Below are 111879 nucleotides of genomic sequence, written 5' to 3' on the forward strand. Positions count from 1 at the left end.
GCGCGCATGGGCCGTGACGCCGGATCGGTCGTCGACGAGGAGCTGCGCGTACGCGGGGTCGACGGGCTGCGGATCGCGGATGCCTCGGTGATGCCCACGATCATCCGGGGGCACACCCACGCGCCGGCGGTCGTCATCGGCGAGCGGGCGGCCGACCTGATCGCGCGGGCCGCGCGCGCCTGACGGCAGGACCATCCCGGCTCTCGCGGTATCCTCATCGTGCCGAAGCAACACCCGATCCGGGTGGGGAAAGTGAGGCGGTGCGAGCCGTCGGTTCGCACCCCACGACGAAACCCACGGGTGGTTCGGCCGGACCACCCGAGATTGGACAGGTCCGCATGCCGATCCACACGCCGACCCACCATGACGTGCCCACCATCGAGGCGCAGTTTCTGCACCTGGATGATCGATTCACCGGGCTCGACGGCGATTTCGTCGTCGAACGCATCCATACCGGAGCACGCAAGAGCGAAGGCCCGGTATGGTTCCCCGCGGGGCGCTACCTCGTCTGGAGCGACATCCCGAACTCACGGCTGCTGCGCTGGGATGAGACGACCGGCGCGGTCGGCGTGTTCCGCGAAGACTCCGGCTACGCCAACGGCAACACAATCGACCGCCAGGGCCGTCTCATCACGTGCGAGCAGGGCAACCGCCGCGTCACCCGCACCGAGCACGACGGATCCATCACCGTGCTCGCCGACAGCTTCGACGGCCGGCGGCTCAACAGTCCCAACGACGTCGTCGTGCGTCACGACGGGACGATCTGGTTCACCGATCCTCCCTACGGGATCGCGGGCGATTACGAGGGCAACGCCGCCGAACAGGAGCAGGACGGCCAGTACGTCTTCCGGCTCGACCCCTCGACGGGTGAGCTGACCGTCGTCGCCGACGACTTCGTCCGCCCGAACGGACTGGCCTTCTCGCCCGACGAGCAGCGGCTGTACATCGCCGACACGCGCCAGGAGCCGAGCCACATCCGGGCATTCGACGTGTTGGCGGATGGGACGCTCGAAGGTGGCGCGATCCACGCCACCTGCGACCACGGCCGGTTCGACGGGCTGCGGGTCGATACCGAGGGCCGGATCTGGGCTGCGGCGTGGGACGGAGTGCACTGCTTCGCGCCCGACGGCGACCTCATCGGCAAGCTGCTCCTGCCGGAGCCCGTGGCGAACCTCGCGTTCGGCGGGCCGAAGCGCAATCTGCTTTTCATCACCGCCGGCCGGTCCGTCTATTGCCTGCGGGTCACCTTCAACGGCGCCCTGTACCCTCCCGCCGCAGTGCTGCTGTGATCGAAGGGCGGGCGACGGATGCCGCTCATGGCCGCTGCCGCCGGCCCGCCGCCCGCGCCGCCTCGGCGGCCCGTTCCACCCACTTCGGCGTCTCGCCGTAACGCTGGAACGGCACGACCCGCCCCGCCGCGCTGTCGTCGATGAGCTGCGCGAGCCGACGCTCGCGGGTCGCCTCCTGCTTCGCGGAGACCACCCAGTGGCTGACCTGGCGGCGGTAGGTGGGGGTCGCAGCCTCCAAGAACGCGGATGCCGCGGCATCCGCTGCCAGCCGCGCCAGCGGCTCGGGCGGCAACTCGCTGTCGGGGTTCTCGTGCGAGTACACGCTCGAGCGGTCGTCGCGTCGGCGCTCGAACGCGGCGATGCCGGCCGGATGCATGCGCCCTTCGGCGGTGAGCCGTTCGACGAGGGCGATGTTCACGCTCGACCAGATGCTCGAGGGCTTGCGCGGACTCCAGCGCTGGCGGCGGGCATCGTCGTCGATGCGCTGCGACACCGAGTCGATCCACCCGAAGCAGAGCGCCTCTGGCACGGCCTGTTCCCAGGTCAGCGCTCGGTCGGGCACGTGCTTCTTGTACAGGCCCATCCACAGCTCGGTCTCGGTGGCGTGGTTGGCCTCGAGCCACGCTCGGAACTCGGCGGGGCCCGAGAAGAAGATGGCCGGGCGCTCGGGTGTGCCGCCGGGTTGGCCGATCGTCGTCATGATCCGAGTCTGCCAGTGGCCACCGACGCAGGGGCGCGGGCTCGCATCGCCCCCCGAGGGCCGGGCCGCTCCTGGGGTCGAACGGTCGCGGATGCAGGGTGCGACCCTGCATCCGCGACTTCTCGGGTGTTGTGGGGTACTGACGTCCGCGCGTGGGCAGGCCGCCGCTCGGTCGAACGGTCGCGGACGCAGGGTGCGACCCTGCATCCGCGACTTCTCGGGTGTTCTGGGGGACTGACGTCGAGCGTGGCGGGGCTGCCCCTGGGGTTGAACCGTCGCGAATGCAGGGTGCGACCCTGCATCCGCGACTTCTCGGGTGGGAAGGTGCACGAGCGTGCTGCCACGGGCGCGGCGCCCCACCCCCGACTTGCCGGGCGCGCGGCATCCGCCTACTATCAAGTGCGCGATATGTGAATTCCGAGTTCGATAATAGAACAGCACAGCGCCCCAATACACAGTGAAGTGAGGAGTCCCCGTGCAGTTCCACCACCACGGCTACGTTTCCGAGGAGCCGCGGCTCAAGCCCGCGGCCGGCGTCGGGCTCAACCGTCCCGAAGAGCTTCCCGACGAGGTCGACGTGCTGATCGTCGGCACGGGCCCCGCCGGCATGATCGCCGCGGCGCAGCTGTCGCAGTTCCCGAACATCACGACCCGCATCGTCGAGCGTCGCCCGGGCCGGCTGGTCATCGGCCAGGCCGACGGGATCCAGGCGCGCAGCGTCGAGACGTTCCAGGCCTTCGGGTTCGCCGAGCGCATCATCGCCGAGGCGTACCGCATCACCGAGATGGCGTTCTGGAAGCCCGACCCCGCCGACCCGTCGAAGATCGTGCGCGCCGCCGTGACGCAGGACGACCCGACCGGCGTGAGCGAGTTCCCGCACCTGATCGTGAACCAGGCGCGCGTGCTCGACTACTTCGCCGAGGTCGCGGCCGAGTCGCCCACCCGCATGACGCCCGACTACGGCTACGAGTTCGTCGGCCTCGAGATCGCCGACGAGGGCGAGTACCCCGTCACGGTCAAGCTGGTGGGCACCGCGGGCGTGCACGAGGGCCAGGAGCGCACCGTTCGCGCGAAGTACGTGATGGGTGCCGACGGCGCGCGCAGCAAGGTGCGCGACTCGATCGGATGCCACATGGCGGGCGACAAGGCGAACCACGCGTGGGGCGTCATGGACGTGCTCGCGGTCACCGACTTCCCCGACATCCGCACCAAGTGCTCGATCCAGTCGGAGGCGGGTAACATCCTGCTGATCCCGCGCGAGGGCGGCTACCTCTTCCGCATGTACGTCGACCTCGGCGTCGTTCCCGAAGACGACAACGGCCGGATCCGCGAGACCCCGATCGAGGAGATCATCCGCCGGGCGAACGCGATCATCCATCCGTACACGCTCGAGGTGAAGAACGTCGCCTGGCACAGCGTCTACGAGGTCGGGCACCGCCTCACCGACCGGTTCGACGACCTCACCGGCGACCAGGTCGGCAGCCGCACGCCGCGGGTCTTCATCGCGGGGGACGCCTGCCACACGCACAGCGCGAAGGCCGGACAGGGCATGAACGTGTCGATGCAGGACGGCTGGAACCTCGGCTGGAAGCTCGGCCACGTGCTCGAGGGCCGCAGCCCCGAGTCGCTGCTCGCCACCTATTCCGCCGAGCGCCAGGTCGTCGCGAAGAACCTCATCGACTTCGACAAGGAGTGGTCGACGCTCATGGCCAAGAAGCCCGAGGAGTTCGCGAACCCCTCGGAGCTCGAGGACTTCTACGTGAACACCGCGGAGTTCCCGGCCGGCTTCATGACCCAATACGCGCCGTCGCTGATCGTGGGCGAGGCCGACCACCAGGAGCTCGCGAGCGGATTCCCGATCGGCAAGCGCTTCAAGTCCGCCGAGGTCGTGCGCGTCGGCGATGCGAACCCGATCCACCTCGGCCACCATGCCACGGCCGATGGGCGCTGGCGGATCTACGTGTTCGCCGACCCGGCTCGCCCGGGTGAGGCATCCGCCACCACCGACCTGGCCGAGTGGCTCGCGACCGCGTCCGCCTCGCCGGTGACCGCCACCCCCGAGGGCCTCGATCGCGACGCGTGGTTCGACGTGAAGGTGATCTACCAGCAGAACCACTCCGAGGTCGACCTCGGCCGGGTGCCCGAGATCTTCAAGCCGCTCGTCGGTCCGTTCCAGCTCACCGACTACGAGAAGGTCTTCGGGGCCGACCCGGCACGGGGAACGGACATCTTCGACGAGCGCGGCATCGACCGCGCCGGCGTGATCGTCGTGGTGCGTCCCGACGGCTACGTCGCGAACGTCCTGCCGCTGACCGCGACCGAGGAGCTCGGAGCCTTCTTCCGGCCGATCCTCAGCACCAGCACGGCCGCCACCGAGGCCGCCGCGGTCTGAGCGACGCACACCGCGACGGCGACGGATGCCACGGGGCATCCGCCGCCGTCGTCATTCGGGCCCGTCGCCGGGTACCGTCGAGATATGCCTCCCAACGTGAGCGAGCGCGCGTGAGCGAGCGCGATGACGAGGTCGACCTGCTCATCGACGCGTGGTCTCGTCGACTGCCCGACGTCGACCTGACGCCCCTCGACGTGATGTCGCGGCTCCGGCGCGTGTCGAACCGCCTCGGCCGCCTGCGCGCGAGCGCCTTCGGCGGCGCCGGGCTCGCGGCCTGGGAGTTCGACGTGCTCGCCGCGCTCCGCCGCGAGGAGGAACCCCACGAGCTCAGCCCGGCCCAGTTGATCGAGGCCACCATGATCGGCAGCGGGGCGATGACGAACCGTCTCGACAACCTCTCTCGCCGAGGGCTCGTCGAGCGGCGCCCGAACCCGCGCGACGGCCGCAGCGTGCTCGTGCGCCTCACCGCCGACGGGGCGACTCACGTCGACGACGCCATGCGGCGGCTCGCCGAGCGCGAGGCCGAGGCGCTGCGCGGGCTCACGCACGAGGAGCAGGCGACGCTCGCCCGGCTGCTGCGACGGCTCGCGGCGGACTCCGACTAGGGGGCCCCGCCTCTTCGTCAACCGACTGCCGCGATCGGATGCTCGACATACGATGGCTGTGTCTCACCCGATCGTCCGACGGGAGTCAGCATGGTTCAGGTCCGCGTTCTCGGTGTTGCGCTGGATGCCTCGGGGCAGCACATCATCCTGCTGAAGCCGCTCGGCGAGGCGCCGAGTGAGGGACGCGTGCTGCCGATCTGGATCGGCAGCCAGGAGGCGACCTCGATCCTCATCGCCATCCAGGGCGACCATGCGCCGCGGCCGTTGACCCATGACCTCATGAAGACGCTGCTCGACAGCGTGGGTGCGACGGTCGAGCAGATCGAGGTGACGCGCATCGAGGAGGGCACCTTCTACGGGGAGATCGCGCTCGTCACACCGGCGGGTCCCCTGGTGCTCGACGCACGGCCCTCCGACTCGGTCGCGCTCGCCGTGCGCACCGAGGCGCCGTTGTTCGTCGCCGACGACGTGCTCGACGAGGCCGGCATCCCCGCCGAGATGGTCGAGCCGCACGCCGAAGAGGAGGAGGCGCTCGACGAGTTCAAGAAGTTCCTGGAGAACGTCGACCCCGAGGACTTCCAGGGCTGACCCCCGAACCAGACGCGTGGGGTGCATGCCGTGAGTTGGATCTCGACGATCGTGGGCGTCGCACTCATCGCGCTCGGGCTCAACGAGGTCTTCCACACCGTGCTGCACCCGACGGGTCGCGGGCGCCTCACGCACTCCGTCGCCGGTGCGACGTGGCAGCTCTCGTCGAGCCTCGGCCGGCGCGGGCGAACCCTCGCCGGCCCGATCGCCGCGGTCGCGGTGGTCACGACGTGGGCGGCCCTGCAGGTCACCGGATGGATGCTGGTGTACCTCCCGCACGTGCCCGACGGATTCGCGTTCAACACCGGGATCCTCCCCGAGGAGTATCCCGCCGTCCTGGAGGCCTTCTACTTCTCGGCGGTGAGCATGTCGACCCTCGGGCTCGGCGACACGTATCCCACCGACCCGTGGCTTCGGCTCTTCGCCCCGCTGCAGGGGCTGATCGGGTTCGCCCTGCTGACGGCGGCCGTGGCCTGGTTCCTCGAGCTCTATCCCGGTCTCGGCCGGCGCCGCGCGCTCGCGCTCCGCATCGCGTTGATCCGGCGGGCGGACACCGCCGGGCACCTGCTCAACATGGAGGCCGCCACCTCCAGCGGACTGCTCGACTCGATCACCGCCGACCTCGCGCAGGTGCGGGTCGACCTCTGGCAGAACGCCGAGTCGCACTACTTCACCGAGGACGTCCCGGAGGCCTCGCTCGCGGCCCAGCTGCCGTACGGCCTGCACCTCGCGAGGCTCGCCCGCAGGTCGGGCGATCGTACGGTGCGCAACAGCGGCCAGATGCTCGAGGAGGCGATCGACGACTTCGCGGACGTGCTGCGCGGACGGTTCATCCCGCGCGGCGGCGACGGCACCGACGCCATGCTGCGCGAGTACGCCCGGCAGCATCGGCAGCAACTCGCACCCATCGGCGAACCCGAGGAGTACGAGGCCTGAGCCCTGCGGCAGAATGGCGCTCATGGATGCCGCGATGCCAGCCCTGACCGAGATGCCGTCACCCGTCTACGTGATGTCGGCCGAGGGCCGCCGCATCGCCACGTACGTCTGGGGCGAGGAGGATGCCCCGACGGTGCTGTGCGTGCACGGGTTCGCGTCGAGCTGCCGCGACAACTGGGTGAACACGGGTTGGGTGCGCGACCTCACGCGCGCGGGGTTCCGGGTGCTCGGCGTCGATCAGCTCGGACACGGTGCGAGCGACAAGCCGTACGAGGCATCCGAGTACGGCATGGACGCCCTCGTCGGCGATCTCTGCACCGTGCTCGACACCTACCTCATCGACACCGTGCACTACGCCGGCTACTCGCTCGGCGCGCGCGTCGGTTGGCAGGTCGCGGTGCAGGCGTCCGACCGCGTCGACCGGGCGGTGCTCGGCGGCATCCCCGACGGGCGGCCGCTCGCGCGGCTGCAGATCGAACAGGCCCGGGCGTTCGCCGAGCACGGCACCCCGGTCGACGACCAGGTGACCCAGAACTACGTGACGCTCGCGAGCCGCGTGCCCGGCAACGACCTGCTCGCGCTCGTCGCGCTCGCCGAGGGCATGCGTCTCGGCGATGCGGACCCCGATCCGACGCATCCGCCTGTGCAGCCCATCCTCTTCGCCACCGGCAGCGACGACGCGATCCTGCCGCAGTCGCGGGCATTGGCGGATGCCACGCCGAACGGCTCGTTCGTCGAGCTGCCCGATCGCCACCACTTCAATGCACCGGGGTCGAAGGTGTTCCGGCAGGCGGCGGTGGAGTTCTTCACGCAGGGCTGACCGGTGCTGCGGTGGCGGCGCGCGGGGCGAGCGGGGCGCGCAGTGGCGGTGGGGGTGTCGCTCGATTCCTCGTGTCGAATCCGCCTCGAATGAGGCCGATTCGAATCAGCGGATATCGCGACCTCCACCGTTCCTGATCTCCGAGAGCCGCCGAGATCTTGGCCCTGCGGCCGCGCTGATGCGCTGATGCCGTGATGCGCTGATGCGAGAGAATCGTCTCATGCGCACCACCCTCGAACTCGACGACCGGTTGCTGCGCGCGGCGCGCGCGATGGCGGAGCAACGTCGTATCTCGCTCGGAGCGGCCGTCTCCGAACTCGCGCTCCGAGGACTGACGGGTGGCGCGGGCGGGAACGAGTCAGGTGGCGCGGCGCCAGACGGGTTCCCGCTGCTGCCGCTCGGACCCGCCGACCATGTCATCACCGATGATCTCGTCGCCGAGTATCGCGACGACGCATGAGCGCGCGGTCGAACGTCCAGCTTCTCGATGTGAATGTCCTCGTTGCCCTTGTCAGCCCCCAGCACGAGCATCATGCAGTCGCACATCGGTGGTTCGCCGGGGTGTCCGAGTGGGCGACGGTTCCGATCACCGAAACAGCATTCGTGCGGCTCATCTCGAATCCGGTCGTCGTCGGCTCGGACTTCACGCCACACGAGGCGATCGCGCTCTTGCGGCGTCTGTGCGAATGGCCCGGACATCGCTTCATCCGCGATGAGGCACGCCTTCTCGACCCTTCGATCGACCTGGCTGCACTGATCGGGCCCCGGCAGGTGACCGATTTCCACCTCGTCCAACTTGCGAAGGTCGCCGGCGCGACGCTCGCCACGTTCGATCCGAAGCTCATTTCGGCGCTCGCCGACACCGATCGACGGCACGTGCACCTCATCGAGGTCTGACATCAGCGGCGGTCCAGCTCGTCGATCGGCGACACCGGCAGGTCGAGACCGCGAGCGGCTCGCTCGAGCTCGGGGTCGAGCGTCACGAACGTGTCCGCCTGGAGCTTCGCGACGGCGAGGTACTCCGCCGCGGCCGGGTCGTCCCACCCGAGCTGCGTCGCCAGCTTCCACGCGACGGCGCGTGAGACGCGATCGCCGAGCAGGCGGATCCGCATCGTCGTGAGGCCGTCGAGGATCCGGAGCGCCTCCGCCTCCTCGAGCTCGCCGTGCCGGACCTCCCCGTACAGCAGGGACATCGCGTGCGAACGCAGGATGCTCGGCCCCACGAGCGAGTGGTCGTCGGAGATGGCCACGTGGTCGCGGGCCAGTCGCACCGCGGCGGGCGCGTCGATCGCGAATCTCGTCATGCGGGCATTCTGCCGCGGTCGTTCCGGTCGGCGCGACCGGTGGGGCGGCGAGCGGTGCATCGATCTGGGGGAGTGGGATGCACCGCCCGCCGCAGCTCGTCGGCTTGACTTTGCCGCACCGGTCCAGTTGACTCAGGTTAAGCACTACTGTACATCGATGTCCAGTATCACTTGGCTCGACGTCCTCCACCGGCCCCCGCCGCGTGGCGGTGGTGGTGCGTCGACCGGGGCATCGGCCGGCTGCCCCGCGCCGAACGGAACATCATGAACGGGCTGAAGGAGTCACAGTGAGCGAACGGACGATCGTCGTCGTCGGAGGAACCTCGGGCATCGGGTTGGAACTGGCGAAGGACTGCATCGCGCGCGGCGACCGGGTGGTGATCACCGGACGCGACCAGGCGCGCGCCGACGAGATCGCGGCATCGCTCGGCCCGGGGGCATCCGGCGTCGCCCTCGATATCTCGGAGCCCAAGAGCATCGCCGGCCAGCTCGCCTCCATCGGGCAGGTGCACGGACTCGTGCTCTGCGCGATCGAGCGCGACCAGAACACCGTGCGCGAGTACGACGTCGACCGGGCCATCCGGCTCGTCACACTCAAGCTCGTCGGGTACACCGAGGTGGTGCACGCGCTCCTCGACCGCCTCGATCCGTCGGTCGACACGGGCATCGTGCTGTTCGGCGGACGCGCGAAGGACCTGCCGTACCCCGGCTCGACGACGGTTTCGACGATCAACGGCGGCGTGGCCGGCCTGCTCAACACGCTCGCGCTCGAGCTGGCGCCCATCCGCGTCAACGCGCTGCACCCCGGCATCGTGGGCGACAGCCCGTTCTGGGCCAACAAGCCCGAGGGCGTGCTCGAGCAGTACGAGCGCCGCACGCCGGGCGGCAAGCTCGCGACCATGGCCGACGTCGTCGACGCCACGCAGTTCCTCCTCCGCAACCGCGGCGTCTCGGCGGTGAACCTCTACGTGGACCGGGGGTGGGCGATCACCTGAGCGGATGCCACGTCGCCGACACTCGACCGCGTGACGTCGCGTCGAGGTGACGGGCCCGGCCGCCTGTTCGCCCCTACAATTGCGGCAGCAACGGCCGGGCCGGCGACGTCGGTGAGGCGCGAGGGGACTCACGAGGGAGCGACATGCCGGAAAGCCTTGGCGAACGACTGCGGCAGGCCAGGACCAATCGGGGCCTGAGCCTGCGGAGTGTCGCGCAGGCGCTCGGCGTCTCGGCCAGCCTCATCTCGCAGGTCGAGATCGGCAAGACGCAGCCGTCGGTGTCGACGCTGTACGCGCTGGCGAGCCATCTCGGCGTCTCGCTCGACGAACTGCTCGGCATCTCGACGCCGGCAGCCGCGCCCGCTGCGCCGCCGCCGCCGCAGCCCATGTTCGGCCACAGCGGCGCGCCACTTCCGGACGTGCAGCGCGCCGCCGACAACCCGGTGATCGAGATGGAGAACGGCGTGCGGTGGGAGCGCCTCGCCGTGGGCGCCGGCGGACCGGCCGACGGGGTGCTCGTGACGTACGAGCCGGGCGCCTCGAGCTCGATCGAGGGCAAGCTCATGCGGCATGCGGGCTTCGAGTACGCGTACCTCCTCGAGGGGGAGTTGACGCTGCAGCTCGAGTTCGAGGAGCACGTGCTGCACCCAGGCGACTCGCTGCAGTTCGACTCCACGCGGCCGCACCTGTACACGAATCGCGGCGCCGTGCCGGCGAAGGGCGTGTGGTTCGTCGTCGGGCGGCGCCAGCCGTACCAGGGCACGCCGGATGCCTCCGCCGCGACGCCTGCGTCGAGCGCCGCGCCGCCGCTCACCTCGGCGTTCGACGCACTGAGGGCGATGGACGACTTCCGCGCGTGATGCGGCCGCGCGCTGCGGCGCGCCTCCGCCTCGCTACCTGGCGTGCGCTGCCGGTCGCGGCTCGTCGATCCACGGGTCGACGAGCGTCTTGATCTGCGGCGCCGTGCCGTCGATGAGCGGCTGCAACGCCGCGTCGGCGACCCGGTCGAGCGGGATCACCTCACGGGCGAGGTCCGACCAATCGGGCCGGGTGCCGAGCAGGCGCACGGCCTCGGGGAAGTCGTCCTTGAACACGTGGGCGACGGTGCCGATGATCGTGTACTCGTTGAGCGTCCACCGGCCGAGCGGCAGCCCCGGTTCGCCGCGCTGGATGCCCACGGGCACGATCGTCGAGCCCTGTTCCGCGGCCTCGAGCACCGAGGCGAGTCCGGGTGCCGAGCCGCTGACCTCGAAGAAGACGTCGGCGTCCATGCCGAGTTCGGCGAGCTTCTCGCGCAGCGGGGTCGATCCGGCGAGCAGGGTGGATGCCGCGCCGAGTCGCTGCCCGAGTTCGAGGCGCTCCTCCTCGCGATCGACCACGAGCACGCGCGCCCCGGTGGCCGCCGCCGCGAACGTGATGAAGGCCCCGATGCCGCCGACGCCGACGATGACCGCGTCCTGGCCGGCGCGCAGGCCGCTGCGCCGCACGGCGTGCACCGCGATGGCCATCGGCTGGGTGAGCCCGAGGGTGTCCATGGGCAGACCTGCGTCCGACACGTCGAGCACGATGTTCGCCGGCGCGGTCACGTATCCGGCCAAGCCGCCGTCGTGGTGGAACCCGATCGTCGAGTAGCTGCGGCACAGGTTCGTGCGGCCCTGTCGGCACGGCTTGCACTCGCCGCACGAGACGCCGGCCCCGCACACGACGGTCGCGCCGACGAGCGGCGAGCTCACGCCGGGGCCGACGGCTTCGACGACGCCCGCGAACTCGTGTCCGAGCGTGACCGGCGGCTGCGCGAGCACCAGCCCTCGGCCGAACTCGGTGGCGTCGCTGCCGCAGACGCCGCAGACGCCGATCCGGATGAGCACCTCGCCAGGCCCGGGTTCGGGCACCGGCTTCTCGTCGGTGCGGAGATCGCCCACCGCGTGCAGCACGGCAGCTCGCATGGTGCTCACGCGATCGATCCCTCCGAGAGGGGCAGCTGCACGGCCGAGCGCTCGGCGATCATGCGTCCGAGCGCCTGGTCGTAGACCGCCTTGTGGGCCGGGTGGTCGAGGTAGGCGTCGAGCGCGGCCGCGTCGTCGAGGACGGCCGCGACCCCATAGTCGGCGCCGCCCGGGCGCAGGTGCAGGTTCGGCCCGACGACGTAGGAGCGGAGCTCGGGGATCTCCGTCCGCATGCGCAGGAGCGACGCCGTGAGCTCCGTGACGTCCGTCTCCGTGACGTCGTCCTTCCAGCGGAATGTGGCGATGTGGAGGATCATGGCTCCTGCTTCCTTCATGGGCGACTGTCCAGTGATGATTTACAGCAAACGGTGCTTCGCCCAAAATATCAGGCTTCGGGCCGCCATGTGTACATCCTTGCTGTACTCTCGTGCTCACCGAGGGAGGAGAGGGGATGCGCATGGCCGACCAGAGGATCGCAGTGCTCGGAGCCGGGGCGAACGGGGCATCCGTTGGGGCCGATCTCACCGCCGCGGGGCTCGACGTGGTGCTCATCGAGCAGTGGCCCGCGCACGTCGAGAAGATGCGTGCAGACGGCGTCCGCATCCTCTCGCCCGACGGTGAACTGCGCGTGCGCCCCCGCACGCTCCACCTGTGCGAGGTCGCCGAGCTCAAGCACGAGTTCGACGTCGTGCTCATGCTCATGAAGGCCTACGACTCCCGGTGGGCCGCCCAGCTCATCGAGCCCTACCTCGCGGCCGACGGCCTCATGGCGGGCGTGCAGAACGGCATGACCGCCCGCGTCGTGGAGGAGGTCGTCGGCGCGCACCGCACGATGGGCTCCGTGATCGAGTGCTCGGCCACGATGGAGGAACCCGGCGTCGTGCACCGGCACACGGGCGTCTCCCGGTCGTGGTACGCGGTCGGCGCGCTGCCGGGCGGGCCGATGGGCCGCGAGGACGAGGTCGCGTCGCTCCTCCGGCACTCGGGCACCGTCGCAGTCGTCGACGACATCGAGGCGGCGAAGTGGATGAAGCTCGTGAGCAACTGCACGCTGCTCGTCACGAGCGCCATCCTCGGCCTGCCCATGCTCGACGCGCTGCACACACCGGGCTACCGCGACGTGATGATCGCCGCGGGCAAGGAGGCGCTCGCCGTCGGCGTCGCGCTGGGACATCCGGTGCTCCCCATCTTCGGGCTCACGCCCGAGGAGATCTCCGATCCCGACGAGGTCGTCGACATCATGACCGACAAGCTCTTCTCGGGTTTCGTCGTGCCCGGCGCGACGACGACCGTGCTGCAGGACTGGGGCAAGGGGCGTCACAGCGAGGTCGACGACCTCAACGGGCACGTCGTCGCGCGCGGAGCGGAGGTCGGCGTCGCGACCCCGGTGAACCGGGTCGTGACCGAGCTCGCCCATCGCATCGAGCGCGGCGAGCTCAGCCCCGACCGGATGCATCTCGAGACGATGCTCGCCGCGCTCTGAGGCAGCTGCCTCGGCTGAGGATCAGCCGCGGCCCTGCACCGCGTAGGGGTTGATCAGCGCCTCCTCGGTGCCGGGCACGATGCCCTCCTCGGTCGCCGTCGGCTTGTCGGGGTCGGGCGGGAACGACTCGGTCATCGACATCGGCATCGCGCCGTTGCGGTAGAGGTTGTTGGAGCCCTGCGACGGCTTCCAGTCGTACGGCTCCCAGTCGGGCACGTAGTTGCGGTAGCCGCCGGTGTTCACCTCGACGCGCATGCCGCTCGGCTCGCGGAAGTACAGGAAGCTCTGCTCGCCGATGCCGTGGATCGACGGGCCGTACTCGATGTGGGTCCCGTTCTCCATGAGCACGTCGGCGGCCTGCAGCAGCTCCTCGCGGGAGTCGAGCCAGAACGCGTAGTGGTTGACGCGGCCCGGGCGGCTCGAGCTGTCGAGCACGACGCCGAGGTCGTGCGACTTCTCGTTCGTGGTGAGCACCGAGAACACGGTGAGGGGCGCCTCGTCGAGCACCGTATACGCCATGATGCGGAAGCCGAGCACGTCGCGGTACCACTTCGCGAAGCCGCGCACATCGGATGCCGCGACCGTGACGTGGTCGAGCTGCCGCGGGCCGACGGCGTGCTTGGTGCGCTTCTCGGGACGGTCGGGGAACACCGACGCAAGCTCACCTTCGGCGCGGTACTTCTCGACCTCCCAGAACAGCTCCATGGTGTGACCGTACGGGCCGGTGAACCGGTACGCGCGGCCATGGCCGTGGCCCTCGGCGATCCACTCGCCGGTGACGCCCGCACCTTCGATGCGCCTCGCCGCCTCGTCGAGCGCCTCGGCGCTCGTGGTGCGCCAGGCCATGACGTTGAGGGCGGGCTCGGGGCCTTCGGCGATGACGAGCGAGTAGTTGTAGTAGTCGCCCCACGAGCGCAGGTAGACCTTGCCGTTGGCGCGCGACTGCACTCGAAGTCCGACCTGCTCCTCGTAGAAGCGGACGGATGCCTCGACGTCGGGCGTCGCGAGCTCGAGGTACGAGAGGTGGGAGAGGAGTGTGATCATCGTCGATCCTTCAGTCGGGGTGCGGTGATGACGACCGCGGGGTTCCAGATGCCGCGTGGCGGCACGATTCCACTGTCCGCGCTGCCCGGGTATCAGGGAACCCGAATCTGTTGATGCCCGGCATCAGGGTGACTGATGGAGTCGGCATCGCGATTGCTGATACCGCGCATCACGGGGTGACGGCTCGGTGACGATGAGAGCAGCGTGTACGCGATGAGGAGGCGTCGATGGGTTCGCTCGAGCAAGCTACGTACGTGGTCACCGGCGCCGCGTCGGGGATCGGTGCCGCGACGGTCGCGGCGCTCGCCGCGGCCGGCGCCCAGCTCGTCGCCGCCGATCGCGCGTGGGGCGATGCGTCGCCGGCGGGGGACGCCGTCGAGCAGGTCGAGTTCGACGTCGCGGATCCGCAGGGGTGGGCCGCGCTGGCCGAGCGGATCGGCGCAGCCGGATCCCGCAAGCTGGATGGGCTCGTGAATGCCGCCGGCATCACGAGGCGCGCGCGGCTCCACGATGCCACGGCGGACGACTTCGAGCAGGCCTTCGCGGTGAACGCGATCGGGCCCGCGCTCAGCATCCAGGCGCTCGCGCCGCTCATGGGCCCGGGTAGCTCCATCGTGAACATCGGGTCGGCCGCGGGCGCCATGGCGCACTACGGCATCGCGTACGGCGCGAGCAAGTGGGCGCTGCGCGGCATCACGAAGACCGCCGCGATGGAACTCGGACCCCGCGGCATCCGGGTCAACCTCGTGAGTCCTGGCTTCATCGAGACGCCGATGACGGCGAGCGCCCCCGAGTCGTTTCGCGCGGTGAATCTCGAGGTCACCCCGCTCGGTCGCGCCGGTCGCCCCGAAGAGGTCGCGGCCGTGATCACGCAACTGCTGTCGCCCGATGCGTCGTTCGTGACGGGTGCCGAGGTCGCCGTCGACGGCGGGCTCACCGGACACGGCGGCGGGTTGCCGATCGCCCGCGCGATGGGATCGGCATATCCACGAGACTGATGCCGTCCATCATCAATCCGGCCTTCACTGATATCCGGGGTCGCTGTTGACTGGTGCCACGCCGCGCACCGTAGCGCGCGTGATTGGAGATCGACCCCGTGACCTCGTCCGACGGCCTGACCGCCCCCTTCGCCATCGTGCGCTTCCGCACGACGGGCGGCGCGACCGACGTCGAACCGCTCCTCGGCCTCGTCGCCGGTGACCGGGTGCGCGAGATCGGGCCCGCCGAGCTCGGCGCGCCCGACCTCAACACGTTCCTCGCTGCGACGCCGGCCTCATGGGATCGGCTGCGCGCCGTGGCCGAACAGTCGGATGCCTCGTGGCATCCGCTCGCCGACGTCACCCTGACCGCGCCGGTCACGCCGCGGCAGGTGCTGCAGACCGGCGCGAACTACCGCACGCACGTCATCGACCTCGTCGTCGCGAGTCGCGCGAAGAACGACCCGCGGCCCATCGAGGAGCTGCGCGAGTGGGCCGCCGACATGATGGACCGGCGAGCGCGCGAGGGCACCCCGTACTTCTTCATCGGGCTCCCGACCGCGGTGGTCGGCGACGACCTCGACCTGGTGCTGCCGGGCTACAGCGAGCAGCACGACTGGGAGCTCGAACTCGCGGTCGTCATCGGCCGCGAGGCGTTCCGCGTCGACCGCGAGCACGCGATGGAGCATGTCGCCGGCTACACGATCGTGAACGACATCACGACCCGCGATCTCGTCTTCCGCGAGGACATGAAGGAGATCGGCACCGACTGGTATCGCGGCAAGAACGCTCCCGGCTTCCTGCCGACGGGTCCGTTCCTCGTGCCGTCGCCGTTCGTGGAGCACCCCGGTGACCTGCACCTCGAGCTCACCCTCAACGGCGAGACGATGCAGGATGCCACGACTTCCGACCTGCTCTTCGACCTGCCTGCCCTCATCAGCGGTGCCTCGCAGAACATGCCGCTGCTGGCCGGAGACCTGCTGCTCACGGGCAGCCCCGCCGGCAACGGCATCGTGCACGGCCGGATGCTCCGCGATGGCGACGTGATGGTCGGCGCCATCGAGGGGCTCGGCGCGCAGACGGTGCGCGCCGTCGCCGAACGTCCGCTCGCCGAGCCGGTCGAAGCGAGCTCGAGCGGGATGCCTGCCACAGGCTCAGGGAGCGCCAGCTCGAGGAGCCAGGGGAGTGCAGCATGACCTCGACCCGCCCCACCCCGACCGAGGACCCCGCCACCCTCGACCGCACCGACCCAGAGCGGCATATCGCCGAGGCCGCCGAGGCGTTCCGCAACTGGGGCCGCTGGGGCGACGACGATCGCCTCGGCACGCTGAATTACATCGGCGAGGCTGAGCGCGCCCGGGCGGCGACCCTCGTGCGTCGCGGAATGAGCTTCTCGCTCTCGCAGCGGTTCGACATGGACGGTCCGCAGCTCGGTTGGCGCCGTCGCACCAACCCCATTCACACCATGCTCGGCACGGGCACGGACACCGCGGCGGGCGTGCAGGACTTTCCGCACGGCATCAGCGGCGCCGACGACATGATCACGATGCCGCTGCAGTGCTCCACCCAATGGGACGGCCTCGGCCACATCTTCGACCGGGGCATCGCCTGGAACGGCAGGCCCGCGGGGAAGGTGGTCACGAGCGAGGGCGACCTCATCACCGGCATCGAGCACGCGGCATCCGTCATCGTCGGGCGCGGCGTGCTGCTCGATCTCGGCCGATTCCTCAATCCGGAGGGCGCCCTTCGACAGGCTCAGGGAGTGGATGACGCCGCAGCGGGCGAGCTGCCCGACGGCTACGCCATCTCGACCGCCGAGCTCGAGGCCTGCATCGAGGCCCAGGGTGCGACGAGCGCCGTCGGGCGCGGCGACCTCGTGCTGGTGCGCACCGGCCGCTACGCCCGTGCGCTGCGCGAGGGCTGGAACGGCTACGCCGGCGGCCCGAGCGCGGGCCTCTCGTTCACCACCGCCGGATGGCTGCACCGCACCGAGATCGCTGCCGTCGCGACCGACACCTGGGGCTTCGAGGTTCGGCCCAACGAGTTCGACGACGCGTTCCAGCCGTTGCACCAGATCGTGATTCCCAACATGGGACTCACCATCGGCGAGATGTGGAACCTCGAGGCGCTCGCCGACGACTGCGCGAACGACGGCGTCTACGAGTTCCTCCTCGTCGCGCCGCCGCTGCCGATCACCGGCGCGGTCGGCTCGCCGGTGAACCCGATCGCCCTGAAGTAGACCCCAGACCCGACACCCGAACCCAGACCCGAGACCCCAGACCCGAACCGCATCCCGAAGGAGGGATCCCCATGACCGCAGTCTCCCGAGTGGCCGTCGTCGGCTCCGGGGTGGCCGGCACCGCCGCCGCCATCCTGCTCGCCGAGGGCGGCGTCGACGTCGACGTCTTCGAGATCAAGCCCGACCTCAGCGCGCTCGGCTCGGGCATCACGCTCCAGGGCAACGCGCTGCGCGTGTTCGACCGGCTCGGCGTGTGGGAGCAGGTCAGGGAGGCCGGGTACCCGTTCGACTCCGTCGGCCTGCGTGCGCCCGGTCCTGAGGCCCACGTCATCGCCGAGGTCCCCGATGCCCCGACCGGGGGCCCCGGGTACCCGGCGACGACCGGCATGTACCGTCCCGAGCTCGCGCAGATCCTCGCCGATCGCGCGACGGAGCTCGGCGCCCGCATCCACTACGGCGTCACGGTCGAGCGCTTCGCACAGGACGCCGACGGCGTCGACGTCACGCTCAGCGACGGGTCGACCGGCCGCTACGACCTGCTCGTCGGCGCCGATGGCCTGCACTCCGCCATCCGCGCCCAGCTCGGCATCGAGACCGAGCCCGAGCGCACCGGCATGGGCATCTGGCGCGCCTTCGTGCCGCGACCGAAGGACGTCACGAAGACCGACCTCTACTACGGCGGACCGGTCTACATCGCCGGGTACTGCCCGACGAGCGACGACATGATGTACGCCTACCTCGTCGAGCCCGCCCAGGATCGGCACCTGCTCTCGCCCGAGGAGGGCGTGCAGGTCATGAAGGAACTGTCGCGGGCGTACGGCGGACCCTGGAATGAGATCCGCGAGTCCCTCGACGACGCATCGCGCGTCAACTACACGTGGTTCACGAAGCACGTCGTGCCCGACGCGTGGAACCGGGGCCGGGTCGTGATCATCGGCGAGGCGGCGCACAGCTGCCCGCCCACGATCGCGCAGGGCGCCGCCCAGGCCGCCGAGGACGCGCTCGTGCTCGCCGAGCTGCTGCTCGCACGAGACGAGGTCGACCAGTCGCTGTGGGACGAGTTCCACGCGCGCCGCCTGCCGCGGGCGACCGAGGTCGTCGAGGCTTCCGTGCAGCTCGGCCAGTGGCAGATCGACCACGTGCAGGATGCCGACGTGCCCGGAATGATGCGGCGCATCGCCACGCTCGTGAGTCAGCCGGCATGAGCGGACACCAGCCCCAGCGCGCTCGGTCGACGGATGTCGCGGCCGCCCCGGTCGTTGACGTGCACGCCCACCTGCTGCTCACGGAGCTGCAGGACGCGGTCGCCGCGCGCGACCCCGACGGCTTCGCCGCGGCGCAGGCCCTCGACGTCCGGCGCAACGGCGCCGAGAGCATGGCCGCATCCGGTCGCATGATCGGCGAGCGGATGCCCCTGCTCACCTCGCTCGACGCGCGGCTCGCCGAGATGGACCGACAGGGCGTCGACGTGCAGCTCGTCTCGCCGTCGCCGTCGCACTACTACCCGTGGGCGGGCGAGGAGCTCGCCGCCTGGGCCGCGCGCGCAGCGAACCGGGCGATCGCCGCGCACGTCGCGGGCGCGCCCGACCGGCTGCTCGGCCTCGGGCTCGTGCCGCTGCAGCATCCGCACCTCGCCGTCGACGCACTCGACGACGCGGTCGTCGAGAACGGCCTCGCGGGCGTCGAGCTCTCGTCGTTCGCCGGCGACGTCGAGCTCTCCGACGAGCGGCTCGAGCCGTTCTGGACGCGCGCCGAGGAGCTCGACGCGGTCGTGCTCCTGCACCCGTTCGGCTGCAGCCTCGACGAGCGGCTCGACCGCTTCTACCTCTCGAACACCGTCGGCCAGCCCGTCGAGAACGCCGTCGCGCTGTCGCACCTCATCTTCTCGGGCGTGCTCGACCGGCATCCGCGCCTGACTCTCGTCGCCGCGCACGGCGGCGGCTACCTGCCCACGTTCCTCGGTCGCGCCGACCACGCCTGGCAGGTGCGGCCAGAGGCCCACGGATGCCGCGAGCTGCCGTCGTCGTACCTGCGTCGCCTGCGCTTCGACTCGCTGGTGCACACGTCGGGCGCGCTGCGCGCGCTCGTGGACGCCGCGGGCGCCGACCGGGTGCTGCTCGGCTCGGACTATCCGTTCGACATGGGGGTCGACGACCCCGTCGAGCGGGTGCTCGAGGCGGCGCTTCCCGAGGCGGACGCGCGCGCCATCCTCTCGGGGAACGCGGCCGAGCTGCTCGGGTCGCGGCTGGCGCTCGCCCAGGAGCGGACTGCCGGCGCGGCGCATCTGCGCATCCCCGAAGGGGGTGCGGCGTGAGGATCGCCAGGTGGACGCGTCACGGCGCGGTCGGCGAGGGGTTCGTCATCGGCGACGGCGTCGTGCCGTTCCCGCGCGGGCTCACCGTCGCCGACGTGCTCGCCGCGGGACTCGTCGAGGTGCCAGCGCTCGCCGCGGAGCTCGAGGGCGACGCCGAGGCATCCGCTCGGCCCGTGCCGCTCGCCGAGGTCGAACTGCTCGCCCCGCTCGTGCCGGCCAGCGTGCGTGACTTCGCGGCGTTCGAGGAGCACGTCGAGGGCGTCACCGCCTCGGTCGACGGCGTCAGCCACGTCGCCCGCGAGTGGTACGAACTGCCCACGTTCTACTTCACCAACCCGCACTCGATCATCGCGACGGGCGCCGTGGTGCGGCCGCCCGCGACCGAGCGGCTCGACTTCGAGCTCGAGGTCGGCGTCGTCATCGGCGGCGTCGCGGGTTCCGACGGGCGGGACCTCGCGCCCGCCGAGGCTGACGCACACGTCTTCGGCTACACGATCTTCAACGACTGGTCGGCCCGCGACATCCAGGCCCGCGAGATGCAGGTGCGCCTCGGTCCGGCGAAGGGCAAGGACTTCGCCACCACGCTCGGGCCATGGATCGTCACCGCCGACGAGTTCGGAGGCCTGGTCGACGGCGATGGATTCCTGCCCATCGTGATCGAGGCCTTCGTCAACGGCGAACGCGTCGGGCACGACCTGCTCTCGAACATGGGCTGGCCGTTCCGCGACCTCGTGGCCTACGCGTCCCGCGACTCCCGTGTCGTGGCCGGCGACGTGCTCGGTTCGGGCACGGCCGGGAACGGCGGATGCCTCGCCGAGCTCTGGGGACGGGCAGGCTCGCTCACGCCGCCACCGCTCGTCGAGGGCGACGAGGTCGTCCTGCGCGTCGAGGGCATCGGCGAGATCCGCAACACCGTCGGACGTGCGGTTCACGTCCCCCCGATCCCTCCGGCACGGCGGCGCTCGCGCGCCCGCACCAGAGGGTGATCCCACCCCATCCGCACACCCAACCCGAGGAGTCTCAATGGCGAACACCTCAGTCCAGACCGCACCCGGCACCCGCCGGGCCGGCGTCCTCCAGGCCATACTGCTGCTCGCGGGCAGCTGCATGCCCGTGCTGGGGTCGGTGCTCCTGACGCCGATCCTGCCGCAGCTCTCGGCCGAGTTCGGCGGCGTTCCGGGGGGTGAGATCCTCGTGCCCCTGGTCGTCGCGATCCCGGCGCTGATGATCGCGCTCTTCGCCCCGTTCGCCGGGCAGATCGTCGACCGCCTCGGGCGCAAGAAGCTGCTCATCGTCGCGATGTTCGCGTACACGCTCGTGGGCATCGCACCGGCGTTCCTCGACTCGCTGCCGGCGATCCTCGCCACGCGCGTCGGCGTGGGCATCACCGAGGCGGCCATCATGACGGTCTGCACGACGCTCATCGTCGACTACTGGCATGAGCCCGAGCGGCGGGCGAAGTACCTCGGGCTGCAGACCATCGTGACGACCCTTGCCGCGACCGCGTTCATCGCGATCGGCGGCGCGGCGGGCGCGGCCGGCTGGCGCACGCCGTTCTGGATCTACGTGGCCGCGGCGATCATCGCCGTGCCGATGATCTTCCTGCTGTGGGAGCCGAGCAAGGCCGACCCCACCGACCAGCACGTGCGCGCCGCGAAAGTGCCGATCCCGTGGCGGCGCATCGCGATGCCGCTGATCGTCGGCCTGTTCGGCGGGTTCACGTTCTACGTGCTCATCATCGAGGCGAGCTACCTCCTCGTCGGCGCCGGCGTGGCGCCGACCGACACGCCCACGATCGGCGGCATCGCGGCGCTCGCCTCCCTGGCTACGGCGGCCGGCGGCTTCACCTTCACGCGGATCGCCAAGGTCGGCGTGAAGCGGATCCTGCCCGTGGCGTTCGCCCTGCAGGCGGTGGGCATGCTCATCATCTGGTTCGTGGGCGGCGTCCCGGGTGTCACGGTCGGGGCCATCATCGGCGGTGCCGGCTCGGGTCTCCTGCTGCCGTCGATGCTCACCTGGGCGGTTGCGTCGACCCGGTTCGAGGAGCGCGGGCGCGTCACCGGCCTCTGGACGGCCGCGTTCTTCTTCGGCCAGTTCCTCACGCCGATCCTGATCGGCGCGATCACGGCCGCCGTCGGTTCCCTGCCGGTCGCCGTGGGCGTCGTCGGCATCGCGTGCGCGGTGGCGGCGATCCTGCTCGGCTTCGGGCTCCGGCGCTCAGCCGACGCTCCCGTCGACGAGGTCACCCCGACGACGGCATGACCCCCGGACGGCGGGGCGGGGCGTCGATGCGCCCCGCCCCGTCGCCGAGACCGGCGGCCGCCTCCTCGAAGAGGGTGCGCATCCACTCGTGCTCGGGGTCGCGGCGGTGCATCGGATGCCACCACAGCGCGTTCGAGATCGGCGTCGCGTCGAACGGCGGCTCGTAGACCCGCACGTCGGCCATGGCCTTCGCGTACTCGGCGAGTCCGGCCTGCAGCAGTCCGAGTCGCTGGGTTCCCGCGACGTACAGCGGCAGCGCGACGAAGCTCTCGACGACGGTGCCGACCCTCGGTTCGATGCCGAGCTGCTGGATCTGCCGGCTCGCCGAGGTGAAGGCGTTCTGGGACTGGTACGTGAACACCCAGGCCGACTCCGCGACATCCGCCATCGTGACCTCCCCCTGGATGCGTTCGTTGTCGGCCGAGGCGATGACGACCCACCGGTCCCTCCAGAGGTCGGTGTAGGGCAGGTCGATGAGGAAGCCGTGCGGGATCATCAGGGCATCGGCCGAGCGGAGCCGGTTCAGGGCGTCCTCGATGATCTGCGGGGAGTGGTGCATGAACCGGAATCGGATCCCGGGCGCGCGCTCCGCGGCCAGCGTCGCCACACGGCGGCCGAGTGTCGCGAACGCGTAGTCGGAGCCGTACACGGCGAACTCCCGCGACGATTCGGCTGCGTTCCACTCGGCCTGGCTCTCGAACACGCGACGGACGGCGTCGAGGGCGGCCGGTACCTGCTCGGAGAGCCGGGACGCGAGCGGGGTCAGCTCGTAGGTATTGCCCCGCCGAGCCAGGATCGGGTCGTTGAAGTGGGTGCGGAGCCGGGCAAGCGAGGCGCTCAGTGCCGGCTGGCTGAGGCGCAGGCGCTCGGCGGCCCGGGTGACGCTGCGTTCCGTGAGCAGCGCATCGAGCGAGACGAGGAGGTTGAGGTCGAGGCGCGAGAGCGAGGGCTGATCGGACACGTCGTCGTGGTCCTTCGAACGGGGCTGGGTTGCATCCAGCCTATCCGGCTGGTCGATCAGCAGCGCCGTCGCATCGCGGTGGCTGATATCGGGCTGGCCGAGGCCTGGCGGAGCGCAGCGCCAGGGTCGCTCACCGCAGGTCGAGCCGCATGAGCACCCGCGGGAAGCCGTTGAGCACCGAGTCGGTGTCGGCCGCCTTCGTGAACCCCGCCCGCTCGAACAGGCCGCGCGTGCCGACGTACGCCATGGTGAGGTCGATCTTGGCGCCCGCGTTGTCGAGCGGGTAGCCCTCGATCGCCGGTGCGCCGTGCTCGCGCGCGAACTCGACGGCGCCCGCCAGCAGGTGATGCGAGATGCCCGTGCCGCGGTGGCCGGGGCGCACCCGGATGCACCACACCGACCACACGTCGAGGTCGTCGACGTGCGGGATCCTGCGGTTCTTCGCGAAGCTCGTGTCGGCACGGGGATGCACGCCCGCCCAGCCCACGACCTCGTCGCCGTCGTACGCCAGGACGCCTGGCGGCGGGTCCTGCCGCACGAGCTCCCGCACGCGCTCGCCGCGGGCGGGACCGACGAGCGACGTGTTCTCCTTCGAGGTGAGGAGGCGGTAGCTGAGGCACCAGCAGACGTTCGCATCGGGGCGCTTCGGCCCCACCATGGTCGCGACGTCGTCGAAGACGGATGCCGCGCGCACGTCGATCGTCATACCGCCAGCCTGCCACCGGCCGCCGACACCGGTTTCCGTTCGCGCGTCGCGTTTCCCGCGGAGCGGGAACGCCGCACGCGAACGGAAACATCACTGCGGTCGGTGACGCGCACGAGTGCCCGCGAACCACGCGCTCGCCAGCCCGAGCACGGCGAAGCCCATCATCGCGGCCATCGCCGGCAGCGCGGTCTGCGTGCCTGCGATGCCACCGAGCGGCGAGGCGAGGGCACCGAAGACGAACTGGGTGAAGCCGACGAGCGCCGAGCCGGCTCCGGCCGCCGCCCGGGCCTGTCCTACGGCGAGGGCGGAGGCACTCGACATCACGGAGCCGCTGCCCATCGCGAACGCGCTCACGAGCACCAGGTACGACGTCAGCGTGAGGCTCCCCGAGAGCGCCAGCGCCACCCCCGCTGCGGCGGCGAGCGCCTGCAGCGACTGGGCGATCCGGAGCGTCGCCGGCGCACCGATGCGGTGCGCGACGACGCCGTTGAGCCAGGCGCCGGCCATGACCGAGACCGAGCTCAGCGAGAACGTGAGCCCGTAGCCGAGCGGCGTGATGCCGAGCACCTCCTGCACGATGAACGACGACGAGCTGATGTAGACCATGAGCGCGGCGTACCCGGCGCCGAACGCGATCGCAAAGCCCATGAACACCGGATGCCGCAGCAGCCCGCCGATGTTCCGTGCGAGGGTGCCGAGGGTGAACGGATGCCGCCGCTCGGGCGGCAGGCTCTCGGGAACGAAGAGCGCCGCGACGATGAGCATCCCGGTGGCGAGCACTGCGAGACCGAGCAGGGCGGCCCGCCAGCCGCCCACCTGCGTCAGCAGCGCGCCGAGCGGGCTGGCCACGGCGGGGCCGAGGGCGATCATGACGAAGATCGTGCTGAAGGCGCGCACCGCCTGCACGTGGTCGACGAGGTCCGCGATGACGGCGCGCGCGAGCACCGTGCCCGAGGCGCCGGCGAACCCCTGCACCGCGCGCACGAGGATCAGCACCTCGATCGTCGGGCTGATGGTGGCCAGGTAGCAGCAGAGCACGAACACCGTCAACGCGACCAGGAGGGTGCGGCGCCGGCCGAGGGCGTCCGACACCGAGCCGATCAGGAGCTGGCCCAGCGCGGATCCGGCGAGCAGGGCGGTGAGCGTGAGCTGCACCGTGGACGCGCCCACCCCGAGGTCGGCGGCGATGTCGGGGAACGCGGGGAGGTAGAGGTCGGTCGACAGCGAGCCCGCCATGGAGATGTAGCCCAGCACGAGCATCAGGCCCGGGCTGATCCGCCGTGTCGGACCTGTCTCGAGGCGGTCGCGCTCTCCAGGAAGGTCGGCCACGGGATCCTCCTGCACGATGGTCGGCGAACCTGAACAATGATGACAGGTTCTGACGCGCGGTCGTTCCGCTTGCCGTGGGATGCCCCGCTCGCCGTAGGCTTGGCTGGCACGGGCAGCGGCGCCCGTGGACGGGAGGACTCGTGGCGCTCAGCAGCATCGAGATCGGTCAGGCGGCGAAGCTCCAGCCCATCGGGGCGATCGCGGAGGGCCTCGGCATCCCCGACGAGCATCTCGTGCCCTACGGACGCTACAAGGCAAAGGTGCCGCTCTCGTACCTTTCGACGCTGGAGGACCGCCCCCTGGGCAGGCTCGTGCTGATGACCGGGGTCTCGCCGACTCCGGCGGGCGAGGGCAAGTCCGCGACCTCCGTCGGACTCGGTGACGCCCTGCGACGCATCGGCGAGCGCTCGATGATCTGCCTGCGGGAACCGGCGCTCGGCCCGGTGTTCGGCATGAAGGGCGGCGCGGCCGGCGGCGGCTACTCGCAGCTCGCGCCGATGGAGGACATCAACCTGCACTTCACGGGGGACTTCGCGGCGATCCAGATCGCCACGAACCTGCTGGCCGCGATGATCGACAACCACATCCACCACGGGAACGAGCTCGGCATCGACGTGCGCCGCGTCACGTGGCGCCGAGTGCTCGACGTGAACGACCGCGCACTGCGCGACATCGTGGTCGGGCTCGGCGGAACGGGCAACGGCTACCCGCGCGAAGCAGGCTTCGACATCGTGGTGGCCAGCGAGGTGATGGCGATCTTCTGCCTCGCCACGAGCCTCGCCGACCTCAAGGAGCGGCTCGGCCGGATCGTGGTCGCCTCCACGCGCGACCGGCAACCGGTGCGGGCGAGCGACCTGCGCGCCCACGGCGCGATGGCGGCGGTCCTGCGGGACGCGCTCGCGCCCAACCTCGTGCAATCGCTCGAGGGGACGCCCGCGTTCGTGCACGGCGGCCCGTTCGCCAACATCGCCCACGGCACCAACTCCCTGATCGCCACTCGCTCCGCGCTCCGCATGGCCGACTACGTCGTGACCGAGGCCGGCTTCGGCACCGACCTCGGCGCCGAGAAGTTCGTCGACATCCTGTGCCGCTCGTCGGGCCTGCGCCCGTCGGCCGCGGTGATCGTGGCGACCGTGCGGGCGATGAAGTACCACGGCGGGGTGGCCGTCGCCGACCTTCCCACCGAGGACCTCGCCGCCCTCGAGCGGGGACTGCCCAACCTCGAACGGCACGTGCACATCATCCGGGAGGTGTTCGGGCTGCCGTGCGTCGTGGCGATCAACGAGCGCGCCGAGGATACGCCCGCCGAGCTCGAGGCGCTCATCGCGGGAGCCGCGCGCTTCGGCGTCCGCGCCGTGCGGGCACGTCACTTCGCCGAGGGCGGTGCCGGGGCGGAAGACCTGGCCCGGGAGGTCGTCGCACTCTGCGGGGATCGGCCGGCTGGGGCATCCGGTGCGGCCGCGACATCCGGCGAGGGCCTGAACTTCACCTACCCCGACGACGCGTCGCTCTGGCAGAAGATGAAGGCCATCGTGACACGCATCTACGGCGCCGCCGATGTCACCGCATCAACCGTCGTGCGCTCGCAGTTGAAGCGGCTCGAGGAGGAAGGGTACGGGCGCCTCCCCGTGTGCGTCGCGAAGACCCAGTACTCGTTCTCGACCGACCCCAAGCTGCGCGGGGCGCCGACCGGACACGTCGTGGACATCCGCGAGGTGCGGCTGGCCGCCGGCGCCCAGTTCGTCGTGATGGTGTGCGGCGACATCATGACGATGCCGGGTCTCCCGGTGCGTCCGGCGGCGGAGTCGATCGACGTCACCGACGACGGCCGGATCGTCGGATTGTACTGAGGGCGCCCTCGGGCGGGGTCACCGCCGCTCGAGCACGTAGCGGTCGCGGCCGGCCAGGAGCCCGGTGGCCGCCTGACCGGCCATGACCACCAGCAGCAGCCCCAACGATGCCACCCACCCCCCGACGGTCGCGTGCAGCCAACCGAAGGCGACGGGGCCGATGGCCGCGAACAGGTAGCCGACCGATTGCGACATGCCCGACAGTGCCGAGGACGCCTCGTGGTCACGCGCCCGCTGCGCGATCAGCGTGAGGGCCATGGCGAGCGACGAGCCGGAGAACAGGCCCATGACGACCGCCCACACGAGGATCCACTGCGGCGCGACCATGAGGCCGACGGCCGCGGTGATCCCGAGCAGTGGGATGAGCGCGGGGATGAACCGTTCCGTGCGTCCCCGCAGCGCGAGCGGCAGCAGCAGCGAACCCGCGAGCGAGAGGAGCTGGTAGATCATCACGTCGAAGCCCGCGACGACCGGGCTGCGGCCGATCGACGTCGAGATCGTCGCGAGCCACGTCACCACCATGTAGAACGTGGCCGACTGGAACGCCATGTAGCCGGCCACCTGCCACGCCAGGGGGTCGGTCCAGATGCCGGTGCGGCGGTGCCGGATGCGTGGGCCACCCCGGAGCACGGGGTGCGTGCCGCGATGCGCCCATCCCCACGCGACGATCGCGAAGGGCAGGAGCGCGCCACCCGTGATGAGCAGCGAGACGCGCCATCCCTCGACGGCGGCGCCGTCGGCGAGCCGCGAGATCGGAACCGCGACGCCGGATGCCACGGCGCCGACGCCACCGAGGAGCGCGGTGTACACCGACATCATGACGGGCACGCGGCCGGGGAAGTCGCGTTTCACCGCGGCCGGCATGAGTACGTTCGCGACCGCGAGCGCGATGCCGATGAGGGCCGTGCCGAGCCACAGGCTCAGCGTCGGCCCGGGCAGCGACCGCACCGCGGTGCCGAGCAGCAGGAGGATCAGCGACCAGAGCACGATCCGCGACATCCCGAACCGCCGGCTCAGGCCGTGCGCGAGCGGCGACACCACGCCCCAGGCGATGAGCGGAACCGAGGTGATGAGCCCGAGCGTGGCGATGGCCATGCCCGTGTCCTCCCCGATCTCCTCGAGCAGCGGGCCGACCGCCGTGATCGTCGGCCGCATGTTGGCGGCCACGAGGCAGAGCGCCACGACGAGCGCGACGACGGCGCCGCGCCGGTTCTCGCTCTCGTTGCCCATGAACACCGGACTCTAGTCGAGAGGCCCACCGTCGCCCCCGATTCCGTCCGATCCCCTCCCGCCCCTCCCGACCCTCCCATCCCCTCTCCTACTCGACTGTAAACGTCCGCTGGCGAGTGATATCGGTGGCGGGGCATCCGGTGGGGCGAACGTTGACAATCGGCGTAGGGGGGAGGGGGAGGACAGGGGAGACGGAGGGGCGTGCGGAATCTCCGGCCCGGCTCGTCGGTTGCACCGACCATGAGAGCGATCGTCTACCGTCGTCCCGGAGATTCCTCGGTGCTCGAGCTCACCGAGCGGGAGGTCCCCGAGCCCGGCCCCGGCGAGCTGCGCGTCCGGGTCGTCGTCTCGGGCGTGAATCCCACCGACTGGAAGTCGCGCCGCGGCTCGGGCACTGCGGCCGCCGCGGCCGGTGAGAGCGTGCCGAACCAGGACGGCGCCGGCATCGTCGATGCGGTCGGCGACGGCGTGACGGGCTTCGCCGTCGGCGACCGGGTGTGGCTCGCGATCTCGGCGTGGCAGCGTCCGGCCTCGGGAACGGCGCAGGAGTTCACGATCACGCGCGCCGAGCGCGCGTTCCCGCTGCCCGACGAGGTGTCGTTCGACGTCGGGGCGAGCCTCGGCGTGCCCGCGGTCACGGCGCACCGCGCACTGACCGTCTCGGAAGACGGTCCCGCGCGGCTCCACCCGGGCGCGCTGACCGCGAAGACCGTGCTCGTCGCCGGGGGAGCGGGCGCCGTCGGCCACGCCGCGATCCAGCTCGCCCGCTGGGCGGGCGCAACGGTCATCACGACCGTGAGCGGCGCCGACAAGGCGGCGCTCGCCGAGGCGGCCGGCGCGCACCACGTGGTGAACTACCGGGAGACGGATGACGCAGAGCGGGTCCGTGCGATCGCACCGCGTGGGGTCGACCTCGTCGTCGAGGTGGCGCTGGGCGCGAACGCGGGACTCGACCAGGCCGTGACCCACGAGCGCTCCAGCATCGCGAGCTACGGCAACGACGGCGGCGTGCCGATCACCATCGACTTCGGCCCGGCGATCATGCAGAACCTTCGCTACCAGTTCGTGCTCATCTACACGATGGGTTCGGCGGCGTGGACCGCTGCGGGCGAGGATGTCACGGCCGCGGCGCGCGATGGCGCCCTCGCGATCGGCGAGGCGGCCGGGCTGCCGCTGCACCGGTACCCGCTCGAGGAGACCGCCGCCGCGCACGATGCGGTCCAGGGCGGCGTCGTGGGCAAGGTGCTGATCGACGTCGCGCCGCGCTGACGGACGCGGCGACCGGCCCGCGCCCGGCGCCGTACCGAGCGCGGCACGGCGCCGGGAGTGCGCGGCGTCGCGCCGGACGCGGTGCGCCGACCGCGGCGCTCCGTCAGGACGCGGCGCGTTCCGCGAGCAGGCGCACCTCGTCGGGCTGGCTGTTCGGGGCTCCGACGCCGTCGGCGAGCAGACCGCGCAGGCTGCTGCCGATGTAGAACGCCCAGGCGGTGCTGCACGCCCCGTAGCACTCGACCTCGGGCTCGAGGCCGACGTGGGTGAACCGGAGTTCGGTTCCGCCGTCGCGCTCGGCGATCTCGAACCGGATCTCGGTGTCGTTCCACTCCGTCTCGTCGGCGATGAACGTGAGGCGGGCGTCAAGCACCCGCCAGACGATGCGCTCGCCGGGCACGAGTTCGACGACGCGGATCTTCGAGTAGTGGATGTCCTCGACCTCGAAGACGAAGTCCTCGCCGACCCGATCCGTGACGCCTGTGATGGTGCGCGACCACCAGGCCCGAGGGTCGACGGCCGCGGCGTAGACCTCCTGCGGCGTGCGGTCGACGGCGAACGTCGTGGTGTAGTTGCGGCGGCTCATGATTCGCCCTTTCCTGCGGATTTCGGATGGAGCACTTGCCCCACAGCGGCGAGGATAGCGTATATTCAACCGTATGGGTGAATATCACTTGGACGCCGTGCTCAGCGCGGTCGCCGACCCGACGCGGCGCGCGATCCTCGATCGGCTGCGCACGGGCGACGCGCGGGTCACCGAAATCGCGAGCGCCTTCCCGATATCGCTGAACTCCACGAGCAAGCACATCAAGGTGCTGGAGCGGGCCGAGCTCGTGCGCCGCGAGGTTCGCGGCCGCGATCACGTGCTCTCGCTCCATGCCGAGGCGCTCGGCGACGCCGTCGCCTGGATGGAGCAGTACCGCGAGTTCTGGGAGCAGCGCCTCGAGGCCCTCGAGGCCTTCGTGCTGGCGGCCGACGAGCGCGAAGCGACGGATGCCGCGGCCGGGGCATCCGGCACCGTGTCGACGGAGGGGGACCCACGATGATCGCGACCGTCACCGTGAGTCGCCGGATCCCGGCATCTCCCGAGCGTCTCTTCGACGCGTGGCTCGACCCCGCGGCGCTGGCCGTCTGGATGCGGCGTGAGGGCGGCGAGCTCTCGCAGGTGGTGGCGGACCCGCGCGTCGGCGGGTCGTTCTCGATCACGATGCGGGACCGCTTCGGCGAGAACGTGCACCTGGGCACCTATCGGGTGATCGACCGACCGCACTCGATCGAGTTCACCTGGCGCTCGCACGCCACGAGCACGGTCGACTCGGTGGTGCGCGTCAGCTTCGTGCCCGACGGCGACGCCACGGTCGTCGAAGTGCGGCACACGAGGCTGCCCGACGACGCCGCCGCTGCGGCCCACGAAGGAGGCTGGACCGAGATCCTCGGCCGGCTCGAACGGACCATGACCGGAATGGAGGCGGCGTGATGCTGCTCGACGACAAGGTGGCCGTGATCTACGGCGGAGGCGGCTCGATCGGAAGCGCCGCGGCGCGCGTGTTCGCGCGCGAGGGCGCGAGGCTGTTCCTCGCAGGGCGGTCGACGCCACGGCTCGAGGAGGCGGCATCCGCTGCCAGGGCCGAAGGTGCCGACGTGTCGACGGCCGTGGTCGACGCGATGAGCAAGGGCCTCATCGGCAACGCGGCGCAGTCGGCCGCGCTCGAGGGGTTCTCCCGGGCGCTCGCCGGGGAGCTCGGGCCTGCGGGCGTGCGCGTCGTGTGCGTGCGTCCGAACGCGCTCTCGGACGCGGTCGACACGTCGTACACGGGCGACATGTTCGGGCGCATCGCCCAGGTCGGGGGCGTCTCGCTCGAGACGTGGCTGTCCGGGCTCACGGGCGGCACGCTGCTCGGGCGGCTGCCCGTGCTCGACCAGGTGGCCGAGTACCTCGCGTTCGCGGCATCCGATCGGGCCGGCTCGATGACGGGGGCGATCGCGAACCTGTCGTCGGGCATGCTCGTCGACTGAGCGCTGCCCGTCTGCACAAGCTGGAGAGCAGGTGCTCAGCCGCGCAGTTCGGGGGAATGCAGCCGGCTCAGCATGCGCTCGGTGTTGAGCGGCTCGCGCCGGTCGAGCAGCGACACGACGACCGTGGTGACGGTGGCGGCGGCGATCGTCCATGCACCCGGCTGCGCGAGGAGCACGCCGATCGCGCCGAGGTCCGCGCTCGACCCGAGCAGCGTCGAGCTGAACAGCGCGCCCGCGCAGAGCACCGAGCCGACGATCATGCCCGCGATCGCGCCCCGGGCGGTCAGGCGGCGCCACCAGATGCCGAGCACGATCACCGGCGAGAGCGAGGAGGCTGCGAACACGAAGACCGTGCCCACCGACGTGACGAGCCCCTGCGGAACCGTTCCGAGCGCGACGACGAGCGGCACGGCCGTGCAGAAGACCGCGGCCCAGCGGAACGAGCGCACGGTGCCGTGGAAGAGGTCCTGGCTGACGACGCTCGAGAGCGACACCACCAGCCCCGACGACGTGCCGAGGAACGCCGCGAGCGCTCCCGCGATCACGAGCGCCGTCAGCAGGTCGCCCGCCATGCCGGGGATGAGCCGCGACGGCAGCAGCAGCGCCACCGTGTCGGCGACGCCGGGCCTGGCCAGGTCGGGGGCCGTGGCCCGGGCGACCAGGCCGACCGTGCCCGACACCATGTAGAAGGCGCTGATCATGACGATGACGATGACCGTCGTCCAGCGGGCCGAGCTGCCGGTCGGACTCGTGTAGAAGCGCACCAACACGTGCGGCAGTCCGATCGTGCCGAGGAGCAGCGCGATGAGCAGCGACGCGGTGGCGTAGGTGTCGAGCCCGCTCGGTCCACGCTCGACCGGGAACACGAGCGCGGGGTCGATGCTCGGCTCGCGGCCGCCGATCGTGATCACGAAGAACACGACGGGCACCGCAAGGGCCGCGAACTTGAGCCAGAACTGGAACGCCTGCACGTACGTGATGGAGCGCATGCCGCCCGCCGCCACCGAGCCGCTCACGACGACCGCGACCGTCACGGCCCCCACCCACGGCGGGATGTCGGCGACGACGTTGAGGGCGAGCGCGGCTCCGTGCAGCTGCGGCACGATGTAGAGCCATCCGATGACGAGCACGAGCACGCTCGTGATGCGCCGCGCCGTGAGGGAGTCGAGGCGGGCGTGGATGAAGTCGGGGATCGTGTACGCGCCGCTCCGGCGCAGGGGCGCGGCGACGAACATCAGCACGAGCAGGTACCCGGCCGCGTAGCCGATGGGGAACCAGAACGCGTCCGAGCCCGACAGGAGCACGAGTCCCGACAGGCCGAGGAACGTGCCGGCCGAGAGGTACTCCCCGCTGATCGCGGACGCGTTCCAGATCGGTCGCACGGTGCGCGAGGCGACGAAGAAGTCGCTCGTCGTGCGTGAGATGCGCAGGCCGTAGACGCCGATGACCGAGGTCACGAGCAGCACGAGCGCGATCGCGCCCACGGCGAGCATCGGATTCATTCGTGCTCCACCAGGGCTCGGAATCGGCGTTCCGTGCGCATCGCGGCGACCGTGTAGGCCACGGCGAACACGATGATGATCGGGTAGTACCCGTATGCCTGGATCAGCCACGGGATGGGGACGCCGCCGATCGAGTGGTCGTGCAGCGCGGGGATCCCGCTGATCACGAAGGTCACGAGCACGACGGCGAGCAGGAACGAGACGACGAACACGAGCGCGAGGCGTCCCTGGGCGCGCATCAGGCTGCGCGTGAACAACGTGTCGGCCTCGCTCACGGGCGACCGCACGATCCGGGCGAGCGGCTCGACACGGACCGAGGGCCGGTCGACGCTGGTCACTCGCTCGCGCACCGGCCGCCCCGGCGGGCGGCGCGTCTCGGGGCTCGGCGCCCCGCCCGGGGCATCCGCCTCGTTCACCGCTCGCCGTCCCTGGGTTGCAGGATCGCCTCGCGGACCACCGAGATCGAACGTCGGCTCACCGGGATCTCCTCGCCGGCGACGGTGAGGCTGGGGTGCGAGCCGATGAGCTTGGCCGTCGTGATCGCGTTGCGGGCGACGAGGTACGACCGGTGCACCCGGATGAATCCGGCGTCGGCCCACCGCAGCTCGAGGTCGGAGATCGACTCGCGGATCAGGTGGCTGTCGGTGTCGGTGACGAGCCGCGCGTAGTCGCCCTGCGCCTGCACCCACCGCACGTCGGCGCGGTGCACGACGCGCATCACGTTGCCGACGCGCACGGGGATCGTCTCATCTGCGATCGCGTCGGCAGCCGCGGAGGGTGCGGATGCCCCGCCCGGGCCGTGCTCGGCGAGGATCCGTCCGACGGCGCGGTGCAGTCGCTCCCGGCGGATCGGCTTGAGGATGAAGTCCACCGCACGGACATCGAACGCCTCCACCGCGCCCGCCTCGTCGGCGGTCACGAACACGATCGCCGGCGGGGTGTTGAACCTCGAGACCGCACGAGCCAGGTCGAAGCCTGAGAGCCCTGGCATGTGGATGTCGAGGAACGCCGCGTCCACCGGGCTCTCGGCGAGGAGGCGCACGGCCTCCGAGCCCGAGGCGGCGCGCCAGATGCGTCCGATCCGCTCGTCCCGTCGGAGGAGCAGCTCGAGCTCGTCGAGCACCGGGCGCTCGTCGTCGGCGATGAGCACGTCGATGGTCGGGGTCGGGCCCGGGCCCGGGCTCGGGGTCGGGGTCGGGGTCGGGGTCGGGCTCGCCGCACCGGTGCCCGCGTCAGCGGCCGTCATCCGACCACCTGCCTCTCGGTCTCGTTGAAGGGCTGCGACTTCGGGATGCGCATGCGCACCATGGTGCCGGCGCCCGGGTTCGTCTCGACCACGAGCGCGTGGTCGTCGCCGTAGATCCCGCGCACCCGGGAGTCCACGTTGCGCAGGCCCACATGGTCGGTGGGCGCCCCGTCGGTGAGCAGGGCCCGGAGCTCGGCGGGCTGCATGCCCACGCCGTCGTCGTCGACCGTGATCTCGGTGTGCGTGCCGTCGTCACGTGCGGCGATCACGATGGTGCCGCCGTGCTCGCGCGGCTCGAGCCCGTGCCGGATCGCGTTCTCGACGAGCGGCTGCAGGCTGAGGAAGGGGATGACGGTCGCGAGCGTCTCGGGGGCGATCCGCAGCGTCACGCTCAGGCGCTCCTCGAAGCGTGCGCGCTCGAGCTCGACGTAGGAGTGCACGCTCTTGAGCTCCTCGGCGAGCGTCGTGAACTCGCCCTGGCGACGGAACGTGTACCGGATGAAGTCCGCGAAGTCGAGCAGCAGGTCGCGGGCGCGCTCGGGGTCGGTGCTGATGTACGACGCGATGGCGCCGAGGGCGTTGTAGATGAAGTGCGGGCTGATCTGCGCGCGCAGGGCACGCAGTTCGGCTTCGGCGAGCGCGGCTCGGGATGCCTCGAGCCCGCCGAGCTCGATCTGCGCGCCGCTCCACTTCGCCACCTCGGTGGTGGCGCGCACGAGCGGTGGGCGCACCTTCGCGGCGAACGCGACGATCACCCCGACCACCCGCCCGTCGGCGATGATGGGCGCTCCGACCGCGTCGCCCGTCTTCGTGGCGAGGAGCTGGCGCTGCCCCGTCTCGATGACGCTCGAGGCGAGCTGCCAGGCTTCTGGCCCGAGATCGAGGCGTCCGTCGACCGACACGATGCCGTCGCGGTCGGCGATGGCGATCGCGTCGCTGCCGAGCAGCGCCTTCAGCGAGCGTGCCGCCCGGTGCACCTCGCCCGTGTCGAGGCCGCCGCGCAGGTGCACCGCGGCCCGCGACGCGAGCGACAGGGTGCGGAACGTCGCTCGCTCCGCGTCGCTGCCGAGGTCGCGTGACCCGCGCGCGAGGCGCCAGGCCAGCAGCGCCAGGAGCGTGAGGGCGACGCTGATCACGGCGACGACGGGAAGCCAGACGACATCGACCATGCGCCCTCCTCGTCACGTCAGCAGCAGCGGGCCCCTGGATTGCGGTCCTGGTCATCCATTCTCTGCTTCCAGAACTCGCGCTCGGTCAGCGGCGGATGCTCCGCGCCGTGGTTCGAGTGGTGATGCTCGAGGTAGACCCGGTAGGCATTGTCGCCCATCAAGTTGTGGACGTACCACGCGATGCCGCGGCATCCGCGGATCAGCAGGTCGAGGGCGACGGGGGCGCCCGCCCGAACCGCGAGGGTTCGGGCGGGGCGCCCGGCGGTGGTGCCGGTCATGGGCGGTGCGCTCCGGTCATCAGTGACGCGCCGTCTCGGGTCGCCGGTCGGCGGGGAGGGCGGCCCACTCACGCTCGAGCGCCTTCTCGGCCTTCGTGGCGAAGAGACCCGCGGGAGCGAAGCGGCGGGATGCGACGGCCGGGTCCTCGTGGTTCTCTCCGCCGCCGTTCCGCCACGCCTTCACGGTCGCGATGACCGAGGTGATGAGCACCACGATCGCGAGGGTGACGAACACGATCGACAGGGTGCCCTGCACGAAGGTGTTGCGCACCACGGCCTCCATCGCCTCGACGGTCGGCGCCGTGCCGAACGACGTCTCGCCCGCGTCGAGCGCGTTGCGGAACGCGACGTGGTTGGCCCAGTAGCCCACCTGCGGCACCGGCGAGAAGATCTTGTACATCGACGCGGTGATCGTGACGACGGCGGCGAATGCGAGCGGCAGGGCCACGATCCAGAGCCACTTGAGGTAGCTCTTGCCGCGCTTAGCGACGATCGCGAGCACCACGGCCAGGGCGATGACGGCGAGCAGCTGGTTCGCGATGCCGAACAACGGGAAGAACGTGTTGATGCCGCCGAGCGGGTCGGTGACGCCGAGGATCAGGATGTAGCCCCAGCCGGCGACCATGATCGCGGTGGTGATCCAGACGCCGGGCCGCCACGACGTGTCCTTGAATCGCGGGATCACATTGCCGATCGAGTCCTGCAGCATGAACCGTGCGACACGCGTGCCGGCGTCGACGGCGGTGAGGATGAACAGCGCCTCGAACATGATGGCGAAGTGGTACCAGAAGCCCGCAAGGGCTGCGCCGCCGAACGCCTGCTGCATGATCTGGGAGAGGCCGAGCGCGAGGGTGGGGGCGCCGCCCGTTCGGGAGACGATCGACTCCTCGCCCACCGCAGCCGCCGTCGACGTGAGCACGTCGGGCGTGAGGTTGACGCCCGTGAGTCCGAGCGAGTTCACGAAGGCGACCGCGCCCTCGACGGTGCCGCCGGTCGCGGCCCCCGACGAGTTCATCGCGAAGTAGATGCCCCGGTCGAGCGAGATCGCCGCGACGAGCGCCATGATGGCCACGAACGACTCCATGAGCATGCCGCCATAGCCGATGAAGCGCGTCTGGCGCTCCTTCTCGATGAGCTTCGGCGTCGTGCCCGATGCGATCAACGCGTGGAATCCCGAGAGCGCGCCGCAGGCGATGGTCACGAACAGGAACGGGAACAGCGGACCCGAGAAGACCGGGCCGAGCTCGCCGCCCGCGAACTCGCTGAACGCGGGCACCGAGATCTCGGGGCGCACGAGCACGATCGCGCCGGCGAGCATCACGATGACGCCGATCTTCATGAAGGTCGACAGGTAGTCGCGCGGGGCGAGCAGCAGCCAGACCGGCAGCACCGCGGCGATGAAGCCGTAGACGATGATGCCCCACGCGATGGTCGTGCGGTCGAGGTGGAAGACCTCGGCGCCCCACGGGGTCGCGGCGACCCATCCGCCCGCGATGATCGCGACGAGCAGCAGCACGAAGCCGATGATCGACACCTCCGTGATGCGTCCGGGGCGGAGGTAACGCAGGTAGACGCCCATGAACAGGGCGATCGGGATGGTCATCGACACGCTGAAGACGCCCCACGGGCTCTCGCCGAGCGCATTGACGACGACGAGCGCGAGGATCGCGATGATGATGAGCATGATGAGCAGCGACGCCACGATCGCGGCGGTGCCGCCGATGCGGCCGAGCTCGTCGCGCGCCATCTGGCCGATGGTGCGACCACCGCGGCGGGTCGAGAAGAAGAGCACCAGGTAGTCCTGCACCGCGCCGGCGAGGATGACGCCGACGATGATCCAGACCGTGCCGGGGAGGTAGCCCATCTGGGCGGCCAGGACCGGACCGACGAGCGGGCCGGCGCCCGCGATCGCGGCGAAGTGGTGGCCGAAGAGCACGCGACGGTCGGTGGCGTGGTAGTCCTTGCCGTCGGCCCTGGTCTCGGCGGGCGTGGCGCGCCGGTCGTCGGGCCGCGCGATGTAGCGCTCGATGACCTTCGCGTAGAAGCGGTAGCCGATGAGGTAGCTCGCCACCGCGGCGAAGACGAACCACATCGCGTTGACGGTCTCGCCGCGCACGATGGCGATCATGGTCCAGGCGACGCCGCCGAGCAGGGCGATGGCACCCCAGAGCAGGATCTTCGGCCAGGTCCACTTGCGCTCACGCGCGAGCTCGGCCTCGGGTACGGCGGTGGGGGGAAGGTCGGGGTCGGGTTGCAGGTCGGCGGGGGAGCCGGGTTCGGGCTCGATCGTCGGTTGCCGGAGTTCGGACGTCATCGGGGATCCTCCTTGGGCGTGGCGTCGTTGCGCACGGCCACGATAGGAGGCTGTTCGACGGCACGGCATCCGGCGCTCGACGAGCGGCGCATCCGTGCGACGGACGGCCGATTCCTGCGACGAACGGCGCGGTGGCCGCGGTCGTCCGTCAGGCGGCGACGGCCGCCAGGCTCTCGCGCACGATCTGCAGCCCGCGGGTCAGCTCGCCTTCGGTGATGGTGAGGGCCGGGAGGAACTTCAGCACTTGGTCGAAGGCTCCGGATGTCTCGATCACGAGCCCGCGGCGGAACGCCTCCGCCGAGATCCGCCCGGCGAGCGTCGGATCCGCGTCGCAGGCGAGGCCGTACATGAGTCCGCGGCCGCGCACGACGAAACCGCGCTCGGGGTTCGCATCGGCGATGGCCTGGAGCTCGGTGCGCAGCAGCTCGGACTTCGCGTTCACCGCGTCGGTGAATCCCGAATCCGACCAGTACTCCTCGAGCGCGACGCGCGCCGACACGAAGGCGAGGTTGTTGCCGCGGAACGTGCCAGTGTGCGCACCGGGCTTCCAGACGTCGACCCCCGGCCGGAGCAGCACGAGCGACATCGGCAGCCCCGAGCCCGAGATCGACTTCGACACCGTGATGAGGTCGGGCACGATGCTCGCGTGCTCGAACGCGAAGAACTTCCCGGTGCGGCCGATGCCCGACTGGATCTCGTCGAGGATCAGCAGGATGCCGCGGGCCTCGGTGAGCTCGCGGAGCCGCTGCAGCCACGCCACGCCCGCCACGTTGATGCCGCCCTCGCCCTGCACCGCCTCGACGATGACGGCGGCGGGCAGGTCGAGGCCGCTGCCGGAGTCGTCGAGCATCTTCGCGAACAGGTCGAGCGTGTCGACGCCCTCACCGAGGTAGCCGTCGTACGGCAGGCGCGTGATGTTGTCGAGCGAGATGCCGGCCGCCTCGCGGTAGTGGCTGTTGCCGGTGGCGGCGAGGCCGCCGAGGCTCAGGCCGTGGAACGCGTTCGTGAACGCGACGACGTTTGAGCGCCCGGTGGCGAGGCGGGCGACCTTGAGCGCCGCCTCCACCGCGTTCGCGCCGGTCGGTCCGGTGAACTGCAGCTTGTGGTCCAGCCCGCGGGGAGCCAGGACGAGCCGCTCGAACGCCTCGATGAAGGCCTTCTTGGCCGAGGTGGCCATGTCGAGTCCGTGGATGATGCCGTCGCGCTCGAGGTACTCGACGAGCGCCCGCGTGAACAGCGGGTTGTTGTGGCCGTAGTTCAGCACCCCGGCGCCGGCGAAGAAGTCGAGGAACTCCCGACCGTCGGCCGCGACGAGCGTGGAGCCGCGGGCACTGTCGAAGACCACGGGGAAGGAGCGGATGTATCCGCGCACCTCCGATTCGCGCCGGTCGAAGGTGTCGAGGTTCGCGGCGTCGCTCATGGCGCGGGCTCCTTTTCGAGGGAATGGGCGGTGGCGGTGCCTACGAGCCTAGATCCTCTCGCCTGAGCGAACGCGCGAGGTCGGCGTCGGAGCCCCGACCCCGCGCCACCGGCTCAGGACGCTCGGCGCAGCGGCATCCGTCCGAACTCCGCTCCGGTGCGACGGGCCGCGTCATGGGCGGCCGCGCGACCCGGCTCGGGGTCGGCGATCGCGAGGTTCGGCCGGAACGTGATGGCCGAGACATCCGTGACCCCGGCCCAGTTCAGCCAGCCCTCGAAGAAGGGCCGCTGGAAGTCGCTCCCGAACGCGGGTGGGCGGCCCTCGCCGTACACGGCGCTCGTGTACACGACGGCCGCGCGGCGGCCCTCGAGAAGTCCGGTGTACCCGGCCTCGGGGTCGAACCCGAACACCATGCCGGGCTGGCTGACGACATCGATGAACTGCTTGGCGATGTACGGGATGCCGGCATTCCACATCGGCAGGCTGAAGAGGTAGAGGTCGGCCGCGGCGAATCGCTCGAAGGCGAGGCGTGCGCGGTGCCAGGCGACCTCCTGCGGGCCGACGGGCTGTTCGCCGGCGAAGATCCGCATCTTCGCGCCCGCACCGTCGGGCCCGAAGTCGGGCAGCGAGCCGTCCCACAGGTCCCATTCGTCGACGGATGCCGCGGGGTTCGCCTGGCGGAACGCGTCGACGAACGTGCGGGCGATCGCCAGCGACTCGGATGCCTCACCGCGGGGCGACGCGGAGATGTGCAGGAGGGTGGTCATTGGTCCGGATCCTTTCTTGCGTGCAGACGCACATAAATGTGGATGAACTGCACCATAACATGTACGTGTGCACGCACACAATCTCGGCTACGATGGGCGCATGCCGAAGCCGAGCGACGCCGAACGGGCCTGGGAGGCGCTGCTGCGCCTGCACGCCGCACTGCTGCCCCGACTCGACCGCGCGGTCGCGCGAGACGGCGGCATGCCGCTCGGCTGGTACGACGTGCTGCTCGAGCTCAACGACGGGGGTGGCCGGCTCACCATGGGCGAGCTCGCCGACCGGGTCGTGCTGAGTCGCACGCGCGTGAGCCGACTCGTCGACGAGCTGACCGGTGCAGGCCTCGTGGCCCGTGAGCCCAATCCCGACGACGGCCGCTCGGCGTTCGCCGTGCTCACTCCCGAGGGTCGGCGGCGATTCCTCGCGGCGGCGCGCGCGTACCTCCCGGCGATCGAGCGCGAGTTCGCGTCGGTCGATGCCGGGCGACTCGCCGACGTCGCCGAGGGACTCGAGGCCGTGCTCGGGGCGGTGACGGGGGAGCCCGGGGCGCGCGAGCGCCGTCGCCGGTAGCGCCGCCGCCGCGGCATCCGCTCGTCCACCGACTGCTGCGTGGCCGGCCGTCCCGCGGCTACCCTGTGCCCAGGCGTGCACGCCGGCCGGCGTGCCGACTCACGAGGGGGACGAGCGATGGAGATCACCGACAACGGGCCCGAGCCGAACGCGTTCGACATCGAGGCGGCCACCAGGGAGAACGAGGAGTACCGCGTCGTCGCCTGGACCGGCAAGTACCTGCAGGTCACGCTGATGTCGATTCCGGTGGGGGAGTCGATCGGTCTCGAAGCGCATCCCGAGACCGACCAGTTCCTGCGGCTGGATGCCGGACGCGGCCGGGTGAAGATGGGCCCGTCGAAGGACGACCTCGCGTTCCAGCAGGACGTCTGGGACGGCTGGAGCATCCAGGTGCCGGCCGGCACGTGGCACGACGTCGAGAACACCGGCGACGAGCCGCTGCGGCTGTACGCGATCTACGCGCCCGTGCACCACGCGCCCGGCATCGTGCAGCCGACCGACGAGGACGCCGAGCGCGACGAGGAGGCGGGCGTCGACGAGCCGCCGTCGTGGAGCGTGCAGCCGCCGAAGTCCGAACCCGATCAGCACGCCTGACGCTGACCGGTGCCCGGTCGACGCGCTCGCCGGGACGTCATGCGGGGGATCCGTTCTGCCGCCCTTCGATGTGCGTGCAGTCGCACGGATCGAGCCTTCGCCGACCGTAAGCAATCGGCCGCGCTCCCGTGTAGAATGTTGACGTATCCGCAAACAGATTGGAGGTCCTCATGTCGCAAGCCAGCACGCTCCTGCGCGCGGCGCGCTTCTCCTCCGGTCTCACGCAGGCGGAGCTCGTCCGCCGTTCCGGTGTCGACAAGTCGACGGTCTCCCTCATCGAGTCCGGTCACCGCAATCCATCGGTCGAGAAGCTGGATCATCTCCTGCGTTCGACGGGTCGCCGGGTCGGCATCTATCCGACGACTCGTAGCGGATCAGCCGAGGCCGGCGGCGTCATCGGCGAGTGGGTGGCCGATGCAGACGAGGAGGGAGCACTTCGGGCCTTCCTCCGTTACAGCGACAACCTCGCCGCGACCACCGGCGTGGATCGGGTCGTCCTCGCCGCGGCGGAACCACCGCCCACTGGATCGGCGATCTGGGATGCCGCGCTCGCGGCCGTCACGGAGTACTGGCTGGAACGTGAGAACCTGCCCAAGCCGACCTGGATCGACGGTGAGACCCGGTCGCTTCCCGAGCCCACGCCGCTGATCCTCAATCCGTGGACATCTGCCCGAGCCATCCGTGACGTTCCCGACGCCTTCCGCAGGCACCGGATCCTCGTCGACGAGTCGACTCTGCTGAGCGTATGACGTTTCTCAAGCGCGACGACATGATCGAGGGCCTGCGGGAGCTCGTCAATGAACTGCACGCCCGAGGTGAAGCTGGTGGCGTGCGCATCGTCGGCGGAGCGGCCATGCTGCTGCGGTACTACGGCGACCGCAGGGTGACCCCCGACATCGACGCCAAGATCCACCCAGAGGGTCCCACCGTGCGGATCGCCGAGGAGATCGCCCGTCGAAGAGGTTGGGACGACGATTGGCTCAATGCGAAGGCGGCGACCTTCATCCCGATCGCCATCGACGTGGGATGGGAGGCCCTCTACGACGACGATGACGTCTCCGTCTGGGTCATCTCGCCCGAGGCACTGCTCGCGATGAAAATGCGCGCGAGCCGTCCGACCCGAGACGACGCGGACATCGCAGTGCTGTTGGCGATCACGGGCATCACGACCGTCGATGACGCCGAGGCGTTGTTCGAGCGCTTCTACCCCGGCGAGTTGCCGAAGGACCTCGCCTACGTGATGCTCGAGGACATATTCGAGGCTGGGCTGCCGCCCGTGCCTCCGGCTCCACCGCTGCCCGATCTGAGGGCATGATCCGACCGGGCGCACATCAGGTGTCACACTCCTCCGCCCGCCGGTGTCTCCATGTCGACGACACCGATCGAGACGTTGGAGGAGACATGACCGGCAACACGAGGATTCCCGCGACCGAGATCACCGGCCCCTACGGTGCGGTGGTGAAGCTCGCGGTGCGGCGCATGATCGGCGAGGTGCCCGAGTCGGTCGGCGTGATGTGGCACAGCCCGAAGGTCTTCAAGGACCTGATGTCGATCGGCATGAAGTCCGAGAAGTGGGACGCGTTGGACGCGAACCTGGGGTCGCTCGCGCGGATGGCGGCGGCTGCCGAGGTCGGCTGCAGCTTCTGCCTCGACTACAACTACTTCGTGGCGCACAACAGGGGGCTGGACGTCGACAAGGCGCGCGAGGTGCCGCGCTGGCGCGAGTCCGGCATGTTCACCCCGCTCGAGCGGAACGTGATGGAGTACGCCGCGGCGATGTGCCAGACCCCGCCCGCCGTCACCGACGAGCTGTCGGATGCGCTGCTCGCCGAGCTCGGCCCTGCGGCCGTGCTCGAGCTGGCCGCGAAGGTCGCCCTGATGAACGCGACCGCACGCATGAACATCGCGCTCGGCATCCGCTCCGAGCACTACGCCGATGCGTGCGGACTGCCGCCGCTCGCGGACCGCACGGCCGCCTCGGAGGCCGCGTAAGGTGGCGCTCATGACCGACGACCCGTTCGTCATCCACCGCAACCTGCTCTTCACGGTCGCCTACGAGATGCTCGGCTCGGCCGCCGACGCCGAGGATGTGCTCCAGGAGTCGTGGCTGCGCTGGTCCCGGGTCGACCATGCTCAGGTCCGTGAGCCGCGCGCCTACCTCGTACGCATCGTCACCCGGCAGGCGCTCAACCAGTTGCGCACCGTGTCGCGCCGTCGTGAGGAGTACGTGGGCGAGTGGCTGCCCGAACCGCTGCTCACGAGTCCGGATGTCGCCGACGACGTCGAACTCGCCGAGAGCGTCTCGATGGCGATGCTCACGGTGCTCGAGACGCTCGCGCCGACCGAACGCGCCGTCTTCGTGCTGCGCGAGGTGTTCGACGTGCCCTACGACGAGATCGCCGACGCGGTCGACAAGACGCCGGCCGCGGTGCGGCAGATCGCCCATCGCGCCAAGGATCACGTCGCCGCGCGCCGACCCCGGGTGGCCGTGGACCCCACCGAGCAGGAGGAGGTGCTCGAGCGATTCCTCGCCGCCGTCAACACTGGCGACCTGCAGGGGCTCATGGACGTGCTCGCCCCCGACGTGGTCTCGGTCGCCGACGGCGGCGGCAAGGTCCGCGGTGCCGCGCGCAGGCCCATCGTCGGTGCGGAGAGGCTGGCGGCCTACCTGCTGGGGGGCATGGCGAAGTTCGGCATCACGTTCGTGGCCACCCCGGCGTGGGTCAACGGCGCGCCGGGCGCCCGCGTCGAGGTCGACGGCGAGCTCGTCGGCGCGCTCAGCGTGACCGTCGAGCACGGCCGCATCACCCGCATCTACTCCGTCGCGAACCCCGACAAGCTCGCGCGCCTCGACGCGGAAGCGGAGCTCGCCCGGTAGCCGGGTCATTCGGGTTGGTTTCCCTCGTCGCCGTTGATCGTGAACGGCGTGGTGACGCCCTCGTACATGAGGTGTGCGATGAGTCCGTCGGCGGCGTGCGGCAGGGTGTGGCAGTGGTCGCTCCAGATTCCGGGATTGTCGGCGACGAACGCGATGTCGTACGACTCGCCGGGGTGCACGTCGAGCGAGTCGACGATCCAGGGACTCCCGGATGCCGCGACCCCGTCCCGTGAGAGCACCACGACGTGGTGGCCGTGCAGGTGCATGGGGTGCACCTCACCGGAGTCGTTCACGATCCGCATGACGACGGTGTCGCCCTCGCGCACGTCGAACATGGGCACGTCGGGGAACATGCGGCCGTTGATGGTCCAGAAGTTCCCGGGCCGGCCGTCGATGATCCCGGGCCGGCGGCCGATCACGTAGTCGTACTCTCGGTCTGGCGACGAGGCGTCGAAGTCGAGCGGTGCGGGGGTGCCGTAGGCGAGCAGGTCGAGCGTCTCCGCCGGCTGCGGCGCCGGAGGGACGGATGCCTCGGGGTCGCCGATGATCACGCTGCGGGCGCCGCCGACCTGGAGCCGGACCGCCCCGCCGTCGTTCGGTGCGCGCACCGCGACATCCGCCCGACCGCCGGCCGGGATGAGCAGGCGCTGCCCCTCGACGTCGGACGGCTCGTGCACGTCGCGTCCGTCGATCGCGACGACCCGGTACGGGGCCTCGGACCAGACCGCGGCGGTGCCCTGGTCGGTGTTGATGACGCGCACCCGCACCCATCGACCCGGCACCGCGTCCACCCGCTCGTCGGCGACGCGGCCGTTGAGCGTGTGCTGCCCGCCGTAGACGTGCAGCAGCGCGGTCACGTCCACGTCGGTCACGTCCACGTCGGTCACGTCCACGTCGGTCACGTCCATGTCGGCTGCGGCATCCGTCGACGCGGACGCGACCGATGCCGGCGTGGCCGGGTCGATGATGATCGCGCCGAGCAGGCCGCCGACGACCTGCTCGTGCGAGACCTGATGCGAGTGGTACCAGTACGTGCCCGCGTCCTCCGCGACGAACCGGTAGACGTGCCGCCCGCCGACGGGCACCGCGTCCTGCGTGATCCCGGCGACGCCGTCCGCCGCGTTCGGCACATCCACCCCGTGCCAGTGCAGCGTCGCCCCATCGGCCACCGACTCGTTCACCAGCACCACCTCGACCAGGTCGCCCTGCCTCGCACGCAACTCCGGACCCGGGGAGGTGCCGTTCACGGTGAACCCGTCCACCGCGCGCCCACCGGGCACGTCGATCGTCTCCTGCCGGGCCACGAGCTCGACGCGCACGTCGGCGGGACGGTCCGGATCGGCGGTGAGCGCGGCCACGCTCAACGCGCCATCGGTGCCGCGGGATCCGGATGCCGCGGCGCCGCGCGCCGAGCCGGGCGCATGCTCCCCGTGGCTCCCGTCCTCGGCGACGTGGCCCATGTCCATGACCGAGTACTCGCCCAGCAACGTCGAACTCCACGCCAGCGCACCGACGCCCGCCGCGGTCGTGACCGCCACGGCGACGGCGGCCCGGCGAACCAGCTCACGCCTGGACGGCATCGGAACTCGCCTCCTCGGCGGGGACTGGCGCCGACGTGTCGGAGGTGCCGGCGCGGGCGGCCCGGCGCATCCGGAGCGCGGCGACCGAGGCGGTGGCCACGATCCCCAGCGCGTTCGCCCCGTGGATCAGCCCGAGGTACGGCGTGTCGGTGATCGAGAAGCCGAGCGTCACCTGCAGCACGACGAGCCCGAAGGTGATCGCCGCCCACAGCTTCGCCCTGCGCACACGCACGAAGAACGACACCACGAGCAGCGCGAGCGCGATCAGGGGGATGATGACGCCGCCCACGAGGCCGTGGATCAGGAACCCGAGCTCGCCGACGCCCGCCGCCTGGAAGCTCTCGAGCAGCGCCTTGTCGACGACGCCGCCCTCCGACACGAGGTTGAGCATGCCGCCGAACGCGAACGCGATCGCGGCGGCCTGCACGACGACGGCGCCCGCAACGGTCCAGGCGAGGCCGGTGTAGAGCTTGCGCATGATGCCTTCTCCTTCGTGCGGCGCCGGCTGGTGGCATCCGCTCGACCCTCAGGTTCGTCGTGCCGCGCGAGAGCCGGAACGCAGCGAACCGGATGCCGCGTGGCGGCACGCCGCACATCGGATGGGGGCTGGCTGCTAAGGGGACGTCGGGGGAGTCCCTCTCCCGAGCGGGAGCCCGACGGAGGACCATTGAAGTGTGCTCCGCAGATGGGGATGGTTCGCAGCACTGGCGCCGCTCGGAGCGGTGTCGGTGGCGTACGTCGTCGTCGTCCGCGGGTTCGTCGCCGGCGGCACCGCCTTCGAGCTCGTCTGGCCGCTGCTCGGCATCCTGCCGCTGCTCGCCCTCGGCCTCTGGCTGCTCACGGTGTCGACGGCGCGGTCGGCGCTGTACATCGCGTGGACAGCGACCGCCATCGCCGTCGGAGCGGCGCGCGAAGCGTACCTGGAGGTGAACCCCGGCGTCGTGCAGGAGCCGTGGTTCCCCGTGTTCAACGTCGTCGGCCTGACGACCGAGGCGATCGCCTCCGCGGCGTTCATCAGCATGTTCGCGACGTTCCCGACGGGCGTTCCCGAACGGCGGTGGCAACGCATCGCCGTCGGACTCATCTGGGTGCCGGTCGTGGTCGCACCGCTCTCCCTGGTCGTCAGCCCGCACGTCCTCACGCCGGTGTCCGCGCACGAGGTCCGCGGCGAGGAGATCCCGAACCCGTTCGCCGTGCCGGCGCTCGATTGGGCGGCCCCCGCCGTCGAGTGGATCGCCGACGCCTGGCCGGCGGTGTTCCTCGGGTTGGCCGTGCTCATCTCGCGCGCGTTCTTCGGCACGGTCGCCGCGCGGGCGCCCCTGCGCGTGATGACGTGGGTCGTCCTCGCCCTCGTCGTGAGTTGGTCGATCTGGATGTTCGTGCCGAATCCGGTCCTCGAGTTCGCGGTGTTCGTGACCCTTGCCGCGATCCCGGTCGCCGCCGTCCACGGCATCCTGCGGTACGGTGCGTTCGACATCGCCCCCGGCGCTCGGGCGCAGTTCGTTTCTCGGTCGGCGAACGTGCTCATCACCGTGCCGTACGGCCTGGCCGTCGCCGCCCCGGGACTCCTCCTGAGCGAGTCCTGGACCGTGATCGGGACCGTGCTGCTCACCACGCTCCTCGCCGTCGGCCTGCTCCCGGTGCGCACGTGGCTGCAGCGACGCCTGCACCGCGCCCTGTTCGGTGACCGGGAACGGCAGTTCGGCATGCTCAGCGAGCTCGGCGCTCGTCTCGAGCAGGCCGGTGACCCCCGCGACCTGCTCGGGCGCATGGCCGAGGCGGTACGCGGCGGGCTGGACGCGACCTGGGTCCGCATCCGGCTGGTCGGGACCGACGGCGTGCTCGACCCGTCTCCCGCGGGCGTTGCCGGCGGGCTGTCCGGGGACGCGGCGGAGACGGTCGACCTCGTGCACGCCGACGAGCTGCTGGGCCGCATCGAGGTCGGACCGCGGCGTCGGGGCGAATACAGCGACGCGGAGCGCATGGTGCTGCGCACCGTGGCCGGCCAGGCTGCGGCATCCGTCGCCAACGTGCGACTCACCGCCCAGCTCGGCGAGCAGCTCGACGAACTCACTGCATCGCGGGAGCGGCTCGTCGCCGCCCAGGACGACGAACGCCGCCGCCTCGAGCGCGACCTGCATGACGGCGTGCAGCAGAACGTGGTCGCCCAGATCGCCGGACTCCGCCTCGCCCGCAACCGACTGCAGCGCGGCGAGCTCACGCCCGAAGAACTCGTCGCGCTGCAGGACCAGGCCCGGGAGACGCTGACCGACCTGCGGGAGATCGCCCGCGGCATCCACCCGCCCGTGCTCAGCGACAACGGCCTCGTCGCCGCGGTCGAGTCGGGCGTCGCGCGGTTCCCGATCCCGCTGACCATCGAGGCGGACGCCGCGACGCGATCGGAGCGATACGCCGACGACGTGGAGACGACGGCGTACTACGTGGTGCGGGAGGCGCTCGCCAACACGGCGAAGCATGCGAACGCGACCCACGCCTCGGTGGAGCTGGCGCGCCGCGACGGACACCTGCGCATCGCCGTGAGCGATGACGGATGCGGCATCGACGCGCCGGCTGCCGGCTCCGCGCCGCACGGGGGCCTCGCCAACATCCGGGATCGGGTCGCCGCGCTGCGGGGAACGATCCAGGTGGCCGCGAACCGGCCCGGCGGCACCCGCCTGCTCGTGGAACTTCCGATCGACCAGGACGACGGCGTGCGCGCATCGCAGGAGGGCGAGACCGTTGGCTGACGGGCGCGACAGGAGGACGATGGAGACCGTGGACCGCAGGTGGGTGTGCCTGGCGACGTTCGGCCCCATCGGGGTCGCGGCACTGGCCTACACCGTCGCCGTTCAGGGATTCCTGACGGAGGGCGACGACCACGGACTCGCGTGGCCACTGCTCGGGGCGCTGCCGCTGTTCGTCTTCGGCATGTGGCTGCTCACGGTGTCGGCGTCGCGAACCGCGCTGCTCATCGCGCTGGGATCCACCGCGATGCTCGTCGGCTCGGCGTACGAGACGTTCGTGCATCAGAACGTCGACATCCTCACGCAACCCTGGTTCCCGCTCTTCAACGTGATCGGCCTGACGGCCGACGCCGTGGCGACGTCAGCCCTGTTGATCGTCTTCGCGACGTTCCCCGACGGCGTTCCGGAGCGACGCTGGGAGCGGATCGCGGTCGCGTTCCTGTGGACGCCGGTGCTCGTGGGTCCGCTCACGTTGCTCACCACGCCGCACGTCGTGATGTCGCAGTTCATCGGCATCAGCGGCGAGGGGATCCCGAACCCGTTCGTCGTGCCATGGCTCGAGTGGGCGGCCACGGCCGTGCAGTACCTCGTGCTGCAGGCGTGGCCGGCGGTCGTGCTCGGGCTCACCGTGCTCGCCTCGCGCGCGATCTTCGGTTCACCCGCCGTGCGGGCGCGCACCCGCGTCATGGCGTTGACGGTCGCCGGGGCGATGGTGGTGTTCTCGCTGTGGACGTTCCTTCCGGACACCTGGGTCGTCGAGCCGTTCGTATACGCCTCGATGCTCGCCATCCCGGTCGCGGCGATCCACGGCATCCTGCGGTACGGGGCGTTCGACATCGGGCCCGGCGATCGTGGCGCACGCGTCGAGCGTTCGTCGAACCTGCTCATCACCGTGGTCTACGCGGCCGGCGTCGCGACGCCGGCCGTGCTGCTCGTGCCGCCGCTTCGGGCGGTGCCCGCGATCCTGCTCACCACCCTGCTCGCCGTGGTGCTGCTGCCGGTGCGCGGCTGGATGCAGCGACGCCTTCACCGGGCGCTGTTCGGCGACCGCGAACGGCAGTTCGGCATGCTCAGCGAACTCGGCGCGCGACTCGAGCAGGCCGGCGAGCCCCGTGACCTGCTCGAGCACCTCGCCGGCGCCGTGCGCGACGGCCTCGACGCGTCATGGGTGAGGATCCGCCTCGCCTCGGCCGATGGCGCGCTCGCCTGGTCGCCCGCCGGTATCGCCGGCGACGTCGTCGGCGAGCCCGCGGAGTCGGTCGACCTCGTCCACGCCGACGAGCGCCTCGGTCGCATCGACGTCGGCCCGCGTCGGCGCGGCGAGTACAGCGACGCCGAGCGCACGCTGCTGCGCACGGTGGCCGGCCAGGCCGCGGCATCCGTCGCCAACGTGCGCCTCACGGCCCAGCTCGCCGCGCAGCTCGACGAACTGACCGCGTCGCGGGAGCGGCTCGTCGCCGCGCAGGACGACGAGCGACGTCGCCTGGAACGCGACCTGCACGACGGGGTGCAGCAGAACGTGGTCGCCCAGATCGCGGGGCTTCGGCTGGCCCGCAACCGGCTGGAACGAGGAGAGCTGGAACCCGAGGAGCTCATCGAGCTGCAGGACCAGGCCCGTGAGACCCTGACCGACCTGCGCGAGCTCGCGCGCGGCATCCATCCGCCCGTGCTCAGCGACAACGGGCTCGTCGCGGCCGTCGAATCGGGGGTCTCGCGGTTCCCGATCCCGCTGGCCGTCGAGGCGGACGACACCGTGCGCGCGGAGCGCTATCCCGAGGAGGTCGAGACGACGGCGTACTACGTGGTGCGGGAGGCGCTCGCCAACACGGCGAAGCACGCGAACGCGACGCACGCGTCGGTGGAGCTGGCGCGCCGCAACGGGCACCTGCGCATCGCGATCCGCGACGACGGGTGCGGCATCGGCGAGGTCGAGCCCGCGTCGGTCTCGAACGGCGGGCTCGCGAACATCCGCGACCGTGTCTCTGCGCTTCGCGGCACCGTGCGGGTGTCGACGAACGAGCCCGGGACCGGAACGACCGTGCTCGTTGAGCTCCCGGTCGGGGAGGCGGCTCCCGATGACTGAGCCGGGAATGCTGCGCGTCGTGATCGCCGAGGACAACTACCTCGTGCGCGAGGGCGTGCGGCGCCTGCTCGAGGATTCGGGAGAGGTCGAGGTCGTCGCCGGTGTGGGCGACGCGGGCGAGCTGCTCGACGCCGTGCGGCGGCTGTCGCCGCACGCCGTGCTCACCGACATCCGGATGCCGCCCGGCCACCACATGGAAGGCATCGAGGCGGCTCGGATGATCCGTACGGAGCATCCGCGGACCGGGGTGGTGGTGCTCTCCCAGCATGCCGACGAGAGCTACGCGCTCGCCCTCTTCGCCGACGGCTCGGCGGGCCTCGGATACCTCCTGAAGGACCGGATCGGCGACCTCGAGGACCTCGTGCACGCGCTTCGCGAGGTGCGTTCGGGCGGCTCGGTGATCGACCCGCAGATCGTCGACACGCTCGTGCGCCGTCGTAGCGCGTCGGGTGCGGCGAGCCCGTTGGCCGCCCTGTCGCCGCGCGAACTCGAGGTGCTCCGCGAGATGGCCGCGGGCAAGACGAACGCGGCGATCGAGCGGTCGCTGTTCCTCTCGACGTCGACCGTGGAGAAGCACGTGAACGCCATCTTCACCAAGCTGCGCCTGCCCGAGTCCGGCGTGCACCGGCGGGTCGCGGCGGTGCTCGCGTTCCTGCAGAGTGACGGCGCCACGCCTGCGTCGTAGGCTGATCGCATCGATCATCCGCAACGGCGCGGGATGCCGCGCGAGGGGGTAGGCCAGATGGATCTGACGACCGAGGCGACCGACACGACCGAGCACGTCGTCACGACCGAGATCGAGAAGATCGCGCGCGCGTTCTCGAGCCACCGCTTCGACCAGGCACTGACGCACCTCGCCGACGACGTGGTCTGGACGCTGGTCGGCGACAAGCCGCTGATCGGGCGCAAGGCCGTGAAGAAGGCGTGCGAGCGCACGGCCGCCGACCTCAAGGGTGTGACGACCGAGTTCCAGCGCTTCCGCACCGTGGTCGGCGAGGACAGCGTCGTGGTCGAGAGCCTCGGCCGGTACACCGGACGCGACGGCGACGTCTCGATCGTGGCGTCCTGCGACGTCTACGACTTCGACGACGAACGCATCACCGAGATCGTCTCGTACACGGTCGAACTGCCCAGCTGACCGAAGAGTCCCCTTCGTCTGCGAATACGGCGGCACCCTCGCCGCGCAGCGAGGGATCGATGGCGCCTGTCAGGCCGGGAATCCCGGAGGCCTGGGCGTCTTCGGGCGTCGGGAGAGTACCGCGTGCTGCTCGGGGAAGGTCCACCCGAAGGACACGGCGGCCAGCCGCACCAGGGTGGTCACCGCCACGCAAGTGAGCCCCGCCGCCATGACCGGTATGCCGAACGCCGCGAGCGGGATGAGGACGCCGACGCCGGACCCGGCTGCCACGGCGTACGGTGCCCACCCGGAGGAATGAGATCGGCTGACCCACGTTCCCCCGCGAACGCGCCCGAGGCGACGGGCGCGGTCGAACATGTGACCGCCCCGGTCTGAGCGCCCCGTCAGGCGTCGGCGACCTCGCACGGGTCGTCGACGCTCTCGCCCGTCGCCGCCGCCGCCTTGTTGAGCAACCGGCGCAGCGTGCGCCGCTCGTCGTCGCCGAGGGTGCCGAGCAGTTCGTTCTGCGCGTCGACCACGCGCTGGCACGCGGTCTCGACCAGCTCGCGCCCCCGCTCGGTCGCGACGATCTGCCGTTGGCGGCGGTCGGTCGGGTTCGGTCGCCGCTCGACGAGGCCCTCCTCCTCGAGGTCGTCGACGAGGTAGGTCATCACCGTGCGGTCGATGCCCAGGTGGTTGGCGAGTGCGAGTTGGCTCGGCCGTGTGCCCCGCAGCACCTCCGCCATCGTCTCGTAGCCGCGAGTGCCATGCGGGAACTCGCCGAGTGCTGCCGCCACACGGTCGCGGTAGGTGCGCAGCAGGATGGCGAGGGACCAGCCGAAGTCGTCGCCGAGGTCGAGGTCGGATGCCGCATCGCCGGCCCGCATCGCATCGCTCATGCCTCAAGCGTACGCTCGCGATGGGGAACAAATCATCTGTGAATCTGATTATCTGTACTGCAGCTGAATTGGAGGAAGATGTCCATCGAAATAGGAGTCCTGATCGAGCCGGCCGTCGGCCGCGTGTCAGGCGAAGCGAACCACCTCGGCGACCCCGACATCCTCGCGATGGCCGCCGAGACGAACGGGCTCGACCTCGTCGTGGTGCGGGCCGGCGATCAGTCGAGCGGCGCCACCGGCCTCGACCCGTGGACCACGGCGGCATGGATGGCCGGGCGGACCGAACGCATCGCGATCGGAGTCGTCGAGGCATCCGCAGCGCCACGTACGCGTGGTGCCGCATTCGGCGTCGCCGACGGCGCCGCCGACGCGGCGACCCCGGTGCCGAGCGTGGTGGCGCGCGCCCGCGAGAGCCTCGACCTGCTCGCTGCCGGCCGGCTCATCGACGAGCGGCGAGTGGATGCCGCGGACGGCCCGCGTTGGCTGGTCGCCCCACGCGATGCCGGCGGAGTCGACCTCGCGTCGCTCGCCGACGACGGTCTCCCGATCGTGGTTCCGGTGGCATCGGTTGCGGATGTCGAGCGCGTCGCCGCACTCGCGGCAGAACTCCGCGCCGGCGAGCCGCCGCGCCCGAGGCGTTCCGCCGCGGCCCGATCACGCCGGGTTCCCGGCATCGACTACGACGGCGTGCCCGATTCGCTCGCAGGCACGGCCGTCGAGCCAGGCGATGCCACATCTCGCAGCGTGGCGTCAACCTACCTGCGTGGCGGCGCTCCCGGCCTCGTGCTCCGGCCGCGGTCGGCCGACGAGGTCGCTGACGCGCTGTCGTTCGCCCGCCGCCACCGCGGCATCCCACTCGGAGTCCGCAGCGGCGGCCACGGGATCAGCGGGCGATCGACCAATCACGGCGGCCTCGTGATCGACGTGGGAGGACTCGACGGGATCGACGTGCTCGACCGGGAGCGGCGGCTCGTGCGGATCGGCCCCGGCGCGACCTGGAAGAAGGTGGCCGCGGCGCTGCATCCGTACGGCTGGGCACTCGGCTCGGGCGACTACGGCGGGGTCGGGGTCGGCGGTCTCGCGACCGCCGGCGGCATCGGCCTGCTCTCCCGCAGGCACGGCCTCACGATCGACCACCTCCGTGCGGTCGAGCTCGTGCTGGCCGACGGCCGCCGGGTCCGTGCGAGCGCAGACGAGCACTCCGACCTGTTCTGGGCGGTCCGCGGTGCCGGGGCGAACTTCGGCATCGCCACGTCGTTCGAGTTCCAGGTCGACGAGGTCGGCCAGGTCGGCTGGGCCAAGCTCACGCTGGTCGCCCCCGACATCGAGCGAGTGCTGCGCGACTTCGGCCGTCTGGCGATCTCGGCGCCCCGCGACACGACGGTGTTCTTCGTCACCGGTGCACCGCGACAGGGCCGATCGGTCATCCAGTTGTTCTCGATCGTCGACGACGCGCGTCCCGACGTGATCGTGGAACGACTGACGCCGTTCGCCGGCCTCGGGATGCTCGCGCAGCAGGAGGTCGCCGTGATGCCCTACCGCGACGTGATGGCGGAGGCCGCCGATGTCGGCCCCGACGGGCATCACGGCCACGGCGAGCCCGTCGCACGCTCGGCGTTCCTGCCGGCGCTGACGCCCGAGTTCGCGCGCGACGCCGCCGAGCTGCTCGAGAGCGGGCTGGTGCACTTCTTCCAGTTGCGCACGATGGGTGGCGCGATCGCGGATGTCCCGACCGACGCCATGGCGTTCCCCCACCGTTCGGTCGCCTTCCAGGTGACCGCGATGGGCGCCGCCGACGCCGCGCTCAGCGCCGCGTGGGACCGGCTCCGTCACCACTTCGACGGGCTCTACCTGAGCTTCGAGACCGAGCGTCGGCCCGAGCGGCTGCTCGATGCCTTCCCCGAGCCGACGCTCGCTCGCCTCCGCGAACTGAAGCGGCGGTACGACCCGGACAACCTCTTCCGAGACAACTTCAACATCGAACCGGCGGGCGCCGACGTATCCGGAGCCCGCCGCCTGGAGGCCGCACGATGACCGACTACCGCCACGACCTGAAGTTCGGCACCTTCATCACTCCGTCCGCGCAGGGCGCGCGCGCAGTGGTCGACCTCGCCGTGACCACCGACCGCGCGGGTCTCGACCTGGTGACGTTCCAGGACCACCCGTACCAGTCGGCGTTCCTCGACACCTCGACGCTGCTCGCGTACGTCGCCGCCCGCACCGAGCGAGTGCACGTGAGCGCGAACGTCGCCAGCCTGCCGCTGCGGCCGCCGGCGGTGCTGGCCCGCGCGGCGGCATCCCTCGACATCCTGAGCGGCGGCCGCTTCGAGCTCGGAATCGGGGCCGGCGCGTTCTGGGAGGGAGTCACAGCCATGGGCGGCCGCAGGCTGACACCCGGCCAGGGCGTCGACGCGCTCCGCGAGGCGATCGCGATCATCCGCGACCTCTGGAACGTGGATGCCCCGGCCCGGATGTCGCACCACGGGGAGTACTACGACGTGGAGGGCGCGAGGCGGGGCCCGCGCCCGGCGCACGACATCGCGGTCTGGGTCGGTGCGTACAAGCGGCGGATGCTCGCGCTCACGGGCGAGATCGGCGACGGATGGCTCCCGACGATCGAGTACCTGCCGAAGGGCGCCGCCTCGCTGCCTGAGCTGAACGCCCGCATCGACGACGCCGCCCTCGGTGCCGGGCGGTCGCCGAGCGACGTGCGCCGCCTGATGAACTTCATGCGGGTCGATGTCTCGCCCGTGTCGCGCGGCCCGCTCGACGGCCCGGTCGAGCAGTGGATCGACGAGCTCACGGGCCTCGCACTCGAGCACGGATTGAGCGCGTTCCTCATCGGTGGCGACGACCCCGCCGTGACCGAGCGGTTCGGCGCCGAGATCGCGCCCGCGGTGCGAGAGCTGGTGGCCCGGGAGCGCGGACTCCGGTTCGCCAGCCGGGCGAGCTGATCGCAGGCCCGCGATGCGCTGCGCTTCATTCAGGCGGACGCGGCCGACGTCGACTCCGGCGTCGAGCGCGCGGCATCCGACGCCGACGCATGACGATCACCGAACTCGCCGAAGCGCTCGGGGTGCGCTCCTCGACCCTGCGCTTCTGGGCGCGCGAAGGGCTCGCCACGCCGCGTCGCATGACCGCCCTGCAGATCCGCGTCTACGACCCGCCGAGCATCCGAACGCTCCGGATCGTCGCCGCCCTCCGCGGGGCGGGCACTCGGATCCCGGCCGTTCGCGAGGTCGTTGCCGCACTTCACGAGGTCGACGACGCTCGCGAGGCCACCGGGCGGGTCCTCGAGCAACGGCTCGACGATCCCGCGGTGCGCACGATCGCGCTCATCGAGGCGGGCGCCGACCTCGCGCACCTCCTCAGGGCCCTGGCTTCCGAGTAGCGCTGACGCCCGCTCAGCAGGTGAGCTGAGGGCGGGGCGACGGGCGGACGCCCGCCCCCAGCCCATCGAGACGTCGCAGATGGCGGGTCGCACCGAGCGTCCGCGCCCGCTCGATCGGAGATCCGGGGAGACCCGGAGAGCCGGGAGATCCGGCGAGACGCGGCATCCGGATGTCACAAAACCGGCCGCCACCGTGTCGTATGGGTAGGAGGTCTCAATGGACACGAAGGCGGTACGCACGGGTCGCACGGGGAGCGACGTCACGGGTCGGCTCGCCGAGCGAATGGCCGGTTCGCGGGTGGGCCGACGCAGCGCGGAGGTCGTCGATCGGATGCGTCGTCGCGAGGTCGGCCTGCACTGGTCGAACGTGTTCGGGGCGATGGCGATCGCGAGCTTCGTCGTCATCGTCATCACGGGCGTCGTGCTGACGTTCTTCTACGTGCCGTCGGGCGAGACCGTCGAGTACACCGGTACGTACCCGCCGCTCCACGGTCAGGAGGTGTCGAAGGCGTTCGACTCGACGATGCACCTCTCGCTCGAGGTCTCGGGCGGGCTGCTCGTGCGGCAGGCCCATCACTGGGCGGCACTGCTCATGCCGGCGGCGATCATGGCGCAGATGCTGGTCATCTTCTTCACGGGCGCCTTCCGCCGGCCGCGCCGCGGGGCGTGGGTGGTGCTCTTCCTGATCCTGATCGCCGCCCTGGCCGGTGGCTGGAGCGGGTACGCGATGCCCGACGACATGCTCTCGGGTACGGGACTGCGCATCTTCGAGGGCATCGTGCTCGGCGTTCCCATCGTGGGGACCTGGGCGAGGCAGCTCATCTTCGGAGGAGCGTTCCCGGGGCAGATCATCGAGAACCTCTCTTGGTTCCACCTCGTGATCGTGCCGGTGCTCCTCCTCGGGCTCATCGTCGTGCGCGCCTGGATCCTGGCCCGGATCGCCCGCCCGCTCCTCCGGGCACCGGCACGGGCACGCACGACCGACCTGGTGGTGCCGCTCCCGAAGGCGGCGGTGCGCGCCGGGGGCATCGGGCTCATCACGACCGCGGTCCTCGCGCTCATCTCGGCGACGGTCACCGTGAACCCGATCTGGTCGTACGGGCCCGCCTCGCCGGGCAACGCCACCGCGGGGAGCCAGCCCGACTGGTACACCGGCTTCCTCGACGGTGCGCTCAGGCTCGTGCCGACGGGCTGGGAGTTCGTGGCGTTCGAGCGCACCTGGGCCGTCGCCCTGCTCGCGCCGCTGGCGGTGGTCACGATCTTTCTGCTGCTCGTCGTCGCCTACCCCTTCATCGAGGAGTGGGTCAGCGGCGACCGCAGCGAGCACCATGTCCTCGAGCGGCCCAGGAACACGCCCACGAGAACGGCCATCGGCGTCGCCGGCATCGTCTTCTACGCCGTGCTCTGGGTGGCCGGCGGCGCCGACCTCATCGCGGTCGCGTTCGGCCTCACGATCGAGGGCGTCGTGCTCACGCTGCAGGTCCTGCTGATCGGCGGGCCCGTCATCGCGTTCGACGTCACTCGCCGGGTCTGCCTCGGCCTGCAGCAGCGCGATCGCGAACTCGTGCACCACGGCGTCGAGACGGGCCGCATCATCCGGCTCCCGGGTGGCGAGTACGTCGAGGTGCATCGGCAGCTCGGGAGCGGCGAACGCGAGCGACGGCTCGCCACGGGAGCGCCGGTGCCGCTTCCGCCGGGGGCGGCGACGCGAACGGGCCGGATGCCGCTGCCGGCACGTGTCCGGGCGGCATTCTCCCGGTTCCTCTTCGAGGATCGGGTCGTCGTGCCCGAGGCCGATGAGGCCGACGAGGCCGCGCGCATCGACGCGAATCGATAACGATTCCGAGTCCCGTTCAGGCTGGGCGGATCCGCTCGGAGTGGTCGTCGTAGGATTGCGCCACCCTACGAATTCCTCCAGAGAGGTCCTCAATGAAGAGCGCACGACACCTGACCGCCATTGCGGGCGGCTCACTCCTCCTCCTGGCACTCGCGGCGTGCTCCACGACCGCCCCCTCCGACGACACGGAGGAGGCCGGCGGCCTCGTCGGGTCCGGCACCGGGGCCGAATGCACCATCGAGTCCGAGATCCCCGTCGCCGCGGCGTTCAGCCTCACCGGCGGCGCGGCGCAGTACGGCAGCAGCCAGAAGAACGCCCTCGAGATGGCGGTCGACGACCTCAACGAGGTCGGCGGGGTGACCTACGCGTTGACCGTCGAAGACGACGCGACCGACCCGCAGCAGGCGATCCAGGTGTTCGACGGGTTCATCAGCGACGGTGCCAGCATCATCGTCGGCCCGACGCTCTCGAACACGGCCAAGCAGACCGACCCGGTCGCCCAGGAGGCCGGGGTCCCGGTGCTCGGAGTGTCCAACACCGCCGCCGGCATCACCGAGATCGGCGACTACATCTTCCGCGACTCGCTGACGGAGGATGCGGTCATCCCGCAGACGGTGGCCGCCGCGGTCGAGAAGTTCGACCTCGAGAAGGTCGTCGTGATGTACAGCAACGACGACGCGTTCACCGAGTCTGGCTATCAGGCGTTCGCCGCGGCGCTCGAGGACGAGGGCGTCGAGGTCATCGAGACGCTGACCTTCTCCAAGACCGACACGGACTTCCGTGCCCTGCTCGACAAGGCCAAGCAGTCGAGCCCCGACGCGCTCGTGGTGTCGGCGCTTGTCGAGGCGGCCGTGCCCCTCGTCACCCAGGCGCGTGAGATCGGCATCGATGCGCCCATCATCGGAGGCAACGGGTTCAACTCGCCCGCGCTCATCAAGGGCGCCGGCGAGGCGGCCGAAGGCGTCATCGTCGGAGCGGCCTGGAACTCCGCGTCCGAGAACGAGCAGAACGTCGCGTTCATCGAGGCGTACACCGAGCGCTTCGACGTGGCACCCGACCAGTTCGCGGCACAGGCGTACGCGGGCATGCAGATCATCGACGAGGCGGTTCGTGCGAACTGCTCGGGCGAGCGCGAGGACATCAAGGCCGGACTCGGCGAGATCACCGACCTGCCCACCGTCCTCGGCGACGTCTCGATCAACGAGAACCGCGACGCCGAGCACGAGGCCCTCGTGCAGGTGGTCGAGGGCGGCGAGTTCGCCATTCTCGACTGACGCTCGTCACCATACGCACGCACACGTCAACGTGAACCGTGCGCCGTCGGCTCGTTCGGCGGCGCACGGCTCCACTGAGGGACGACATCATGCAACTCTTCGTCGACGGGATCTTCCTCGGCTCGATCTACGCGCTGTTCGCCATCGGGTTCACGCTCGTCTTCGGCATCCTCGACCGACTCAACCTCGCCCACGCCGCCGTGTTCTCCACCGGTGCACTCGTCGGCATCGAGGTGGTCACGGCGTTCGGCCTCTCGATCTGGGCGGCCATCCCGATCGTCTTCGCGCTCGGTGCACTGCTCGGCGTGCTCATCGAGCGGATCGCCTTCCGCCCGCTCGCCGGACGACATGACGCGCACTTCGCCGGGTTGATCTCGTCGATCGCCCTCGGTGCCATCATCATCGCCGTGCTGCAGGCGCTCTACGGTGCGGACACGCGCCGCTTCCCGGCGGACGCGTTCCCCACCACCCGGCTCGAGTTCCTGGGCGCCACGTTCTCGCTGCTGCAGCTCATGATCCTCGTGATCAGCGTGACGCTCATGGTCGTGTTGACCTGGGTCGTCGCGAAGTCCAAGCTCGGGCGCGGCATGCGCACGATCGCGGAGAACCCGCACGCGGCCGCGGTGCTCGGGCTGAACGTCGGGCGCATCAGCGCCATGACGTTCGCGATCTCGTCCGCCCTGGGTGCCGTGGCCGGCGTGCTCTTCACGCTCAACGTGAACGCCGCCAACCTCGGAATCGGGCATGCGGTCGAACTCAAGGCGCTCGCCGTGATCATCGTCGGCGGTCTCGGATCGCTGCCGGGGGCCCTCATCGGGGGACTCATCCTGGGGCTGGCCGAGGTCTACGCGGTCAACACCGTGGGCAGCTCCTGGCGTGACATGGTCGCGTTCGGCCTGCTGTTCCTCGTGCTCATCATCCGGCCGCAAGGCATCTTCGGCGCTCGCAAGGTGCGTGAGGTCTAGGCATGTTCGAATACACGTCACTGCTCACCTTCATCGCGCTGACGGCGATCCTCGCATTCAGCTTCTACGCGGTGCTCATCGCCGGACAGCTCAGCCTCGCCCAGGTCGGGCTCGCCTCGCTCGCCGCGTTCACCTCGTCGCTCGTCGTTCCGGCCGAGCCGCTGTTCGGCTTCATCCCCCCGCTCATGGTCGGCGTCGTGTTCGGCATGGCGGTCGGTGCCATCGCGGCGTTCGTGCTCGGACTGCCCGTCATGCGCCTGCGCGGGGTGTTCCTCGCCATCGCGACGCTCGCGTTCGGCGAGATGGTGCGGATCTTCCTCATCAACCAGTCGTGGACGAACGGGGCACAGGGACTCAGCTTCCCGAAGCTGGTCGGCATCGAGACGGCATGGATCGCGCTCGCCCTGGTCGCGTTCTGGTTCTGGCGGCTGTCGGGCTCGCGCATGGGCCGGGCGTTCGCCGCGATCCGTGAAGACGAGCTCGCGGCGACCACGATGGGCATCAACGTCCCCCGCTACCGCATGGCCTCCTTCGTCATCGCGGGTGCGGTCGCCGGCCTGTACGGGGTGCTCTTCGTGCACTTCACGCGGTTCGCCGATCCGAACCGGTTCTCGTTCGAGACCGCCGTCGACGGGCTCGTCACCGCGGTGGTGGGCGGCACGACGTTCTTCGTCGGCCCGGTGCTCGGTTCGGTCTTCCTCTCCGCGCTTCCCGAGGTCCAGCGAGCCCTCGGCATCGACGCGAGCTGGATCCGGCCGGCGATCTCCGGACTCCTGCTGCTCGTCGTGATCCTGTTCCTCCCGGGCGGTCTGGCCGGACTCATCCCGCGCCGACGGTCGTCCACGCGACTGGTGAGCGACCCGGCCGAGCTTCCGCAGCTCGAACCGCTGCCCGAACGGGGCACGGAGGTCATGGCGCTTCGGGCGCTCGGCAAGTCGTACGGCGGCGTCCGGGCGGTGCACGGCGTCGACCTGAGGCTCGTCGCGGGGGAGATCCTCGGCCTGATCGGACCCAACGGTGCCGGCAAGACGACCCTCGTGAACATGGTCACGGGCGTGACGGCCCCCACGAGCGGGTCGGGAACCGTGCTGGGCATCGAACTCACCGCCAAGACCCGCGCCCATCAGCTGGCGCGAGCGGGAATCGCGCGCACCTTCCAGCAGATCAAGCTCTTCAACCGCCTCTCGGCCCTCGACAACGTGCTCGTCGGCGGCTATCGCATCAGCCGCGACACCCTGCTCAGGCGGCTGGTGTTCCTCCCGTCCGCTCGCCGGCTCGAACGGCAGGCGGCGGCCGTGGCCTCCGCGCAACTCATCCGAGTGGGGCTGGGAGACAAGGCGACCACGGCAGCAGGAGACCTCTCGTACGGTGATCAGCGCCGGCTCGAGATCGCCCGCGCGCTCGCCTCGCACCCCACGCTGCTCGTGCTCGACGAACCGGCCGCCGGCATGAACCACGTCGAGGCCGAGCGGTTGTCGGCACTCATCCGTTCCCTGGCGGCAGACGGCGTCGCGGTGCTCATCATCGAGCACAACGTCCGGATGATGCTCGCCCTGTGCGATCGCATCACCGTGCTCAACTTCGGCGAGGTCATCGCCGCGGGCACGCCCGACGAGGTCGCACGCGACCCGAAGGTGCTCGAGGCCTACCTCGGCGCCGAAGACGATGCCGCGGCCGAGGCCGTCGCCGAGGCCGTCGCGGAGGAGCTCGCGGAGGTGGCGGCCGAGACGGTCAAGGGTCGCGACGACGACGATGCGGCCGGAACGGGGGATGCACGATGAGCGAGCCGATCCTCAGCGTCGAAGGCCTGCATGTGAGCTACGGGCGGGTCGAGGCCGTCCGTGACGTCTCCTTCGCGGTCGAGCCCGGTGCCATCGTCGCCCTCATCGGGGCCAATGGTGCCGGAAAGACGTCGATCCTCAACGCGATCGCGGGGCTCGTGCGCCCGAAGAGCGGCGCCGTGCGGTTCAACGGACGCGACATCACCCGCAGGCCGGCGCACCACCTCGTGAAGACCGGTCTCGTGCAGGTTCCCGAGGGTCGCGAGATCCTCGGCACGCTCACGGTCGACGAGAACCTCAGCCTCGGCGGCTGGCATCGCAACCGGACGATGGCCGAGAGCATCGCCGAGGTCTACGAACGGTTCCCGATCCTCCACGAGCGCCGGAGGCTGCAGGCCTCCGCCCTCTCCGGCGGTGAACAGCAGATGCTCGCGATCGCGCGAGCCCTGGTGGCCAAGCCCGAGGTGCTGCTGCTCGATGAGCCGTCGATGGGGCTCGCTCCGAAGATCGTCGACGAGGTCTTCGCGGTCATCGCCGAGATCCGCGCGAGCGGCACCACCGTCGTGCTCGTCGAGCAGAATGCCCGACGAGCACTGGCGGCGGCCGACGTCGGCTACGTGCTCGAGACCGGTGAGATCACGCACTCCGGTCCCGCTCGCGACCTGCTCTCCGACGAGCGGGTCATCGAGGCGTATCTCGGGCTGAGCTGACGGCGCCGCGGGCCGAGGGCTCGGTTTCGCCCGCCGCGATCCAGTCCTCGAACCGGGTGGGCGCGATCGTCACGTCGGGTCCCGGAAGGAGTTCGCGCTCGTCGAGCTCGGTGCCGAAGTACCGGGCGAGCGGGTCGGCGACGACCTCTCGCGGATCTCCACGCAACCGCAGCTCCCGCTCCACCAGCTCCGACAGGCGGAACCGGTCGGGTCCGGCGAATTCGACGACACCGTTCACCGGTGCGCTGATCGCCGTCGCGGCGACGGCATCGGCGACGTCGTCGGCCGCGATCGGCTGGATGTACGCATTCGAGAGGCGCACGATGTGCTGGGCCGACGCGGCCTCCCCGATGCTCCGGATGAACTCGAAGAACTGCGTAGCGTGCACGATCGAGTACGGTCGGGCGGACGCCCGGATGAGGCGCTCCTGGGCGGCCTTCGCCGCGAAGTAACCGCCCTCGGTGCGGGCGAGCCGATCGGTGCCGACGACCGAGAGCGCGATGTGGTGGCGCACGCCGGCCGCGGCCCCGTGGGTCAGCAGGTTCAGGGTCGAGGCGTAGAAGAACTCGTTCGCGCCCCGCTCGTCGAGGTAGCCCGAGTTCGAGACGTCGACGAGCGTCTCGACTCCGGCGAGGGCCTCCGTGAGACCCTCGCCGGTGTACGAGTTCACTCCGGTCGCACGCGACGCGGACACCACGTCGTGGCCGGCCGCTGCGAGCCGGGTGACGAGACGCGACCCGATGAGCCCGGTGCCGCCGATCACTGCGACGCGCATCACGGCCTACCTCGCCGATGCCGGCTGCGCGGCGAGCCAGTCGGCGAACGTCGTGGTCGACAGCTGCGCGTCGGGTCCCGGGGTGAGCTCGTCGCCGCTCAGCTTCGTGCCGAAGTACGGCGCCTCGGGGTCGGCCACCACCTGGCGGGTGTCGCCGCGCGCCGCGAGGCCGCGGCGGATGAGCTCGGCCATCGCGATCTTCTCGGGTCCGCCGATCTCGACGATCCCGTTCGCGGGAGCACCCTGCGCCGCGCGGGCGACGGCGGCCGAGACATCCGCCGCCGCGATCGGCTGCATGAGGCCGGTCGAGACGCGGGCCGTGCCATCGGTGGTCGCCGCGTCGGCGATGGCCTGCGTGAACTCGAAGAACTGCGTCGCGCGCACGATGGTGTACGGCCGGCCCGACTGGGCGATGAGTCGCTCCTGCGCGACCTTCGCACGAAGGTAGCCGCTGTCGGGCAATCGGTCGCTGCCCACGATCGAGAGCGCGACGTGGTGCTTCACGCCCGCCTCGCGTTCGGCCGCGAGGAGGTTGGCCGTGGAGGTCGTGAAGAACGCGAGCACATCGGCGTCGGCGAACGACGGCGAGTTCGACACGTCGACGACCACGTCGGCGCCGGCGAGCGCCTCGGCGACACCCTCGCCGGTCAGTGTGTTCACGCCCGAGTTCGGCGACGCGGCGATCGCCTCGTGTCCGCGCTCGGCGAGCTCCGACACGACCCTCGAGCCGATGAGGCCCGTGCCCCCGATGACGACGATCTTCATGATGGACTGCCTTCCGTGCGTGGCTGCGGCGGATCCGCGGCCGTCATGAAGCTTCGACCGGGCACGGGCCGCATCTGTGACGCGGCTTCGTTCGCCTCACTCCGCGATCGGCCGGCGCCGGTTCCAGTGGGTGAGCTTGCCGGGCGCCGTGGTCAGCCAGAGCCGCAGGACCCCGCCGCGGCCGCGCGGGGCGGCATCCGGATCCGCGTCGACCACGAGCACGGCGACGACGCGACCGTCGGCGGTGCGCACCACGAGCCCCGACCCGCCGTTCACGTGCGCCGCTTCGAGCGAGGCGTGCGGGTGCGGCATCCGCAACCCGAGCAGTGAACGCATGACGGGTGCCCGCCCATGCAGCTCACCACCGGTCGCGTCGCCGCCGTCGACGACCATCAGGATGTCGCGATCGAGGAGATCCGCCAGCGCAAGCCCGTCGCGGTGTTCGAGCGCGAGAAGGAGGCCGGCGGCGAGGTCGTCACGCGACATGGTGCGTCACGGCGCGCAGCTTGTCCGGATTCATCATCCAGAGGACCTGGTCGATGCGCCCGGGGGACGCGACGACGGCCAGCACCGCGAAGGTCGTGCCGTCCTTGGAGAGGAGCACCGCGGGCTGGCCGTTCGCCACCGCCTCGGTGACCTCGACGCCGGTCCAGAAGTACGTGCGGAACGCCCGCACGTACTTCGCGACGATCTCGCGGGTGCGCACCGGGAACTTCGACGCGCGCACGTGGCCGCCGCCGTCGGAGTACGAGACGACATCCTCGGCGAACAGGCGCTCGAGCTGGTCGAGGTCGCCGGTCCGCGCGGCACTCACGAATGCGGTGAGCAGGCGCTGCTGCTCCTCGTGCGACACGTCGCGGCGGCGCTCGCCGGCGAGGTGCTTGCGTGCGCGGCTGACGAGCTGGCGTGCGGCGGCCTCGGAGACCTGCACGATCTCGCAGATCTGCTCGTACGTGTACGCGAACGCCTCCCGCAGGACGTAGGCGGCTCGCTCGTTCGGGCTCAGCCGCTCGAGCATCACGAGCACGGCGAACTCGAGGGCCTCGGCGCGCTCGGCGCCCAGCGTCGGATCGTCGCTCGTGTCGATCGGCTCGGGCAGCCAGGGTCCGACGTAGGTCTCCCGGCGCGCTCGTGCCGACTGCAGGGCGTTGATCGCCAGGCGCGTGGTCGCGGTGGCGAGGAACGCCGGCGGGTTCTCGACCGCCGTCCGATCGGCGCCCTGCCAGCGCAACCAGGCATCCTGCACGATGTCCTCGGCCTCGGTGGCACTGCCCAGCATGCGGTACGCGATGCCGAAGAGCCGCGAGCGGACGGAGCTGAAGACGGCGAGGGCGTCGTCGAGGTCGGCATCCATGCGGGTGCTCCTGTCAGTCGGCGGACGGGACCGCGTTCGGCCCCTGCAACTGAGACCGGGTGCCTCCCGTGGGTGTGACCGCCTCCGACGAGACCAGCCCGGATGCTCGGACGATACTCCGGATGCCGCAGGCCCGCGAGGCCCGGATGACCGAACCGTCGGCAGCGGCCGGCCTACCTGCAACTTCAGGGTTGCAATAGCAGCCCAGACCTGCAACTATCGAGTTGCACTAAGCAAGGGAGTGATTGATGACCGTGACCCGCAGCCTCGCGCCGACCGGCCCGACCGGGCCGACCGGGCCGACCGTCGTGCTGACCGTCCTGTTCGCCGGCGCCTTCGTGATGGGCTGCGCCGAGATGCTCGTCGTCGGTCTCATCGACCTGATCGCCGTCGATCTCGCGGTCTCGGTCCCGGCCGCCGGGGCGCTGGTGACCGCCAACGCACTGGGCCTCGCGATCGGCGGGCCGTTGCTGACGTTCCTCACGACGCGATTCGATCGACGGCGGGTCCTGCTCGGCACGATCGTCGTGTTCGTGCTCGGCAACCTGCTGCCGGCGCTCGGGGCCGACTACGCGGTGTTCCTCGCCGCGCGCGTGGTCATCGGCGCGGCGCAGGGACTGTTCATCGCGGCCGCGATGGTGACCGCGACCTCGATCGTGCCGCCCGAGCGCGCCGGCCGCGGGATGGCCGTCATCATCACCGGCTTCGCATCGGCGAGCGCCTTCGGACTGCCCGTCGGCACGTTGCTGGGGCAGGCGGTCGGCTGGCGCGGGTCGTTCGTCGCGGTCGTCGCGGTCGGGCTGCTCGTGCTCATCGCCGCGGCCCTCGTGCTGCCATCCGTGCCGACGCCGCGCGAGGGCGGCGCCGTCGGCCAGGCCCGGTTCGCCTTCGCGCCGCGGGTCATCGCCGTGCTCGGCCTCGCCGCGCTGATCTTCACCGCCATCCAGTCGGCGGTGACCTACCTCGTGCCGTTCCTCGCCGAGGTGACGGATGTCGTGGGCCCGGCGGTCGGCGCGTACCTGCTCGCCTACGGCGCCGCGACGACCATCGGCTCGTTCGTCGGCGGCCGGTTCGCCGACGCGAACGCCGCACGCGCCCTCGTCATCGGAGCGTCGGGCGTGACCGCCTCGCTGCTCGTCCTGTTCGGCTTCGCCGGCAACCCGATCGTCGCGGCCGTCGCGGTGCTGGGCATCGGCCTGTTCGGCATGGCGACGGGCCCGTCGCTGCAGCACCGCACGGTGAACCTGGCCGGGCCCGGCGCGGCGCTCGCGGCGTCGCTGCCGGCCTCCGCGGTCAATGCCGGCATCGCCGGCGGGGCGTTCGCCGGGGGAGTCGCCATCGAACTCGGCGGCGTCCCCATCGCCCCGCTCGCCGGCGCGGCCGTCGGCGCCATCGCGATCGCCGTCGCGTGGGCGACCGGCTTCCTGACGCCTGCGGCGGTCGCCGCACCAGAACGTGCCGCAGCGCGAGAGCTGCGGCATCCGTAGGAAAGGAATGATCATTGTGAGCATGACCGACAACCAGCCATCCGTCATCGACGAGGCCGCCTTCACCGTGCGGCGCACCGTCAGCATCGCCGCCCCCGTCGAGAAGGTGTGGCGAGCCGTGACCGAGCCCGAGCACATCTCCCGGTGGTTCGGACGCGTCGCACTCGACGGCACGGGCGCCGGGGCGAAGGGCACGATCACCTTCCCCGAGTTCGGCGTCGTGCCGCTCCAGGTCGAGGCGGTGGAGGCGCCGCGCATGGTGTCGTACCGCTGGGGCAACGCCGACTCGGCCGGTCGCCTGCCCGACGCGATCGACGATCGATCGACGGTCTTCACGTTCACCCTCGAGGCGGTGCCCGACGGCACCCTCCTCACGGTCGTCGAGTCCGGATTCGAGCGCACGCCCGACCCGGCCGCCGGCATGGCGGATCACGCCGAGGGCTGGGTCTCCGAGCTCGACAAGCTCGTCGCGCTGCTCGAGGACTCCGAGGGCTCCGCGGGCGTCGAGGGCGCCGCGTGACCACGGGAACGCTGGTCCCCGTGTTCGCCGCGCTCGGCGACGAGACGCGGTGGAGCATCCTTGCGGCACTCGGCGAGGGCGACGCGTCGGCGTCGGCCCTCGCCGGGCGGCTTCCCGTCAGCCGACAGGCGATCGCGAAGCACCTCGCCGTGCTGCAGGAGGTCGGCCTCGTCGAACCGGTGCCGGTCGGGCGCGAGGTGCGGTACCGGGTGATCGGGTCGCAACTCGGCGCCACGGCGCGTCGGCTCGAGGCCATCGGCGCCGAGTGGGACCGTCGCCTCGCCGCGATCAAGGAGATCGCCGAGGGCCTGTAGCCGTCGGACCCCGCTCCACCCGTTCCGACGTGTCGACGTCGCCTCGCGCGATCGCCGGCCGCCACGTCGCCCGGTGCGCCGCGGGTGTCTCGGGACCGAGCGGCCGGACGGGACATCCGGTCGCAACGGTCACAACCTCGCTGCGCGCCCGGTCATCCTTGGTGAGAGGCTCCGGCCGGTCCCACGCGTCGCCGGGTCTCCCGCCACGATGCGGCAGCCCCGATGGAGAGGGAGGGCACCATGGACACCGGAGACGGGAGTGGTCGGATCGAGTACCCCGATGCTGCCGGATACCCCGATGGCGGCGGGTTCCTCGATGAGGGGACCGCAGCCCTCGTCGACGAGGTGACGGCGGACGCGCTGGTCCAGGTCGACCGTCCATCGGCGGACGCGACATCAGAGATCGAGGTGCACCGCGTCGACGACCGGCAGGTCTATTCCGCGACGATCGACGGCCTCGAGGTGGCGACCGTCCGGTACGGCGAGGAGGACGGCCGGACCGTCGTCATCACGACGACCGTGCTGCCCGAGTTCCGCGGACGCGGCATCGCCACGGAACTCATCGCCGATGCGCTCGACGACCTCCGCGAACGAGACGGTCGCATCATCGTGCGATGTACGGTCGTGGCCGCCTTCATGGCGGGGAACCCGCAGTTCGCCGACCTCCTCGACAGCCGAGGTCGATGAGCGATCGGCGAGGATGCTCCGGTCGTGGGCATCCGGGGGCGTGCGCGTGCGGTCTCCTCGGAGACAATGGAAGCGACACGAGGGGGAACCGACATGGCCGACCAGGCGACTGAGCCGACGACGGACGCCGCGCCGAAGACGGATGCCGCGCCGACGACCATCCCCGGAGCCTCGGGCCTCACGCACGAGCTCGGCCACCACGCCCTCGGCTGCCCCGAGTGCTTCGAGGAGCTGCAGCGCAACCAGGACTGGTGGAAGGCGCGGCCGGAGGGGTCGCGGCTCGTCGGGCTCGTCGTGCCCCGTGACGACATGCCGCCGATCCTCGAGCAACGCATCGACCTGACGCGATTCGGCGTGCAGATCCTCGATTTCAAGTACCCCACCCCAGAGGCGCCCGAGTCGTGGGAACAGCGGCTCGCCCGCCTGTTCGAGACCCTCAGGGCCGGCGACGTGCTCGTCGTCGTGAACGAGCGCGCCCTCGGGCGAACGCCCGACGAGGTGGCCCGCACCATCCGCACCCTGCGACGCCACAACCTCGTGGTGAAGGTGCTGAGCCACGGCGCGCCGCATCTGGAGGACGCGCGCGCGTGACCTCCGATCGCGAGATCGCTCGCCGGCGGCTGCACTCGCAACTGCTGGCCGCCCCGGTCGCGAGCGCGGAGCAGGTCGTGTCGACGCTGCTCGGCGTGCAGGCGGAGAACCCCTCGCAGTCGGCATGGGCCGTGGCGACGCGCACCAGGACGCCGCGGCAGGCCGATCTCGCCGAGGCCCTCGCCCGCGGGCGTGTGCTGCGCACCCACGTGCTGCGTTCGACGTGGCATTACCTCCACGCGGATGATGCGGGGTGGCTGCTCGAGCTCACGTCGCCGAGGGTGCTCCCGATCGTCGACCAGCAGCTGCAGCCGGTGGCCGATCGGATGTCGCGGCTCGAGGACGCGGTGATGTCGATCCTCGGGGAGACGCCCGACCGCACCCGGGGTGAACTGTCCGACGCGCTGGCCGAGCGTGGCATGCCCCTCACCGGACAGCAGCTCATGCTGCTGCTTGCCGGTCTCGAGCTCCGCGCCCAGGTGTGCAGCGGCGTGCCGCGCGACGGAGAACACACGTACGCGCGCTTCGCCGACCGGGTGCCGGCGCCGAGGCGGCTCGACCGCGACGAGGCCCTCACCGAGCTCGCCGTGCGCTACTTCACCTCGCATGGGCCCGCCACCGACCGCGACCTCGCCTACTGGGCCACGCTCACCGTGACCGACGTCCGCAGCGGCATCGCGGAGGCGGCCGGCCGGCTCGCCTCGTTCGAGCACGACGGGCGGACGTACTGGCACGCGCCGGGTGACACCCCCGACGCGGCCGGGCCCGCGGGCCATCTGCTGCAGGTGCTCGACGAGATGTACCGCGGGTACCAGGACTCACGCTGGGTCATCGACGCCGAGCGCCTGGTGCCGGGCGGGCGCGAGTCCGCGATCGGCATGGCGCTCGTCGATGCGCAGCTGGTCGCGGGCATGCGGCGCACGGTCACCGCGAAGACGGTCACGTTCACGCTCCACCCGCACCGCGACCTGCGCCCGCGCGAGCTCGAGTCGATCCGCGAGGCCGCAGGGCGGTACGCCGACTACCTGGGCCTCGACCCGCGGGTGCAGGTGGCGTGACGCTCACGCGGGTCAGTCGTGTCGGACCCCCTCGCGAGCGACGGATTCGTCTCGAGTCCTCGGCTTCCCCGTGCTGCCCTCACGGGTGGCGCGCTCGAGCAGCTCCAGGACGTGCACGTACGGTGCGCCGGTCGCGCGTGTCATCCCGATCTCGCAGGTCCGGTTGCACGAGGCGTGAGCGTCGAAGTCGCGTTCGGCGAGTTCGGCGGCCTCCGCCGAGGTCGCGGATGCCGTCAGCTCCGGATGGAGCATGCCGCGGTCGCCGGCGAAGGCGCAGCACCCCCACGCATCCGGCACGACGGCGTCGATGGCCACGGCGTGCGCGAGTTCGCGGAGGTGTTCGTTGGAACCCAGCCGGGTGCTCGAGCACGTCGGGTGCAGCGCGATCGAGTCGAGCCGCTCGCGGATGTCCAGCTCCGGCAGCAGTCGTTCGGCGGCGAAGTCGACGCCGTCGACGATGCGCAGCGACACCGGGACGCCGTCGAGCTCGCCGACGTTCTCGATCGCGTGCACGAGTCCCTCGGTGCACGAGGAGTTGTCGCAGACGATCGGAAGGCGGCCGCCGTCGGATGCGACGAGCAGTGCGCGCACGGTCTTCTCGATCGTGCCGCGATAACCCGCCGCGAGACCCTTCGACTTCCACGGCGTTCCGCAGCACAGGCCGTCGACGCCGGCCGGGGTGACGAGCGCCACGCCGGCCCGATCGCACAGCAGCCGGAATGCGGCGGCTACTCCGATGCCGCCGTCCGCAGGGCCGAACATCGAGCCCACGCAGGCCGAGAAGAACACGACGTCGCCGTTCTCGGGGGAGGAGTGCGCCCGGCTCGCTCCGCCGCGCGGCAGGTCGGGGGTCCACAGCGGGACGACGTCGTCGCCGAGCACGGCGCGCCCGATCGCGCTCGCGACCGTGGCGACCGGTGGGACGGCCCTGGCGGCGGTCAGGGCGAGCGAGGCGCCGCGGCTCACCGCCCTCCAGCCGCCGGCCAGCCCCGCGGCGACCGCGCGGGTCGGCGCGTTCGCGTCCTGCTCCCGCAGGCGTCGCACGAGGTCCCCGGTGTTGATCATCACCGGGCACGCCGTCTGGCACATGCCGTCGGCGGCACAGGTCTCGACCGACGCGTACTCCTCCGCCGCCGCGAGCCGGGCGTCGAGCGCCGTGTCGCCCTCGGCCCTCGCCGCCGCCCTCGCCCGCCGCACCGCGATACGCTGGCGCGGGGTGAGGGTGACATCCTTGCTGGGGCAGACGGGTTCGCAGTAGCCGCACTCGACGCAGCGGTCGACCTCCGATTCCACCTCGGGCGTCAGCTTCAGGTCTTCGAGGTGCGCCGTCGGCGACTCGGTGATCAGCACGCCGGGGTTCATGACCCCCGCAGGGTCGCAGAGCGCCTTGACCTCGCGCATGACGGCGTAGAGCTCGGCGCCGAACTGGCGCTCGACGAACGGTGCCATGATGCGGCCCGTGCCGTGCTCGGCCTTGAGCGTGCCGCCGGCGCCCAGCACGAGGTCGACGAGCTCGTCGGTGAAACGCGCCTGCCGCGCGATCGCGTCGTCGGCGGTGAAGTCCTCGGTGAGCAGGAAGTGCAGGTTGCCGTCCTTCGCGTGGCCGAAGATCACCGCGTCCGCGTATCCGTGCCGCTCGAACAGGGCCTGCAACGCGGCGCAGGTCGCCGCCAGCCGCTCGACCGGCACGGCGATGTCCTCGAGCAGGGCGGTCGTCCCGGGTCGCCGGGCGCCGGCGATCGCGGCGTAGAGGCCCTTGCGGAAGTGCCACAGCCGGGCGCGCTCCTTCGGATCCCTGGTCACGGCGAGCTCGGGGGCTCCGGCAGTGGCGAGCGCGGCGGCGGCACGGCCCAGCTGCGCGGCGAGATCGTCATCGTCGTGGCCGTGGTACTCGACGAGGAGTGCGGCATGCGCGTCGATCGCGATGCCGTCGAGGATTCCGGATGCCGCGGGGTCCGCCCGGATGACCCGGAGCGAGGCCGCATCCATCAACTCGACGGTGGCGGCGCCGGTCTCGACGAGCAGGGGGAGCAGGCCGGTCGCGGCGTCCAGGGTGGGGAGGACGAGGAGCGCGGTCGCGATGCTCGAGGCGATCGGCACGGTGTCGAACACGGCTTCGGCGACGAACCCGAGGGTTCCCTCGCTGCCGATCATGAGGTGGGCGAGGATCTCGGCCGGGTCGGTGAAGTCGAGGAACGAGTTGAGGCCGTAGCCCATGGTGTTCTTGCCGCGATACTGGCGCTCGATCTCGGCGCGCAGGTCCGGACGGGAGCGCACGAGGTCACGGAGGCGCGCGAGGCCGGCGTGCAGTTCGGGCTCCGCGTCGGCGAGCCGGCGATCGGCATCGGGTGCGGACGTGTCGACGATCGTGCCGCTCGGCAGCACGAACGTCAGCGACGCGAGGGTGCGGTAGCTGTTGTGGTGCGTGCCGCACGCCATGCCGCTGGAGTTGTTGGCGATCACGCCGCCGACGGTCGCCGCGATCTCGCTGGCGGGGTCGGGGCCGAGCTTCCGGCCGTGCCGGAGCAGTCGGGCATTCACCTGGCGCACCGTCGCGCCCGGTTGCACCCGCACCCGGTCGCCGCCGGCCTCGGGTCGGATGCCGCGGAACGCGGTGCGCGTGTCGAGCAGGATCCCTTCGCTCGCAGCCTGACCCGACAGGCTCGTGCCGCCCGAGCGCACCGTGACGCCGAGGCCGGTGTCGGCCGCGAACCGGAACACCGCCGCCACGTGTTCGACGCTGCGCGGCGTGACCACCGCTGCCGGGGTCAGCAGCACGTGGGATGCGTCGACGCCGGCGACGATGCGGTCGAACTCGGCGACCGAGACATCCGGTCCGCTCGTGCCGAGGAGCGCGCCGAGGTCGGCGGCGAGCCGGGCGTCGCCCGGGGCGACGGTGGACCGTCGAGCGGTGGCGGACGAGGTCATGCGCTACGGCTTCCTGTGGTGACGGTTCGGGGGGTTCGAATGCGGACGGCCGACAACACGGCGATCGCGAGGCAGAGAACGGCGGTCGCCAGGAACGTGCCCGAGGTGGCGGGGTCGCCGGAGATCAGGAGGACGGCGGTCGGCACGAAGCTTCCGCCGACGGCACCGCAGGCCACGAGCAGCCCGGTCGCACTCGCCGCTTCAGCGTCGTCGAGCCGATCGAGCGCGAGGCCGATGATGAGTGCGTAGCTCGGAGCGAGCGCGACGACGGCGATCGCGATCGCGATGACGCCGAGCATCGGCGCGGGCGGTGCGACGAGCGCAGCGACGCCGAGCAGCCCGGTCGCGGCGAGCAACGCGATCACGAGCAGGTTGCGCGGTGCGACCCCGCGTCGCAGTACGACGGAGGAGGTGAACCGGCCCACGGCCATGAGACCCCAGAACACGGAGGTGCCGAGGGCGGCCGCGGTGGGGTCGAGGTGCAGCAGCTCGGCGGGGATCACGGCCGACCATCCGGCGAAGACCGTCTCGACGCCGACGTAGAGGGGGAGCGCGACCACGAGCGGCGCCAGTGCGATCACGCGGGCGCGGCGGAGGTCCGTCCGTGGCTCCCGGGGTGCCGGTGCCACCGAACCGCGTGCGGCGGCGGACAGCATGGCGGCGGCGAGCACCTGCAGGCCGGCCACGACGAGCAGGATGAGCCACGGCCGATCAGCGCCGGCCGAGACGACGGCGAGGAGCGGGGTGAGCGCAGCGGCGACCGCGACCGTGCCGGTGAGCGTGCTGAGCAACCCGGCGGTCGAGGTGGTCGCGAGGGACTTCGCGGCCACACTCGCCGATGCCTCGGTGAGTCCGAAGCCGAGACCGGCGACGGCGGCGGAGGCGATGAACAGGGACGCGGTGCCGGCGAGCGCGGCTCCGGCGAGCGCGCCCGCCTGTATGAGGCATCCGATCGCCGCGACGTGCATGGCGCGCACGCGCCGAAGCACCGGGCTCGATGTCAGCACACCGGCGAGGAGCCCGGTGAACAGCGCCGGAACCGCAGCGAGCACGGACGCTCCGGCGGTCCGCTCGACCGCGGGCAGCACGGACGGGATCGCCGCTGCGGTCGCGCCCAGTCCGGCGAACGAGGCGGCGAGCGCACGGGTCGCCGAGCTCACGAGCGGTGGTTCGCGCGGAGGTGGTGGACGGCGGCGTACGTGTTGCGGATCGCCGCCATCGACTGGTCGTAGCTGGCCTGGGCGACGCCGATGAAGACGCAGTCGACGACCATGAGCTGGGCGATGCGGCTGCCGAGCGCCCCCGAGCGGAAGCCGGTCTCACGCGCCGCCGTGGTCAGCACGATGTCGGCGTGCCGGGCGAGAGGCGAGCCGCCGTGATTGGTGATCGCGATCGTCGTCGCCCCCGCCCCGCGCGCGATGGCGAGGAACTCCATGGTGTCGACGGTGCTGCCGCTGTGCGAGACGGCGATCGCGACGGATCCGGCGTGCAGCGTGGCCGCCGAGGTCCATGCGGCGTGGGGATCCGACCAATTGAGGGCCGTGCGTCCGATGCGGGTGAGCTTCTGCTGCAGATCGAGCCCCACGAACGAACTCGCGCCCACGCCGAAGATGTCGACCCGTTGCGCGTCGCCCACCGCATCGACGGCCGCCTGGAGCGCGGCGACGTCGAGCACCTTCGCCGTGTCGGCGATCGAGAGCGTCTCGGCCATCGAGACCTTCGCCACGATGTCCTCGAGGCTGTCGTCGCGGTCGATGTCGCCGGAGACCTCGGGCAGCCCGGCCGTCTCGAACGTCTCCCGGGCGATCTCGCGCAGCATGTCGGCACGGAGATCCTTGAGGTGGCCGTAGCCGATGCGCCTGCAGAAGCGCACGACCGAGGTGGTCGAGGTGTCGCAGCGGGCCGCGAGCTCGGCGATCGAGGTCGTCGCGATGATGCCCGGTTCGGCGATCAGGAGCGAGGCGATGCGCTGCTCGCTCGGCCGGAGTTCGGGCAGCATCGCCCGGATGCGCACCAGCACGGGGCGCTCGTCGGCCACATCGGTGCGGACCTCGCGTACGGGCATGGCTCTCCTCGTCGACCACTCTCGACCCGGGATCGGGCTGTGAAGACCACCGTACGAGAAATTTTGTTACTTCGATAGCCAGTGTGGTGTACTTTTGTGACCCATTGAGATCACCGTTGCTCTTCGACCCGGCGCCCACAGCGAATCACCAACCGGACGAGGCACACAAGCACTGAGGAGTTCCCCCATGAACGGTGGCATCCGCGGCATCCGCGGCGCCCTCGGGGCGGTCGGCCTGGCAACAGCCGTCGCCCTGACCATCACCGGCTGCACGTCGGCCGAGCCCGCACCGACCGAGGAAGTGGCGGCCGGCGGCTCGCTCGTCATCGGCGTCACGAGCGACCCCGACACGCTGTTCCCCTGGAAGGCCACGCAGTTCCAGGCCGTCAACGTGCTGCAGAACCTGTACGGCACGCTCACGGAGTTCGACGCCGACCTCAACGTGGTGCCCGGCCTCGCCGAATCGTGGGAGGTCTCGGAGGACGGCCTGACCGTGACCTTCACCCTGCGTGAGGGCGTCACCTTCGCCGACGGCAGCACCTTCGGCTCCGAGGACGTGAAGTTCTCGCTCGACGCCATCAAGGACGAGGCCACCGCCGCCGTCTCGCGCAGCTCCCTCGCCTCGGTCGCCTCGGTCGAGGCGCCCGACGAGCTGTCGGTCGTGCTCACGCTGACCGCGCCCGACGCGGCCCTGCCGGCGAACCTCGCGGTCGTCAACATGGCGATGCTCTCGTCAGACGACACCGAAGCCGCCCTCAACACCACGCCGAACGGCACCGGGCCCTTCGTGCTCGAGGACCGCACGGCCAGCCAGTCGCTGACCCTCGCGAAGAACGAGGCGTACTGGGGCGACACCGCGAAGCTCGACACGGTCGAGTTCCGGGTGATCCCCGACGAGTCGTCGATCGTCTCGGCCATGCAGTCGGGCAACGTGCAGCTCGCCGTGTTCGACGACCCGCTGGTCGCGCAGACCGCCGAGAGCGGCACCGTCTCCGTCGAGGAGACGCCGCAGCTCAGCTACCACGCCCTGCAGCTGAACGCCCGCCGCGGCGACCTCGCCGACGTGAACGTGCGCCTCGCGATCCAGTGCGCCATCGACCGCCAGGAAGTGCTCGACACCGCCGCCCTCGGGGAGGGTGAGGTGACCGGCCCGATCACGTCGCCGGCGTACCGCTCCGACGCCGATGCCCGTCCGTGCCCCGAGCGCGACCTCGAGAAGGCCGCCGAGTACCTCGACAAGGCCGGCAAGTCGGCCGGCGTGACGATCAAGACGATCGTCTCGCAGGGCGAGTACGCCACGAGCGTCAACGAGGCGCAGAACCTCAAGGCGCAGCTCGCCGAGGCGAACATCACGCTCGAGCTCGAGGTGCTCGAGTCCGGCGCCTTCGTCGACCGCTGGATCGCCGCCGACTTCGACGCCGCCGTCGCCCTCAACGGGGGACGCCCCGACCCCGACGGCATGTACGGTCGCTACTTCACGAGCACGGGCAACCTGAACCAGGTCGCCGGCTACAGCTCGCCCGAGCTCGACGAGCTGTTCGCCGAGGGCAAGCAGAGCGCCGACCCCGACGAGCGCAAGAAGATCTACACGAAGGTCTCCGAGCACCTCGAGGAGAACGCGGCGTGGATCTGGCTGTTCACGAGCTACTCCTACACGGCCGCGGCATCCGAGGTCCATGGCTTCACGCCCATGGCCAACGGTTCGCTGCAGTACCTGCGCACCACCACGGTCAACTAGAACCCCGAACGGCGCGGCGCGCTCCACACCTGCGTCGCGCCGTTCGGCACTACCACCGGAAGACCATGCTTCGACGACTCTTCAGGAACCCGATGCTCCGTCGCATCCTCGCCGCGCTGGCGACGTTGCTCGGGGTCGCGGTGTTCGTCTTCATCATGCTGCGGGCGATCCCCGGCAACCAGATCACGGCCGGCCTGGGTACCGAGGCCGCCGCGCTCACCCCGGCCCAGCGCCAGGCGCTCGAGGCGTACTACGGCCTCGACCAGCCGCTGATCGTGCAGTTCTTCACCTGGCTGGGCAACATCTTCGCCGGCAACCTCGGCTTCTCGGCCCGTGCCCAGCAGAGCGTGCTCGAACTGACCGCCCAGTCGCTGCCCGTCACCCTCGAGCTGGCGATCTTCTCGATCGTCCTGGCGCTCGCCATCGGCATCCCCCTCGGCATGCTCTCGGCGTCGAAGCCGGACTCGCCGCGCGACGCATTCGGGCAGCTGGTCGGCCTCGCGGGCCTGTCGATCCCGGCCTTCCTCCTCGCCACGACGCTCCTCGCATGGCTCGCCGCGTCGCTCGGGTTCAACCCGAACGGCGAGGGCTACGCCACCTTCTTCGAGAACCCCTGGCTGAACCTCCAGCAGATGCTGCTGCCGTCGCTCGTGCTCGGCTTCGGCATCGCCGCGCCGATCATGCGCACCACGCGCACCGCGGTGCTGGAGATCCGTTCGAACGACTTCATCCGCACGGCGAAGGCCAAGGGTGTCGCGCCGCGCCGGCTCCAGGTCAAGCACGTGCTCGGCAACGCGCTCGTGCCCATCGTCACCATGACGGGCCTGCAGTTCGGCTACCTGCTGGGCGGCGCCGTCGTGGTCGAGCAGATCTTCTCCCTCCCGGGCATCGGCCGTCAGGTGCTGCTCGGCATCCAGCAGAAGGAGTACGCACTCGTGCAGAGCACCGTGCTCGTCATCGCCCTCGCGTTCGTGATCGTGAACCTCCTGACCGATGTGCTCTACCGCATGATCGACCCCCGGGTGCGTGCCGCATGACCGACATCACGCAATCGGCCGCGCTGGCCCCGGGCGGCGGACGCACCGCGGAGGGCGTCCGGCTCCTCCTGCGCAGCCGCAGCGGCGTCATCGGAGTCATCCTGATCGTCGTGCTCGGCGCGCTGAGCCTCCTCTCGGCATTCGGCCTGCTGCCCTACGACCCGATCGCGCAGGATCCGCCATCGCGCCTGCAGCCGCCGTCGGCCGTGCACTGGTTCGGCACCGACCAGTTCGGCCGCGACGTGTTCTCGCGGGTCGCGGCGGGCGTTGCGAACTCGGCGCTCATCTCGATCGTCGCGGTGGCGTTCGCGGCCGTCGTCGGCACGCTCGCGGGCGTCGTCGGAGGGTTCTACCGGGGCGTCTCCGACGGCGTCATCACGGGGGTAACGAACGTGCTGTTCGCGTTCCCGCCGCTGCTGCTCGCGCTCTCGCTCGCGTCGGTCTTCGACCGCAACTGGTTCACGATCGCCGTGGCCATCGCGATCGTGTACGTGCCGATCTTCATCCGCGTGACGCGTGGTCCCGTGCTCTCGTTGCGCGAGATCGAGTACGTCAAGGCGGCCACCAGCACGGGCCAGAGCCGCGCGATGGTGATGTTCCGCCACGTGCTGCCGAACATCACGTCGATCATCATCGTGCAGGTCACGCTCTCGCTCTCGTGGGCGGTGCTGACCGAGGCGTCGCTCAGCTTCCTGGGCCTCGGCACCCCGCCGCCGGCGCCGTCGCTCGGCTCCATGATCTTCGAGGCGCGCACGCTCATCGGCATCGCCCCCTGGACGATGTTCGCGCCCGGCGTCGTCGTCGTCCTCCTCGTCGTCGGTCTGAACCTCCTCGGTGACGGACTGCGCGACGCACTCGACCCCAGAAACAGAGGAAAGAAATGACCACCCCCGACGCCGACCTGGGGAATCTCGCCACCGAGGCGAGCCAGCCGCGCTACGCGGAACTCGACCGGATGAGCGTCGCCGAGCTCGCGGCCGTCATGAACGAGGCCGACGCCACGGTTCCCGGCGCCGTCGCGGGTGCGCTGCCGCAGATCGTTCCTGCCATCGAGGCCGCGAGCGAGCGGATGTCGCGGGGCGGGCGCCTCGTGTACGTGGGCGCCGGCACGCCCGGCCGCATCGGCATCGTCGACGCATCCGAGTGCCCGCCGACGTTCAGCACGCCGCCCGAGCTGGTCTTCGCGATCATGGCCGGCGGCCCGTCGGCGATCGTGACGCCCACCGAGGGTGCCGAGGACGATGCGGAGGCCGGAGCGGCCGCGATCGACGAGGCCCGCATCGGGCCGCTCGACACGGTCGTCGGCATCGCCTCCAGCGGTCGCACGCCGTACGTCCTCGCGGCGATCGAGCGGGCGCGCGCACTCGGCGCCCTCACGGTCGGGCTCTCCTGCAACGTCGGCACGCAGCTGAGCGCCGTCGCCGAGCTCCCCATCGAGGTCGCCGTCGGCCCCGAGGTGCTCACCGGCTCGACCCGGCTCAAGGCCGGCACGGCGCAGAAGCTCGTGCTCAACATGTTCTCGACCATCGTGATGGTTCGGCAGGGCAAGACCTACGGCAACCTGATGGTCGACCTGAAGCCCACGAACCACAAGCTGCGCGACCGTGCGGTGCGCATGGTGAGCCAGATCGCCGACGTGCCGCGGGAGCGCGCGGCGGCGACGCTCGCCGACACCGGATACGACGTCAAGTCGTCGGTGCTGATGCTCGCCCGCGGGGTCTCGCAGGCCGAGGCCGCGGAACGCCTCACTGCGGCCGGGGGCCGGCTGCGGCCCGCGCTCGAGGGGGCATGATGCGCGTCCTCGGCATGATCTCGGGCACCTCGCACGACGGCATCGACGTCGCCGTCGTCGACTTCGCCGAGCACGACGGCGCCCTCACCGGCCGCGTGCTGCACGAGGCGAGCACCCCGTACGCGCCGGAACTGCGCGAGAAGCTGATCGCGGCGCTGCCCCCGGCGCCGACCACGCTCGCCGAGATCTGCGAGCTCGACACCCTCATCGGCCAGGCGTTCGCGGCGGCCGCGCTGGCCGCGAGCGACGCCGTCGGAGGCGTCGACGTCGTGACGTCGCACGGCCAGACCGTGTACCACTGGGTCGACGGCGCCCGAGCCCTCGGCACCCTGCAGATCGGCCAGCCCGCCTGGATCGCCGAACTGCTCGGCGTGCCGGTGGTCGCCGACGTGCGCATCCGGGACATCACCGTCGGCGGGCACGGCGCCCCGCTCGTGTCCTTCCTCGACGAGCTGCTGCTCCGCGGCCGCGCGGGCGTCTCCGCTGCGCTCAACCTCGGGGGCATCGCCAACATGACGGTGGTGGGCGCCGGATCCCTCGTCGCCTACGACATCGGCCCCGCGAACGCCCTCGTCGACGCGGTCGTGGTCGACGGCTCGATCAACCGCCTCGGCTACGACGAGGACGGGCGGATCGCGGCGAGCGGCTCGGTCGACGAGGAGTTGCTGGCGGTGCTGCTCGACGACCCGTACTACGCGCTGCCCGCGCCGAAGAGCACGGGCAAGGAGCACTTCCATCTCGACTACGTCCGTGCGGCGGAGGCGGGACTCGGTCGCTCGCTCGCGATCGCCGACCTGGTGCGTACGCTCACCGAGCTCACGGTGCGCACGGTGGCGCGCGACGTGCGGGCGGCAGGCATCGGGTTCCTCGCGGTCTCGGGCGGCGGATGCCGCAACCCGTTGATCCTCGACGGGCTCCGTGCCGCGCTGCCCGGCGTGACCGTCGTGCTCGCCGACGACCTCGGCGCGCCGGCCGACAGCAAGGAGGCCATCGCGTTCGCGCTCATCGGATGGTGCACCCTGCACGGCGTCGCGGCGACGGTGCCGGGCGGCACGGGTGCGCGCGCGCCGCGGATCCTCGGTGCGATCACGCCGGGCGCCGGCCCGCTCGTGCTGCCGAAGCCGCTCGACCGCGGCCTGCGTTCGCTCGTGCTCGAGGCGGGGCACTGAACCATGACCGTGACGCTCCGTACCGCGACGGTCGACGACCGTGACGCGATCGTCGCCGTCTTCCTCGACTGCTGGCGCGAGAGCTACGTCGGCGTGCTGCCGAGCGCCGCGATCGAGGCGATGACGGATGCCCGTGCGCAGGCGCTCTGGCATCGAGTGCTCGCGTCGACCGACGGCACCGTGCTCGTCGCCGAGCGCGACGGCGACGTGCTCGGCGTCACCCGGTTCGCGGCCGACGCCGACGGCGACGGCGGCACGGTGCATTCCCTCTACGTCTCGCCGCGTGCACGCGGCCTCGGCCTCGGGACGCGTCTGCTCGACGCGGCGTACGATTCGCTGCGTGCCGGCGGCGCTCGTTCGGTGGCGCTCTGGGTGTTCGAGGCGAACGCTCCGTCGATCGGGTTCTACCGTGGCCGCGGGTGGCTGCCCGACGGGGGAGCTCGAACGCAGGACGAGTTCGGCGAGCCCGAGTTGCGGCTCCGCCGCGGTGCAGGGGAGTCCGGATGACCCGCCTCGCCGCACTTCGGGTGCATCGCGTTCCGAGCCCGCTCGTGCGGCCGTTCGTCACCGCCGTCCGGCGGGCCGAGCACCTCGATGTCGTGCTCGTCGAGGCCGTCGACAGCGACGGTCGCAGCGGCTGGGGCGAGGCTCCCGCCAGCTGGCGGGTGACGGGGGAGAGCCCCGAGAGCGTGCACGCTGCGGTCGACGGCCCGGTCGCCGAGGCGGTGGTCGGGGTGCCGACCGCCGAGCGCGAGCGCTGGTCGACGGCGATCGCCGCCGCCCTGATCGGCAACGGCGCCGCCAGGAGCGCGGTCGAGTGCGCGCTCACCGATCTCGCCGCCCAGGCGGCCGGCTGCCGCATGGCCGACGTGCTCGGCGCAGCGACCGGCATCCGTCACGTGGCGACCGACATGACCCTCTCGGCCGGTTCCGCAGACGACCTCGTCGCGCGGGCACGCCGCCACGTCGACGACGGCTTCGGCTGCATCAAGGTCAAGGCGTCGGCGGCCGAGGCCGTCGTGCCGGCGCTCGTCGCACTGCGAGCCGAGGTCGGCACGGCCGTCGCGCTGCGCGTCGACGCCAATCAGGCGTGGACCCCTGACGTCGCGATCCGGATCATCCGCGACGCGGAGGATGCCGGCGTCGGCCTCGAAGTCGTCGAGCAGCCGGTCGCCGCCGTCGACCTCGACGGGCTCGCCGAAGTGACGTCGGCCGTCGACACTCCGATCCTCGCGGACGAGTCCGTGCGGACGACCCTCGACCTGCACCGCATCGTGCGCCGCCGCGCGGCCGACCTCGTGAACATCAAGCTCGCCAAGACCGGCGGTCCGGCCGAGGCGCTGCGTCTGGCCGCGGAGGCGCGGGCGGCCGGCCTCGAGGTCATCGTCGGCTGCATGATGGAGAGCGCGGTCGGCGTCGCCGCCGCGGCCTCGCTCGCCGCGGCGATCCGCCCCGATGCGGTGCACGACCTCGACGCCGGCCTCTGGCTTCGGGATCCGACGGTGGTCGGCGGCCTCCGCTACGAGGGCGACCGTGCGGTGCTCGCCGACGCCCCGGGGCTCGGCATCCGCGGGCTCGCCGAACGGGCGGCCGCATGAACGCCCACGAGACCCTCCTCGCCGCCGCCGAGGCCATCGTGACCCCCGGCGCATCGGCGCCGGCCGGGTGCGTGATCGGCATCGACCTCGACGGCGTACGGCACGTCGCCGCGGCGGGGACGGCCTCGCCCGAACCGGTGGGCGCCCCGATGCGCCGCGACACGCTGCACGACCTCGCCTCGGTGACGAAGGTCGTCGGCACCACGACCGCGCTGCACCACCTCGCCTCCACGGGCGCCCTCGCGTTCGACGATGCCGTGGTGCGATTCGTGCCGAGCTTCGGCGGTGCGGCCGGCACGACCGTCCGCGACCTGCTGCAGCACCGTGCCGGGCTCTGGGAGTGGCAGCCGTTCTACCTCGCGCCGGAGCCCGACCCCCTGGTCGCCCTCGACTCGCTCCCGCTCCGCTACGCACCCGGCAGCGAACGGCACTACTCCGACCTCGGGTTCATGACGCTCGGGCGGGTCGTCGAGGCGGTCGCGGGCGAGCGGCTCGACGCAGCGGTCGCCGACCTGGTCGCGCACCCGCTCGGACCTGGGACCCTCGGGTACGGGCCCGTCGGAGACGCCGCGACCAGTTCGTACGGCGACGACGTCGAGCGCCGAATGGTGGCGACGGGGCATCCGTACCCCGTCTCCTGGCACGACGACGGATTCGTCTGGCGCACCCGGCCGATCGCCGGCGCGGCGAACGACGGCAACTGCTTCCACGCATTCGACGGCCTGGCCGGGCACGCGGGCCTGTTCGGATCCATCGACGACGTGCTCGACGTGGCCGCGGCCCTGAGCCGGGCGGACGACCACCCCGGGCTCTGGGATCCGGCCGTGACCGCCGACGTCGTCGCGGCCGGTCCCGATGCCGAGCAGGCGCTCGGCTGGCGGCGCACCGAGCTCGCGGCGCCGGATGGGCCGATGCCGCTGCTGTGGCACCCCGGCTTCACCGGATGCGCCGTGGGCTTCGTCCCAGGGCAGGGCATCGCCGTGGCACTCGCGAGCAACCGGCTGCTCGCCGCCGAACCGACGCCCACCGACACCCTCTGGCGCCATGCGCTCGACGCGCTCGCCTCGATCCTCAGCACACAGGAGTACGCCCCATGACCACGAACGACCCGGTCCTCCGCATCAGCGGGCTTTCGGTCGCCTTCCGCACCGGCGGCGAACTCGTGCCCGCTGTCGCCGACGTCTCCATCGACGTCGCCGCGGGCGAGACCGTCGCCGTCGTCGGCGAGTCGGGCTCGGGCAAGTCCACGACCGCCGCGGCGATCAACCGACTGCTTCCCGAGAACGGCGTCATCACCGCGGGCAGCATCCGCTTCGAGGGCCGGGAGATCACGGAGCTCGGCGACAACGAGCTCGTGCGCCTGCGCGGCGCGGGCATCGGCCTCGTGCCGCAGGATCCGATGTCGAACCTCAACCCGCTGCTGCGCGTCGGCGACCAGATCGGCGAGGCGCTCGCGGTGCACGGCTTCGGCACCGCCGCCGAGGTGCAGGCTCGCGTGATCGAGCTGCTCGAGCTCGTCGGCATCCCCGATCCCGAGCAGCGCGCCCGCCAGTATCCCCACGAGTTCTCGGGCGGAATGCGCCAGCGCGTCCTCATCGCGATGGGCCTCGCCTGCCGGCCGCGCCTCCTCATCGCCGACGAGCCGACCTCGGCGCTGGATGTCACGGTGCAGCGACGCATCCTCGACCAGCTCGATCAGCTCACGGACGCGATGGGCACGGCCGTGTTCCTGATCACCCATGACCTGGCGCTCGCCGCCGAGCGCGCCGACCGCATCGTGGTGATGTTCCGCGGCGCCATCGTCGAGACGGGCACCTCGGCCGAGGTGCTCGAGAACCCTCGGCACGAGTACACGAAGCAGCTCATCGCGGCGGCGCCGAGCCTCGCATCACGGCGGGAGCCCCTGCCGGTCAGGCACGACCACGCCGACGGCCGACCGCTCGTCGAGGTCATCGGCCTGCGCAAGGAGTTCCCGCTGCGCTCGCCGAAGGCGGGCGAACCCACGACGTTCACCGCCGTCGACGGGGTGAGCTTCGTGATTCCGCGCGGCAGGACCGTCTCGATCGTGGGGGAGTCGGGCTCGGGCAAGTCGACGACCGCGAACCTCGTGCTCGGTCTCGAGCCCATCACGGCCGGTCGCATCGAGTTCGACGGAACCGACCTGACGACCCTGAAGCGTCGCGAGCTCTTCGCCTTCCGTCGCCGCGTGCAGCCGGTCTTCCAGAACCCCTACGCGTCCCTCGATCCGCGGTACACCGTGGAGGAGTCGATCGCGGAGCCGCTCGTGGTGCACCGCGTCGGCAACCGCGCCGAGCGCCGCGGACGCGTCGCCGCGCTCCTCGAGCAGGTCGCCCTGCCGGCGGCCATGGCCTCGCGTCTGCCGCACGAGCTGTCGGGCGGGCAGCGACAGCGCGTCGCGATCGCCCGCGCCCTCGCGCTCGAACCCGACCTCGTGGTGCTCGACGAGGCCGTCTCGGCCCTCGACGTGCTCGTGCAGGCGCAGATCCTCGAACTCCTGGCGGGCCTCCAGGCCCGCCTCGGCCTGAGCTACCTGTTCATCAGCCACGACCTCGCGGTCGTGCGCATGATCTCCGACGAGGTGCACGTGATGCAGCGCGGGCGCATCGTCGAGAGCGGCACGCCGGAGCAGATCTTCGACTCCCCGCAGGATCCCTACACGCGGGAACTGCTGGCGGCGATTCCCGGCGCCGCGCTCGCATCCTGAACCACGGAGCCTCCGCATCATGATCATCCACGTCCTTCCCGACGCCGATCGCCTCGGCGAGCTGGCGGCGCGGCACATCGAGGTCGCGCTGCTCGGGGTCCCCGACCCCGTGCTCGGCGTGGCGACGGGCTCGAGTCCCGAACCGGTCTACGCGGCGCTCGCCGCGCGCGCGCTGGCGGGCACGTTCCGCGTCGATCACCTCCAGGCGTTCGCGCTCGACGAGTACGTCGGCCTGCCCGAACGTCACGCCGAGCGCTACCGGAACGTGCTGCTGCGGGCCTTCGCCGATCCGCTCGGCGTCCCCGCCGACCGCGTCCGCGTCCCCGACGGCGGCGGCGCCGACCCCTCGGCCGCGGCGATCGACTACGAGCGGGCGATCCAGCTCGCCGGCGGCGTCGACGTGCAGCTGCTCGGTATCGGTCGCAACGGGCACATCGGCTTCAACGAGCCAGGGAGCGACTTCCGCTCGCTGACTCGGGTGGTCGAGCTGGCGGAGTCGACGCGGCAGGCCAACGCCCGGTTCTTCACGGGTATCGACGAGGTGCCTCGCCGTTCGATCAGCCAGGGCCTCGGCACCATCATGCGCGCACGGGCCGCGATGCTCATCGCGTCGGGACCCGAGAAGGCCGGGGCGGTTGCCGGGGCGCTGACGGGTCCGGTCACCACGGACCTGCCGGCTTCGGTGCTGCAGCGGCATCAGCGTCTCAGCGTCTACCTCGACGGCGCCGCTGCCGGGGCCCTCGACCTGCGATTCCTGACGTCGGTCGCGGTCGTGCACGACTGGCGCTGAGGGGAGATCGACGCCGAGCGCCCGGTGCTCGGCGGGCGCGAATCCGGGATCGGCATGACGCTCGTCGACGACGACGCTCACGCCCGGGCGCCCACCCGTGCCGCCTCCGTCAGCACGGTGCGCGCGTCCCGCGGCGGCCGGCCGAGCGCCTCGAGGACGCCCGTCGTGGGCGACACGTTCCGCCCGTCGAACACCTCGCGGCACAGCTCGGTGAGGAGCGTCGCGACCTCGGGCCCGGCGCCGTCGGCGACCGCGGCGTGGAACTCGTCGAACCCCACGGGGACGTACTGCACGTCGCGGCCGTCGATCTCCGAGAGCAGGGCCGCCAGCTCGGCGAAGCTCAACGACTCCGGGCCCGTGACCTCGTGGACGCGCCCTTCGTGCCCCGTTCCCGTCAGCGCCTCGACCGCGACCTCGGCGAGGTCGTCGACGTCGATGAACGGCTCGCGCACGTCGCCGGCGGGCATGGCGAGCACGCCGGAGAGCACCGCGTCGCGGAGCATCCCCTCGGTGAAGTTCTGGAGGAACCAGCTCGCCCGCACGACGGTCGCCGGAACGCCCGATGCGAACAGGATGTCCTCGCAGCGACGGGCCGCGTCCTCGCCCCGCCCCGAGAGCAGCACGAGGTGACGCACGCCCGCATCGCGGGCGACCTCGGTGAGCCGCGTGATGGCCGCCTCCGATCCGGGAGCGGCGAGGTCGGGCACGTAGGCCGCGTACAGGCGGTCGACGCCGTCGAGGGCGTCGCGCCAGCCCTCGGGCCGCTCCCAGTCGAACGCAGGGGCCGTGCCACGAGCGAGGCGGCGCACGTCGACGCCCCGCTCCTCGAGCAGGTCGGCGACGCGTCGACCGGTCTTGCCGGTGGCGCCGATGACGGCAGTGGTGGATGACATGAGGGATTCCCTTCGTCGGTGTGTGCCAATGTGCGTCCACCCTCGCGCGGCTTCGGTGGATGAACAATCGCCACACGTTCACGTTTCTATGCCGTTCGTCCAGATCCCGGGATGTCCGGCATCTCGGCATGAGACCGTGGACGCATGGTCAATCCGCGCATGGCAACGGCTGGTGCCGACCTCGTCGACGGCGTGCAGTTCGGCGACGGACTGCACCTGCTGCGCTTCACGGGCGCCCTGTACTGCCGCGCCGAGATGACCGCGCCGTGGGGCGTGGGGTTCCCCGAGCTCGACGGCTACATGATGCTTCCGGTCGTCCTCTCCGGCCGGTGCATCCTCGAGGTCGGCGACGACCGGTACCCGCTCGAGGCGGGCAGCGCAGCCCTCATCACTCGCGGCATCCGTCATCGACTGCTGAGCACGTCGGATGCCGCATCCACGCCGTTGTTCGACATTCCCGCCGAGCAACTGAGCGACACCTTCGAGCACATGCGCTTCGGCGGCGGCGGTGAGCCGGCGCAGATCGCCTACGCGGCCATGCGGGTCGACGCCCCTCTCACCGCCCGCCTGATCGCCGAGCTTCCCGAGGTGATCCGCGTCGACGCCTGGGACGACGGCGAGGCGAGCGCGTTCGGCACGGTGCTGCGGTTGCTCGCTCGCGAGGCCGAGGCGGTGCAGCCCGGCGGCGAGGCGGTGATGACCAGCCTGGCCGACGTGCTCGTCATCCAGATGATCCGCCGCTGGTTGCGGGGCAGCGATGCCACGACCGGATGGCTCGCTGCTCTCCGCGACCCGCAGGTCGGCCGTGCCCTCGGCCGGATGCACGCGCATCCCGACGACGAATGGACCCTCGTGAAACTCGCCGGCGTGGCGAACCTCTCGCGCTCGGCGTTCGCGGAGCGCTTCACGGCCCTCGTCGGCGAGCCGCCCATGCGGTACCTCGCGGCATGGCGGCTCGAGCAGGCCCGAGCCCAGCTCGCGCGAACGGATGACCCGATCGGGGCGATCTCGGCACGCGTCGGCTACTCCTCCGAGGCCGCGTTCAGCCGCGCCTTCAAGCGGCACCACGGCATGACACCCGGAGCGGCGCGCCGCGCGGTCGGGAGTGCGCCGCAGCAGATCCCGGTTCGAGCGAGATGACGCCACGGCGACCCCCGACGGGATAGGTTCGTGCCGTGCGCACGAACTCCGCCGCCGTCGTCACGGCCGCCCTCGCCCTGGTCGCCCTGACCGGATGCTCCGTGCCGGGCCCTGCTCCGACGCAGACACCGACCGAGTCACCGACGCCCACCCCCGTGGCATCGGGGCCGCTCACGTGCGGCGACCTCGTGCCCGTCGACCTCGTGGCCGCGGCGCTCGAGGGTGCCGACGGCGTGCCCGTCGAACCGGACGTCGCATCGAATCGCCTCGATGTCTTCGACGCCGTGCTGCTCGAGGGTGCGGGTGGCCTGCCCTGCTCGTGGCGCGTCGGCTCCGGCATGCCGGAGTACAACGCGCCGAGCGACTGGGCCTACCTGCGCGTCGACGTGCTGCCCGGGGCTGCCGCACAATGGGTGCCGATCCAGCTCGGTGACGCGCCGTCGGACGACACCCGGGAGATCGCGGGCGTCCATGCATCCGTCGCGGGTGGCGACCCCGGGTGGTCGATCTCGGCACCGGTCGGCGACAGCTGGGTGGTCGCGAGCATCAGCGCGGCCGCGCTGACCTCGACCGGCGGCCGTTTCGCCGGGCTGGGGGCCGACGTGATCATCGACCGCCTGGCCGAGGTGGCCGACGCGGCGTTCACGACGCTCCAGCAGGCGACGCCCGACCGGCTCGACTGGCCGGCCCTCGAGCTCCGGCAGGCGGACGCGATCTGCAACGGCGGACTCGACGAGCAGGGCATCGTCGCCGCGTTGCAGCTGCCTCCCGGCTGGGACGTCGAGTACACGGCATGGGACCCCACCACCGAGGCCCCGACGGGTTTCAGGGATGCGGTGGGTTCGGCGGCGCGCGCGTTCACGTGCGAACTCGAGGCCGACGACGGGACGCAGCGCATCCGGCTCACGATCACCACGGCGCGAGGCCTCTCGCCGCTCTTCGATCGCTTCCGCGCACCCGATGCGGATGTCGCGATGAGTCCACTCGAACTCGCCGACGCGCCCGACGGCACCGAGGCGCTCGTCACCGGCACCGGCAAGGGGTCGACCGTGTACCTGAGCCTCGGCGGCACGCTGTATCGCATCGACGGCGACGGGGCCCCGGCGGTCGCGCAGGCCATCGTCGCCCAGACGTACTGAGCTCCCCGTCGACCTCGCCTACGTCCGCTGACGTAGGCGGATACGTCGCTGCTCCGATGACGTCGCACTCGCCCATCGCGAGAGTGGGTCGCACGTCAGCAACGAATGGAGCACATGATGCGCAAGTTCTACGGGGTCCTCGCGTGGATCCTGGTGGCCGGGGTCGCCGTGCAGGCCGCTTCGATCGCGTTCGGGTTCGGTGGCATGCTCAGCTTCATCCAGGGCGGCGGCGTGGTCGACCAGGCCGTGGTGGAGGGCAACGGAACCGGGTCGGGCGAGGTCGGATTCTCGCTGCACGCGATCGTGGGCGGCACGGTCATGCCGCTCGCCGCCATGGCGCTGCTCATCGTCTCGTTCTTCGTCAAGGTACGGGGTGCGCGGACGTGGGCGGCCGTCGTGCTCGGCACGGTGGTGCTGCAGGTGGCCGTCGCCTTCTCGATCAGCGACCTGCCGTTCCTCGGGCTGATCCATGGCGCCAACGCGATCGCGGTCGTCGCCACGGCGTCCATCGCTGCTCGGCGGACGCGTCGGGCTCCGGACGCCCGCGCAGGCGCCGATTCGCGGATCACCTCCGAGGGAGCGAGCTCCGGTGCCGTCACGGCGTGAGGTCGTCCGCCGCGCTGCCGTCGCCGTGGCGGTCACGGTCGCGCTCGGTGGTGGCGCGCTCGCGTGGAGCTCGACGTTGCTCGGCGAGTACTCGGTCATGGACATGGGTGCGGGCGGCGATGCAGCGTCGGGCGGCCACGGTGGCCACGGTTCCGGCTCCGCGCCCGCGGCCGGCGCGGTCGACGTGAGGTCGCTCGTCGCCGATCCGGATCGTGCGGCGGATGTCCGGTTCGAGCTCGTGGCCCGGCAGGAGACGATCGACGTGCCCGGTGGGCGCGCGGTGGACGGGTTCACCGTGAACGGCACCTCCCCGGGTCCGGAGTTGCGTGCGAGGCAGGGCGACCTGGTCGAGGTGGTGCTGGTGAACGAGTCGGTGGCCGATGGGGCGACGCTGCACTGGCACGGGGTGGATGTGCCGAACGCGGCGGACGGCGTCGCCGGGATCACGCAGGACGCGGTGCCCGTCGGCGGGCGGCACGTCTACCGGTTCGTCGCGGAGGACGCGGGCACGTACTGGTACCACTCGCATCAGGTCTCGCACGAGCAGGTCGTCGGCGGCCTGCTCGGCGCGATCGTGATCGAGCCCACCGAGGCAGCCACCGCATCGTCGGATGCCGCGCCCGACGTCGAGGTCACCGCGTTGCTGCACGTCTACGGCGGGCAGCACACGCTCAACGGCCGGGTCGCCGACGAGCAGACGCCCGCCGAACCCGGTTCGATCGTCCGGGTGCGCGTCATCAACACCGACCAGGGCACCGCCGCGGTCTGGTCCGAGGCCCCGTACCGGGTCGTCGCGATCGACGGACGCGACGTGCACGAGCCGTCCGACGTCGAGGGGCAGCGCCTGCTCATCCCGGCCGGCGGTCGGGCGGATGTCGCGGTGCGCGCGCCGAACGACGGCGGGGCGGTCCGGCTCCAGGTCGGCGGCGCCCGCAGCGTGATCATCGGCGACCCCGAGGCATCCGTCCCTCCGGCGCCGCAGCCGGCGGAGACGCTCGACCTGCTCGCCTACGGCACCCCCGCACCGCTCGACTTCGACGCCTCGTCGCCAGACCGAGAGTACGACTACGTGATCGGCCGCCGGCCCGGGATCATCGACGGCCGGCCCGGGAACTTCTGGACCATCAACGGCCGCATGTTCCCCGACGTGCCCATGTTCGACGTGCGCGAGGGCGACACCGTCGTCATGCGGATCGTGAACGACTCCGGTGAGGTGCACCCCATGCACCTGCACGGCCACCACGTCGTGGTGCTCTCACGGGACGGGGTCGCGGCATCCGGGAGTCCCTGGATCGTCGACTCGCTCGACGTGCACCCCGGCGAGTCGTACGACATCGCGTTCGTCGCCGACAATCCCGGAATCTGGAGCGACCACTGCCACACCCTGCCGCACGCCGCCGACGGACTCATCGCACACCTCATGTACGAGGGCGTCACCACGCCGTTCACGATCAACGGCGACGAGGGAAACCAACCCGAATGACCGGGAGCCCGCGTCTCAGTCGTCGGGCATCGAGCGCCGGTCGCCGACCGGCCCGACGGCGAGCGGGAACGCGAGCGAGCCGGCGCCGACCCACCACTCCATCACGTCATAAGCGAGGCGCCCGGCGATGACGGACGGGTCGGCGTCCGACAACCGCGCGGCCTCGGCGGGGTCGCAGGCGAAGATCGACATGCCGCGAGCGGAGGGGTCGCTCTGGTTGTCGAACGGGCCGTTCGCAACGATCGTTCCCCGCCGGGCGAGTTCGGCCCGGTAGGCCAGGTGGCGTGCCTGGAGCGCCTCGAGCTCGGCGTCGGGCAACTCCGGCGCATCGGCAGGCCGCCGCGGCACCACCACCGTGTAGACGTCGAACGCGTCGGGAATGTCGGGATTGCGCGGCATGCGGCGATGCTACGCCCGCCGCGGCGTCCGGTGAACGCTCGCGTCGTACCCTGTGGAGTATGACGAGCCCTCACCCGTCGAAGATCGTGGCGTGCCCTTCGTGCGGCACGCGCAACCGCGTGCCGTTCAGCGGTCGCGGCCGGATCCGCTGCTCCGACTGCCACGCCGCCCTTCCATGGCTGGTCGAGGCCGGTGACACGACCTTCGACGACGCCGTCGCGAGCCGAATGCTCGTGCTCGTCGACATCTGGGCCGTCTGGTGCGGGCCGTGCCGGGCGATCGCGCCGGTCGTCGAACAGCTCTCGCGCGAGCTTGCCGGACGCCTCAAGGTCGTGAAGGTCGACGCCGACCGGTCGCCCGTCGTCTCGCGTCGCCACGGCGTGACGGCGATCCCGACACTGTTGCTCTACCGCGACGGGGTCGAGGTGTCGCGTCAGATCGGCGCGGTGCCGGCGGCGCAGCTGCGCGCCTGGGTCGAGTCGTCGCTGCCGCGGGCGTGAGTCCCGGGGAACCACGTCGCTGCTTGCATTCCCGGCCCACTCCCGCAAGCCCCTGAGGCGCTGGGCGAGTCCGGGTTAGCGTCGAGGGTCGACTTCGAAGGAGTGCGCTCGTTGAGTAGTCCGTCCACCCGCATCGCCGACCGGTACCGGCTGGTCAAGCTGCTCGGCACCGGTGGAATGGGCGTCGTCTGGCAGGCGTGGGACGAGCGCCTCGAGCGTCCGGTCGCAGTCAAGTTGCTGCGCACGCAACCCGAGCTCACCGACCGGGATCGCGAGGTCGCGACGACTCGGGCGATGCGGGAGGCGCGCATCACGGCGGGCCTGCACCATCCGCACGCCGTCACCGTGTTCGACGTCGTGGAGCACGAGGGGCAGCCCTGCCTCGTCATGCAGCTCATCGAGTCGACGCCGCTGTCGGTGCTGCTGCGCGAGCATGGCACGCTGACCCCCGAGCGGACGGCACGGATCAGCGCGCAGGTGAGCTCCGCCCTCGCTGCGGCGCACAAGTTGCGCATCGTGCACCGCGACGTCAAGCCGGGCAACATCCTCATCGCCGAAGACGGTTCGGCGCTGATCAGCGACTTCGGCATCTCGCACGCGCTCGGCGACACGACGATCACCGCCACGGGCATGATGCACGGCACGCCCGCGTACCTCGCGCCGGAGGTGGCGCGCGGACAACCGACGAGCTTCGCCTCCGACGTCTTCTCGCTCGGATCGACGATGTACGCGATGCTCGAGGGCGCGCCGCCGTTCGGCGCCGACGACAACGCGCTCGCACTGCTGCACAAGGTCGCCCGCGGCGGCCACGCCGAGCCGGAACATGCCGGCCCGTTGGCACCCCTGCTCGACGAGATGCTGTCGGCCGACCCCAGGCGCCGGCCGAGCATGAAAACGGTCGCCACCCGACTGGCGGTGCTCTCCGGGGAGGCGGATGCCGCCGCGGCATCCGGTTCCGCCACGGCGCCGCTCACCGGGGCCGCGACCGGCACCGTCGCGACCGCCGCCGCCGACGCGACCGCCGAGACCGAGCGACTGGAGGAGCCGACGGCGCCGACGAAGCGCCTCGAGGAACCCGCGACCGCGGCATCCGTGCCCGCGGGCCCCGCGACCGCGGCATCCGTGCCTGGGGAAGCCGAGACCGCCGAGACCGAGCTGCTGACCGGAATCGCCGCCTTCGACGCCGTGGTCGCGCCCGCGAGGAACCGGCCGACACCTCCGCCGCCCGCACGTCCGGTGGGCCATCGCGGCGCGTCGCCGCCCCCGCCCGTCGCGCCGGCCGAGCCGCCAGGACCGACCGAGCCGCCGCAGAATCGCCGGGGCCGCGTTGCGGCGATGATCGGCGTCCTGATCCTGGCGGGCCTCCTGCTGCTCGGCGGTGGCGCGTTCCTCTTCGGCCTGCTCGGGCAGGGCTCAGGAAGTGCGGGCGAACCCGAGGCTCGCGAGACACCGACCGCGACCCGGACGCCGGATGCTGCGACCACGCCCCCCGCGACATCCGAACCCGAAGCCACGCCGGGAGAGCCGACGCCTTCGGCCGACGCGGAGCCGCCGCCTGCCCCGCCTCCGAGCGCCGAGCAGCGGATCGTCGACTCGCTCACGTCGTACTACGCCATGCTGCCGGGGGATCTCGACGCCGCGTGGCCGCTGATGACCGCCGACTACCAGGCGAACCACGTGGGCGGTCGCGACGCCTACGGCGAGTTCTGGGGTGCGGTGGCGCAGGTCCGGATCGCGGACGTGCAGGCATCGCCGCCCGACGCCGCGCAGGCGACGCTGACCTATACGTTCACCGACGGAAGCGTGGTGCAGGAGGTCACGGCGTACCGGCTGGTCGACGAGGGCGGCGTGCTGAAGATCGCCGCGACCGAGGTGCTCAGCAGCGTCGAACTGTGAGCGTCGACCCGAGCTGATCCGCGGTGTCAGCCGACCCGGGCGAGGAAGTCGAGCACGCGCTGCATGAGCAGCCTCGTCGCGTCGGCGTCGTAGCTCGGCAGGCTGGAGTCGGCGAAGTAGTGCTGGTCCCCGGGGTAGAGGAACAGTTCAGCGTCGTCGGCGGACTCGACGAGTTCACGCGCGGCGTCCACATCGCCTTCGTCCATGAAGATCGGATCGGCGTCCATCCCATGGATCTGCGCCGGAACCACGGCCGGCCACCCGCCGAACTCCGAGACGGGGAGGCAGGAATACAGGAACAGCGCGCCCCTCGCCCGCGGGCGGGTCTGGGCGAGCTTCTGCGCGGGAACGACCCCGAGCGAGAAGCCGCCGTAGACGAGTTCTGCGGGCAGTGGCTCGGCCGCGCGCTCGGCGCGCGCGATGATCTCGCCCCAGCCCACGTCGTTCGCATGTTCGACGCCTGCCTCGATCGAGCCGAAGGTGCGTCCATCGAAGAGGTCGGGCGTGTGCACCGTGTGGCCGGCCTGACGCAGTTCGTCGGCGAACGCGTGCACGCCCTCGGTGAGTCCCAACGCGTGGTGGAAGAGCAGTACCTCGGTCATCGTTCCTCCGATCAGGCCGGATCGATCCGCAGCACGGGCGCCGACTCGCCGACCGTGAGGTCGTCCACGATGCGGATGCCGCGGGCGAGCTCGTCGACGGCGCCGACCACCGTGCCGAACCGCTCGCGATCACTGCACACGGCCGTCACGCTCACGAAGTGCGAGCCGAGATCCCACGTGTACGTGGCGAACGGCGGTCGATCGTCCGCCGGAAGCGGCATGACGAGCTTCTCGCCGACGCCGAGGTAGGTGCCGCGGAACTCCTCGGTGTCGTTGTACTCGATCGGCATCGATGCGCGGGCGACCCGCAGCTGCGGCGTCGCGGCCTGCACCTGGGCCATCACGACCAGCAGCTCCGGCTCGGCCTTCCAGACCCACGCGAGCACCCGGCCGGCGGCCTTCCGCATCAGGAACGGAACGGCCTGACTGACCGCCCACGCACTGATGCCGGCGCTCGCACCTGACGATGTCGCGGCGGGGCCCCTCGCCTGCGACAGCAGCATCCGGATCGCCGCCTTGCGGTGGCGGCGACCGCGGAATCCGAAGGAGTCGGTGACCGGCACCCACTTCGATCGGTCGGGCTCTGCGTGGAGTCGGGGCACGACCCCAGCCTATGAGCCTCGGCCCCGCTCCGTCACCGCGCGTACTGCGGGCGCCCGGTCGGTCGGTAGGTCTGAGCGAGGATGCCGGTGGGGAACCGGCGCGATTCCAGGAGGTCGAGGGCGAAATCCGTTCCCTCGTGGGGGAACAGGCGCGTTCCGCCGCCGACGATCACCGGGAAGACGATGAGCGTCATCTCGTCGACGAGCTCGTGTTCGAGCAGCCAGCGGATGAGCCGGCCGCTGCCGTGCACCTGCAGCTCGCCGCCCGGCCGTGCCTTCAGCTCCCGGATGGCGGCCTCGAGGTCTCCTGAGAGCACGGTCGTGCCCGCCCACTCGGGGTCCGTGATCGTGTTCGACGCGACGAACTTCGGACGCGAGTTCAGTGAGCTGACGAACGGGTTGTCGGCGTCGTCTTGCACGCCCCAGTACCCGGCGAAGAGTTCGTAGGTGCGCCGGCCGAACAGGAAAGCATCGGCGCGTCGGTAGAAGTCGCCGATGTAGGCGATCGACTCGTCGTCGCCGAGCGGCAGTGCCCATCCGCCTCGCTCGAACCCGGGGTCGAACTCGGGGTTGTTGCCGCCGTTCGCCTGCATGACGCCGTCGACGGTGATCTGGGTGTTGGTGATCAGCTTCACGATGGTCCCTTCTTCGAGATTCCCGGATGCCCCGGGCGACCCGTCATCCCTGCTACGAACAGCATGGGCGCAATCCGACAGTGGGCGCGAGATTCTCCGTCGAGGTGCGTCCAGCACCTCTCATCGGGACGGATCGACCCTGGCCGCTCCTGGGGAATCACGGCACCGCGAGTCCGCCCAGCAGGACGTCGGCGAGTGAGTCGAGGTGCTCCACCTGCGGCGGGCGCCGGGCGAGCGCCGTGTAGAGCACGGCACCCTGCAGCGCATCGGCCGCCGCCCCGAGGTCAGCATCGGGGCGCAGCTCACCGCGCGCGACGCCCTCGTGCAGCAGTTCGAGGAGTTGCTGCCGGCCCGGCTCGGTGATCGCCGCGTAGAGCCGGGCGGCGTCCTCGTCGCTCCCGGCCGCTGCCGCGGCGAGCGCGCGCACGATCGTGAGGTTCGTGGCATCCGACAGCCCGAGCGCGGCCGCGTGCAGCCACGCCCGGAGGCTGCCGGGCGCAGACGGCGAGCCAGCGGCATCCACTCGCCCGGCGAACGCCACCGACAGGTATCCGCCCAGCACGGCGTCGGCGACGAGGCGGGCCTTCGACGGCCAGCGCCGGTACACCGTCTGCTTCGCGACACCGGCGCGCACCGCGATCGCCTGCATCGTGAGCTGCTCGTAGCCCACGGCGAGCAGCAGGTCGCGGGTCGCCTCGAGGATGGCCCGATCGGCCTCGCCGCTGCGCGGCCGCCCCCGCTTGCGGTTCTCCACTCGTCGATTGTAGGCAGCGCGCACATGATTTACGCTACGAGGAGTCTCGGAATTCAACGGGCGAGTTCGACATGGAGGTCGGAATGCAGAAGGACGTCGTCGTCGTCATCGGAGTGGGCGGAATGGGGCTGGCGATCGCCCGCCGCGTCGGCAGCGGTCGAGCAGTGCTGCTCGCCGACTTCAACGAGTCGACCCTCGAGGCCGCCGCGTCGCAGCTGCGGGTCGAAGGGCACGACGTCACCGCCGAGCGCGTGGATGTCTCCGATCACGCATCGGTCGCGAAGCTCGCGAACGCCGCCGCCGCGCTCGGTCGCGTGACGCACGTCGCCCACACCGCCGGGCTCTCTCCCGTGCAGGCGCCGATCGAGGCGATCCTGCACGTCGACCTCCTCGGTGTGGCGTACGTGCTCGACGAGTTCCAGCGCGTGATCGCGCCCGGTGGGTCGGGCGTCGTGATCGCGAGCATGGCCGGCCACCTGGCGGCGCCGTCGCTGCCCGCCGAGCTGCAGGGCGCGCTCACCGCGACGCCGACCGACCAGCTGCTCGACCTTCCCTTCCTGGCCGCCGGGGCCGTGCCGAACCCCGGCGCGGCCTACAGCTACGCCAAGCGCGCGAACCAGCTTCGCGTGGCGCGGGCGGCGGGCGCGTGGGGCGAACGCGGCGCGCGCATCAACTCGATCAGCCCGGGTATCATCTCGACGCCGATGGGCGCAGAAGAGCTGGCGGGCGAGGCCGGTCAGCAGATGCGCGGGATGATCGCGATGTCGGCGGCGCAGCGTCTCGGCACCCCCGATGACATCGCGGCCGCCGCGGCGTTCCTGCTCGACCCGCAGCAGGCGAGCTTCATCACCGGCACCGACCTCCTCGTCGACGGGGGCACCGTGCCGGCCGTGTTCGCGGCCGGCGGTCTCGGCGGCTGACCGACCGCGCCCGCGCCGGCCGGTCGCGCAGGCGATCGTGGCGCAGACCTCCTGACGACGGATGCCTCGACCGAGCCGCGACCGTCGGGCGCCGTCGTCGTCAGCTGGACTCGCGCTGGACGAGCTCGATCGGAACGAGAGTGACCGGGTCGATCGTTCGCCCCTCGATCAGCCGCACGAGCTGCTCCACCATGGCCGCCCCCTTCTCGGCGGTGTGCAGGTCGACGGTGGTGAGCTGCGGGTTGCTGTTGGTCGTGAACACGTTGTTGTCGAGGGTGGCGATGGCGATGTCCTCCGGCACCCGCAGTCCCCGCTCCTTGAGCACCACCAGCGCCCCCGCGGCCATCTGCGCCGAAGCGATGAAGACGGCGTCGAAGGGCGTCGCGCCGTCGAGGAGCCGCACCGTGGCCGCCGCCCCGCCGGTCGGAGTGTAGTCGCCCTCCTCGCACTCGCCCGGCGCCAGCCCGGCGGCGTCGATGGTCGCGCGCCAGCCCTCGAGCCGCTCGCGCCCGGCCGAGGTGTTCAACGGACCCGAGATCGTCGCGATGCGGGTGCGGCCCCGGTCGATGAGGTGCTGGGTCGCGAGCGCAGCGGCCGCCACGTTGTCGACGTCCACCATGTGGATCTCCGCGTCCATGTCTCCGGAGGGGCGCACGCCGAACACCACCGGAAGCGAACGGGACAGCTCCAGGTACGCCGACGACGCGCTGAAATGCGACAGGATGAGCGCGCCGTCGACGTTCCCCCGGCGAAGGAACTGATGCGTCTTCTCGGGATCGCTCTCCGACTCGATCAGCAGCGTCAGCGAGTAGTCGGTGGACGACGCGTGCATCGCCGCTCCCTGGATGACCTCGGCGAAGTACGGGTCGGCGAAGAACTCGGCCGTGCGTTCGGGGATGACCATCGCGATCGTCTGCGTCCGCCGCCGAACGAGACTGCGGGCGGCCCGATTCGGCACGTACCCGAGCCGCGCGATCGCGTCGTTGACCCGGGCAACGGTCTCCTCCGTGACCCGGGGTGAACCGTTGATGACTCGCGACACCGTCGAACTGGACACGCCGGCCAGTTCCGCGACGCCTTCGAGGGTCGGGCTCACGGTCGTCCCGGGGTGGGGCGCTTCTGTCGTCACGTCTCGTCTCCTGCCACCCATCGGGTGGCCCCGCTGGTTCCCCGCTTCGGATGCAGCGGATGCATCGTCCGCATCGCATGCATCGTCCGCATCCGCAACTTCACAGCATCACCGTATGTCAAAACGAATCGGCGCTTCATCCGGGGATCGCGCGGGTCGTGATGAGCGACGCCAGCCATCGCCCGCTGTCTTTCACGGTGCGCTTCTGCGTGTCGTAGTCGACGTGCACGATGCCGAACCGCTTGCTGAATCCGTACCCCCACTCGAAGTTGTCGAGCAGCGACCAGACGAGGTATCCGCGCAGGTCGACACCTTGCCGCATCGCACGATGGGCGGCGGTGAAGTGCCGCCGCAGGTAGTCGATGCGCTGCTCGTCGATCACCCGCTCGCCGACCGGCTCGTCGTCGAACGCCGCCCCGTTCTCGGTGATCATGAGCGGCAGGCCGGGGAACTGACGGTGGAGCGAGAGGAGCAGGTCCTCGAAGCCGTCGGGCGCGATGTTCCAGCCCATCGCGGTGTACGGCCCCTCCTGACGCAGGAACTCGACGTGCTCGCTGCCGGGCCAGGCCCACCCTGGCGCGGCCTTGTGGCCGTCGGACCGTTCGCGAGGTGACACCCCGTCCCACATGCGTACGCGCGTCGTCGAGTAGTAGTTGACCCCGAGGAAGTCGAGCGGTTGCCGGATGATCTCGGCGTCCCCGGGGAGGACGAACGACCAGTCCGTGACGGAGGCCGTGTCCTCGACCAGATCGGCGGGGTATCCGCCGTTCAGCATCGGCTCGGTGAAGGCACGGTTCGCCAGCGCATCGATGCGGCGAACGGCCTCGGGTCCCGTCTCGCCCTCGCCACGGACGACGTGGAAGTTCAGCGTGACCGACACCTCGGCCTCGGGAGCGACCTCGCGAAGGACCTGCACCGCGAGGCCGTGTGCGAGGTTGAGATGATGCATCGCGCGGAGCGCTGCGTCGCCGTCGGTGCGCCCCGGCGCGTGTGCGCCCGACCCGTACCCCAGGAAGGCGCTGCACCACGGTTCGTTCAGCGTCGTCCACACGGGAACGCGGTCGCCGAGCGCCTCCGCCACGTGCCGCGTGTACTCGGCGAAGCGGTAGGCGGTCTCGCGGTTGGTCCACCCGCCCGCGTCTTCGAGCGCCTGGGGGAGGTCCCAGTGGTACAGCGTCGCGATGGGGCGGATGCCGCGGGCGATGAGCCCGTCGACGAGCCGGCGGTAGAAGTCGAGGCCGGCCTCGTTCACCGCGCCCGATCCGAGTGGCTGGATGCGCGGCCAGGCGATCGAGAAGCGGTACGCCTCGAGCCCGAGTTCGGCCATGAGGTCGAGGTCCTCGGCGAGACGGTGGTAGTGGTCGTCGGCGACGGCGCCCGTATCGCCGTTGACGATCTTGCCGGGCGTGGCGCTGAACGTGTCCCAGATCGACGGACCTCGACCGTCGGCGGTGGCCGCGCCCTCGATCTGGTACGACGCCGTGGCGGAGCCGATGAGGAATCCGGCCGGGAACTCGAGTCCCGAATCCCGGTAGTCGGGGCTGTCCCTGGTGCGTGTCGGAGTCTCGATGGTCATTTTCAGCCTTTCACTGCGCCTTGCATGATTCCGGCCACGAGCTGCCTGCCCGCGACGATGAAGAGGATGAGGAGGGGGATGACCGACAGCACGGCGCCCGCGAGCACCATCGCGTTGTCGGGGTTCTGTCCGCCGGCGGCGCTCAGGGAGGCGAGCGCCGTCTGCACGCTCGGATTCCGAGGGCTGAGCACGAGGAGCGGCCAGAGGTAGTCGGTCCACGCGGCCATGAAGGTGAACAGCCCGAGCACGGCCATCGCGGGTCGTGCCGCGGGAAGCGCGACGTGCCGGAAGGTGCCCCACATGCTGGCGCCATCCACGCGGGCGGCCTCGATGAGCTCGTCGGGAATCACGTCGACGAGGTACTGGCGCATGAAGAAGACACCGAACGCCGTGACCATGCCGGGCACGATGACCGCCTGCAGGGTGCCGACCCAGTGCCATTCCGCCATCAGCATGAACAGCGGGATGATGCCGAGCTGCGTCGGAATCGCCATGGTGGCGATCACCGTCACGAGGAGCCCGTTCCGACCGCGGAAGCGCAGCTTGGCGAACGAGTAGCCGGCGAGCGTGGAGAAGAAGACGACGGAGACGCTGATGGCCCCCGATATGATGATGCTGTTCAGCAGTCCCTGGAGGAACGGAACCGTGTCGAACACCTTGGCCGTGTTGGCGAGGAAGTCAGGGCCGGGCAGCACGGCGGGCGGCACGAGGTTCGTGTCCGACGACTGGCGGCTGGCGATGACGAAGGACCACCACAGCGGGAACGCCGAACCGAGGAAGAACGCGGCGAGGAGCGCATACGTCAGCACCCCGGGTCGCTCGTAGGCGCGCTTGCGACCGGCCCGGCGTTCCGCGTCGACGATCCGGCGGTCTTCGGCGGATGGCGACGTCGAGGATCCGGGCGATTTCGGTGACGTGAGCGTGGCGGTCATGATTCTCCCTGCTGGGCGCCGACCGAGGCGACCGGTTCGCCGACCGAGGCGACCGGTGCGCCGGCCGAGGCGACGCGCCTCCGAGCCGGCTTCACGTCGGCGGTGCGGATGGCACGCGTGATGGCGAAGCTGATCAGCCCCACGAGCACGATGATGACGAACAGGATCCATGCGGTCGCCGAGGCCTGGCCGAAGTCGCGCCTGGGGAAGGCGAGCTCGTAGAGGTAGAGCACGATCGTCTGGAACTGGCGATCGCCGCCGCCGTTCGTGCGGCTGTCGAAGAGCTTCGGCTCCGTGAAGATCTGCAGGCCGCCGATGGTGGCGGTGATGACGACGAAGATGAGCGTCGGCCGGATCATCGGGATCGTGATGGACCAGAAGCGGCGGAGCTTGTTCGCGCCGTCGAGCGCGGCCGATTCGTACACGTCGCGGGGAACGGCCTGCATGGCGGCGAGGATGAGCAGTGCGTTGTACCCGGTCCAGCGCCAGTTCACCATGGTGGCGATGGCGATGTGCGACGGCAGCACGTCGAACGCCCAGCGGATCGGATCGAGCCCGAACAGTTCGAGGAGCCCGGCGATCGGGCCGTGGAACTGGTTGAAGATCTGGAGGAAGATCACGGTGACCGCGACCGGCGCCACGATGTACGGGAGCAGGATGCTCATCCGCCAGAAGGTCCTTCCGCGGATCGCCTGGTCGAGCAGCGCTGCGATCGCCGTGGCGATGACGAGCTGCGGGATCGCCGAGAGCAGGAAGATGCTCACCGTGTTGCCGAAGGCGTTCCAGAAGAACGGGTCCGACAGCACCGAGACGTAGTTCTCGAGTCCGACGAAGTCGCCCTGACCCTTGAGCAGGTGCCAGTCGTAGAGGGAGACGTTCATCGTGTACACGATCGGGAAGACGCCGATCGCGGCGAACAGGATGAAGAACGGCGCGACGTAGAGGTACGGGGAGAAGGTGTGGTCGAACCGACTGACCTTCTGCCGGAAGGTCAGGTCCGAGCGGGCCCGTCGGCCCAGTGTTGTGCTGGTCATCGTTGAGCCAATCCGCGAGACGATGCGATGCGTGATGCGACGAACAGGGTGGCGGGTGGCCCGACGACGCGCGTCGGGCCACCCGGATGGACTAGCCGACGAGCTGGTCGAGCAGCTTCATGGCCTCATCCCATGCCGTCTCGGCATCCGTGATCTCGCCCTGGCTCACGCGGTCGAAGACCGGCCCGAACACGTTGTCCTGGATGTTGGAGTCCTCGGGGCCCTTGACCTGCGCGATGACGCCTTCGGCCCGGGCGGCGAAGATCTCACCGACGGGGGCGTCGTTGAAGAAGGCGTTCGTGCTGTCGGCGACGAGCTCCTGGCCTTCGAGCGTGCTCGGGAAGGGGCCGGCCACCTCGAACGCGGCCGCCTGCTGCTCGGGTGCCGCGAGCCAGAGGGCGAGCTTCGCCGCCTCCTCCTTGTGCTCGGACGACTCGGCGACGCCGAGGAACGCGCCGCCCCAGTTCGCGGCGCCTCCGGGGAGGACGTCGGCGAAGTCCCAGCCGCTGTCGGTGGTTCCCTCGTCGTAGTAGCCCTGCACGATGCCGAGCATCCAGCTCGGGCACATGTAGACGGCGAAGTCACCGGCCTTGGCTTCGGGTCCGACCTCCCAGCCGGGCAGTCCGGCACCGAGGCCGGCCAACTCGGCCTCGACGATCTTCGCGTGGTGCGCCTTCAGCGCGGCGTTGTCCTCGATGTTGAGGGTCTCGCCGTCCTTCTTGTAGTAGCCCTCCTCCTGCTGGTTCACGAACGAGTTCCAGAAGAATCGCGGGCTGTGCCAGAACGCCTTGCCGGTGTTGTCGACGTACTCCTTGCCGACCTCGAAGAAGCGATCCCACGTGGCATCCTCTCCACCGAGGTAGGCGGCGACCTCCGAGCGCTCGCTCGGCAGGCCCGCGGCCTCGAACAGGTCGCCGCGGTAGCAGATGCCCTGCGGCCCGATGTCGAGACCGGCTCCGATGACCTTGCCGTCGGGGCCGGTGCCCTGGTCGTACTTCCACTCGAGCCAGTCGTCCTTGACGTCTTCGATGCCGTAGTCGCGCAGGTCGACGAACGAGTCGGAGACCTCGAAGATCGTGCCGAGCCACCCTTCTTCGATCGCGACGATGTCGCTGAGGCCGGTGCCGGCCGCGATCTTCGCGTAGGCGTCGTCACGCGCCGCGCCGCCGCCCTCGAGGTTCGTCGCCTCGATGACGATGTTGGGGTTCTCCTCCATGTACTTCTCGTAGTTGGCGTCGACGCCCATCGTGCCGAACGTCGTGATGGAGAGCGTGATCTTCTCATCACCCCCGCCGCCCCCGCCGGCTGAACAGCCCGTGGTGATCAGGGCCAGTGCTGCGACACCGGCGATGGATGCGGCGATCCTGCTTCGTGATGAGTTCACGATCACTCCCTTGTGTGCGTTTCGGGGGGCCGTGGGTGCGCTCCCATGCAAGCCATGGGAGCGCACCCACGCGGTCGGGAGACACCGTATGCCCTCTTCGACTCCCGCGTCAATAGGCGGATGGGAGCGCACCCACGAATTTCGCGGTGCATTCGACAAAACTGTGCCGCCACGAGAGGGAGCGCGCTCGCCTCCGGGCGGCTCGGGCGCCCCGGCGAGCGGCGGGCCGGATACCTCGATCGCCCGCGCGAGCGCGCACAATGGGGACATGGTCGACCTGTCCGACGACGAGTTCGAGCGCTTGGTCGGCGAGGTGTTCGATGCGCTTCCCGATGACATGGTGCGTGGACTGGAGAACGTCGGCATCGTCGTCGAGAATCAGCCGGCGGGGGAGCGGCCGCGGCTGTTCGGGCAGTACCGGGGGCGTCCGCTGACCACACGCGGGGTGTACGGCTTCGGGGAGCTTCCCGACCGCATCACGCTCTACAAGAACAACCTCCAGGAGCACAGCGCCGACGTCGACGCGCTGCGCGCGCGGGTGCGCATCACGCTCGTGCACGAGATCGGGCACTACTTCGGGCTCGACGACGGCCGGCTCCGCGAACTCGGCTGGGCGTAACTCAATATCTACTTGCGTGTATATACACACAGGTGTATTCTCGTGATATGACCACACGCAACGCTCCATCGACGCTCCGCATTCGCCGCGCGCCGGCTCGAGTGGCCGTCCTCGGCGGCGTCGGGTTCGTCGTGCTCTTCGTCATCGCGCACCTCGTGCAACCGGGGGTCGATCCCTCGTGGCAACCGCCGAGCGAGCTCGCGCTCGGTCCGGCGGGCTGGGTCATGACCATCGCCTTCCTGACGCTGGGTGCCGCGTGCGCCGGGCTCGCCCTCGCGCTCGCCGCGCAGGTCACGACCTGGCCCGGCCGAATCGGCCTCATCGCCCTGCTCCTCGCCGCGGTCGGATGCCTCGTCGCCGCCGTGTTCTCGGGCGACCCCGCGGTCACGCCCCCCGACGAGGTCACCCTCACCGGCACCCTCCATTCGATCGGGCCCGTGCTGTTCGACGGACTGCCGATCGCGGCCGTCATCCTGGCGATCTCCCTCCCGCGCAACAGCCCCGATTGGCGTCGGTTGCGATGGCCGCTGATCCTCGGCGCGGTGTTCACGGTCGGGGCCACCCTCCTCCTCACGGTGAGCCTGGGCGTGCTCGTGTCGGAGACCGGGCAGCTCGGCCCCGACGTCCCGGTCGGCTGGCAGGGCCGGTTCCTCCTCGTCATCGACGCGCTCTGGGTGGCCGGGGTGGGGGCGGGCGCGCTCTGGCTGCGGCGTCGCGCGGGCGCCGACCGGGAGGCGGCTGCCGCGGCATCCGAGGGCCCCATCGCCGGAACCATCACCGCCGTGGGGCGGCCGCGATGAGCGCCGCCCCCGTGCTCGACCTCGAGGTGCTCACCGCGCTCGCGGAGCCGAATCGGCTTCGCATCGTCGAGCTCCTCCGAGAGGGCGGGCGACCGGTCGGTGAGATCGCCGAGCGCCTGTCTCTGCTCCAGCCGCAGACCTCTCGGCATCTCCGGATCCTCGCCGAAGCGGGTCTGGTGCGCGCCGATCGCCAGGCGCAGTCGCGCGTCTACCACCTGCTGCCGGCACCGTTCCGGTCGCTGGAGGCGTGGCTCGACACGTTCGCCCGGATCTGGGAGACCCGCACCGATCAACTCGACGCCTACTTGTCGGAACTCGAGGCGAAGGAGTCCACGACGCAGGAGCCCACGGTCCGGGAGGGCCAATCGTGACGACGGCGAGGGTCACCAAGGATTTCGAGGGCCGCCGGCTCATCATCGAACGCGACTACGCGGCATCCGCCGAACTGGTGTGGCGCTGCTGGACGGAAGCGGTGCACCTTCGCCGGTGGTGGGGGCCGCACGGCTGGATCGTCGACATCTTCGAGCTCGACGTTCGACCGGGGGGAGTCTGGCGATATCGGATGCGCCCCGACAGCGAGCACGAACTCGACGACGAGCACTGGGGGCGCGCGGTGTATCGCACGGTCGACCCTCCGCGCCGACTCGAATTCGACGATGCGACGACGGATGCGTCGGGCTCGGTGATCGAGGGCAGCGAGATGCCCACGGTGGTGCACCTCGGTCGCCACGCGGGCCGCACGTCGGTCACGATCACGGTCGCCTTCGCCGCCGCCGAGCAACTCGAGGCGGCCGAGGCGATCGGCATGGTCGAGGGATTCACCGAGGCCCTCGATCGACTCGACGGCGCGCTCGCCGCGGCGGCGGACGCGTGAGGTCGGACCCAACCAGGACGGAGCCCACCATGAGGACCAGGACGGGTGTCGAGAGTGCACGTTCCGAGGGATCGGTCGTCTCGGCCGACGGCACCACGATCGCATACGAGCGCTCGGGCGCCGGCCCAGTGATCGTGCTCGTCGCGCCGGCACTCGCGGACCGAACCGACCATCGCCGGCTCGCGGCGCACCTCGCGGAATCGCACACCGTCGTGAACTTCGACCGGCGTGGACGAGGCGCGAGCACCGACGCGGGCGACTGGGCGATCGCTCGCGAGGTGGACGACATCGAGGCGCTCATCGACGCCCACGGTGGAACCGCCGTCGTCTTCGGCGCCTCGTCCGGCGCGGTGTTGGCCCTCGACGCCGCGGCCGCGCTGCCGACGAAGGTCTCGCGCGTCGCCGCATACGAGCCGCCGCTGATCGTCGACGACCGGCGCACGCCGGTGCCGCGCGACCTCGCCGACCGCCTCTCCGCCCTGGTGAGCGAGGGCCGGAATGCCCAGGCGGTGACCGAGTTCAACACCGTCGCCCTCGGCGTGCCGCGGCTCATGGTTGCCGCGATGAAGCTCATGGTCCCCATCTGGCGATCGATGGTGGCGATGGCGCCGACGACGGTCTACGACGTGCGGATCTGCGCGGGGCTGCAGGACGGCGTGCCGCTCACGACCACTCGATGGGCGGCGCTGGACGCGCCGGCACTCGTGCTCGTCGGCGGCAAGGGGGAGCCGTTCATGCGGAGCGGAGGCGAGGCGCTCGCTTCCCTCATCGGCGCGGAGCACCAGGTCGTTCCCGGCGCGCAGCATGCGACGCCGACCATGAGGCCGACGCTGCTCATGCCGGTGCTGGATCGGTTCCTCGGTGCGAGTCAGAATCCCACTGGATGATGGTCCGCGCTCGTCGGCCCGGGTTGCCACGGTCAGGCCGAGGTGGACACGAGCCCGTCGGCGAAGTGCTCGGCGAACCGCTTCACGGCGTCCCATTCCGTGTACACGTAGTCGCGAGACAGGTCGAGGCCGAGGTGGCCGGGCTTGTCCGCGGCGATCTTCTTCATGAGATGCCGCTTGATGAAGCCGTACTCGGTGTACAGCAGTGCGCCGCCGAACAGCGCGACCTTATCGGGGTGCCAGCCCGTCTCCTCCTCGAACTGCTCGAGGTAGCCTTCGGCCTCCTGGGTGTCGCCGTAGGCGGCGAGGCTGACCGAGAAGAACGCCGAAGGCACGCTGGTGAGGGCGTCGAGGTTCTTCTGGACGAGTTCGACGACATGCTTGTCGTGCTTGCCCATGTGGATCGAAGCGCCGATGATCGCGGCATCGTGGTCGCCGGGGAGGGCTTCGCCCAAGGTCTTCACGTCGACCGGGTCGGCCACGTGCCCCTTCTCGCGCAGCACCTCGGCGATCACCTCGGCGATCTTCGCCGTCTGCCCTTCGGTCGTTCCGTAGGCGATGAGCACGGTGGACATCGGGTCCTCCTCGGTCCATTGCAGGCGGGTCGCTGCCCTTCCAATCGTTCTGCGTGCGCAGGCGGCCGTCAGGGGCGAAGGTCCCGCGTGACGCAGGGCGATCAGGCGAGCGCTTCGGCCACGATGTCGGACAGTTCGGCGTCCCGCCCGGCACTCTGCGCCGCCTCGAATTGTTCGGTACCCGGACCTGCTCGGACGCGTTCGAGGATCGGCCGGTAGAACGATGACGTCGCCACCGCGAACATGCCCTTGCGCTCTCGGATGTTCTCCGCCGCACCGAACAAGCGGCCCGCGAATGCCAGGTCGCCAGCACTCGCCGCGACGGCCGAAAGCCCTTCCAGGCCGTACGCTGCCCCCCATTCGCTGCCCGTCTCGGTGCTGAGGAGCAGCGTCTCGGCGAAGTTCGCGCGTGCACCGTCGAGATCACCCGACATCAATCGAGTCCAGCCGAGGTAGTTCAGCGCGCCCGACTCGGTCATCTTGTCGTCGTCGTGTCGCGCCGACGCCAGGGTGTCTTCGAAGACGTGGACTGCGTCAGCGGTGCTTCCGCGCATGAGCTGCATCTGGCCGGCGAGCAGTCCGATGGTGAAGCGGACGAAGGGAGCATCGGCCTGTTCCATCAGGTGAAGGCTGCGTTCGATGTCCTGCTCGGCCCCCTCGAAGTCGGGATGCGCCTGGAGGAGTCGGGAGCTGGCCAGCGACGCGAGCGCCGCGCTCTCTCCGAGGGGATCACCTTCGTCTCTGAAGCGCGTGACGCAGCCCGAGAAGATCTCGATGAAGCTCGGATCGGGCATCCGCTGGAACGCGATGGCATTGGACAAGAACACGGCGATCGTCCTCGCCTTACCGGTGAGTTCGACATCGGGTTCCAGGAGCCGATTCATCCATCGCTCCACTTCGCCGACTTCGCCACGGATCCACCAGAACGAGATGAGCGCCCACACGATGTCCACGATCTCGTTCCACTGCTCGGTGGCGATGAAGTGCGCCAGAGCGGTACGGAGTCCGTCGCGCTCATCGCCGAGCCGCGACATCCATTCCCTCTGGTGGCGATCCAGCAGGGGTCCTCTCGCTCGGGCCGCGAGGTGGACGTAGAATCGCGCGTGCCGTTCCTCGACGTCGAGCAGTGCGCCGCTCGCGGCAAGCTGCTCACGGCCGTACTCGGCGACCGTGGCGAGCATCGTGAACCACGCATGGTCGGCGTGATTCCGCTTCTGCACGAGGCTGCCATCGACGAGCGCGGCGAGGGTCTCGGTGGGGTCGATGCCGGCGATACCCTCGGTCATCCATTCCGCTGCGTCGAACGCGAATCCACCCCGGAAGACGCTGAGGCGCAGCAGTAGTTCCCGTTGGCCGTCGTTCAGGAGATCGGTGCTCCACTCGATCGCCGCTCGCATGGTCTGCTGCCGAGCCGGGAGGTCGCGGGGACCATCGACGAGCATGGGCAATGCCCGATCGAGCCGCGCGAGTATCTCCGTGGGCGTGAGGAGCTGGGTTCGGGCCGCGGCGAGCTCGATCGCCAACGGGGAGCCGTCCAGTGCGTCCGTGATGGAGGAGATCGTGTCCGAATCGCGACCACGCGATTCGAAGTCGTGCTCGAGTTCCTGGGCCCGTTCGAGGAAGAGTGCGGTGGCCGCGTCGCGGGGCAGTGAGCCGAGCTCGATGCTGTGCTCACCGCTGACGCGAAGCCGCACTCGGCTCGTCGCAAGGACGACCATCTGCGAACCGGCGAGCAGGACACCGATCTGCGGTGCCGCCTCGACGACCTGCTCGACGTTGTCCATGACCAGGAGGACGCGCTGACCGGCCACGGCGCGCTGCAGCTTCCGGGCAAGCGGGACTTCGCCGCTGTCCCGGAGTCCGAGTGCGTGGGCGATGGCCGGAATCACCAGCTCGGCATCCTGAAGGGGCGCCAGGTCGACGAACGCGGTGCCGTCGGGGAACGACGTCTCGACGGCGCGGGCCGCAGCGACGGCGAGACGGCTCTTCCCGATGCCTCCCGGTCCGGTGATCGTGATCAGCCTCGCACCGTCTTCGGCGAGGAGGCGAGTGGTCGCCTCCAGTTCGGCCTGGCGGTCGAGCAGCCGAGTCATCGGCGAAGGCAGCCGGATGAATTCGGTGGAGCCGACCTCGGGCAGCGCCTCGACCATCGGTTCTCGTCGCTGCCGGTCGGCTGCTTCGAACCGCTCGGCAAGCAGGGTCGCGAGGTCGTTCGTGAGCAGACGCGCGAGGTCGTCGGAATCGGTGAATGCGACATAGGATGCCTCGTCGTCGTCGCGGATCCGGGCGAGGAGCGCACCCAGGCGGTCCTGCCGGTGCGGGCTCTCCTTGATGTAGACGAGCTTCGGGATGCCAGGAGCGAGGTTCCATTCGTCTTCGAGTCCTGAAACCTGCTCACCGGGGGCAACCCAGCCGTACTCCTTCCAGTAGATGCCGACGAAGATGTCGCTCTGTTCGAGGTAGGCCCGGTAGAGCGATCGAGGCGGATGCGGTCGGGCACCGAGCTCGAACATCACCGGCGCGAGTGCGAGTTGCTCGATCGCTCCACGGGCGGCGCGTCGCTCCGGCGCCAACTCCTTCAGCGTCGAGCTGACGAACACGCGCAGCCGCTGGTCCGGTGTCCGGATGACACCGGGATCTCGGTCCATGCGGAGCGGCTCGATCACGTGTGCCCCTCAGTCCTCCTCCGGCGACGGGTCGGGGATCTCGTCGGGCCGATAGCGCGGCAACCGACTCGCGGGGAAGATCGCGATCGCACTCACGCCCGCGAGGATGAGCAGGCCGGTCTTGAGGGTGAGCAGTCGCGCGTCGGTGTTGATGGCGACGAACTCGTCGACCTGCGACGGTGTGGCCTCGGTGTCGGCCAGGATCTCCTCGAGCTGGTCGTTGCTGACGAAGTTCGCCTCCTGCAGGCTGACCTTATCGGCGAGCTCCGGCGGGAGGTAGAGGTTCTCGGTCACGGCACGCCCGATGTTGATGGACAGCAGGGTCACGAGCAGCGCGCCGGCGACGGCGGTGCCGACACCCGAGGCGAGATTCTGGGTCGTGCCGCGGATCGATCCCACGTCGCCGGCGAGTCGCTTGGGTGCGGCCGTCACGAGCACGTTGAACACGAGGGTGACGAGCGCACCCTGCCCGATGCCGAAGACGATGAGGCCGACGATCGTGGGCACGGTCTCCCAGTTGTTCGTGACGACGAGCGCGAGCCATGCGAGCGCGACCGTGGTGAGGATGAACGACGCCACGCCGATCGTGCGCGAACTGAACCGCGAGTAGAAGCGCACCACGAGCAGCGCCGTGAAGAACACCGTGAGGTTGAACGGCATCATGGCGATCGCGGTGTCGAACGGGGTCCGTCCCTGCACGATCTGGATGTACAGCGGCACCGTGAAGTTGAGTGCGGCTTCGAGCGCGACCACGATGAACATGGCGTAGACCGCGGCGCGCTCGCTCGGCCGCCGCAGGATCGACAGGCTCACGAGCGGCACCTTCCCGCCACGCTCGCGCCGACGCGTCCAGAAGAAGAACGCCTGGCCGAGCACGATCCCGAGCACGATGAGCAGCGGGGCCGGCGAGAGCCCGGCGATGTCGAAGGGCGCCGCGTCCCTCGCGGAGAGGATGCCCCAGGCGTTGAGGTTGTTGAATCCCAGGGTCAGCGACACGATGCCCGCGCCGATGAGCAGTGCGGCGACGAGGTCGATCCGCACGCTGCGGTCGGGCTGGTCCTTGCGAAGCGTGAAGCTGAAGCCGAGCACCGCGAGCGCGACCACCAGCACGACGGCGAACACGGGCCGCCACCCGACGAGGGTGCCGAGCGCACCGCCGATGAGGAACGCGCTGACGCCCGAGATGGCACGCGCGGAGCCGAGTGATCCGATGGCGGTGGCCTGCTGGCGGCCGTGGTAGTTCTCGGCGATCAATGCGACGAGCGACGGCACGATGATGGCGGCGGATGCCCCGGCCAGGACTTGTGCAGCGATGAGCCATCCGATCGACGGACCGAAGAGCATCATGACCGATGACACGGCGAAGACGGCGACCACGACCCGGAAGATCCGGACCCACCCCACGCGCTGGCCGAACTTCGCGCCGACCATGACGAGGGCTGCGACCGAAAGGCCGTAGACGACGATCGTCGTGCTGGCGACCGTCGGCGGCACCTCCAGTTCGTCGACGATGCCGCCGAGCGACACGGGCAGTGCCGCGACGTTGAACGACATGAGCACTTGGGCAAGGAACAACCCGACCATGGGCAGCCAGGAGGTCCGTTCCGTGGTCTCGGTCGCGATGGAGGTCTCAGTGGTCACGATGCGCTCCTTTCGTCCAGGTGCCGCGTGGTTCGGCCCGTCGATGCGTGCACGTCCGAAGCGAAGACATTGAGGCCGAGCGCTCGCGAGAGGTGCGCCGTCGCGAGCTGGCCGCGCACGCTGTTGCCGGCGGTGTCGAGCCGCGGCGAGAAGACCCCGATCCCGGCCTTGCCGGGCGAGACGGTCACGATGCCGCCGGCGACGCCCGACTTGCCGGGCAGTCCGATCTCGAACAGCCACTCGCCCGATCGCTCGTAGAGCCCGTTGGCCGCGAGCACCGCGAGGACGTCCCGGCACACCGCCGCTGAGACGACCCGGCGGCCGGTGACCGGATTGACGCCGCCGTCGGCGAGGGTCGCCCCCATGACAGCGAGGTCGACGGCCGACACCCGCAGGGCGCACTGCCGGGTGTACACGTCGACGACCTC

At 70.9% G+C, this 111879-nt stretch carries 114 protein-coding genes (2 of these 114 cut by a window edge); 70 read left to right on the forward strand and 44 right to left on the reverse strand.

Annotated features, from left to right (window positions below; genetic code table 11):
- Positions 1 to 183 carry the 3' portion of a GMC family oxidoreductase gene (locus tag ACVFI9_RS03750; RefSeq protein WP_474764702.1) on the forward strand. It extends 1416 nt beyond the left edge of the window, so only the last 183 of its 1599 coding nucleotides appear in the window; its start codon lies off the left edge, out of view; the stop codon is at positions 181 to 183.
- 185 nt (positions 184 to 368) lie between these two features.
- Positions 369 to 1289: an SMP-30/gluconolactonase/LRE family protein gene (locus ACVFI9_RS03755; protein ID WP_474764703.1), complete on the forward strand. Its 921-nt coding sequence runs from the start codon at positions 369 to 371 to the stop codon at positions 1287 to 1289.
- A 25-nt stretch (positions 1290 to 1314) separates the two neighbouring features.
- Here ACVFI9_RS03755 and ACVFI9_RS03760 read toward each other — a convergent pair whose 3' ends face one another.
- Positions 1315 to 1989, reverse strand: a complete 675-nt coding sequence (locus tag ACVFI9_RS03760) for a YdeI/OmpD-associated family protein (protein ID WP_474764704.1) — start codon at positions 1987 to 1989, stop codon at positions 1315 to 1317.
- A 475-nt stretch (positions 1990 to 2464) separates the two neighbouring features.
- Here ACVFI9_RS03760 and ACVFI9_RS03765 point away from each other — a divergent pair, with 475 nt between their 5' ends.
- The 7 genes from ACVFI9_RS03765 to ACVFI9_RS03795 all read left to right on the forward strand — a co-directional run bounded on the left by ACVFI9_RS03765 (position 2465) and on the right by ACVFI9_RS03795 (position 8227).
- Positions 2465 to 4381 carry an FAD-binding monooxygenase gene (locus ACVFI9_RS03765; protein WP_474764705.1) on the forward strand — a complete coding sequence of 639 codons (1917 nt, stop codon included), beginning with the start codon at positions 2465 to 2467 and terminating at the stop codon, positions 4379 to 4381.
- A 110-nt stretch (positions 4382 to 4491) separates the two neighbouring features.
- Positions 4492 to 4986, forward strand: a complete 495-nt coding sequence (locus ACVFI9_RS03770; RefSeq protein ID WP_474764706.1) for a MarR family winged helix-turn-helix transcriptional regulator — start codon at positions 4492 to 4494, stop codon at positions 4984 to 4986.
- Positions 4987 to 5076: 90 nt separating this feature from the next.
- On the forward strand, positions 5077 to 5574 hold the full coding sequence (locus ACVFI9_RS03775; protein ID WP_474764707.1) for a bifunctional nuclease family protein: 498 nt from the start codon (positions 5077 to 5079) through the stop codon (positions 5572 to 5574).
- 21 nt (positions 5575 to 5595) lie between these two features.
- On the forward strand, positions 5596 to 6510 hold the full coding sequence (locus tag ACVFI9_RS03780) for a potassium channel family protein (RefSeq protein WP_474764708.1): 915 nt from the start codon (positions 5596 to 5598) through the stop codon (positions 6508 to 6510).
- Between the two features lie 22 nt (positions 6511 to 6532).
- Complete coding sequence (locus ACVFI9_RS03785) at positions 6533 to 7330, forward strand: alpha/beta fold hydrolase (RefSeq protein ID WP_474764709.1); 798 nt, start codon at positions 6533 to 6535, stop codon at positions 7328 to 7330.
- A gap of 220 nt (positions 7331 to 7550) precedes the next feature.
- Positions 7551 to 7790, forward strand: a complete 240-nt coding sequence (locus ACVFI9_RS03790) for a hypothetical protein (protein ID WP_474764710.1) — start codon at positions 7551 to 7553, stop codon at positions 7788 to 7790.
- Positions 7787 to 8227, forward strand: coding sequence for a TA system VapC family ribonuclease toxin (locus tag ACVFI9_RS03795; protein WP_474764711.1), 441 nt, complete (start codon positions 7787 to 7789; stop codon positions 8225 to 8227). The genes ACVFI9_RS03790 and ACVFI9_RS03795 overlap by 4 nt, the downstream gene beginning before the upstream one ends.
- Positions 8228 to 8229: 2 nt before the next feature.
- Here ACVFI9_RS03795 and ACVFI9_RS03800 read toward each other — a convergent pair whose 3' ends face one another.
- Complete coding sequence (locus ACVFI9_RS03800; RefSeq protein WP_474764712.1) at positions 8230 to 8634, reverse strand: type II toxin-antitoxin system VapC family toxin; 405 nt, start codon at positions 8632 to 8634, stop codon at positions 8230 to 8232.
- 287 nt (positions 8635 to 8921) lie between these two features.
- Here ACVFI9_RS03800 and ACVFI9_RS03805 point away from each other — a divergent pair, with 287 nt between their 5' ends.
- Positions 8922 to 9629 (forward strand): SDR family NAD(P)-dependent oxidoreductase, encoded by a 708-nt coding sequence (locus tag ACVFI9_RS03805; protein WP_474764713.1) that lies wholly within the window; start codon positions 8922 to 8924, stop codon positions 9627 to 9629.
- A gap of 143 nt (positions 9630 to 9772) precedes the next feature.
- Entirely contained in the window at positions 9773 to 10489 is a 717-nt protein-coding gene (locus ACVFI9_RS03810) for a helix-turn-helix domain-containing protein (RefSeq protein ID WP_474764714.1), read from the forward strand.
- A 33-nt stretch (positions 10490 to 10522) separates the two neighbouring features.
- On the opposite strand, the gene ACVFI9_RS03815 is transcribed toward ACVFI9_RS03810, so the two are convergent.
- A complete protein-coding gene (locus ACVFI9_RS03815) occupies positions 10523 to 11575 on the reverse strand; it encodes a zinc-dependent alcohol dehydrogenase (protein ID WP_474766367.1) in 1053 nt (350 codons plus the stop codon).
- Between the two features lie 5 nt (positions 11576 to 11580).
- Positions 11581 to 11892 carry a Dabb family protein gene (locus tag ACVFI9_RS03820; protein WP_474764715.1) on the reverse strand — a complete coding sequence of 104 codons (312 nt, stop codon included), beginning with the start codon at positions 11890 to 11892 and terminating at the stop codon, positions 11581 to 11583.
- Positions 11893 to 12032: 140 nt separating this feature from the next.
- Here ACVFI9_RS03820 and ACVFI9_RS03825 point away from each other — a divergent pair, with 140 nt between their 5' ends.
- A complete protein-coding gene (locus ACVFI9_RS03825; RefSeq protein WP_474764716.1) occupies positions 12033 to 13058 on the forward strand; it encodes a ketopantoate reductase family protein in 1026 nt (341 codons plus the stop codon).
- Between the two features lie 21 nt (positions 13059 to 13079).
- Here the strand turns inward: ACVFI9_RS03825 and ACVFI9_RS03830 are convergent, their stop codons facing one another.
- Positions 13080 to 14102 carry a VOC family protein gene (locus ACVFI9_RS03830; RefSeq protein ID WP_474764717.1) on the reverse strand — a complete coding sequence of 341 codons (1023 nt, stop codon included), beginning with the start codon at positions 14100 to 14102 and terminating at the stop codon, positions 13080 to 13082.
- 227 nt (positions 14103 to 14329) lie between these two features.
- Between ACVFI9_RS03830 and ACVFI9_RS03835 the strand changes: the two genes are divergently transcribed.
- From ACVFI9_RS03835 to ACVFI9_RS03865, 7 genes are all read left to right on the forward strand, one after another.
- Positions 14330 to 15100: an SDR family oxidoreductase gene (locus tag ACVFI9_RS03835; RefSeq protein ID WP_474764718.1), complete on the forward strand. Its 771-nt coding sequence runs from the start codon at positions 14330 to 14332 to the stop codon at positions 15098 to 15100.
- Between the two features lie 98 nt (positions 15101 to 15198).
- Positions 15199 to 16275, forward strand: a complete 1077-nt coding sequence (locus ACVFI9_RS03840) for a fumarylacetoacetate hydrolase family protein (RefSeq protein ID WP_474764719.1) — start codon at positions 15199 to 15201, stop codon at positions 16273 to 16275.
- A complete protein-coding gene (locus tag ACVFI9_RS03845; protein WP_474764720.1) occupies positions 16272 to 17318 on the forward strand; it encodes a cyclase family protein in 1047 nt (348 codons plus the stop codon). Before ACVFI9_RS03840 ends, ACVFI9_RS03845 begins: the two co-directional genes overlap by 4 nt.
- A gap of 71 nt (positions 17319 to 17389) precedes the next feature.
- Entirely contained in the window at positions 17390 to 18523 is a 1134-nt protein-coding gene (locus ACVFI9_RS03850; RefSeq protein ID WP_474764721.1) for an FAD-dependent monooxygenase, read from the forward strand.
- Positions 18520 to 19632 carry an amidohydrolase family protein gene (locus tag ACVFI9_RS03855; protein ID WP_474764722.1) on the forward strand — a complete coding sequence of 371 codons (1113 nt, stop codon included), beginning with the start codon at positions 18520 to 18522 and terminating at the stop codon, positions 19630 to 19632. Before ACVFI9_RS03850 ends, ACVFI9_RS03855 begins: the two co-directional genes overlap by 4 nt.
- A complete protein-coding gene (locus ACVFI9_RS03860; RefSeq protein WP_474764723.1) occupies positions 19629 to 20618 on the forward strand; it encodes a fumarylacetoacetate hydrolase family protein in 990 nt (329 codons plus the stop codon). The genes ACVFI9_RS03855 and ACVFI9_RS03860 overlap by 4 nt, the downstream gene beginning before the upstream one ends.
- Positions 20619 to 20655: 37 nt before the next feature.
- Positions 20656 to 21894, forward strand: coding sequence for an MFS transporter (locus tag ACVFI9_RS03865; RefSeq protein WP_474764724.1), 1239 nt, complete (start codon positions 20656 to 20658; stop codon positions 21892 to 21894).
- Here ACVFI9_RS03865 and ACVFI9_RS03870 read toward each other — a convergent pair.
- The 3 genes from ACVFI9_RS03870 to ACVFI9_RS03880 all read right to left on the reverse strand — a co-directional run bounded on the left by ACVFI9_RS03870 (position 21875) and on the right by ACVFI9_RS03880 (position 24890).
- Complete coding sequence (locus ACVFI9_RS03870) at positions 21875 to 22855, reverse strand: LysR family transcriptional regulator (RefSeq protein WP_474764725.1); 981 nt, start codon at positions 22853 to 22855, stop codon at positions 21875 to 21877. The two genes, ACVFI9_RS03865 and ACVFI9_RS03870, sit on opposite strands and share 20 nt — an antisense overlap.
- 130 nt (positions 22856 to 22985) lie before the next feature.
- Positions 22986 to 23561, reverse strand: coding sequence for a GNAT family N-acetyltransferase (locus ACVFI9_RS03875; RefSeq protein ID WP_474764726.1), 576 nt, complete (start codon positions 23559 to 23561; stop codon positions 22986 to 22988).
- Positions 23562 to 23651: 90 nt separating this feature from the next.
- On the reverse strand, positions 23652 to 24890 hold the full coding sequence (locus ACVFI9_RS03880; RefSeq protein WP_474764727.1) for a multidrug effflux MFS transporter: 1239 nt from the start codon (positions 24888 to 24890) through the stop codon (positions 23652 to 23654).
- A gap of 140 nt (positions 24891 to 25030) precedes the next feature.
- Here ACVFI9_RS03880 and ACVFI9_RS03885 point away from each other — a divergent pair, with 140 nt between their 5' ends.
- Positions 25031 to 26740: a formate--tetrahydrofolate ligase gene (locus ACVFI9_RS03885; protein WP_474764728.1), complete on the forward strand. Its 1710-nt coding sequence runs from the start codon at positions 25031 to 25033 to the stop codon at positions 26738 to 26740.
- 18 nt (positions 26741 to 26758) lie between these two features.
- Here ACVFI9_RS03885 and ACVFI9_RS03890 read toward each other — a convergent pair whose 3' ends face one another.
- A complete protein-coding gene (locus ACVFI9_RS03890; protein WP_474764729.1) occupies positions 26759 to 27970 on the reverse strand; it encodes an MFS transporter in 1212 nt (403 codons plus the stop codon).
- A gap of 240 nt (positions 27971 to 28210) precedes the next feature.
- On the opposite strand from ACVFI9_RS03890, the gene ACVFI9_RS03895 reads away from it, so the two are divergent.
- A complete protein-coding gene (locus tag ACVFI9_RS03895) occupies positions 28211 to 29239 on the forward strand; it encodes an NADPH:quinone reductase (RefSeq protein WP_474764730.1) in 1029 nt (342 codons plus the stop codon).
- A 103-nt stretch (positions 29240 to 29342) separates the two neighbouring features.
- Here the strand turns inward: ACVFI9_RS03895 and ACVFI9_RS03900 are convergent, their stop codons facing one another.
- Complete coding sequence (locus tag ACVFI9_RS03900) at positions 29343 to 29825, reverse strand: SRPBCC family protein (protein WP_474764731.1); 483 nt, start codon at positions 29823 to 29825, stop codon at positions 29343 to 29345.
- A gap of 73 nt (positions 29826 to 29898) precedes the next feature.
- Here ACVFI9_RS03900 and ACVFI9_RS03905 point away from each other — a divergent pair, with 73 nt between their 5' ends.
- Genes ACVFI9_RS03905 through ACVFI9_RS03915 form a run of 3 tightly spaced genes read left to right on the forward strand, consistent with a single transcriptional unit; the run spans position 29899 to position 31255 of the window.
- Positions 29899 to 30285 (forward strand): ArsR/SmtB family transcription factor, encoded by a 387-nt coding sequence (locus tag ACVFI9_RS03905; RefSeq protein ID WP_474764732.1) that lies wholly within the window; start codon positions 29899 to 29901, stop codon positions 30283 to 30285.
- Entirely contained in the window at positions 30282 to 30716 is a 435-nt protein-coding gene (locus ACVFI9_RS03910; protein WP_474764733.1) for an SRPBCC family protein, read from the forward strand. Before ACVFI9_RS03905 ends, ACVFI9_RS03910 begins: the two co-directional genes overlap by 4 nt.
- Positions 30716 to 31255 (forward strand): SDR family oxidoreductase, encoded by a 540-nt coding sequence (locus ACVFI9_RS03915; RefSeq protein ID WP_474766368.1) that lies wholly within the window; start codon positions 30716 to 30718, stop codon positions 31253 to 31255. The genes ACVFI9_RS03910 and ACVFI9_RS03915 overlap by 1 nt, the downstream gene beginning before the upstream one ends.
- A 35-nt stretch (positions 31256 to 31290) precedes the next feature.
- On the opposite strand, the gene ACVFI9_RS03920 is transcribed toward ACVFI9_RS03915, so the two are convergent.
- The 8 genes from ACVFI9_RS03920 to ACVFI9_RS03955 form a co-directional block, all read right to left on the reverse strand.
- Positions 31291 to 32757 (reverse strand): sodium/solute symporter, encoded by a 1467-nt coding sequence (locus tag ACVFI9_RS03920; RefSeq protein WP_474764734.1) that lies wholly within the window; start codon positions 32755 to 32757, stop codon positions 31291 to 31293.
- On the reverse strand, positions 32754 to 33173 hold the full coding sequence (locus ACVFI9_RS03925; protein ID WP_474764735.1) for a heavy metal transporter: 420 nt from the start codon (positions 33171 to 33173) through the stop codon (positions 32754 to 32756). The genes ACVFI9_RS03920 and ACVFI9_RS03925 overlap by 4 nt, the downstream gene beginning before the upstream one ends.
- Positions 33170 to 34003: a LytR/AlgR family response regulator transcription factor gene (locus tag ACVFI9_RS03930; RefSeq protein WP_474764736.1), complete on the reverse strand. Its 834-nt coding sequence runs from the start codon at positions 34001 to 34003 to the stop codon at positions 33170 to 33172. Before ACVFI9_RS03930 ends, ACVFI9_RS03925 begins: the two co-directional genes overlap by 4 nt.
- On the reverse strand, positions 34000 to 35172 hold the full coding sequence (locus tag ACVFI9_RS03935) for a sensor histidine kinase (protein WP_474764737.1): 1173 nt from the start codon (positions 35170 to 35172) through the stop codon (positions 34000 to 34002). The genes ACVFI9_RS03930 and ACVFI9_RS03935 overlap by 4 nt, the downstream gene beginning before the upstream one ends.
- A 17-nt stretch (positions 35173 to 35189) precedes the next feature.
- A complete protein-coding gene (locus tag ACVFI9_RS03940; protein WP_474764738.1) occupies positions 35190 to 35450 on the reverse strand; it encodes a YbdD/YjiX family protein in 261 nt (86 codons plus the stop codon).
- A 19-nt stretch (positions 35451 to 35469) separates the two neighbouring features.
- Entirely contained in the window at positions 35470 to 37764 is a 2295-nt protein-coding gene (locus ACVFI9_RS03945) for a carbon starvation CstA family protein (RefSeq protein ID WP_474764739.1), read from the reverse strand.
- 148 nt (positions 37765 to 37912) lie between these two features.
- Positions 37913 to 39184, reverse strand: a complete 1272-nt coding sequence (gene ectB, locus ACVFI9_RS03950) for a diaminobutyrate--2-oxoglutarate transaminase (protein WP_474764740.1) — start codon at positions 39182 to 39184, stop codon at positions 37913 to 37915.
- 113 nt (positions 39185 to 39297) lie between these two features.
- Positions 39298 to 39951 (reverse strand): FMN-dependent NADH-azoreductase, encoded by a 654-nt coding sequence (locus tag ACVFI9_RS03955; protein ID WP_474764741.1) that lies wholly within the window; start codon positions 39949 to 39951, stop codon positions 39298 to 39300.
- A gap of 100 nt (positions 39952 to 40051) precedes the next feature.
- Between ACVFI9_RS03955 and ACVFI9_RS03960 the strand changes: the two genes are divergently transcribed.
- The 6 genes from ACVFI9_RS03960 to ACVFI9_RS03985 all read left to right on the forward strand — a co-directional run bounded on the left by ACVFI9_RS03960 (position 40052) and on the right by ACVFI9_RS03985 (position 43991).
- A complete protein-coding gene (locus ACVFI9_RS03960; protein ID WP_474764742.1) occupies positions 40052 to 40519 on the forward strand; it encodes a MarR family winged helix-turn-helix transcriptional regulator in 468 nt (155 codons plus the stop codon).
- A gap of 117 nt (positions 40520 to 40636) precedes the next feature.
- Complete coding sequence (locus ACVFI9_RS03965; protein WP_474764743.1) at positions 40637 to 41113, forward strand: cupin domain-containing protein; 477 nt, start codon at positions 40637 to 40639, stop codon at positions 41111 to 41113.
- 170 nt (positions 41114 to 41283) lie between these two features.
- Positions 41284 to 41862: a helix-turn-helix domain-containing protein gene (locus ACVFI9_RS03970; protein ID WP_474764744.1), complete on the forward strand. Its 579-nt coding sequence runs from the start codon at positions 41284 to 41286 to the stop codon at positions 41860 to 41862.
- A complete protein-coding gene (locus ACVFI9_RS03975; RefSeq protein WP_474764745.1) occupies positions 41859 to 42428 on the forward strand; it encodes a hypothetical protein in 570 nt (189 codons plus the stop codon). Before ACVFI9_RS03970 ends, ACVFI9_RS03975 begins: the two co-directional genes overlap by 4 nt.
- Positions 42429 to 42514: 86 nt before the next feature.
- Positions 42515 to 43105, forward strand: a complete 591-nt coding sequence (locus tag ACVFI9_RS03980) for a carboxymuconolactone decarboxylase family protein (RefSeq protein WP_474764746.1) — start codon at positions 42515 to 42517, stop codon at positions 43103 to 43105.
- A gap of 10 nt (positions 43106 to 43115) precedes the next feature.
- Complete coding sequence (locus ACVFI9_RS03985; RefSeq protein ID WP_474764747.1) at positions 43116 to 43991, forward strand: RNA polymerase sigma-70 factor; 876 nt, start codon at positions 43116 to 43118, stop codon at positions 43989 to 43991.
- Positions 43992 to 43996: 5 nt separating this feature from the next.
- Here ACVFI9_RS03985 and ACVFI9_RS03990 read toward each other — a convergent pair whose 3' ends face one another.
- Positions 43997 to 45571 carry a multicopper oxidase family protein gene (locus ACVFI9_RS03990; protein WP_474764748.1) on the reverse strand — a complete coding sequence of 525 codons (1575 nt, stop codon included), beginning with the start codon at positions 45569 to 45571 and terminating at the stop codon, positions 43997 to 43999.
- Positions 45555 to 46049: a hypothetical protein gene (locus ACVFI9_RS03995; RefSeq protein WP_474764749.1), complete on the reverse strand. Its 495-nt coding sequence runs from the start codon at positions 46047 to 46049 to the stop codon at positions 45555 to 45557. The genes ACVFI9_RS03990 and ACVFI9_RS03995 overlap by 17 nt, the downstream gene beginning before the upstream one ends.
- A gap of 196 nt (positions 46050 to 46245) precedes the next feature.
- On the opposite strand from ACVFI9_RS03995, the gene ACVFI9_RS04000 reads away from it, so the two are divergent.
- The 4 genes from ACVFI9_RS04000 to ACVFI9_RS04015 are packed head-to-tail and all read left to right on the forward strand — an operon-like array spanning position 46246 to position 51536.
- A complete protein-coding gene (locus ACVFI9_RS04000; protein WP_474764750.1) occupies positions 46246 to 48318 on the forward strand; it encodes a sensor histidine kinase in 2073 nt (690 codons plus the stop codon).
- A gap of 19 nt (positions 48319 to 48337) precedes the next feature.
- On the forward strand, positions 48338 to 50398 hold the full coding sequence (locus ACVFI9_RS04005) for a sensor histidine kinase (RefSeq protein ID WP_474764751.1): 2061 nt from the start codon (positions 48338 to 48340) through the stop codon (positions 50396 to 50398).
- A complete protein-coding gene (locus tag ACVFI9_RS04010; RefSeq protein WP_474764752.1) occupies positions 50391 to 51083 on the forward strand; it encodes a response regulator transcription factor in 693 nt (230 codons plus the stop codon). The genes ACVFI9_RS04005 and ACVFI9_RS04010 overlap by 8 nt, the downstream gene beginning before the upstream one ends.
- Positions 51084 to 51140: 57 nt before the next feature.
- On the forward strand, positions 51141 to 51536 hold the full coding sequence (locus ACVFI9_RS04015; protein ID WP_474764753.1) for a nuclear transport factor 2 family protein: 396 nt from the start codon (positions 51141 to 51143) through the stop codon (positions 51534 to 51536).
- A gap of 69 nt (positions 51537 to 51605) precedes the next feature.
- Here ACVFI9_RS04015 and ACVFI9_RS04020 read toward each other — a convergent pair whose 3' ends face one another.
- Positions 51606 to 51806 carry a hypothetical protein gene (locus ACVFI9_RS04020; protein ID WP_474764754.1) on the reverse strand — a complete coding sequence of 67 codons (201 nt, stop codon included), beginning with the start codon at positions 51804 to 51806 and terminating at the stop codon, positions 51606 to 51608.
- A gap of 113 nt (positions 51807 to 51919) precedes the next feature.
- Positions 51920 to 52414, reverse strand: coding sequence for a MarR family winged helix-turn-helix transcriptional regulator (locus ACVFI9_RS04025; protein WP_474764755.1), 495 nt, complete (start codon positions 52412 to 52414; stop codon positions 51920 to 51922).
- 123 nt (positions 52415 to 52537) lie between these two features.
- On the opposite strand from ACVFI9_RS04025, the gene ACVFI9_RS04030 reads away from it, so the two are divergent.
- The 8 genes from ACVFI9_RS04030 to ACVFI9_RS04065 all read left to right on the forward strand — a co-directional run bounded on the left by ACVFI9_RS04030 (position 52538) and on the right by ACVFI9_RS04065 (position 62372).
- The gene (locus ACVFI9_RS04030; protein ID WP_474764756.1) at positions 52538 to 54448 is read left to right on the forward strand and encodes an FAD-binding oxidoreductase; all 1911 of its coding nucleotides are present in this window, start codon (positions 52538 to 52540) and stop codon (positions 54446 to 54448) included.
- Positions 54445 to 55368, forward strand: a complete 924-nt coding sequence (locus ACVFI9_RS04035; protein ID WP_474764757.1) for an LLM class flavin-dependent oxidoreductase — start codon at positions 54445 to 54447, stop codon at positions 55366 to 55368. The genes ACVFI9_RS04030 and ACVFI9_RS04035 overlap by 4 nt, the downstream gene beginning before the upstream one ends.
- 89 nt (positions 55369 to 55457) lie before the next feature.
- Positions 55458 to 55805, forward strand: coding sequence for a MerR family transcriptional regulator (locus tag ACVFI9_RS04040; RefSeq protein WP_474764758.1), 348 nt, complete (start codon positions 55458 to 55460; stop codon positions 55803 to 55805).
- 217 nt (positions 55806 to 56022) lie between these two features.
- The gene (qcrB, locus tag ACVFI9_RS04045; protein ID WP_474764759.1) at positions 56023 to 57642 is read left to right on the forward strand and encodes a cytochrome bc1 complex cytochrome b subunit; all 1620 of its coding nucleotides are present in this window, start codon (positions 56023 to 56025) and stop codon (positions 57640 to 57642) included.
- A gap of 92 nt (positions 57643 to 57734) precedes the next feature.
- Positions 57735 to 58916 (forward strand): ABC transporter substrate-binding protein, encoded by a 1182-nt coding sequence (locus tag ACVFI9_RS04050; protein WP_474764760.1) that lies wholly within the window; start codon positions 57735 to 57737, stop codon positions 58914 to 58916.
- Positions 58917 to 59005: 89 nt separating this feature from the next.
- On the forward strand, positions 59006 to 59881 hold the full coding sequence (locus ACVFI9_RS04055) for a branched-chain amino acid ABC transporter permease (RefSeq protein WP_474764761.1): 876 nt from the start codon (positions 59006 to 59008) through the stop codon (positions 59879 to 59881).
- A gap of 2 nt (positions 59882 to 59883) precedes the next feature.
- Positions 59884 to 61662, forward strand: a complete 1779-nt coding sequence (locus tag ACVFI9_RS04060) for a branched-chain amino acid ABC transporter ATP-binding protein/permease (RefSeq protein WP_474764762.1) — start codon at positions 59884 to 59886, stop codon at positions 61660 to 61662.
- Entirely contained in the window at positions 61659 to 62372 is a 714-nt protein-coding gene (locus ACVFI9_RS04065; protein ID WP_474764763.1) for an ABC transporter ATP-binding protein, read from the forward strand. Before ACVFI9_RS04060 ends, ACVFI9_RS04065 begins: the two co-directional genes overlap by 4 nt.
- On the opposite strand, the gene ACVFI9_RS04070 is transcribed toward ACVFI9_RS04065, so the two are convergent.
- From ACVFI9_RS04070 to ACVFI9_RS04085, 4 genes are all read right to left on the reverse strand, one after another.
- Positions 62344 to 63147: an SDR family oxidoreductase gene (locus tag ACVFI9_RS04070; RefSeq protein WP_474764764.1), complete on the reverse strand. Its 804-nt coding sequence runs from the start codon at positions 63145 to 63147 to the stop codon at positions 62344 to 62346. The genes ACVFI9_RS04065 and ACVFI9_RS04070 overlap by 29 nt on opposite strands.
- 6 nt (positions 63148 to 63153) lie before the next feature.
- Positions 63154 to 63912 (reverse strand): SDR family oxidoreductase, encoded by a 759-nt coding sequence (locus ACVFI9_RS04075; protein ID WP_474764765.1) that lies wholly within the window; start codon positions 63910 to 63912, stop codon positions 63154 to 63156.
- 96 nt (positions 63913 to 64008) lie between these two features.
- Positions 64009 to 64398, reverse strand: coding sequence for a hypothetical protein (locus tag ACVFI9_RS04080; RefSeq protein ID WP_474764766.1), 390 nt, complete (start codon positions 64396 to 64398; stop codon positions 64009 to 64011).
- Positions 64388 to 65266, reverse strand: a complete 879-nt coding sequence (locus ACVFI9_RS04085; protein WP_474764767.1) for an RNA polymerase sigma-70 factor — start codon at positions 65264 to 65266, stop codon at positions 64388 to 64390. Before ACVFI9_RS04085 ends, ACVFI9_RS04080 begins: the two co-directional genes overlap by 11 nt.
- A gap of 248 nt (positions 65267 to 65514) precedes the next feature.
- On the opposite strand from ACVFI9_RS04085, the gene ACVFI9_RS04090 reads away from it, so the two are divergent.
- The 6 genes from ACVFI9_RS04090 to ACVFI9_RS04115 all read left to right on the forward strand — a co-directional run bounded on the left by ACVFI9_RS04090 (position 65515) and on the right by ACVFI9_RS04115 (position 69923).
- The gene (locus ACVFI9_RS04090) at positions 65515 to 66753 is read left to right on the forward strand and encodes an MFS transporter (protein WP_474764768.1); all 1239 of its coding nucleotides are present in this window, start codon (positions 65515 to 65517) and stop codon (positions 66751 to 66753) included.
- A 22-nt stretch (positions 66754 to 66775) separates the two neighbouring features.
- Positions 66776 to 67273 (forward strand): SRPBCC domain-containing protein, encoded by a 498-nt coding sequence (locus tag ACVFI9_RS04095; RefSeq protein ID WP_474764769.1) that lies wholly within the window; start codon positions 66776 to 66778, stop codon positions 67271 to 67273.
- Positions 67270 to 67587, forward strand: coding sequence for an ArsR/SmtB family transcription factor (locus ACVFI9_RS04100; RefSeq protein ID WP_474764770.1), 318 nt, complete (start codon positions 67270 to 67272; stop codon positions 67585 to 67587). Before ACVFI9_RS04095 ends, ACVFI9_RS04100 begins: the two co-directional genes overlap by 4 nt.
- A gap of 240 nt (positions 67588 to 67827) precedes the next feature.
- Positions 67828 to 68274: a GNAT family N-acetyltransferase gene (locus ACVFI9_RS04105; RefSeq protein WP_474764771.1), complete on the forward strand. Its 447-nt coding sequence runs from the start codon at positions 67828 to 67830 to the stop codon at positions 68272 to 68274.
- A gap of 93 nt (positions 68275 to 68367) precedes the next feature.
- Complete coding sequence (locus ACVFI9_RS04110; RefSeq protein WP_474764772.1) at positions 68368 to 68865, forward strand: recombinase family protein; 498 nt, start codon at positions 68368 to 68370, stop codon at positions 68863 to 68865.
- The gene (locus ACVFI9_RS04115; RefSeq protein WP_474764773.1) at positions 68862 to 69923 is read left to right on the forward strand and encodes a winged helix DNA-binding domain-containing protein; all 1062 of its coding nucleotides are present in this window, start codon (positions 68862 to 68864) and stop codon (positions 69921 to 69923) included. Before ACVFI9_RS04110 ends, ACVFI9_RS04115 begins: the two co-directional genes overlap by 4 nt.
- 12 nt (positions 69924 to 69935) lie before the next feature.
- Here ACVFI9_RS04115 and ACVFI9_RS04120 read toward each other — a convergent pair whose 3' ends face one another.
- The 3 genes from ACVFI9_RS04120 to ACVFI9_RS04130 are packed head-to-tail and all read right to left on the reverse strand — an operon-like array spanning position 69936 to position 74916.
- Entirely contained in the window at positions 69936 to 72851 is a 2916-nt protein-coding gene (locus tag ACVFI9_RS04120) for an FAD-binding and (Fe-S)-binding domain-containing protein (protein ID WP_474764774.1), read from the reverse strand.
- Entirely contained in the window at positions 72848 to 74011 is a 1164-nt protein-coding gene (locus ACVFI9_RS04125; RefSeq protein WP_474764775.1) for an MFS transporter, read from the reverse strand. The genes ACVFI9_RS04120 and ACVFI9_RS04125 overlap by 4 nt, the downstream gene beginning before the upstream one ends.
- Positions 74008 to 74916 (reverse strand): MurR/RpiR family transcriptional regulator, encoded by a 909-nt coding sequence (locus tag ACVFI9_RS04130; protein ID WP_474764776.1) that lies wholly within the window; start codon positions 74914 to 74916, stop codon positions 74008 to 74010. Before ACVFI9_RS04130 ends, ACVFI9_RS04125 begins: the two co-directional genes overlap by 4 nt.
- A gap of 187 nt (positions 74917 to 75103) precedes the next feature.
- On the opposite strand from ACVFI9_RS04130, the gene ACVFI9_RS04135 reads away from it, so the two are divergent.
- The 10 genes from ACVFI9_RS04135 (at position 75104) to ACVFI9_RS04180 (ending at position 85765) form a co-directional block, all read left to right on the forward strand.
- A complete protein-coding gene (locus ACVFI9_RS04135; protein ID WP_474764777.1) occupies positions 75104 to 76654 on the forward strand; it encodes an ABC transporter substrate-binding protein in 1551 nt (516 codons plus the stop codon).
- A 92-nt stretch (positions 76655 to 76746) separates the two neighbouring features.
- Positions 76747 to 77691, forward strand: a complete 945-nt coding sequence (locus ACVFI9_RS04140) for an ABC transporter permease (RefSeq protein ID WP_474764778.1) — start codon at positions 76747 to 76749, stop codon at positions 77689 to 77691.
- Positions 77688 to 78575, forward strand: coding sequence for an ABC transporter permease (locus ACVFI9_RS04145; RefSeq protein WP_474764779.1), 888 nt, complete (start codon positions 77688 to 77690; stop codon positions 78573 to 78575). Before ACVFI9_RS04140 ends, ACVFI9_RS04145 begins: the two co-directional genes overlap by 4 nt.
- A complete protein-coding gene (murQ, locus tag ACVFI9_RS04150; protein WP_474764780.1) occupies positions 78572 to 79483 on the forward strand; it encodes an N-acetylmuramic acid 6-phosphate etherase in 912 nt (303 codons plus the stop codon). The genes ACVFI9_RS04145 and murQ overlap by 4 nt, the downstream gene beginning before the upstream one ends.
- Positions 79480 to 80652 (forward strand): anhydro-N-acetylmuramic acid kinase, encoded by a 1173-nt coding sequence (locus ACVFI9_RS04155; RefSeq protein ID WP_474764781.1) that lies wholly within the window; start codon positions 79480 to 79482, stop codon positions 80650 to 80652. The genes murQ and ACVFI9_RS04155 overlap by 4 nt, the downstream gene beginning before the upstream one ends.
- A gap of 3 nt (positions 80653 to 80655) precedes the next feature.
- Positions 80656 to 81159: an N-acetyltransferase family protein gene (locus ACVFI9_RS04160; protein WP_474764782.1), complete on the forward strand. Its 504-nt coding sequence runs from the start codon at positions 80656 to 80658 to the stop codon at positions 81157 to 81159.
- On the forward strand, positions 81156 to 82250 hold the full coding sequence (locus ACVFI9_RS04165; RefSeq protein WP_474764783.1) for a mandelate racemase/muconate lactonizing enzyme family protein: 1095 nt from the start codon (positions 81156 to 81158) through the stop codon (positions 82248 to 82250). The genes ACVFI9_RS04160 and ACVFI9_RS04165 overlap by 4 nt, the downstream gene beginning before the upstream one ends.
- A complete protein-coding gene (locus ACVFI9_RS04170; protein WP_474764784.1) occupies positions 82247 to 83347 on the forward strand; it encodes a serine hydrolase domain-containing protein in 1101 nt (366 codons plus the stop codon). The genes ACVFI9_RS04165 and ACVFI9_RS04170 overlap by 4 nt, the downstream gene beginning before the upstream one ends.
- Positions 83344 to 84975 (forward strand): ABC transporter ATP-binding protein, encoded by a 1632-nt coding sequence (locus tag ACVFI9_RS04175; protein ID WP_474764785.1) that lies wholly within the window; start codon positions 83344 to 83346, stop codon positions 84973 to 84975. The genes ACVFI9_RS04170 and ACVFI9_RS04175 overlap by 4 nt, the downstream gene beginning before the upstream one ends.
- Positions 84976 to 84994: 19 nt before the next feature.
- Positions 84995 to 85765 (forward strand): glucosamine-6-phosphate deaminase, encoded by a 771-nt coding sequence (locus tag ACVFI9_RS04180; RefSeq protein WP_474764786.1) that lies wholly within the window; start codon positions 84995 to 84997, stop codon positions 85763 to 85765.
- Positions 85766 to 85842: 77 nt separating this feature from the next.
- Here ACVFI9_RS04180 and ACVFI9_RS04185 read toward each other — a convergent pair whose 3' ends face one another.
- Entirely contained in the window at positions 85843 to 86658 is an 816-nt protein-coding gene (locus ACVFI9_RS04185) for an NAD(P)H-binding protein (protein ID WP_474764787.1), read from the reverse strand.
- A gap of 159 nt (positions 86659 to 86817) precedes the next feature.
- On the opposite strand from ACVFI9_RS04185, the gene ACVFI9_RS04190 reads away from it, so the two are divergent.
- From ACVFI9_RS04190 to ACVFI9_RS04205, 4 genes are all read left to right on the forward strand, one after another.
- Complete coding sequence (locus ACVFI9_RS04190; protein ID WP_474764788.1) at positions 86818 to 87798, forward strand: AraC family transcriptional regulator; 981 nt, start codon at positions 86818 to 86820, stop codon at positions 87796 to 87798.
- Between the two features lie 35 nt (positions 87799 to 87833).
- Positions 87834 to 88937, forward strand: a complete 1104-nt coding sequence (locus tag ACVFI9_RS04195) for a hypothetical protein (RefSeq protein WP_474764789.1) — start codon at positions 87834 to 87836, stop codon at positions 88935 to 88937.
- A 117-nt stretch (positions 88938 to 89054) separates the two neighbouring features.
- A complete protein-coding gene (locus ACVFI9_RS04200) occupies positions 89055 to 89543 on the forward strand; it encodes a hypothetical protein (RefSeq protein ID WP_474764790.1) in 489 nt (162 codons plus the stop codon).
- Positions 89527 to 91026, forward strand: a complete 1500-nt coding sequence (locus tag ACVFI9_RS04205; protein WP_474764791.1) for a multicopper oxidase family protein — start codon at positions 89527 to 89529, stop codon at positions 91024 to 91026. Before ACVFI9_RS04200 ends, ACVFI9_RS04205 begins: the two co-directional genes overlap by 17 nt.
- Positions 91027 to 91041: 15 nt before the next feature.
- On the opposite strand, the gene ACVFI9_RS04210 is transcribed toward ACVFI9_RS04205, so the two are convergent.
- The gene (locus tag ACVFI9_RS04210; protein WP_474764792.1) at positions 91042 to 91425 is read right to left on the reverse strand and encodes a YciI family protein; all 384 of its coding nucleotides are present in this window, start codon (positions 91423 to 91425) and stop codon (positions 91042 to 91044) included.
- A 59-nt stretch (positions 91426 to 91484) separates the two neighbouring features.
- On the opposite strand from ACVFI9_RS04210, the gene trxA reads away from it, so the two are divergent.
- Together trxA and ACVFI9_RS04220 are read left to right on the forward strand one after the other, a co-directional pair.
- Positions 91485 to 91925, forward strand: coding sequence for a thioredoxin (gene trxA / locus ACVFI9_RS04215; RefSeq protein ID WP_474764793.1), 441 nt, complete (start codon positions 91485 to 91487; stop codon positions 91923 to 91925).
- Between the two features lie 111 nt (positions 91926 to 92036).
- Positions 92037 to 93821, forward strand: coding sequence for a serine/threonine-protein kinase (locus ACVFI9_RS04220; protein WP_474764794.1), 1785 nt, complete (start codon positions 92037 to 92039; stop codon positions 93819 to 93821).
- 26 nt (positions 93822 to 93847) lie between these two features.
- On the opposite strand, the gene ACVFI9_RS04225 is transcribed toward ACVFI9_RS04220, so the two are convergent.
- From ACVFI9_RS04225 to ACVFI9_RS04240, 4 genes are all read right to left on the reverse strand, one after another.
- The gene (locus ACVFI9_RS04225) at positions 93848 to 94423 is read right to left on the reverse strand and encodes a dienelactone hydrolase family protein (protein ID WP_474764795.1); all 576 of its coding nucleotides are present in this window, start codon (positions 94421 to 94423) and stop codon (positions 93848 to 93850) included.
- A gap of 11 nt (positions 94424 to 94434) precedes the next feature.
- On the reverse strand, positions 94435 to 95025 hold the full coding sequence (locus ACVFI9_RS04230) for a hypothetical protein (protein ID WP_474764796.1): 591 nt from the start codon (positions 95023 to 95025) through the stop codon (positions 94435 to 94437).
- Between the two features lie 32 nt (positions 95026 to 95057).
- Positions 95058 to 95660, reverse strand: coding sequence for a dihydrofolate reductase family protein (locus ACVFI9_RS04235; protein ID WP_474764797.1), 603 nt, complete (start codon positions 95658 to 95660; stop codon positions 95058 to 95060).
- A 157-nt stretch (positions 95661 to 95817) separates the two neighbouring features.
- Positions 95818 to 96414 carry a TetR/AcrR family transcriptional regulator gene (locus ACVFI9_RS04240; RefSeq protein WP_474764798.1) on the reverse strand — a complete coding sequence of 199 codons (597 nt, stop codon included), beginning with the start codon at positions 96412 to 96414 and terminating at the stop codon, positions 95818 to 95820.
- A gap of 83 nt (positions 96415 to 96497) precedes the next feature.
- Between ACVFI9_RS04240 and ACVFI9_RS04245 the strand changes: the two genes are divergently transcribed.
- Complete coding sequence (locus tag ACVFI9_RS04245) at positions 96498 to 97334, forward strand: SDR family oxidoreductase (RefSeq protein WP_474764799.1); 837 nt, start codon at positions 96498 to 96500, stop codon at positions 97332 to 97334.
- 100 nt (positions 97335 to 97434) lie between these two features.
- On the opposite strand, the gene ACVFI9_RS04250 is transcribed toward ACVFI9_RS04245, so the two are convergent.
- The 5 genes from ACVFI9_RS04250 to ACVFI9_RS04270 all read right to left on the reverse strand — a co-directional run bounded on the left by ACVFI9_RS04250 (position 97435) and on the right by ACVFI9_RS04270 (position 103392).
- Positions 97435 to 98463 carry a LacI family DNA-binding transcriptional regulator gene (locus ACVFI9_RS04250; RefSeq protein WP_474764800.1) on the reverse strand — a complete coding sequence of 343 codons (1029 nt, stop codon included), beginning with the start codon at positions 98461 to 98463 and terminating at the stop codon, positions 97435 to 97437.
- Between the two features lie 136 nt (positions 98464 to 98599).
- Complete coding sequence (locus tag ACVFI9_RS04255; protein ID WP_474764801.1) at positions 98600 to 100039, reverse strand: GH1 family beta-glucosidase; 1440 nt, start codon at positions 100037 to 100039, stop codon at positions 98600 to 98602.
- A 2-nt stretch (positions 100040 to 100041) separates the two neighbouring features.
- The gene (locus ACVFI9_RS04260) at positions 100042 to 100971 is read right to left on the reverse strand and encodes a carbohydrate ABC transporter permease (RefSeq protein ID WP_474764802.1); all 930 of its coding nucleotides are present in this window, start codon (positions 100969 to 100971) and stop codon (positions 100042 to 100044) included.
- Positions 100968 to 102005, reverse strand: coding sequence for a carbohydrate ABC transporter permease (locus tag ACVFI9_RS04265; RefSeq protein ID WP_474764803.1), 1038 nt, complete (start codon positions 102003 to 102005; stop codon positions 100968 to 100970). Before ACVFI9_RS04265 ends, ACVFI9_RS04260 begins: the two co-directional genes overlap by 4 nt.
- Positions 102006 to 102096: 91 nt before the next feature.
- Positions 102097 to 103392: an ABC transporter substrate-binding protein gene (locus ACVFI9_RS04270; protein WP_474766369.1), complete on the reverse strand. Its 1296-nt coding sequence runs from the start codon at positions 103390 to 103392 to the stop codon at positions 102097 to 102099.
- A 265-nt stretch (positions 103393 to 103657) separates the two neighbouring features.
- Here ACVFI9_RS04270 and ACVFI9_RS04275 point away from each other — a divergent pair, with 265 nt between their 5' ends.
- From ACVFI9_RS04275 to ACVFI9_RS04295, 5 genes are read left to right on the forward strand one after another with little or no spacing between them, the layout of a single operon-like run.
- The gene (locus tag ACVFI9_RS04275) at positions 103658 to 104008 is read left to right on the forward strand and encodes a metallopeptidase family protein (RefSeq protein WP_474764804.1); all 351 of its coding nucleotides are present in this window, start codon (positions 103658 to 103660) and stop codon (positions 104006 to 104008) included.
- Positions 104009 to 104055: 47 nt separating this feature from the next.
- Positions 104056 to 104808 (forward strand): DUF998 domain-containing protein, encoded by a 753-nt coding sequence (locus ACVFI9_RS04280; protein WP_474764805.1) that lies wholly within the window; start codon positions 104056 to 104058, stop codon positions 104806 to 104808.
- Positions 104805 to 105179, forward strand: coding sequence for an ArsR/SmtB family transcription factor (locus tag ACVFI9_RS04285; protein WP_474764806.1), 375 nt, complete (start codon positions 104805 to 104807; stop codon positions 105177 to 105179). Before ACVFI9_RS04280 ends, ACVFI9_RS04285 begins: the two co-directional genes overlap by 4 nt.
- The gene (locus ACVFI9_RS04290; protein WP_474764807.1) at positions 105176 to 105682 is read left to right on the forward strand and encodes an SRPBCC family protein; all 507 of its coding nucleotides are present in this window, start codon (positions 105176 to 105178) and stop codon (positions 105680 to 105682) included. Before ACVFI9_RS04285 ends, ACVFI9_RS04290 begins: the two co-directional genes overlap by 4 nt.
- Before the next feature lie 29 nt (positions 105683 to 105711).
- A complete protein-coding gene (locus ACVFI9_RS04295; RefSeq protein ID WP_474764808.1) occupies positions 105712 to 106569 on the forward strand; it encodes an alpha/beta fold hydrolase in 858 nt (285 codons plus the stop codon).
- A gap of 32 nt (positions 106570 to 106601) precedes the next feature.
- Here the strand turns inward: ACVFI9_RS04295 and ACVFI9_RS04300 are convergent, their stop codons facing one another.
- The 4 genes from ACVFI9_RS04300 to glsA form a co-directional block, all read right to left on the reverse strand.
- A complete protein-coding gene (locus ACVFI9_RS04300; protein WP_474764809.1) occupies positions 106602 to 107144 on the reverse strand; it encodes a flavodoxin domain-containing protein in 543 nt (180 codons plus the stop codon).
- A gap of 101 nt (positions 107145 to 107245) precedes the next feature.
- On the reverse strand, positions 107246 to 109810 hold the full coding sequence (locus ACVFI9_RS04305) for a DUF4062 domain-containing protein (protein WP_474764810.1): 2565 nt from the start codon (positions 109808 to 109810) through the stop codon (positions 107246 to 107248).
- 9 nt (positions 109811 to 109819) lie between these two features.
- On the reverse strand, positions 109820 to 111451 hold the full coding sequence (locus tag ACVFI9_RS04310) for an MFS transporter (protein WP_474764811.1): 1632 nt from the start codon (positions 111449 to 111451) through the stop codon (positions 109820 to 109822).
- On the reverse strand, positions 111448 to 111879 hold the 3' end of the coding sequence (gene glsA / locus ACVFI9_RS04315) for a glutaminase A (RefSeq protein WP_474764812.1). 609 nt of this gene lie beyond the right edge of the window; only the last 432 of its 1041 coding nucleotides appear in the window; the start codon falls outside the window, past its right edge — the gene reads right to left on this strand; its stop codon occupies positions 111448 to 111450. The genes ACVFI9_RS04310 and glsA overlap by 4 nt, the downstream gene beginning before the upstream one ends.

Source organism: Agromyces sp. NSFZ, from assembly GCF_056156205.1.

Coding starts and splice junctions, on each gene's coding strand:
- ACVFI9_RS03760 (WP_474764704.1), bottom strand. CDS start 1,989: ATGACGACGATCGGCCAACCCGGCGGCACACCCGAGCGCCCGGCCATC.
- ACVFI9_RS03775 (WP_474764707.1), top strand. CDS start 5,077: ATGGTTCAGGTCCGCGTTCTCGGTGTTGCGCTGGATGCCTCGGGGCAG.
- ACVFI9_RS03785 (WP_474764709.1), top strand. CDS start 6,533: ATGGATGCCGCGATGCCAGCCCTGACCGAGATGCCGTCACCCGTCTAC.
- ACVFI9_RS03790 (WP_474764710.1), top strand. CDS start 7,551: ATGCGCACCACCCTCGAACTCGACGACCGGTTGCTGCGCGCGGCGCGC.
- ACVFI9_RS03795 (WP_474764711.1), top strand. CDS start 7,787: ATGAGCGCGCGGTCGAACGTCCAGCTTCTCGATGTGAATGTCCTCGTT.
- ACVFI9_RS03800 (WP_474764712.1), bottom strand. CDS start 8,634: ATGACGAGATTCGCGATCGACGCGCCCGCCGCGGTGCGACTGGCCCGC.
- ACVFI9_RS03810 (WP_474764714.1), top strand. CDS start 9,773: ATGCCGGAAAGCCTTGGCGAACGACTGCGGCAGGCCAGGACCAATCGG.
- ACVFI9_RS03815 (WP_474766367.1), bottom strand. CDS start 11,575: ATGCGAGCTGCCGTGCTGCACGCGGTGGGCGATCTCCGCACCGACGAG.
- ACVFI9_RS03820 (WP_474764715.1), bottom strand. CDS start 11,892: ATGATCCTCCACATCGCCACATTCCGCTGGAAGGACGACGTCACGGAG.
- ACVFI9_RS03825 (WP_474764716.1), top strand. CDS start 12,033: ATGGCCGACCAGAGGATCGCAGTGCTCGGAGCCGGGGCGAACGGGGCA.
- ACVFI9_RS03830 (WP_474764717.1), bottom strand. CDS start 14,102: ATGATCACACTCCTCTCCCACCTCTCGTACCTCGAGCTCGCGACGCCC.
- ACVFI9_RS03835 (WP_474764718.1), top strand. CDS start 14,330: ATGGGTTCGCTCGAGCAAGCTACGTACGTGGTCACCGGCGCCGCGTCG.
- ACVFI9_RS03845 (WP_474764720.1), top strand. CDS start 16,272: ATGACCTCGACCCGCCCCACCCCGACCGAGGACCCCGCCACCCTCGAC.
- ACVFI9_RS03850 (WP_474764721.1), top strand. CDS start 17,390: ATGACCGCAGTCTCCCGAGTGGCCGTCGTCGGCTCCGGGGTGGCCGGC.
- ACVFI9_RS03855 (WP_474764722.1), top strand. CDS start 18,520: ATGAGCGGACACCAGCCCCAGCGCGCTCGGTCGACGGATGTCGCGGCC.
- ACVFI9_RS03865 (WP_474764724.1), top strand. CDS start 20,656: ATGGCGAACACCTCAGTCCAGACCGCACCCGGCACCCGCCGGGCCGGC.
- ACVFI9_RS03875 (WP_474764726.1), bottom strand. CDS start 23,561: ATGACGATCGACGTGCGCGCGGCATCCGTCTTCGACGACGTCGCGACC.
- ACVFI9_RS03890 (WP_474764729.1), bottom strand. CDS start 27,970: ATGGGCAACGAGAGCGAGAACCGGCGCGGCGCCGTCGTCGCGCTCGTC.
- ACVFI9_RS03895 (WP_474764730.1), top strand. CDS start 28,211: ATGAGAGCGATCGTCTACCGTCGTCCCGGAGATTCCTCGGTGCTCGAG.
- ACVFI9_RS03900 (WP_474764731.1), bottom strand. CDS start 29,825: ATGAGCCGCCGCAACTACACCACGACGTTCGCCGTCGACCGCACGCCG.
- ACVFI9_RS03905 (WP_474764732.1), top strand. CDS start 29,899: ATGGGTGAATATCACTTGGACGCCGTGCTCAGCGCGGTCGCCGACCCG.
- ACVFI9_RS03910 (WP_474764733.1), top strand. CDS start 30,282: ATGATCGCGACCGTCACCGTGAGTCGCCGGATCCCGGCATCTCCCGAG.
- ACVFI9_RS03915 (WP_474766368.1), top strand. CDS start 30,716: ATGCTGCTCGACGACAAGGTGGCCGTGATCTACGGCGGAGGCGGCTCG.
- ACVFI9_RS03920 (WP_474764734.1), bottom strand. CDS start 32,757: ATGAATCCGATGCTCGCCGTGGGCGCGATCGCGCTCGTGCTGCTCGTG.
- ACVFI9_RS03930 (WP_474764736.1), bottom strand. CDS start 34,003: ATGACGGCCGCTGACGCGGGCACCGGTGCGGCGAGCCCGACCCCGACC.
- ACVFI9_RS03935 (WP_474764737.1), bottom strand. CDS start 35,172: ATGGTCGATGTCGTCTGGCTTCCCGTCGTCGCCGTGATCAGCGTCGCC.
- ACVFI9_RS03940 (WP_474764738.1), bottom strand. CDS start 35,450: ATGACCGGCACCACCGCCGGGCGCCCCGCCCGAACCCTCGCGGTTCGG.
- ACVFI9_RS03945 (WP_474764739.1), bottom strand. CDS start 37,764: ATGACGTCCGAACTCCGGCAACCGACGATCGAGCCCGAACCCGGCTCC.
- ectB (WP_474764740.1), bottom strand. CDS start 39,184: ATGAGCGACGCCGCGAACCTCGACACCTTCGACCGGCGCGAATCGGAG.
- ACVFI9_RS03955 (WP_474764741.1), bottom strand. CDS start 39,951: ATGACCACCCTCCTGCACATCTCCGCGTCGCCCCGCGGTGAGGCATCC.
- ACVFI9_RS03960 (WP_474764742.1), top strand. CDS start 40,052: ATGCCGAAGCCGAGCGACGCCGAACGGGCCTGGGAGGCGCTGCTGCGC.
- ACVFI9_RS03965 (WP_474764743.1), top strand. CDS start 40,637: ATGGAGATCACCGACAACGGGCCCGAGCCGAACGCGTTCGACATCGAG.
- ACVFI9_RS03970 (WP_474764744.1), top strand. CDS start 41,284: ATGTCGCAAGCCAGCACGCTCCTGCGCGCGGCGCGCTTCTCCTCCGGT.
- ACVFI9_RS03975 (WP_474764745.1), top strand. CDS start 41,859: ATGACGTTTCTCAAGCGCGACGACATGATCGAGGGCCTGCGGGAGCTC.
- ACVFI9_RS03980 (WP_474764746.1), top strand. CDS start 42,515: ATGACCGGCAACACGAGGATTCCCGCGACCGAGATCACCGGCCCCTAC.
- ACVFI9_RS03985 (WP_474764747.1), top strand. CDS start 43,116: ATGACCGACGACCCGTTCGTCATCCACCGCAACCTGCTCTTCACGGTC.
- ACVFI9_RS03990 (WP_474764748.1), bottom strand. CDS start 45,571: ATGCCGTCCAGGCGTGAGCTGGTTCGCCGGGCCGCCGTCGCCGTGGCG.
- ACVFI9_RS03995 (WP_474764749.1), bottom strand. CDS start 46,049: ATGCGCAAGCTCTACACCGGCCTCGCCTGGACCGTTGCGGGCGCCGTC.
- ACVFI9_RS04005 (WP_474764751.1), top strand. CDS start 48,338: ATGGAGACCGTGGACCGCAGGTGGGTGTGCCTGGCGACGTTCGGCCCC.
- ACVFI9_RS04010 (WP_474764752.1), top strand. CDS start 50,391: ATGACTGAGCCGGGAATGCTGCGCGTCGTGATCGCCGAGGACAACTAC.
- ACVFI9_RS04015 (WP_474764753.1), top strand. CDS start 51,141: ATGGATCTGACGACCGAGGCGACCGACACGACCGAGCACGTCGTCACG.
- ACVFI9_RS04025 (WP_474764755.1), bottom strand. CDS start 52,414: ATGAGCGATGCGATGCGGGCCGGCGATGCGGCATCCGACCTCGACCTC.
- ACVFI9_RS04035 (WP_474764757.1), top strand. CDS start 54,445: ATGACCGACTACCGCCACGACCTGAAGTTCGGCACCTTCATCACTCCG.
- ACVFI9_RS04040 (WP_474764758.1), top strand. CDS start 55,458: ATGACGATCACCGAACTCGCCGAAGCGCTCGGGGTGCGCTCCTCGACC.
- qcrB (WP_474764759.1), top strand. CDS start 56,023: ATGGACACGAAGGCGGTACGCACGGGTCGCACGGGGAGCGACGTCACG.
- ACVFI9_RS04050 (WP_474764760.1), top strand. CDS start 57,735: ATGAAGAGCGCACGACACCTGACCGCCATTGCGGGCGGCTCACTCCTC.
- ACVFI9_RS04055 (WP_474764761.1), top strand. CDS start 59,006: ATGCAACTCTTCGTCGACGGGATCTTCCTCGGCTCGATCTACGCGCTG.
- ACVFI9_RS04060 (WP_474764762.1), top strand. CDS start 59,884: ATGTTCGAATACACGTCACTGCTCACCTTCATCGCGCTGACGGCGATC.
- ACVFI9_RS04065 (WP_474764763.1), top strand. CDS start 61,659: ATGAGCGAGCCGATCCTCAGCGTCGAAGGCCTGCATGTGAGCTACGGG.
- ACVFI9_RS04070 (WP_474764764.1), bottom strand. CDS start 63,147: ATGCGCGTCGCAGTGATCGGCGGCACCGGGCTCATCGGGTCGCGTCTC.
- ACVFI9_RS04075 (WP_474764765.1), bottom strand. CDS start 63,912: ATGAAGATCGTCGTCATCGGGGGCACGGGCCTCATCGGCTCGAGGGTC.
- ACVFI9_RS04080 (WP_474764766.1), bottom strand. CDS start 64,398: ATGTCGCGTGACGACCTCGCCGCCGGCCTCCTTCTCGCGCTCGAACAC.
- ACVFI9_RS04085 (WP_474764767.1), bottom strand. CDS start 65,266: ATGGATGCCGACCTCGACGACGCCCTCGCCGTCTTCAGCTCCGTCCGC.
- ACVFI9_RS04090 (WP_474764768.1), top strand. CDS start 65,515: ATGACCGTGACCCGCAGCCTCGCGCCGACCGGCCCGACCGGGCCGACC.
- ACVFI9_RS04095 (WP_474764769.1), top strand. CDS start 66,776: ATGACCGACAACCAGCCATCCGTCATCGACGAGGCCGCCTTCACCGTG.
- ACVFI9_RS04105 (WP_474764771.1), top strand. CDS start 67,828: ATGGACACCGGAGACGGGAGTGGTCGGATCGAGTACCCCGATGCTGCC.
- ACVFI9_RS04110 (WP_474764772.1), top strand. CDS start 68,368: ATGGCCGACCAGGCGACTGAGCCGACGACGGACGCCGCGCCGAAGACG.
- ACVFI9_RS04120 (WP_474764774.1), bottom strand. CDS start 72,851: ATGACCTCGTCCGCCACCGCTCGACGGTCCACCGTCGCCCCGGGCGAC.
- ACVFI9_RS04130 (WP_474764776.1), bottom strand. CDS start 74,916: ATGCCCGTACGCGAGGTCCGCACCGATGTGGCCGACGAGCGCCCCGTG.
- ACVFI9_RS04135 (WP_474764777.1), top strand. CDS start 75,104: ATGAACGGTGGCATCCGCGGCATCCGCGGCGCCCTCGGGGCGGTCGGC.
- ACVFI9_RS04140 (WP_474764778.1), top strand. CDS start 76,747: ATGCTCCGTCGCATCCTCGCCGCGCTGGCGACGTTGCTCGGGGTCGCG.
- ACVFI9_RS04145 (WP_474764779.1), top strand. CDS start 77,688: ATGACCGACATCACGCAATCGGCCGCGCTGGCCCCGGGCGGCGGACGC.
- murQ (WP_474764780.1), top strand. CDS start 78,572: ATGACCACCCCCGACGCCGACCTGGGGAATCTCGCCACCGAGGCGAGC.
- ACVFI9_RS04155 (WP_474764781.1), top strand. CDS start 79,480: ATGATGCGCGTCCTCGGCATGATCTCGGGCACCTCGCACGACGGCATC.
- ACVFI9_RS04160 (WP_474764782.1), top strand. CDS start 80,656: ATGACCGTGACGCTCCGTACCGCGACGGTCGACGACCGTGACGCGATC.
- ACVFI9_RS04165 (WP_474764783.1), top strand. CDS start 81,156: ATGACCCGCCTCGCCGCACTTCGGGTGCATCGCGTTCCGAGCCCGCTC.
- ACVFI9_RS04170 (WP_474764784.1), top strand. CDS start 82,247: ATGAACGCCCACGAGACCCTCCTCGCCGCCGCCGAGGCCATCGTGACC.
- ACVFI9_RS04175 (WP_474764785.1), top strand. CDS start 83,344: ATGACCACGAACGACCCGGTCCTCCGCATCAGCGGGCTTTCGGTCGCC.
- ACVFI9_RS04180 (WP_474764786.1), top strand. CDS start 84,995: ATGATCATCCACGTCCTTCCCGACGCCGATCGCCTCGGCGAGCTGGCG.
- ACVFI9_RS04185 (WP_474764787.1), bottom strand. CDS start 86,658: ATGTCATCCACCACTGCCGTCATCGGCGCCACCGGCAAGACCGGTCGA.
- ACVFI9_RS04190 (WP_474764788.1), top strand. CDS start 86,818: ATGGCAACGGCTGGTGCCGACCTCGTCGACGGCGTGCAGTTCGGCGAC.
- ACVFI9_RS04200 (WP_474764790.1), top strand. CDS start 89,055: ATGCGCAAGTTCTACGGGGTCCTCGCGTGGATCCTGGTGGCCGGGGTC.
- ACVFI9_RS04210 (WP_474764792.1), bottom strand. CDS start 91,425: ATGCCGCGCAATCCCGACATTCCCGACGCGTTCGACGTCTACACGGTG.
- trxA (WP_474764793.1), top strand. CDS start 91,485: ATGACGAGCCCTCACCCGTCGAAGATCGTGGCGTGCCCTTCGTGCGGC.
- ACVFI9_RS04225 (WP_474764795.1), bottom strand. CDS start 94,423: ATGACCGAGGTACTGCTCTTCCACCACGCGTTGGGACTCACCGAGGGC.
- ACVFI9_RS04245 (WP_474764799.1), top strand. CDS start 96,498: ATGCAGAAGGACGTCGTCGTCGTCATCGGAGTGGGCGGAATGGGGCTG.
- ACVFI9_RS04255 (WP_474764801.1), bottom strand. CDS start 100,039: ATGACCATCGAGACTCCGACACGCACCAGGGACAGCCCCGACTACCGG.
- ACVFI9_RS04260 (WP_474764802.1), bottom strand. CDS start 100,971: ATGACCGCCACGCTCACGTCACCGAAATCGCCCGGATCCTCGACGTCG.
- ACVFI9_RS04265 (WP_474764803.1), bottom strand. CDS start 102,005: ATGACCAGCACAACACTGGGCCGACGGGCCCGCTCGGACCTGACCTTC.
- ACVFI9_RS04275 (WP_474764804.1), top strand. CDS start 103,658: ATGGTCGACCTGTCCGACGACGAGTTCGAGCGCTTGGTCGGCGAGGTG.
- ACVFI9_RS04280 (WP_474764805.1), top strand. CDS start 104,056: ATGACCACACGCAACGCTCCATCGACGCTCCGCATTCGCCGCGCGCCG.
- ACVFI9_RS04285 (WP_474764806.1), top strand. CDS start 104,805: ATGAGCGCCGCCCCCGTGCTCGACCTCGAGGTGCTCACCGCGCTCGCG.
- ACVFI9_RS04295 (WP_474764808.1), top strand. CDS start 105,712: ATGAGGACCAGGACGGGTGTCGAGAGTGCACGTTCCGAGGGATCGGTC.
- ACVFI9_RS04300 (WP_474764809.1), bottom strand. CDS start 107,144: ATGTCCACCGTGCTCATCGCCTACGGAACGACCGAAGGGCAGACGGCG.